Raw genomic sequence first — 115,343 nt, 5'->3', positions numbered from 1 at the left:
CCGGTGATCGGTGCGTTGCTGCTTTGGTTTACCGATCAGGTGATGCAAACCATCACCACATTCTGGATGGAAATTCCGACCGGTGCCGCGACGGCGCTGGTGGGTGCGCCGCTGCTGTTATGGCTGCTGCCGCGTCTGCGTAATAACATGGCACCGCCGCCGATGAATCAGGGCGACCACGTGCCTGATGAACGTCAGCATCTGGTGCGCTGGGTGTCACTGGCACTGACCGTGTTGTTCTTCGGCCTGATGGTTGCGCTGATGGCCGGACGTAACGCCACCGGCTGGAGCTGGTCAACCGGTGCCGACCTGCAGGCACTGTTGCCGTGGCGTTTACCGCGCGTGCTGGCAGCGCTGGCGGCAGGCGTGATGCTGGCGTCATCCGGTGTGCTGATTCAAAAACTGACCGGTAATGCAATGGCCAGCCCGGAAGTGCTGGGGATCAGCTCCGGTGCGGCGACGGGTGTGGTGGTGATGATGTTTATCGTGCCGGGCGATGCCTTTGTATGGCTGTTGCCGGCGGGCACGGCCGGTGCGGCGCTGACGCTGCTGGTGATTATGGTCGCCTCGGGGCTGCGAAGTTTTTCGGCCGAACGTATGTTACTGACCGGTATCGCGCTGAGTACCGCATTCACCACGCTGATGACGTTGCTGCTGGCGAGCGGCGATCCGCGCATGGGCGGCTTGCTGACCTGGCTTTCCGGTTCAACCTATTCCGTTTCTGCACAAGCGGCGTGGCGCACGCTGATCCTGGCCGGGGTGCTGATGGTTCTTGTGCCATTCTGCCGCCGCTGGATCAATATTCTGCCACTGGGTAGCGTGACGGCGAAATCGGTCGGAGTGGCGCTGACGCCCACCCGCGTGGCGATCTTACTGCTGGCGGCGGTGATGACGGCAGCGGCGACGCTGACGGTCGGACCGCTGAGTTTTGTCGGGCTGATGGCACCGCATATGGCGCGTATGATGGGATTTCGCAGGGCGATCCCGCAGTGGATGGTCGCCAGCGTGCTGGGCGGGTTGCTGATGGTCTTTGCCGACTGGTGCGGACGTATGATCATCTTCCCGGATCAGATCCCCGCTGGTTTGCTGGCGACGTTTATCGGCGCACCGTACTTTATTTATCTGCTGAGAAAGCAGGCACAATAATAAAAAAGGGCACTCCGGTGAGTGCCCTGAAATCAGCTGATATCGTCTTAAAAATTCACTTTTAAACCGACAGCGGCCTGATAGTTGCTGTAATCATTTTCACCGGCAGAGGCACCCGCCTGACCCCAGACCTGTATGTTTTCTGACGCTTTTCCGCTGAGACCCATCCGCAATCCATAGCGGTTTTCCGGGACATCGCTGCTGAGGGTATCGCCGTTAAAGGTCAGAGAATCTGCATACTGGCCATTTTCCCAATTCACTTCTACATAAGGAACCAGTGCGCTGCTGTCATTGCTGCTACGGTTAGATAAGCGAATAGCCGCGCGACTTTGCAATGCATCATCACTGCCGCCGGTGATACGGCTACCGTTGGTTTCGGTGTGGTTTTCACTGTCATAGCGGTTATAGATAACCTGCGCCTGAGGCTCAACCGTCCATTCACGGGTTGCTGACTGGCCGAAAGCCAGCAGATACCCTGTTTCCAGTGAAGTCTGGATCCCCTGGCTGCGGTAGTTTTCTTTGTCCAACTGGTCGCCCTGAACGCTGTTGTCATACCAGGCATAGTGTGCCCAGCTGTCTACATACCAGCCTTTTTGGTGCTGCGCATCCTGATACCAGGTCGCATAGGTCCCCACGCTATAACCGCTTACTTTACCCGTTGCGCCGTAGTGGTTGCCCTCTGCTTGCGATTGAGTCCTGCTTTCGCCAACACCTGCCATGATGCCTAACTGATACTGGCCACCACTGGCCGTATCGCCGGTAAGAAGCTCAGTTCCCAGTTGCAGTGCGGTACTGTTGATATCCAGGGATAAATCGCCGCCCGCCGCATTAAGCTCAGTCGCATCGCTGTGAATGAACAGCCAGGCCCGCCCGTCCTCACTTTTTTGTGCAGTACCGCGATCATGCTGCTGCAACGTGAACATACGCTGCGCAGCCAGCTGGTTACCGAGATAAGCACCGGTTTCAGGGCGATAGAGCGAAGGTGCCGGTGTCGGGTCCGGCGTCGGCTCAGGCGTGGGGTCAGGAATGGGATCCGGGGTGGGATCAGGAATTGGATCAGGCTCAGGCGTAGGATCGGGATCGGGCGTAGGGTCGGGCTCCGGGGTGGGATCCGGTTCCGGCGCGGTTGCCGAACTCAGATACCAGTCGCCATTCTGGGTATTCTGGAACAGGTTATATTCATATGCCCCGGCAACCGCGCGGTTCGCCAGCGAGAACTGCCCGTCAGAAGTGCCTTCTACACTGATGACTTCCATGCCTTGCAGGCTTTCAGCGCCCATTCCACCGATATTATTGACGGTCAGGAAAGATTGTCCGTAGCTGTTACCTCCGATCACCAGTGTGTCAGTCAGTGATGCATCATCGCCCAGTTCGCTGTTCATCACTACGGTTCCGTTATCGCCCGTATAATCGCCGGTAATGACATAGCGATTACCTACCTGGCCGCCGCCCAGCAACAGTGTGCCGGCATTGTTCATGTTTCCCTGCAACGTTGTTGTGCCAGCGGTGACTGATGCTTTACCGGGCAGGGCGTTATAGGCCATCACCGTTCCGCTGTTATTAATGTCACCCGTAACATTCCCTTGTGAAGCAAACCAGGCACCTTGCGCGACATTTACTTCAGGTGCGGTCAGGGAGCCGGTAGCCTCAACCAGTAATCCGCCGCCGCTATTGATGAGGGCATTTCCCGCCGAGGTGACATTGCCACTCAGGGTCAGTTGTCCGTGGTTAACCAACAATGTTGATTCATCGCTGCCGGTAAGGTTGATATCACCGGACAATGCCCAGTCATTACCGTTCATCGTCAGCGTTTTAAAGCCAGTGCCGGCCGACGTGCCGGTAAAATTGGCATCCTCAGATCCGGTTTCATAAAGCACCAGGGTATTGGTGTCTGCTGTGCTGCTGATAACGTCGCCGTCGAGCACGGATCCGGTGCTAAGTGTCAGGGAATTGCTGCCAGTGCCTGAGAAATTAACCGCTGCTTCTTTCCCTGAGAGGGTGCCGTAATTGGTGATATCGAAACTGGCAGTGTCAGAAATCAGGATGCCTGAATCCAGTTCAGAAGATATCGTGCCCCCGGCCTGGTTGACTATCACCCCATTGGAATTTCCCCTGCCTAACACACCGCCGGTTTTACCTGAGATGAGTCCGGAATTGAGTATCTGGCTTTGCGGATCGCCGTCTGCTGCTGAGTTGAATATCACACCGTAGCCGGTGCTGTTCACCACGCCACCTGCGTTACTGTTATAGTGGCCGCCGTTATAAAAATAAACCGCTGTGCGTGGTTTGCCAGGATTGGACGCTTTTATTGTGCCGCTGTTATTTACGGTTGAAAATTTCTGGAGATAGATAGCATCGGACTGAGATTCAATATAACCAGACTCACTATTATTGACCGTTCCGCTACCTTGCATTCGTACAGCATAATCATTACCGGCAAATTCTGTTCCGGTTGTAGTAATACTTACAGTGTTATTAAGTGTTGAATTATTCCCCTCAAATAAAATACCATTTTTTCCGGTTATTTCAGGCACAATGCTTTCGCTGTCTGACGGTGAAGGCCGTACCATTTCGAAAGTATTCCCGTCACCCGTAACAATGACGGCAGTACCTGTGGGATCGGTAAGGCTTTCTGCAGGCTGGAATAATGTGTCGGTGCCATCGAAAGACGTGGTTGTGAGCAGGGTCGCTCCGCTGTTTGCTTTTACCGGCGCAGAGGCCGCCATTGCCGGAGGAATTCCCTGTGCCAGAAAAAGAGGGAGTGCGGTATAAAGGGCAATTCTGAGTACAGAGATCCGGGATTTAACAGGTATATTCCCTGTCGTCCTGGAAGTTAAATAATTTTTATATACCATGCTGAATACAATTCCTTTGCATCATTCATTTGAAGTGATATTTGAAAAGCCGGAATTGTATCTTTTGGCGGTGGTTAAATAAAATACAGATATTATATATATCACGGGAAGGTATTCCTCCCGTGAATAATAAATTAATTTACATTATTAAAGCTTAGCGAAACAACGACGTGCTGCATCGATGGTGCGCTGAATATCTTCCTGCGTATGGGCGATAGACATAAAACCTGCTTCGAACGCGGAGGGGGCGAGGTAAACACCTTCATCCAACATCAGGTGGAAGAACTTTTTGAAACGTTCAACGTCACATTTCATCACATCCTGATAGCAGGTGACGGTTTCAGCATCGGTAAAGAACAACCCGAACATGCCGCCGACGTGATTCACCGCGAACGGAATATTTTCTTTGCGTGCCGCGTCCAGCAAGCCTTCGGCCAGTTGGGTGGTGCGTTCGGTCAGGGTCTGATGAACGCCCGGCTGTGCGACTTGTGTCAGGCAGGCAATACCGGCAGCCATGGCAATCGGGTTACCGGAAAGTGTTCCTGCCTGATAAACCGGCCCCGTTGGTGCCAGCGCTTCCATCACATCGCGGCGCCCGCCGAATGCGCCCACCGGCATTCCGCCGCCGATGATTTTACCCAGGCATGTGAGGTCAGGCATCACATCATAATAATCCTGCGCACCACCCAGTGCGACACGGAAACCGGTCATGACTTCATCGATGATCAACAGTGCGCCAAATTCATCACAAATTGCCCGCAGACCGGGCAAAAACTCAGGCAATGGCGGTACACAGTTCATATTGCCGGCGACCGGCTCAACAATGATACAGGCGATATCGTCAGGAAATTGTTCGAACGCGGCGCGGACAGAATCCAGATCATTATAGGTACAGGTCAGCGTGTGTTTGGCAAAATCAGCCGGTACGCCTGGTGAGTTTGGCTGGCCGAGGGTCAGCGCGCCGGAACCGGCTTTTACCAGCAGGCAGTCGGCATGGCCATGGTAACAGCCTTCGAATTTGACGATTTTATCGCGATGCGTGAAACCACGCGCCAGACGGATGGCACTCATCGTCGCTTCGGTGCCGGAGTTCACCATGCGCACCATGTCCATGCTGGGCACCAGACCGGTCACCAGTTCGGCCATTTTGACTTCCATCTCGGTCGGTGCCCCAAAGCTCAGACCGCGCTCTGCCGCTTCAATCACCGCATTGCGGATTTCAGCATTGTTATGGCCAAGCACCATCGGTCCCCATGAACCCACGTAGTCGATGTAGGCTTTACCATCAGCATCAAACAGGAAAGCGCCGTCAGCACGCGCGATGAATAAGGGGGTGCCGCCGACGCCGGAGAAGGCACGTACCGGCGAGTTAACACCGCCCGGGATCAGCGCTTGCGCCTGCGTGAACAGACTTTCTGACTTACTCATTATTCGGCTCCTGAATTGCTGGGTTCAATATGTGATGAAATGATTAACGCGCCCATTCTAGTGAACTGAGCGGCGTTATCAAACCGTAAACCGTGCGGCATTTTGTTGCAGATCCTGTCAGGACGGCAATTTGTATGATTAAATCCATTTACCTTCCATAACCTTTTTTGTATTTCGCCTTCCGTGATGAATGAATCAGACACTGAAATTTTAGCGGATTCGCCCGCGCGCGGTCCGCGCAAACGCAGCGAAATCCTGCGCCTTGTATTGCGTCGCGATAAAACGCCGGTCACCATTTTGCTTGTCGCCGCTGTGGTCGGCACGGCCGCCGGTTTACTCGGCGTAGCATTCGAAAAAGCGGTGAACTGGGTGATGGCGGTCCGGCTTTCCGGGCTGGATGTCTTCAGTGATTACTGGATCCTGCTGTGGCCACTGACGTTTGTGTTTTCCGCCGCACTGGCGATGGTCGGGTACTATCTGGTTCGGTGTTATGCGCCCGAGGCGGGCGGTTCAGGGATTCCGGAAATTGAAGGCGCGCTGGAGGAATTAAGGCCGGTACGCTGGTGGCGTGTGATCCCGGTGAAATTTTTCGGCGGCATGGGGACGCTGGGCGCGGGTATGGTGCTGGGAAGGGAAGGGCCAACTGTTCAGATGGGCGCGAATGTCGGGAAAATGATGGTCGATATTTTCCGGCTGCGCAGTGCGGAGGCGCGGCATTCGTTGCTGGCAACCGGTGCGGCGGCCGGTCTTTCGGCCGCATTTAATGCGCCGCTTGCCGGTATTCTGTTTATTCTCGAAGAGATGCGGCTGCAGTTCCGTTACAGCCTGATATCGATAAAAGCGGTGTTTATCGGCGTGATCATGTCGAGTATCGTTTTCCGTATTTTTAACGGTGACGGCGCGGTGATTGAAGTCGGCAAACTGGCGAGTGCGCCGCTCAACACACTGTGGTTGTATCTGGTGTTAGGCATGGTATTTGGTGTGGTCGGCGTCTGCTTTAACGCCCTTATTTTCCGTACGCAGGATATGTTTGCCCGCGTGCATGGTGGAAATCTGCGTAAAATCCTGCTTATCGGCGGCATGTTGGGAGGATTCTGCGGCCTGCTCGGGCTGGTGCATCAGGAAGCCACCGGGGGTGGATTCGCATTGATCCCGCTGGCGGCGGCAGGAAAATACAGCCTGATGATGTTGCTGGCGATCTTCGTTGTCCGGGTGGTCACGACGCTGTTGTGCTTTGCGTCCGGTGCACCGGGGGGGATTTTTGCCCCGATGCTGGCGCTGGGCACGTTGCTCGGCACCGCATTCGGTACGGCGGCACTGGCGTGGTTCCCGCAATACGGTATTCAGCCCGCCACTTTTGCCATTGCCGGAATGGGCGCGCTATTTGCCGCCAGTGTGCGTGCACCGCTGACCGGTATCGTGCTGGTGCTGGAGATGACCGATAATTATCAGCTGATTTTACCGATGATTATTACCTGCCTGGGGGCGACCCTGCTGGCGCAGTTTTTGGGCGGTAAGCCCTTGTATTCCGCCATCCTGACCCGCACCTTACAGAGGCAGGAACGTGAGAATGCCGAAAAAACGCAGGCCGGGGTTACCACTGAAAGCACCAATGAGCAGGACAACGCAGCCAAAAATGCCCATACTTGAAGCATTAACTCAGGTATAAGATAATGAGTATATTATTCAGACAGTCAATCCGGCGGCCTGAACAAATGCGGATTGGGAGTGAGAAATTATGAGTGAAGCATTGTTGAATGAAACAGCCGCGTTGCCGTTACAGTTTACTGAGGCCGCGGCACGTAAGGTGAAAAACCTGATTTCCGATGAGGAAAACCCGAACCTGAAACTGCGTGTGTATATCACCGGGGGCGGTTGTAGCGGTTTCCAGTACGGTTTCACCTTTGACGACAAAATTAATGATGGTGACATGACCATCGAAAAAGCCGGTGTGGCGCTGGTGGTGGATCCGATGAGCCTGCAATATCTGGTCGGCGGTTCGGTGGATTATACCGAAGGGCTGGAAGGTTCACGTTTTGTGGTGACCAATCCGAATGCAAAAACCACCTGTGGTTGTGGTTCCTCTTTCAGCATTTAATTACCCGTTTCAAAGAAAAAGCCCGTTTGCGCATGCAGACGGGCTTTTTTATGCTTAAAACCCCCGTTCAAAAGGGCGCTCAGGTAAGTGAGTATTCACAAGGGGGTTACCATTCAACCGTCACCAGCTTCGAACCGGGGCTAATCCCCGGCACGGCGGTAAGCATTTTTTCGCTGATGTGCGGTTGCATCATCGTCCGGCTGGCGCAGATGACTGAAGTGTGAGTGCGCGCAGCATTAATCTTGCAACCTGGCATGATCGTCAGGCTGACGCCAATCTGGCCGCCCGTCATGCCCGCGACAGCAAACAGCGGGCTCAGTGCGAGCAGCACACTGAGTAAAAGAGCTTTCATTATTGTTATTCCTGCTGGTGTAGATCAACAAAATCAGCCTGGCTGAAAAGGTTATCGGTCTAATTTTCGCGGTCTTTAATCCGAAGTTGTTATGATTTGGAGATAAACCGCTTTTTTGTCGTTGTTCATACCGTTATTTATATTAATTTGCTTGTTTAACAAACAGATAATCGTAAGGCGGGGGTGGCAACGTACGAAGGATGTTACGCCGGATAGAGTAACAGAAGGCGACGAAAAATTATTGATTTCGGTTAATAATACAACAATCCGGGAAGGCGCCTGCGGGTCTGCCCGTTGAAACACTTTCATGTTGGTGAGCATTTACCCTTCAGGGATAGCAGCAAGCTGCGGGCAAAGTTGTTGTGCAGCCAGAAGGATACGTGGTCCGGCGCGGCTGAACCAGTCGGGATCCAGGGCGATAACCTGCGCACTGAGCATCGGGCCCCAGTAATCTTCTATCACCTGTTTCTGCGGTTTTCCGCCTGATATAACAATAACCTGAGGATGACGGCTTAAAACCTGTTCCCGGCTGACCTGAGGCCAGGGTACGCGGCTGTCAGCGAAAATATTTTTTGCGCCGCACACGTTAAGCACTTCGCTTTGCATTGTGGTGGCGGCAGCCGTAAACAGCGGCTGGGTGCCGAACTGAATAAAGGCAGAAACCGGTTTTTCGCGGCGATATTTCAGCTTCAGCGCCTGCCATTGCTGACGGAAATCCGCCGCGGCTTGTTTTGCCTTTTCCGGCGAAGGGCTGTACACCGCCAGCTGTTCCAGTGCCTGTGCTACCTGTTGAGCATTTTGCGGATCAAGATAGATAACCTGTATCCCCAGCGAAATCAGCTGATCCAGCGGGCGTTGCGGGTTACCGCCCCGCCAGGCGAGGACCAAATCAGGTTTCAGCGTCACAATACGTTCAACGTTGATTCCCTGCCAGTTAGCCACCTGCTCAAGCTTTCTGGCCTGGGGTGGATAATCGGAGTAAGCACTAACTCCGATTATCCGGTCGCCCAGACCGGCGGCAAACGCCAGTTCTGTCAGACTGGGTGCCAGCGTGATCACCCGTTGTGCAGGTGCGGCATTGGCCACCACAGGCAACAGCAGGCCGCTCAGAATGAGGCAGAACCGGCTTATCATTATTCTTCGGAAGCTGCCAGCGCTGTCAGCATCGCATCCACCATCAGAGTGGATTGCTGTGCGGCGACAACCAGGAATTCTTCAAAGCTCAGGTGAGATTCACCATCGGCAACGTCAGAAATCGCGCGAACGACCACGAACGGCGTATCGAAAAGGTGGCAAACGTGACCGATAGCGGCAGCTTCCATTTCGACAGCCGCCACCTGCGGGAAGGTCGCGCGGATACGTGCCAGAGGCGCGGCACCATTGATGAAGGCGTCACCGCTGCAAACCAGGCCGCGGACGGCGTTCAGGTTCAGTTCACGGATGCAGTTCTCTGCCAGTTCAATCAATGCCGGATCAGCGGTGAACGCAGGCGGACAACCGGCCATCTGGCCCGGTTCGTAACCAAACGCGGTGACATCAGCATCGTGATACCGCACTTCATCAGAGACAACGATATCGCCGACTTTCAGCGTTTTCGCCAGACCGCCGGCGGAACCGGTGTTAATCACCACATCAGGACGGCAATGTTCCAGCAGCAGCGTGGTGCCCATCGCCGCAGACACTTTACCAATGCCGGATTTCAGCAGCGCCACGTCTACGCCGTTTAACTGGCCTGTATAGATTTCGCAGCCCGCACGTTCGATAGTCTGACGGTTGATGATCTTGTCGCGCAGCAGAGTCACTTCCTGCTCCATTGCACCGATAATGCCTACTTTCATATGAATACTCGCAGATGTGTATGGAATGAGCCGCAGCATGTGCGGAATTGTCGGTTTAATCACGAAAACAATGCGCGATAGTCTATCATGGCTAAAGATAAGAAATAATCCGTTTGGGATGCAGGTTGTTAATGCAAAAAGTGCGTCGGTTTGATGTGTGAGTGGCTGAAAAGGTGGGAAAACATGTCCGGGATCGATTTTAAAGCGAAATTCAATTTTCAGCGCCCTTTCAGCGCACCGATCGAGGCACGCGATGCCTATGACGTCGTCCGTCAGTTCGAAAGCGATCGCGGACGCATTATCAACTCGGCAGCCATCCGTCGCCTGCAACAGAAGACGCAGGTTTTTCCGCTGGAGAAAAATGCCGCCGTTCGTAGCCGCCTGACCCATTCCCTTGAAGTTCAACAGGTCGGGCGTCACATTGCCAAAGAAATTTTGCATCGTCTGGGCCGGCAGGGAAAACTGGAATATTACGGGCTGGACGAGGTGACGGATCCGTTTGAAAGTGTGGTCGAAATGGCATGTCTGATGCATGACATCGGCAATCCACCGTTCGGTCATTTTGGTGAATCCGCCATCAATAACTGGTTTGCCAGGCGGATGGATACTTCCGGTTGCGGCGAAACGCCGCAGGAAATCGATTCCTGTCTGGTCGCGTGTTTACGCCTGACGTCAGGCGATACTGAACTGAATCAGCTGCGCAGTAAAATCCGCTACGATCTGTCTAATTTTGAAGGTAATGCGCAGGCCATCCGGCTGGTCTTCACTTTGCTGAAACTCAATCTGACCTACAGCCAGACCGCGTGCATTCTGAAATATACCCGCCCTGCGTACTCAATGACCAAACTGGCCTCGCATGATTACCTGATGAAAAAACCGGGTTTTTATCTGGCGGAAGAGCCGTTCATCAATAAACTGCGCAGCGAACTCGGGATGGGTGAATTTAACCGTTTTCCGCTCACCTACATTATGGAAGCGGCCGATGATATTTCTTACTGCATTGCGGATCTGGAAGATGCAGTTGAAAAAAGTATTTTCAGCGTTGAACAGCTTTATCAATATCTGTGTCGCGAGTGGGGCACAATAGAGAAAAATGACTTCTTCGATAAAGTGGTTCGCACCGCTTACGAAAAAATGGATAAAGCGAAAACGTTCCGTAATCCGGTAGATTACTTCTTTATGGAACTGCGTGTTCAGACGGTGAAACAACTGGTGCCCCATGCTGCCCGCAGATTCATTGATCATATAGAAGATATTTATCAGGGCACCTTTAATCATGCATTACTCGAAGATGACAGCCAGGCCAACCGGTTGTTAGAGATTTATAAAGCGGTCGCCTTCAAACAGGTATTCAATCATCACGAAGTGGAGGAGCTGGAATTACAAGGCTATCGGGTGATCAGCGGATTACTGGATATTTACAGCCCGCTGCTGGATATGCCGCTGACCGATTTTACCCGTCTGGTTCAGGAAGACACGCACAAGCAATATCCTATAGAAACCCGTCTGTTGCATAAGGTTTCTGCTAAACATCGTCTGGCTTACAACAATGCTGTGGCGGCTCTGGAAGGGTTACCGGTCGCGGAACATGCCGCGCAGGAGTTTTATTACCGGGCGCGAATGATCCAGGATTATATCAGCGGTATGACTGACCTTTATGCATACGATGAATACAGAAGACTAATGGCGGCTGAGTAATTTTCCCGTCATATTTCGTATGACAGAGGCATTGGCTGTTTTCAGTTATCCGGATCCCTGACTCATGCCAGCTCACCGGGATTTCTGCCCTTGCCGTCTTGCGGTAATACGAATTATTTAGGGTGATAGTTAAGGATTAAATTTAAATGTCTTTAAGTTTCTTTACTGAACTGTCTGAAAGTTCGCCATTTGTAAGCACTGACAATAATTTTTTACCATTGTCCGTTCGACCCTGATGAACTTCACGTTATTAATACTCTCTCAGTATCACGACTACCAAGCAATGCGACTATTTTTGGTTGCCACAATAATTTTAAGAGATCCTGAAAAATGAAAAAATCGAGTTTATTCCTCAGCGCATTAGCGTTAAGCATCGGCATGGCAATGGCCCCGGTTTCTTCTGCACTGGCTGCTGAAACAGCGTCTTCCAGCACCAGTACCACTCAGCTTCCTAGCCTGGCACCTATGCTTGAAAAAGTGATGCCATCCGTGGTGAGCGTTAACGTTGAAGGCAGCGCGCCGGTAAAAACACCGCGTATGGGCCAGCAGTTCCAGCAATTCTTTGGTCAAAATTCACCGCTGTGCCAGGACGGCTCGCCGTTCCAGGGTTCTCCGGTTTGCCAGGGCGGTGGCCAGGGGCCGGACGGTCAGCCTGTGCCTGAACAGAAAGAAGATTTCCGCGCGCTGGGCTCCGGTGTCATCATTGATGCCGACAAAGGTTATGTTGTCACCAACAACCATGTGGTGGATAACGCCACTAAAATCACTGTGCAGCTCAACGATGGCCGCAAGTTCGACGCGAAAGTCATCGGTAAGGATCCGCGTTCTGACATCGCCGTTATTCAGTTAGAAAATGCGAAAAACCTGACGGCGATTAAGATGGCTGATTCCGAACAACTGCGTGTGGGTGATTACACCGTGGCAATCGGTAACCCGTATGGTCTGGGCGAAACCGTGACTTCCGGTATTGTTTCCGCACTGGGTCGTTCCGGCCTGAATATTGAGAACTACGAAAACTTCATCCAGACTGATGCGGCAATTAACCGGGGTAACTCCGGCGGTGCGCTGGTGAACCTCAACGGTGAACTGATTGGCCTTAACACGGCGATCCTGGCCCCGGACGGCGGCAACATCGGTATCGGTTTTGCGATCCCAAGTAACATGGTGAAAAACCTGTCTAAACAAATGATCGAATTCGGTCAGGTGAAACGCGGTGAACTGGGCATCATGGGGACTGAGCTGAACTCCGAACTGGCGAAAGCCATGAAAGTTGACGCACAGCGCGGTGCGTTCATCAGCCAGGTCATGCCGAAATCCGCCGCTGAGAAAGCGGGCATCAAAGCCGGTGACGTGATACTGAGCATGAACGGTAAACCGATCAGCAGCTTCGCCTCGTTCCGTGCTGATATCGGCACCTTGCCAATCGGTACTAAAGTGACGCTCGGCCTGCTGCGTGAAGGCAAACCGATGAACGTTGACGTCACTATCGAGCAAAGCACTCAGACACCGAAAGTGGAATCCGGCAATATTTATACCGGCATCGAAGGGGCTGAACTGAGCAACGGCGCGGCTGGCGATCAGAAAGGTGTGAAAGTCGATGAAGTGAAACCGGGTTCAACGGCGGCGCGCATCGGCCTGAAAAAAGGCGACGTGATCCTGGGTGTGAATCAGCAGAAAGTAACCAATCTGGGTGAGCTGCGTAAAATTCTCGACACCAAGCCAAACGTTCTGGCGCTGGATATTCAGCGTGGCGATACCTCCATTTATCTGCTGGCGCAGTAATTTACGTCTGCAAGACCGCATACAAAGCACGCTCCGGCGTGCTTTTTTTTGCCTGTTTTTCAGTAATACACATAAATTATGCGGATTTTGCCGGGCAGGTTGGGCATTTGCTTAAAACTGTGACGTTACCCGCAACTTCAATAGGCGCTTTCGCTCTTTGGGCATTTGCATAATGTGTGGGCATCACGGCCTGAGTATGCTGTTTTAACAACGATAAAACAGGCAAGGCAGGGGCTCCATGTCGGCGTATCATCTCGATGCAAAGCTGGCGCAACAAATTGTTGCCCGCACAATGCAAATTATTGATAGTAATGTGAATGTCATGGATGGCCGCGGACGGATTATTGGCAGCGGCGACGATCAGCGTCTTGGTGAATTGCACGAAGGCGCTTTGCTGGCGATTTCGCAGGAGCGTATTGTCGATATCGACGAAGGCGTTGCACGGCATTTGCACGGTGTACGTCCGGGTATCAATTTGCCACTGCGTATCGACGGCCAGATCGTGGGCGTTATCGGTCTGACGGGCAATCCGTCCCAGTTGCGTCAGTATGGCGAGCTGGTATGTATGACGGCGGAAATGATGCTCGAACAGGCGCGCCTGTTGCATATGCTGGCGCAGGACAGCCGTCTGCGTGAAGAACTGGTGCTTAACCTGATCCGTGTGGATGAGCTTTCACCGGCGCTGATGGAGTGGGCGCAGCGTCTGGGCATCGACCTGAACCGGCCACGCGTTGCGGCAGTGGTAGAAGTAGACAGCGGACAGCTTGGTGTGGATTCCGCCATGGCCGAACTGCAGCAGTTGCAAACCTTGCTGACTACGCCGGAGCGCGACAACCTGATCGCTATCGTTTCCCTCACTGAAATGGTGGTGCTGAAACCGGCGCTGAACAGCTACGATCGCTGGGATCCGGACAGCCACCGTCAGCGCATTGATCATCTGCTGTCGCGCATGACCGAAACCGGACGCCTGCGCGTGCGCATTTCCCTGGGTAACTTCTTTACCGGCCCCGGCAGTATCGCCCGTTCTTACCGCACCGCACGCACCACCATGACGGTAGGCAAGCAGCGGATGCCGGAACAGCGCTGTTATTTCTATCAGGATCTGATCTTACCCGTGCTGCTCGACAGCCTGCGTGGCGGCTGGCAGGCCGACGAACTGGTGCGTCCCCTGGCGCGTCTTAAAGCGACAGATGGCAATGGATTACTGCGGCGCACATTGGTGTCGTGGTTCCAGAATAACGTTCAGCCGACTGCGACCTCTAAAGCATTGTATATTCATCGTAATACACTGGAATATCGCCTTAACCGTATCTCGGAATTAACCGGTCTGGATCTGGGTAATTTCGACGATCGTTTATTGCTCTACGTCGCTCTGCAATTAGATAATAACCATCTGTGACAGCCATCACAGCTGTTTCATTTTTTGTGAAACAACTCCCATGTGGCTGGGCATTTGCCTCAGGATAAATGCAACGGGCTGTTTATGCTTGGAAGATTGCCCAATGAGTAAAAGGAACGTTGTTCATATACTGGCTGCGTTCCTTCCTCTCTGAACCCTACAGTTCTGTGAATGGAATGACTTTTATCTCTGTTTAGAGGCGTTGTCATTAATTCCGGAGAACACCATGGAAACTACCGTTTCAGCAGCCAGTGCTGTCAAAAAAAGAACTAACACGCGGTACTGGATAGTGGTGATGTTATTTATTGTCACCTCATTTAATTACGGCGATCGTGCCACGTTATCCATTGCCGGTTCGGCAATGGCCAAAGATATCGGGCTGGATTCCGTCGGGATGGGTTATATCTTCTCGGCATTTTCCTGGGCTTATGTCATCGGTCAAATACCCGGTGGCTGGCTGCTCGATAAATTCGGTTCGAAAAAAGTCTATTTCTACAGCATTTTCATCTGGTCTTTATTCACCCTGTTGCAGGGCTTTGTTGATGTCTTCAGCGGCTTCGGCATTGTTGTTTCATTGTTTGCCTTACGTTTTCTGGTCGGTCTGGCCGAAGCGCCGTCCTTCCCCGGCAACAGCCGTATCGTCGCCGCCTGGTTCCCGGCTCAGGAACGTGGCACTGCGGTCTCTATTTTTAACTCCGCACAGTACTTCGCCACGGTTATTTTCGCCCCGATCATGGGCTGGCTGACGCATGAGGTGGGCTGGTCACATGTCTTCTTCTTTATGGGCGGCCTCGGCATCATCCTGAGTTTCATCTGGCTGAAAGTGATCCACGATCCGAAAAATCATCCGGGCGTCAATCAGGCCGAACTTGATTACATGGAAGCCGGGGGAGCGCTGATCAATATGGATCAGAAGATCGCCCAAAAAGTCGTCGTCAAAGGCGAAAAAACCTTCCAGCTGAAGCAGTTACTGAAATCCCGCATGATGATTGGCATTTATATTGGCCAGTACTGCATCAACGCGCTGACCTATTTCTTCATTACCTGGTTTCCGGTGTATCTGGTTCAGGCGCGGGGTATGTCGATACTGAAAGCGGGTATGGTGGCTTCGGTACCGGCGATTTGCGGATTTCTCGGCGGTGTGCTGGGCGGGATCATTTCCGACTGGCTGATGCGCAGAACCGGCAACCTGACACTGTCGCGCAAGGCTCCGATTGTGATTGGCATGCTGCTGTCGATGTCGATGATTTTCTGCAACTACGTCGATACCGAATGGATGGTGGTCGGCATTATGGCATTCGCTTTCTTCGGTAAAGGTCTGGGGGCGCTGGGCTGGGCGGTGATGGCCGATACCGCACCGAAAGAAATCAGCGGGCTGAGCGGCGGTTTGTTCAATATGTTCGGTAACGTCTCCGGCATCATCACGCCGATCGCTATCGGCTACATTATCGGGACGACCGGCTCCTTCAACGGTGCACTGATTTATGTCGGCGTCCACGCGCTGCTCGCTGTGGTGAGTTATGTATTTATTGTGGGAAAAATCGAACGTATCCAGCTTCGTCCGTACGCCAGTACAGGCAGCATAAAAGGAGAACTGTGATGAGTACGCAATCCTCACCCGTCATTACTGATATGCAGGTCATTCCGGTGGCCGGGCATGACAGTATGCTGATGAATATCGGTGGCGCACATGGCGCTTACTTCACCCGCAATATCGTTATCCTCACAGACAGCGCCGGGAATACCGGTGTGGGCGAAGCGCCGGGGGGTGAGGTGATTTACCACACGCTGACGGAAGCTATTGCTCAGGTGAAAGGCCAGGAAGTCGCGCGCATGAACCGGCTGGTGCACCAGATCCACATGGGCAATCAGTCGTCTGATTTTGACTCTTTCGGCAAAGGCGCATGGACTTTCGAGCTGCGTGTTAACGCCGTCGCCGCACTCGAAGCCGCACTGCTGGATCTGATGGGCAAATTCCTCGGTGTGCCGGTATGTGAACTCCTCGGGCCGGGCAAACAGCGGGATGAAGTCACGGTGCTCGGTTATCTGTTCTATATCGGTGACCGGCAGAAAACCGATTTGCCTTATCAGACTGGGGAGCGCGTTAACCATGACTGGTATCACCTGCGTCATCAGGAGGCCATGAACAGCGAGGCGGTAGTGCGGCTGGCCGAAGCGGCGCAGGATCGTTATGGCTTCAGGGATTTCAAACTTAAAGGTGGCGTATTGCCGGGCGAGCAGGAGATCGAGGCGGTTAAAGCACTGGCAAAACGGTTCCCGGATGCGCGGATCACCGTCGATCCGAACGGCGCATGGCTGCTGGATGAAGCGATCGGTCTGTGCAAAAACCTGCACGGTATCCTCAGTTATGCCGAAGATCCGTGCGGCGCGGAGCAGGGTTTTTCCGGTCGTGAAGTGATGGCGGAATTCCGCCGCGCCACCGGTTTGCCGGTCGCCACTAACATGATCGCTACCAACTGGCGTGAGATGCAGCACGCGGTCATGTTGCAGTCGGTGGACATTCCGCTGGCGGACCCACACTTCTGGACGATGCACGGTGCAGTGCGTGTCGCTCAACTTTGCGATGAATGGGGCCTGACGTGGGGTTGTCATTCGAATAACCATTTCGATATTTCGCTGGCGATGTTTACTCATGTCGGCGCGTCCGTACCGGGTAAGCCGACGGCAATAGATACGCACTGGATCTGGCAGGAAGGCAGCCAACGCCTGACCAAAGAGCCGCTGCAAATTGTGAACGGGAAAATCAAAGTGCCTGAAAAACCGGGGCTGGGTGTGGAGATCGACATGGATCAAATCCATCGTGCCCACGCGCTGCACCGGACACTGCCGACCGGTGCGCGCAACGATGCGGCCGCGATGCAGTATCTGATCCCCGGCTGGACATTCGATCGTAAGCGCCCGGCACTCGGGCGCGGTTAACGGAATCTGAATTGACTAAGGAGTCAGCATGACCTCTTCATCTACACCTAAAATTGTCTCCATGCAGGTGATCCCGGTCGCCGGGCACGACAGCATGTTGCTTAATCTCAGCGGCGCACACGCCCCTTTCTTTACCCGCAACATCCTGATCCTCAAGGACAGCAGTGGTCACACCGGCGTCGGCGAAGTGCCGGGCGGCGAGAAAATTCGTCAGACGCTGGAGGATTCTGCGTTGCTGGTGATCGGCAAAACTCTGGGCGAATACAAAAATGTGATGACCGCCGTGCGGGAGAAATTTGCCGACCGTGATGCGTCAGGCCGGGGTTTGCAGACCTTTGATTTACGCACCACCATTCACGTCGTGACGGCGATCGAAGCTGCCATGCTTGACCTGCTCGGCCAGCATCTGGGCGTCACCGTGGCCTCATTGCTGGGCGACGGACAACAGCGTGATGAAGTCGAAATGCTCGGTTATCTGTTCTATGTCGGCGACCGTAATAAAACGTCGCTGGGCTATCAGAGCCAGCCGGGCGACAGCTGCGACTGGTATCGCCTGCGCCACGAGGAAGCGCTGACACCGGCGGCGGTAGTGCGTCTGGCGGAAGCCGCGTATGAGAAATACGGTTTTAATGATTTCAAATTAAAAGGCGGCGTGCTGGCCGGGAGCGAAGAGGCCGAAGCCGTGACGGCGCTGGCGCAGCGTTTCCCACAGGCGCGGATCACGCTCGATCCTAACGGTGCCTGGTCGCTGAATGAAGCGATCGCGCTGGGCAAACAACTGCGCGGTGTGCTGGCGTATGCGGAAGATCCGTGTGGCGCAGAGCAGGGCTTCTCCGGGCGTGAGGTGATGGCCGAGTTCCGCCAGGCGACCGGTCTGCCGACGGCCACTAACATGATCGCCACTGACTGGCGTCAGATGGGGCATACCATCCAGCTGAAATCCGTCGATATTCCGCTGGCGGATCCGCACTTCTGGACGATGCAGGGGTCGGTTCGCGTGGCGCAGATGTGCCACGAGTGGGGGCTGACCTGGGGTTCGCATTCTAATAATCACTTTGATATCTCGCTGGCAATGTTCACCCAGGTAGCTGCCGCCGCGCCGGGTAAAATTACCGCCATCGACACCCACTGGATCTGGCAGGAAGGCAATCAGCGCCTGACCAAAGAACCGTTGCAGATCAAAGGCGGTAAAGTGCGCGTACCGGAACAACCGGGACTGGGCGTTGAACTGGATATGGATCAGGTGATGAAAGCCCACGAGCTGTACAAAGGCATGGGACTGGGCGCCCGTGACGATGCACAGGGCATGCAGTTCCTGATACCGGACTGGAAGTTCGATCCGAAAAAACCGTGTCTGGTGCGGTGATCGCCGGCCAGATCCCGGCCATTAAAAAAGCCTCTCCCGTGAGAGGCTTTTTGCATTCAGCGCTGCGGATCAGCGACGTGCGTGTGCCGCTGCGGCTTCGATCTGTTCATCGGATGGACGTATACCGGTATACAGCACGAACTGTTCCACGGCCTGTAACGCGGCCACTTCTTCACCGGTAATGATTTTCTTGCCGTGTTCACGGCCATAGCGGATCAGCGGCGTTTCGGTGGCTTGTGCGACGACGACGTCAAAGACGATACTGGCACGATCAATCACGGCCGGTTCAAACGCCAGAGAGTCCGCTTCCGGTGTCCCCGGCATGCCGATGGGTGTGACGTTAACCACCATATCAACGGCCAGATCGCCGACTTCTGCTTTCCATTCGTAACCGTATTCTTCTGCCAGTGCACGGCCGTTGGCTTCGTTACGGGCGATGATATAGCCGGTTTTGAAACCTGCGTCACGAATAGCTGCCACCACGGCTTTACCCATGCCGCCGCTGCCGCGCAGGGCGAAAACGGCGTCGCGCGGCACCTGATGGCTGTCGAGCAGCTTGGCGACTGCGATGTAATCGGTGTTGTAAGCGCGCAGGAATCCATCGTCATTGACAATCGTATTCACTGACTGAATGGCAGTTGCGGAAGGATCCAACTCATCAAGGAAAGGAATGCAGGCTTCCTTGAACGGCATCGAGACTGCGCAGCCGCGAATGCCCAGTGCGCGTACGCCTTTCACTGCGGCTTCGATGTCCTGAGTGGAAAACGCTTTGTAGACGTAATTCAGGTCTAATGCCTGATAAAGGCTGTTATGAAAACGGGTTCCGAAATTGCCCGGACGACCGGAAAGGGACATACACAACTGGGTGTCTTTGTTAATTTCCCGACTCATTTCATTCTCCTTTTAAGATATTCTTAATGACCTTACGGCCTATTAAGCAACCTTAGCTGAAACGATCAGCCTCGACAATCTGCCTCTGTCTCAAATCGGCTGTTATACTTAACGGATGCGTGAACACGGAGGCTGACATGAATTTAGATCTATTTGATCACCCCGATTTTCACCCCAACTGGCGCGAAGAACTGTGTCCGGGTGCAGTGGTATTGCGCGGTGCGGCGCTGGCAGATGATGCGGCGTTGCTGGCGGAGATCGACCGCATCGCCGGGCTGGTGCCTTTTCAGTATCGCGCCACGCCGGGCGGCTATGCGATGTCGGTGGCAATGACCAATTGCGGTGATGTTGGCTGGGTGACGGACAGGGCAGGTTATCGCTATCAGTCCACCTCGCCGGAAAGTCATCAGCACTGGCCGCCGATGCCGGAATTATTTCGCCGGCTTGCCGTCAGCGCGGCAGAACAGGCGGGTTTTGCGGGCTTTACGCCGGATGCCTGTCTGATCAACCGTTATCAGCCGGGCGCAAAAATGAGCCTGCATCAGGATAAAGACGAGCACGATTTCGGCCAGCCGATCGTGTCTGTCTCGCTGGGTTTACCGGCTGTTTTCCAGTTTGGTGGCATGCAACGCAGTGATAAAACGCAGCGTGTGCCGCTGTTACATGGTGATATTGTGGTGTGGGGCGGCCCGTCGCGGTTGCGTTATCACGGCGTATTGCCGCTCAAAGCAGGCGAGCATCCGCTGACCGGTCAGTACCGGTTTAACCTGACTTTCAGAAAAGCGACGTAATTCCGTGGGGATCAGGCCGTAAAGCACAGGACTTTGTCCGCATTCTGCTTTACACTGCCGCCCTGCAAAAATGACATGTTGAATAAATAATTACTTAGGCGGTAAGCGATGAACGGCGTAATCACAACCTGGTTTGAAGATAAAGGTTTCGGTTTTATCAAAGATGAAAACGGCGATAACCGTTATTTCCACGTGATTAAAGTTGCCAACCCTGAGCTGATTAAAAAAGATGCGGCAGTCACCTTTGAACCGACCACTAACAACAAAGGGCTTTCCGCCTTTGCGGTGAAAGTTGAGCCGGAGAGCAAATACATCTTTATCGCCGGTGAGCGTATCAAAATCACCAGCATTAAATCATTCCTGGCGTTTAACGAAGAAGTCCCGGCAGAGACGAAAATCGATAAAGAAAATGCCGTGCTGTCCGTCGGATTGCTGATGAACCGTATCCGTCCGCAGGAAGAAGAGAAAAAAGCGGAAACGCGCACCATGAAAAAGCTGCTGATCACCACCTTCCAGAACAGCACCTATGTGTTCACCGAAGATGAAATTGACGTGGATGCCACGGTCAAAACGCTGAAAGCGCTGTAATACCCTTCTCAAACCGGTGCACATCCGTGGCACCGGTTCTGTTATCCCCCCTTTTTTAATACGTCACTGTCACTGTCACCGTATCGCTGTAGTTACCTGCAGGCTGGTTGCTTTGCGCCAGATTCACCGACGCGGTGTACGGAAACGATTGTGATGTACCGGTGCCGGTCGCGCTGCTGTTGGTGGAAGCCGTCCATACCGTACTGTCACCTTTAAAAATCTGATATTGCAGATAAGAGGTGGTGCCGCCGATGGTTGAGGCCATCTGCCGGTATTGCCCGGACACCGGCACGCTGCTGGTCAGATTGACGGAATAGCTGGCGTTCAGGGTACAGCGTACGCTGATAGTATTTGCCACGACCGTGGTCAGTCCGGAAGGCAGGGCTGCACTGCCGAAACCGACGTTGGGTGCACTGTCGATATAACAGAAATTGGTGACGTTGAGAGTCAGGTTGATATTCCCTGTCGTGGAGCCGGAGTCTGCCAGACACAGTAAGGTACCAATAGCCACTGAACACATATTCCATGTCCAGGAGAGGGGAACGACATCCGTATAGGTGCCGGCGGCCAGATTGGAAATGGCGGCCGGACGGATGTAGAGAGGTAACGTACTGTTGGGGCCGGAAAATAAGCCTAGCAATCCCAGTGCCGTGGTGCTGCTCCAGGTGATGGTATCGTTCTGATTATAAACGGCACTGCAGCTGGCATCTTTGCACAGGCTGTAGGGCAAGTACTGACCCGTTGTCCCGCTGTAAAGTCTTGGCTGTGAGTTGCTGGGATGCTGAGTCACGCCGATCAGGGCGGTGATGGTATTGGTGCCTGCAATGTTAAGCAGTCCGCCGGTACAGCTTAATCCGCTGCCGCCTGATGTGATCAAGGGTGAGGAACTGACGGCAAAGGAGTTCTGTGTGCCCAGCGTGATGGTGCCTGGTGTGGTAGTACAACCCGCTCTTACCAGCGACGACGCGCCCAGCAATAACATCAGTAGCAATCCGCGATGCATCCTCTGCCTGAACATTCTCATGATTTATCTCCTGCTGTGACTTTCGCTGAGCCACCGGGGCATGCCAGCGGGCCGATCTGCTCAATGCTGTGGTAGTCAGGGTTGAGTGTGAAACTGATCCGGCAGACCGAATGATCTTCCGTCCGGATATTCAGTACGTTGTTTTCCTGTAAGTGCGAGAAATAGGCCAGCCCGTCGTAACCCGTGACGGTGGTTTGTTGCGTATTTTGCTCCGTGACCAGCGTGCCGGGCTTCAGGGGCTGTCCGGCAGCGTCATGCAGGGTGATATTGGCGGACAGTACTTTCTCGACGTTGAATTTCACCACCACGCCGCTGCCCTGTTTCACCGCAATACGGTCGTTGACGTTATTGGCGACCACGTCGGCGGGCAGCGGCAGGGTGTCGATTTCTACTTTGGCCGGATAATACGAACTGACGGTCGGGATCAGCAGGTGGCCGTTTCTATCCGTTTTGCCCATTTTCTGATTCTCGTACAGCACCGGAACATCGGCATAATGGTCGGTATCCACCACGATAAAGGCGTCATTGATCTTGTCTGAAAGGAACCAGTCATTGGCCATAAACACCACCGATCCGCTCAGATCCCCCCACCGGGTGTAATCGCCCTGATTGCCGTAGAATCCGCCCTGGATCGTCGCGTAACGGGATTTCCAGGTGGCGTCGGCTTGCCGATACGGATTGTTACCGCCGCTGTAGGCCAGATTCCAGCCCAGACCGCCGTCGGTTGGCGTGGCTTTACTGGCGCCGGTTTGTTCCTGATAATGGCCCGCACTGTCCCGTTGCACACCGGCGTTCAGGTTAATATCGGGGCCAAGCGGAATGATAAATTGCAGCTGTGCGCTGTAGCCGTTATCACCCAGCGTTTTATTGAGCGATAAAAACAGGCTGCTTTGCCCCCACAGCGAGCGGCTGTAGGAAAAATTCACCAGACGGGTATGCGAATTGTCATAGGCTTCGACATCGTAATACCCGATACCCATCGTGCCGTTAGCATGCCCGAACGGCGACGTGCTGAACGTCACCTGATCCGACTGACGGCTTAACCGTGTGTCGCTGGTGTAAGACGTGATGTCCTGATAACCCGCCGTACGTTTTGAGCGCAGTGCTGACAGACTGAATACCGTCGAATAGTAGGAATAGCCCAGCGTGAACTGGTTGCCGTCTTTTTTATCCGTCACGCTTTCGTCGGGCGGCGGGAGCATTTTAGCTCCGGCATCGGGCATGCCTGCCGTCGGGTTATCATTAAGCTGTGTCGTTATCTGATTATCACCGCTGACCGGCGGATGATCGGCTTTACTCTGGCTGGCTGAAACACTCAGTGTGCCCCAGGTACCGACCGCGATATCCGCGCCTGCGCCGCCCAGCACCAGACCCTGTACGGCTTCGGTATGACCGGAAAGCGTCAGATAATTGTTCAGCCCGTAACGGTAAATCCCGCTGAATGCGGCATCCGAATAATCGCCGTTGGTGATGCCATAATTTTTGCGAACGGCCCCGAGTGAGAAATCGAAATCGCTGAGGTTTTTGCGCAGTAAGGTGTTGGAAACATAAAACGGCACGCTGGTCGAAACCTGACGTCCGACCGCATCGGTGGTGACAACCGTCGCTTCACCGGCGCCATTAATATACGGCACGTTGGTCAGGGTAAAGGGCCCTGAATTCAGGTTATTACTGCTGGCTTTGTAGCCATTAAGGAACAAATCCACCGTGGTTGGTACCGCCGCCGTACCGCTGTATTGCAGCAACGGATAAGTCACCAGATCCGGCCGGACACCAAAGTTACGGCTGATACGTAAACCGCCCATACGTGCTGAATTACTCCATGTCAGTGAATCGCTGACGAAATCCCCGGCCTGGTAGCTGATCAGATTTTTCTCGTCTGTGAAACGCCAGAAGGTGTCGTAACGCAGATAGCCATCCTGTGTGGTCTGGCCGCCGTTGCTGCTGTCGATGTTATCAACGTTATAGCGGTAAGTGCCGGTATTGGTGACCAGCCCGAGGCCGCTGAATAAACGTTGCTCCATCCAGGTGGCGATAGTTTTCGCTCCGCCGGGGGAATCGGTGTAGTACGAATCATAGTTAAACAGCAGGCCGGTGCTGCTTTGCGACGGCGTGTAGTTCATCAGGGGATCACCACTGATATTCTGGTTCGGCAACCAGGCGTCCGGCACGCTGAGTATCAGCTGCTGGGTGGCCGAATCGTATTTCGCTTTCACGTCCGGCAGTTCACCGACATTAATCAACCCCTGCCGGCCGTTAATATGAATATGATTTTTCGCCAGCACACCCGCTTCCACGAAATACGCGTTATTGCGCCAGGTGACCGGTACGACCTGATTGTCGGTCTGGCCGTTGACCACAATCGACAGATAAAACAGGGCGTCTGTGACCACCGGTGCCGCACGCGGGGCATCGGGCAGTGAAGAATATTCCTGCGCCTGTGCGCTGAAGGTACTCAGGCATAACAGGCACAGGCTTCCCCGAAAATACAGTGGTCGCTGATGACCTTTCCGGAGAAGACGTCTGATTGGCATCCTTTGCAGCTCCTGCTGTTACTGGCCGCGCGCGATGACAATCGGTTGGGTGTTATCCGCTATCTGCGCATTGAGCTGCGCACCCGGCGTCACCCCCGCCGGCACCGGCCAGCGCATTTGCTGCCCCGGCAATACATAACCCATAAAACCGCCGACCAGGGTTTTCACCCCCTGTTTCTGATTGCCGGTGGCGGACCAGAACACGTTGCTCAGCCGCGCATGCACGATGCCGGTATTGCGCACCTGCAAATACGTTTTCCCGTTTTCGGATACCGTACTCCAGCTGAGGTTCGGGCGCGTTGCCGTGGAAGGATCACGCTTCACGTCGCTACGATCATGGGTCCACAAACTGCCGCCATCCATAAATAGCGGAAGCAGATAACGCATCTGCAATTGCAGGCCGACCACCGCTTTGTCTTTCCCCTGTGAGGAATCATTCAGCGGGGAAGGGATCTCATCAATAATGATGCGGTACGCCTGCTCGGTATTGGCCGCAACCGGGGTATTGCGGATCAGCCGGATCAACTGACGCTGACCCGGTGGCACGGTCGCGAAAGGCGGGCTGGCGACTACGTTGCTTTGATCGGCGTATTTCTCGTTAAAATTCTCCTGCTTCCAGGCGAGTACGCGCACCTGCAAGGACACCGGTTCCGCGCCACGGTTTTCCAGCCACAGGGCGGATCCGTTCTGATCGGATTCAATAATCTGATAGACCGGCCAGACCAGCACCGAACTGGCAGCCTGTGCGGTCAGGCAAGACAGAAAAGCCCAGGTCAGTGCGGCGGTGGCGAACAGGCGTAAAAGCAATGTCTTCATATTTCTATATCCTGATAATTCAATAGGTTAATGTCACGGTGACCGTGTCGGTATACGTCCCGGCGGAAGGCAGGGGGCTCACAGCGTATAAGCGTGCATAAACCGGATAGGTTTGGGTGGTAGCCGGAAAGCTGGGGATGGACATCACCAGCGCGCCATCGCCCCATACCTGGCTGCGGGCGGCGTCGCGAAAAAGCTGGTAGCCGAGCTGATCGGGATTACTGGTGTTTTGCATAAAGCGCCGGGTGGCGGTGCCCCCGTGGATACCGTAATCCATGGCAATACTGACGGAGGCACCCGGCGTGCAGGTCACTACCACGGAACCGGCGCCCGTGCTGCTGACCGTATCGACGTTGCTGGTGAGGGACGACATGGAACCGAAGTTGATGGTGCCGAGATTGGTGGTCGGGCTGGAAAGTGAGCTGCCAAATACGCAGCCATTGGTGAGAGTGGCTGAAACGGTAAATGTGCTGGTAGCTGTGGCGGCACGCGCTGAACTGCATAACATCAGCGACAATAAAACCAGCAACAATAAAACCAGCGGCAATAATACCCTCACCGGTAATAACGCGGTCGGAACCCGCTGACGGCCAGGCATCATCACCTCTACCAGGATACGGTGACATTCACCGTATCCTGATAAACACCGGCAGCGGGCGTGGTTTGTGCCGGAACGCGGCCATAGACCGTGCTCCATTGATCCGCGCCGTTACCGGTGCCGCTGACGCCGGTGGTGTTGTCCCACACCGTGGTGCGGGCGGCCGTGGTATAAAGATTGTAAAGCAGGGTGGAAGCGCTGTTGGTGGTGTTCACCATTCGCCGCGCCGTGACCACGCCGCTGCTGCCGCCATCCATGACAATTTTGTACGTCACCCCGCTCACGCATTTCACGCGGATCGATCCCGCCAGTTGTGCGCTGGTCGCATTCACCGCGCTGGTGAGCGATGCATAATTGCCAAAATTCAGCGTACCGAAACTGGTGCTGCCGGACGTCGTGGTTCCCGCTTCACAGGCGGGCAGCAACGTGGCACTGATGCCTATTGTTGCCGCCTGACTCAGTGAAATATACCCTTGCATTGACACCAGCAGTGCGGCTGGCAGTAGCAGCAGTACCTTGATGTCCATGATCTTTCCTTCCTTGAACCGAAAGCCAGTCAGAGGCGGAACCGACTCTGATGGAAAAACTCTTACCAGGAAAGAGTGGCAACAACGGTATCGTTATAGGTGCCCGCAGCCGGTGTGGTACTGGTCTGATCGGCAGGCAGCACACGACCGTAAATCGGAATATTTTGCGCCGTGGTGCCTGTCGTGAGCGTAATCGGCGTATTAATCGCGATTTCGGTAGTCCGTGCGGTATCGGAATAGAGGCGGTAAGGAATGCTGTTACCGCTGGATGTCATGGTACGCAGCCCGCCGGTTGCCGCCAGTCCGCCGTTCAGTGACAGCGTCGGGGTCAGTCCGGTGCTACAGGTGATCGTGACTGCACCGGTGCCGTTGGCTCCGAATACCGTCCCGTTAATGACGCTGGTCAGATCGGCGTAGTTACCAAAGTTCAGTGTACCCCACTGGTTGGTCCCCCCCGTTGATGTGCCGTTACCGACCGTACAACCGGTGCTGATGGTCAGCTGAACGCCTACCTGTCCTGTTAAAGTGCCGGCTGCCTGTGCGCCAGCGGCTAATGTCAGCGTTGCAGCGGCAAGAACGGCCAGCAATAATGATTTTTTTTCGCCCATGATGACTCCCAAAAACAGCTTACACCGTTGTGTATTCATGCAACGTCGTTGCATGTGGAAATCCTCTGGTGATGAATAATTAACGCTAAAAACTGCAAAAAAGCCGGTAAGAAACAGCGTGCAGGCCGGGTGTTATGTTTTCCCTTCACAACGGAGCGGAACCCTGACCTTATGTGCATGATGAAAAACGCCATCATGGTTAAATATAAGTTAATAAATTTACCTTAAGGTAATCTTTTCATTATTCAGGCCAATAAGGATAAAAACTCCATAAATTACAAATTATCGAATTTTTATCCTGTTTATTATTGATTTATGTTGATAATGATTGCCTTGTCTAAACCAAAAAACGCAGCTGTTTAACCTTTCTGGTTGTGGTGTTACCTGCTTGCTGCCCGTCATTGTTTAACAGCGCTACTGATGTTTTATGTTGATGTGCTTCAGGAGGGGAAACCGCCGGCGCGTTTTCTGCTTTTTGAACAGGCTGACGCACGGGGTTTCCCGCGTAGTGCCAGCAACACCACCAGCGCACAGAACAGCGTAATCGCCATCAGACACAACAGTAAGGGATGCAGTGAGGCGGCATAAAGCTGCTGTAGCTGCGGCGTACTGGCCTGCGGGATAAGCTGCTGTGTCACGGAAAGATTACCGGTCGCCAGACGTTGCGCCGCCTGGCTGATAGTTTCTGAGCTGATCGCATCACTGCTGAAATGCGCTGCCAGTGCGTTGCGGGTTAACGCCGACACAATAGCACTGACAATCGCCAGTGAGATGCCTTCTCCCGCCACGCGTGTGGTGCTGAAAATACCTGTTGCCATGCCCGCACGTTCCGTTGGCACGACGCTCACCGACAAGCCATCCATCAGCCCCCACGGCAAACCGGTACCGATGCCGATAACCACCATTGGCGCAATCATGCCTGTCAGATTCTGTGCCAGCACAGCCTGACTGAGCCAGCCCAAACCGGCGGCGGCAATCACTAACCCTGATGTGCATAATACCCCCGCAGAAATCCAGCGCGTCAGCCATGCCGCCAGCATCGGTACAATCAGCATCGGCAGTGAAAGCGCCATCATCATCAGCCCGGCGCGTTCTTCACTCAGACCCGTAACGCCGATAAATAGCATCGGCAAGACCACCAGCAGCACCACAAAACAAAAACCGGTCGCCAGCGGCAATGCCTGTACACCGATAAAACGGATGTAGCGGAAAAGCGATAAATCCAGCATCGGTTTTTTCACCCGTAATTCAATGACCACAAATACTGCGAGTAGCAGTGCCGCGCCACCCAGTTGAGAAAGTACTCGCGTGCTGTGCAGTCCGGATTGGGGAATATCCATCAGCGCCCAGGTCAGTAACGCCAGCATGGCGGTGAAGGAAAGGGTGCCCGGCCAGTCAATGCCGGATGCCTGCGGATTACGCGTTTCGCGCATTTTGGCTGCGCCGGTGATGAGAGAAAGAGCCGCAATAACTGTCGCGGAGAGAAACACCGAACGCCAGCCGAAATGCGCGATCAGCACGCCCGCAAGGAACGGGCCGAAAGCCAGTCCGACGCCAAAACTGCTGCCCATCAGGCTGAAGGCCCGGGTACGTGCTGTGCCATCGAATTCCTGCGCCAGTGCTGCACCACCCCCTGCCAGCGCACCGGCAGCCGCAATACCCTGCGCGGCGCGCAGTAAATCAATCGCCAGCACACTGCTGCTGAAAGCCTGCAATAAGGATAAAAGTGCAAACAGCGAGACGCCGCTGACGAACACTTTTTTGCGCCCCAGTTCATCGGCCAGCGCCCCGGCGGCCATCAGAAAACAGCCGAAAGTAAGCATAAACGCATTGGTTATCCAGCTCAGCGCCTGCGCGCTGCCGCCGAGTTCACGGGCGATCGCGGGCGTTGCCACCGCGCCGCTGACAAAGTTGAGCGGTAAAATCACTGCCGCCAGACATACGGTAAACAGAACGCGCAGGCTGCCCGCCGGGGGGGTTGTTGAGGGATGCATGGGTTTCTCCAACGAATTAGGGTTAGCGATGATGATAAAATGTCGGTAATGTGACGGAAACAGGCCGTCAGTCCGATGATTGCGGACTAAAACGCTCGTATAAACGGGAGTCAATATGGAAAACCTCAACGGCCTGCTGGCGTTTGTCCGCGCGGCGCAAAGTCAGAGTTTCGCCGCAGCGGCAGAGCGGATGGGCATTTCGGCCTCGGCGGTCGGGAAAAGTGTGGCACGGCTTGAGGAAAAACTCAGCGTACGGCTGTTCAACCGCAGTACGCGGCGCATCAGCCTGACCGATGAAGGTCAGTTGTTTTTTGAGCGCTGTCAGAATATCGTCACGCAACTGGAAGACGCCGAGCAGGAACTGGTACGGATTTCCGCCGTGCCACGCGGTAAATTACGTATCACCGCGCCTGCTATTGGTTACCGCATGTTGTTGCCGCATTTGCCGGAATTTCGCCAGCGTTATCCCGACGTTGAGCTGGATCTGGATTTCAGTGACCGTATGGTGGACGTTATTGATGAAGGATTTGATATCGCCATCCGCAGCGGGGAACTGAACAGTTCGCAGATGATGTCGCGCCGTCTCGGGCCATTCCGTTTTGCCATTGTCGGTGCTCCGCAATATTTTGCCGCGCATCCTGCGCCGCTTACACCTGACGACCTTTATCAACATGCTTGCCTTCGCTACCGGTTTCCGGGCAACGGACAATGGCAGGAATGGGAAATGACCAGCCCGACGCCGCCGGAACTGCCGCTGGCGCTAAGCAGCAATAATCTGGAGTCGATACTGCAGGCGACGGTGCAGGGATTAGGGCTGGCGTATGTACCGGAATTTATCGTGCGGCCGTATCTGGCATCCGGTGAACTGATTTCGGTACTGCCCGCCTATCTGAAAGAAGGTGGGAAGTTTTCGGTAGTCTGGCCAAGCAGCCGCCATATGCTACCGAAAGTACGGGTTTTTATCGATTTCCTGACCGAAAAGCAGGTGCTGGGCTGATCAGTTTCTCTCTCATTGTTTATCCAGCCATTTGCCCATTTCGCCCAGGGCTTCATCAAGGTTTTCACGCCCGAAACCGATACGCAGGAAATCTTCAGATACGGCATTGAGTGCTGAGCCGTAGACCACCGAAGGAATGACCATCACTCCCGCCTGTTGCACCAGTTGCGTAGCAAAAGCTTCTGCGCCTTCCGCGCCGGTATAGCGCACAAACGTCAGCACCCCGGCTTTCGGCAATGATAACTGAAACAAGTGCGGATACCGCGCCAGAAACGCGGTCAGTGAGGCGAGCCGGCGGCGCGAACGTTCCATCACCCGTTCGAGGATCGGAATACGGGCATTGAGTGCTATCGTCGTGAGCACTTCGCCAGGCATGGAATTACAGATCGACAGATACTGCTTCATACGTTCCAGTTCCAGCATCCACGTTTTATCCTGACAGGCTACCCAGCCGATGCGCAGCCCCGGCAAACCGTACGCTTTTGAGGTCACGTTCAGCGAAATACCCCGTTCATAAATATCGGCGAGTTGCGGCAGGCGGTCAGCCGGATCAAACTCTGTCAGCCGGTACACTTCATCCGAAAAAATCCAGATCCCGCGTTCGCGGCACAGGTCGATCAGTTCATCAAGCTGCGCACGGCTTATCAGCGCGCCGGTCGGGTTATGCGGAAAGTTAATGACCAGCACTTTGGTATTAGGGCGCAATGCATCACGGATTTTGCCGGTATCCAGCGCCCAGTCATTATCTGCATCCAGCGCCACGCCGCTGACATCGCACAGCGATAACGGCACACTTTCCAGCGACTGATAATTCGGGGTAATCACCACGGCGTGATCGCCGGATTTGAGCAGCATCTGGAAACTGGCGTAAATCGCTTCGTCTGCACCGGCAAAACTGATGATGTCCTGCGCGGTAATTTTTTGATAGGTCGAGGCGATAGCATCAAGCAGTGCCGGTGTCCCGCGTAACGGCGGATAATCCAGCATCGTCTGCATGAACGGGGCGCGGTGTTCTTTCCCTGCCAGTTCAAAGAGCGTATCGAGGTCCATTGATTCAGGATAGGAAGAGGACAGCGGAAAACGCACCGCATGTTCGAGGCGCGAGAGGTAACTGATCAGACGAAAATCTTCAGGAAAAGACATGGCGTACCTGCTAATGAAAAATCAAAGCGTTAGTTAATGAAAAATCAAAACATCAGCGGCGCTGGCCTTGCGCAAAACGGCGCTCAAGGCGGCTTTGCAGCAGTTCTAACACAATCGACATAATCCAGTATATCGCGGCTGCGGTCGCCAGCATTTCCATATACCGGTAGGTGCTGCGCCCGTAAGATTGTGCCAGAAAGTTCAGTTCCCACAGCCCCATCAGCGAGACCAGCGAGGAATCTTTCAGCATCGAAATAAATATCGAACCGGCGGGCGGGATAATGATGCGCAGCGCCTGAGGAGCGGTGACGTGCACCGCAACCGTCCAGCGTGATACGCCGAGCGCCAGCGCGGCTTCCTGCTGACCGCGCGGGACCGAAAGTACGCCGCTGCGGATGGTTTCCGCCAGGTAGGCACCGTAGTTCATCGACAAAGCGATAATGCCTGAGCTGAGCGCGCCGAGCACAATGCCCGCCTGCGGCAGCGCCAGATAGATAATCAGCACCTGCACCAGCAGCGGCGTACCGCGAAACAGCGAGGCATAAAACGTCGCGCAACCAAACGCCAGCGCATTTTCAGACATCCGTCCGAGCGCGGTAACCAGCCCGATCAACAGACAGAAAAACATTGAGCAGGCAGTGATCATAATGGTCAGCGCTGCCCCCTGAATGAAGCCGTCCGGTGACAGGCGCAGGCCAAGCAGGAACGGCAGTTTCTGGCTAATCAGGCTCCAGTCGAGGCCCATTTTGCTGAACGTGCCGAGCAGCAGGCTGAGCAAAATCAGCCACGTCAGCCCGGTTTTAAATTTAAACGCGTGTGCGTGGTGCCAGCGTTCCGGCGTTTCCACTTTCGGCTGGCTGTCCGGGATTTGTGGCATTACGGTACCTCGTGGGTAATATCTTCACCCAGCCAGTGCTGAGAGATTTTGGCCAGTGTGCCATCGTCGCGCAGCGATTTGATGGTATCGGCCACTTTCTTATCCCATTCCGGATCGCCTTTGTCGGTGGCTACCCAGTTCGGTTCCGCATAAAGCTCGGTGACAATTTTAAACACCGGCGCGCGTTTGATACGGGCATTCGCGGTGGCTAAATCGGATACCACGCCGTCAAGACGCACACCGGGCCCGAGCGCCAGATTCTGGAACGCCACTTCTTCGTCGCTTGGGATCACCTGTACGTTATCGAACGGGAATGCGAGGGGTTTGCTGCCTGGGATCACCAGCGTTTTTTGCAGATACGTTTCGTAAGTCGAACCGATGCCGACGCCAATCTTTTTATTGCTCAGATCAGCCGCCGATTTGATGCGGTCATCTTTCTTATTGACCACTAAGACAGCCGGGGAGTTGTAATACGGTGTCGGGAAATCCAGCACCCTGGCACGTTCGGTGTTTGGCGTCATTGAGCAGATACAGGTATCCCAGCGACCCTGCCATTTTCCGCCGACAATGGTTTCCCAGCCCGGTGCAATGATCTCAAGTTTTACGCCCATCCGCTGTGCCACGGCTTTGGCCACATCAACGTCAAAACCGGCCAGCTGGTTATTATCATCAATAAAACCAAACGGCGGGTAATCGTTAACGATGGCATTACGCAACACACCGGTTTTGGTCACGCGATCCAGCGTCGCACCGGCAAATGAGGCAGCTGAAAACAGGGAGGCGGCAAGCAGAGTCACCACGACAAACGGAGTACGCATAAACAGAGTTTCCTTAAACGTAACCAAATTGAGAGATTATTGTGAAAACCTACACTAAGTTTTAGACGTATAGAAGTCTAAATTAAGCCTTTTCAGACTTACAGTGAACTCTGCGGAAAATCCCCCCAATCACAGTGCATTACTTCAATGCGAAGGTAACTCAGTAATCCCGCCCCGACGTGAGGTTAACTGTAGATGCTGCGGGCACTATCCGGTATGCAGATTTACGCGCAATTTCTTCCAATACCCGGCCGCAGGAGCGTGTTTAAATCGTGTCTCTCCATTGTGCTCAGGGGGCTGACACTAGGTTGACGACATTATTTGGGTCAGCCGTTGCGGCCTGTCAGGTATCCATGGCGGATCGACCTGTTTTATCCGCAAATGACATAATTGAATACAACCCGTTAACTAAGAGAGTCCCGTAATGATGCCGTTTTCAAATGGATTTTTACTCAGCCTGTCGCTGTGTCTGGACATCGGAATGGCTAATATCGCCATGATGACGCTGGCGATGCAGCGGGGTTATTTTCATGGATTCTGGCTGGGCATTGGCACCTGCATCGGCGACTTAATTTACGCCGTACTGGCGCTGGCCGGGATGACGATGTTGCTGCAATACCAGAGCGTGCGCTGGATGTTATGGGTCGGCGGCTCGCTGATGCTGATGTGGTTTACCTACAAAATGATCCGCGCTGCACTGGCGCCTGCCGGGGACCTGGGCACCGGTGACAGCACGCAGTCACGTTCTGTTATCCGTAATTTTGGCCGCGGCATTGTACTGGCGGTGTCTTCACCGACCGCTATTTTATGGTTTGCCGCTGTCGGTGGTGCGCTGATTTCCCGCATGGGGCAGGGAAGCACGGCGAATGCTTCGTGGTTTCTGGGAGGGTTCTTTATTGCGGGTGTGTGCTGGACGATGGTGATTTGTTTCGTCGGCAGCCTGGGCGGAAAAATGCTCGGCACCAAAATGCTGAAATACTCCTATGTCGCTTCAGCAGTGATCTTCTCTTATTTCGCGCTGTATGTGGTCATCACCGGTTATCGGGAATTCATTTTGGTATAAGCGCCGGCGACGCATGAAGTGACAGTGAATAAAGGTGGGGGGTGATCCCCATCATTTTGCGGAATGTATTAATGAAATGGCTTTGATCATAAAAGCCCAACCGTATCGCCACATCCAGCGCATTATTATTTTTACGCAGCTGATTCCGGGCCTCAAGCAAACGCAACTGCATATGGTATTGCAGTGGTGGCATGCCAATGTGCTGGCGGAACAGGCGGACAAAGTGAAACTTACTCAGTCCGCTGATTTGCGCCAGCGTATCGAGATGGATTTTCCGGGTCAGATGGTCACGCATAAAATCCAGCGCCAGCATAACCGGCCGCAAAGATTGTTCCTGCTCTCTGGCGGGTTCTTCCAGCAACGCCCCCAGCAGCCATAACAAATTCTGTTCCTGATCGTCGTCGTTCAGTGTGCGCCGGTAATGGCACAGCGCGGAAAACAGCGCAGGATTGCTGAGCACGCCTTCGGTTAACACCGGCGCACAGTGATCAGAACGCAGATTGTGATCGACCGATACCTGACGCAGTAAAGATTGCGGAATATGTACGCTGAGGAATTCGACTTTGTCGTTGCCAAACAGCGAAGACTGGACGGTGGCCGGATTATAAATCGTAATATCGCCGCCGCGCACCAGTTCGGTTTTCCCGTGCAACCTGATTTCTTCCGTACCGGTCAGATTGGCACTGATGACATATTCATCATGCGTATGGCGGGGGAATGATGAATTGCTCGCTGTCAGATGCGAGTACTCAATGTCGTTAGCCATCGTCCATTCAGAAATAGAAAGAGACACGTTACACTCCGAAAATCTTTGCTGTGCTGAAAAAGGGGCAGCATCGGTTTTTCTTATAACGAACTTATAACACAAGTTGTTAACCACAAAAGCGGGGAAAATTCATCTTTTGCCGGCAAGGTAAACCGGACAGCAGGCATGCACGGAATGTAATCCAAATGTTAATTAAGAGCCGCAGTCGTTATTTTTCCGGACATGCTACCGATATTTTATAACGGCAATAACGGGGAGTTGTTTTTTGTTTTACAGAATAAAAACAATTAACAAAATCACCGTCAGACGACTTTTGGCAATACGTGCTCGTTTTGGCTGACGGTTTTATTTATTGGCGGTGTTTATTCTTATGCGGCTTGTAAATTCAATACTTAATAAGGCAAAATATGCGCCCCGCAAAACGGGGATGATCCGTTACTGGCTCATTGATACACGCATTCTTCATACCAGAAAACATTCAAATACCAGAGGCCGGGCTAAGTACCGGATAGATATTTACTTTCAGATACCGACAGTCTTGTCGCAAGGAAACATCAATGGTGCAGCACTCTCAATATGCCGCGTTCTCCGTCATGGGAAATCAACATCATGTCGGATAATGCCGTGACAGGTACCACTTCCCGCGTGGAATTACGTAAAACGCTTACGCTGATTCCGGTTGTTATGATAGGCCTGGCCTATATGCAGCCCATGACATTGTTCGATACGTTCGGTATTGTCTCCGGCCTGACGGACGGCCATGTGCCAACGGCGTATGCTTTTGCGCTGATCGCTGTGCTGTTCACCGCGCTCAGTTACGGCAAGCTGGTGCGCCGCTATCCTTCCGCCGGTTCTGCGTATACTTACGCGCAAAAAGCCATCCATCCGGTGGTCGGTTTTATGGTCGGCTGGTCGTCGCTGCTCGATTACTTATTCGCACCAATGATCAATATCCTGCTGGCGAAAATCTATTTTGAAGCGCTGGTCCCGTCAGTGCCGTCGTGGATATTTGTCGTTGTGCTGGTCGGTTTTATGACGCTGTCGAATTTACGCAGCATTAAAACGGTCGCCAATATTAATACGCTGGTGGTTGTCTTGCAGATAGTGCTGATCACGGTGATCACCGGCATGGTGATTTATGGCGTGGGTCACGGCACCGGCTATGGCACGCTGGCCAGTACCCAACCCTTCTGGGGCGAAAATGCGCATACCGTGCCGATGATTACCGGTGCCACCATTTTGTGTTTCTCCTTCACCGGTTTTGATGGCATCAGTAACTTATCGGAAGAAACTAAAGATGCCGAGCGCGTGATCCCGCGGGCGATATTCCTGACGGCATTAATCGGCGGCGTAATCTTTATTGCGGCGACCTATTTTCTGCAACTCTATTTCCCGGATATCTCCAGCTTCAAAGATCCGGACGCTTCACAGCCGGAAATCATGTTGCAGGTGGCAGGCAGGGCGTTCCAGTTTGGTGCGCTGATTTTCTCCAGCATCACCGTGCTGGCCTCCGGTATGGCGGCACACGCGGGCGTTTCGCGCCTGATGTATGTAATGGGCCGCGACGGCGTGTTTCCGAAACGATTTTTCGGCTATATCCATCCGACATGGCGCACCCCGTCTTTCAACGTGTTGCTGGTTGGTGCCATTGCTTTGATGGCGATTAATTTCGATCTGGTCACGGCGACAGCGCTGATTAACTTCGGTGCGCTGGTGGCTTTTACCTTCGTCAACCTGTCGGTCATTTCGCAGTTCTGGATCCGCGAGAAGCGCAACAAAAGCGTTATGGATCATATCCAGTATCTGCTTCTGCCGTTGTGTGGTGCGCTGACTGTCGGCGCCTTGTGGGTGAATCTTGAAGAAGGATCGATGGTGCTGGGGCTTATCTGGGGGGCAATCGGCTTTATCTATCTGGCCTGTATGACCAAAAGTTTCCGCAATCCGGTACCGCAATACGAAGACGTGGCGTAACTCATCACCGATGTGAAAAATGGCTTCTGCGGAAGCCATTTTTGTTTCTGCTACGCCATACCGAGCCCGCGCATCAGCGCCGTGACGGCGGCTGCCGCGACAATAATCACCATCAGCGGCGCTTTTCTCCAGGCTAAAAACAGCGCCACACCGACGCCAATAATCCGCGCGTATCCGGCAAAATGCTGGCCTTCAAACAGGGCTGACGTGGCCGCGACCGCCAGCAGTAAGGTGGTCGCCGCATCCGATAACATTGTCTGCGTGGCGGGGGAAAAATTAAGGCGCGAACCCAGCCGGTAACCGGCCACGCGCATCAGAAATGTTCCGGCGGCGAGCACCGCAATTCCCGCCACCATCAGGCTGTGTGAGGTCATTTTCGGTTCCTCCACGCCAGCAATCCGAGCAGTGAAAACAGCACCGGCATACCGGCCGGAACAAAAGGCACCGCAGCTACCGCAATGATGGCACCGCCAGTGGCAGGAGTACGCGTTCTCCGGCTGCGCAGCGACGGGAAAATCAACCCCAGTAAAATGGCCGGGAATACGGCATCAAGGCCGATGGCTTTGATATCCGGAATAAACTGCCCGATATAAGCCCCGGCTATCACGCTGACCGGCCAGAACAAGGCGATGCCTGCGCCGCATAACCAGTAAGCCGTTTTACGCTTTTCAGGGGTAGATTGTGAGATGCCAAATACCACACTTTCATCGTTCATGATGTGACAACCCAGCCAGCTCATAGCTTTGCTGCCCACCAGATCCTTCACCGCAATCCCGAACGGTAAATGGCGTGCATTGACCAGTAATCCGGCCGCCGCTGCCGCAAACGGGCTGCCACCCCCGCCGACAATGGCGATAAACAGAAACTCTGATGCCCCCGCCAGCACCAGCAGTGAAAGCATCAGCGGTACCCACAGCGGGAAACCGCCTGCGACCGCCAGCGACCCATAAGAAATCCCCACCAGGCCATCGGCCAGGCACACCAGAAAGATGGCTTTAATCACATCATTTCCCAGCGGTGAAAAGAAACGCGTACGCATAATTCAATCCCATAACGAACAAGTCTCTATTATAATGAACGCATCTGCATCGTTCTTCAAGTCGAACGATCGTTCGTTATAATGATCAGGGTAAGTTTATGCCACAACCTATTAGCGTTATTTCGAAGGGACTGGTTCGCGAGCGCCAGCGGGCCGGGCTGTCACTGGCGGAAGTTGCCCGCCGTGCGGGTATCGCCAAATCGACACTTTCGCAGCTTGAAGCGGGCAACGGTAATCCGAGCCTGGAAACGTTGTGGGCGCTGTGTGTGGCGCTGAATATTCCTTTTGCGCGCCTGATGGAGCCGGAAGTGAATAAAATGCAGGTGATCCGCCGGGGTGAAGGTCCTGCGGTGGTGGCCGAACTGGCGGATTATAAAGCAGTATTACTCGCGACCTGTCCGCCCGCTGCGCACCGGGATATTTATCTGCTGACCACCCAGCCGGGAGCCGACCGTATTTCCAGCCCGCATCCGCAGGGTTCGGTGGAACACATTATTATCACCCAGGGGCGCGCCCTGGTCGGGCTGGTGGATTCACCGGTAGAACTGAATGCCGGAGATTACATTTCCTATCCTGCCGACGTTGAACATATCTTTCGCGCGCTGGAGCCTGACACCATGGCGGTGCTGGTATCAGAGCAGAGTTGAGGTTTTGTGTTCATGATGGCGTTGTGATCCCGGAAGGTTATGCGACAGACAGGCGCAATGAAGAGTCTGGTTGCTGAGTGATGAATGTCCTGCAATTTACAGGGGTATTATTTATCGCGAAGGGACTACATGGCTGACATGGCTGATATTGCAACGCGCATTGCCGGGATTATTCTTTCCCCTGATGCTGTATATGGCCTTATAAAAGATGGCCACAAATTCATAAAAATTATGGTTCGCATGAGGAATAAACTCAATGCAGCATAATAATTGTGTTATCCGCTTTATCCGGTCATTGCGCTGCATTGCTACTAAGATCATCACCTTCATTATTTTTCACACTTTCGAAGCACTTATTGGCCCGCTGATCGTTGTTGGCTCAATACTCTGCATTATGTTTTTTGAGCCCTGGCCGATGAAGTATGTCTGCATGGGTGTATGGCTGGTGTTCCTCTATTTACTGTCTAAAGCAACAGATAAGCTTACCGGCAGAGATAAGCAGAATAATTAACGCGCTTCTTCGTCACATTGTTTTTAGCAGCGGTCCGGGTAAAGAAGGTGCGTTAATAATTTTTGCGAGACGTCCTGGAAAACCAGCCGGTGTTTCTTGTCGTGGTTTCGTCACCGTTGTATCTTCTCCCCGCACCTGAAAATCAGGTGTCGGGATTGACCTCCTGCCTGACTTTACTGGTGACACATGACGCGTTAGCGTTTATTGTGTCGCGCGTTTTGCTACACCTTTCAATGGTGGGCTGAGCGAGGGCATCGAAAGATGCGCCGGTGTCCAGTAAGGCCGGTAAGGTCAACCTTGTTCAGCTCACCACCAATGAGATTGACCTCTCGGGTAGTGAGTAAAATTTACTTACCGGAGGCTGCCACGATGGCTACGACCCCAACCCAAGTTCATTCTTTAAAAGCCTTTCCTTTTAATGCCGCCACTGATTTCACTGTGCTGGCTGCGCATTGCGAACAATATGCTGAAGCGCTGTTAGAAAGCGACAATCCGCGGCAACGTCGCAATATTTCTGATGCTCTGGCCACGGCATTGAACAGACTGCAATCCGGCTTGCTCAATCCTGTTCCACCTCATCTGATTAACAGCCTGACGGTAGATGCCCTTCCTGCCTCCGCACCCCGTTTTGAGCCTGATTCTGAACAGCTGGCCGAATACTGTCTCACCCTGACGCAGATTTTGATAAACCGTGAGGTCACCGATCAGTCCGAAAAATCCCTGACCGGGCTTCTTTATGATCTGGTCAGTTACTTCGCTGCGGATTTACAGGCACCCCGGTACCTGAGAACGGCGCAGGGTCCGGAGGAACTGGCATGAAAAATCAAGACTGGCACCAGGCCGACATTATTGCTTCGCTTAGAAAACGAAAGACAACGCTTGCCGCCGTTTCGCGTGCCGCCGGACTTGCCTCATCAACGCTGACGAATGCCCTGACGCGTCCGTGGCCGAAAGGGGAAAAGCTGATCGCAGAGGCAATGGGTATTCCGCCAGAAAAAATCTGGCCGAGCCGGTATTTTGATGCAGCCGGTCGTCCGGTAGAAAGGAAAATTCGACAAGTAAAAGGAGAAATGCCGGATGGTTAATCCCGATATCAAAAACGTCATTGGCTTCTTCGGCACGCTATTATCCGTCAGTCTCATTTGCCGTCGGTGCGGGAAATGTGACCCGAAAAATTTTAGCGGTATGGTTGGATAGGTGTAAACAAGCCGTCCTTTTATCGAGCATCTGTATGCCCAAAAACATCAACCAGCCGGAAGGCTGGTTTTTTATTGGTCATTCGCATCCTTTAATTGCCTGTAAATTCATCATGTTGAAAAGCTTGATTTTTTAATATTTATCCGAGTTATCTGATAGTCACTGGCATTCAAATGTTATGCACCTCAGGCTCCTGCCCGATATTTAGGCCAAAAAAACCATTTATATAAGAATACTCCAAATTTATTTTTACCGTAAAAACATAAAAAAAGTGATTATTTGCCTGAAAATAAAGAGGTAATATGATTAATCTTATGTATTAGGAATTATCTTGGATAAATTGTAGTTTGCCGGGCTGATTAATCGCTATGCATAACTGTGTATAAAAGAGCAATAGGTTAGTTCTTCTGAGTGGTTTTTCAGATAATGACTCAGAAATGAAATATAAATGTTTGGTTTTCGTAAAAAGGTAAAACTGAAATCATACTTAAAATAGTGAAAAATCCTGTTTTAAATCAAAAATGCAGACAGTTAAGTGAAATAACGGAGTTGTTTAATCGAGAGAGATTCTGTCTAAGAATGTTCTTAGATCTGCGAAGTCATTAACACCAAAAGCGTCGTATACGTCACATTTTGGTTTCTGATTAGGAATAAGCATAAGAATCCGCCTAGAAAACAGGCATGCATTTAACGATAAGAAAGTGTAAATCGATCGGTCAAACCTATTGTTAGGTCTTATTATGAGCGAGAAAAACGATTTGAAGAGTTTCGGCTGCGTATTACTCTACGTATAGATACTGAAAAGTTTTAAATATGTTTTAGAGCGGATCTAAACATTCTTTTTTCTTATCTCTTTCTGAGAGTGCTTTATTCTTCCCCGGATTGACGAGGCAGAATTTGAGCGTTTTTAAAACCACATAATTAGGCGGCCCAATGCCTCGGGTAATAATCTGGAGTGAGTGCCAATTTACCAAGTTGGCGTTAAAAGAAATAATCTCCAAGAAGCTGCCTTACGTTGACCATGTCATCTCTTTTGACCAGAGCAATGGGATGAACTTGTTGGCGAGAGATTACTTAATCATCGATCCGTCAGGCGGTGGCTTCCACAGGTGTTATGAGTTTTTAAGAGAAAATCTGAATATATTGGACCCGGAGAGAATTCTGGTTGTGTCTTCAGCCGTGGATATGTTAATGCTCGAACTTTTACTGAAAAAGGAGTTTAAATTCCTCAAGAAGAAGAGTGAATTGTCAGACGTGGAGACATCGGTCGAGCAATTCATCCGGCTTCAGGGCAGTGCGATTAACAAGCAAGAATTCAATTATAATATTACCAAGATGGAAGAAAAAGTTTTGGTGATGATGATGTCTGGTCTGTCTGTCACCAGCATTTCAAATATTCTAAAGCTCAGTGTTAAAACGATAAGTGTGCATAAATGCAACTCACTAAGAAAAATAGGTGTTGATGCCAGCAGCAGTTCAGCTTTGTTCTTTTTGCACAAACATGCAGTGGGAAACAGAATTGTCCGATAAGAAGAAAACATTTTAAGCCAGCCTTGCACAGTGCAGGTAAGCGCGCCAGACGTTGCTATTTTTCAGGGGTAAGAAATGCGATCACTCAAAAGAAGCCATCCCGGCTTCATGTATGAACCCATCGTGTCCGTCTCGGGAGTGATGCTTGGTTTTGAGCTGGTTAAGAAAAGGAATGCAAGGGAAAGCAACGAAAATTCAGTGCATTACGATTTGCCTCTCTCTGCAGAAGAGAAGGTGAAGAGCTTCTTTGAGCAGGTCACAACAGCCTGTGTCAATGAAAGTATCTTTATCGCCAACGGCTTTTTATTGTCGATCAATATTGACTATGAGATTGCGGTGCATATTGCCAACAATCAGGCGATACAAAAGGTTTTACAGCAGCACAAATATATAAGACTTGAGGTGAGTGAGGATTTTCACGAATTCAGTGCCGGACAGGAACGCCCTGTACTTCAGTCTTTAGCGGCATGCTGTCCTCTATGGCTGGATAATTTTGGCGCCGGTGACACCAGCCTTACGCTTGTGATGAGCGAAAAGTTTGAATATATAAAAATCAGTAAGGTCTTTTTTTGGCAACACCAGGGAACTCAGTCTCTAAGAAAAGTGATCCGCCATCTCCGCCCGTATTGCGGGGGCGTTATTATCAATGGTGTCGAGAATTCGCAGCATATTGAGTACTTAAGCGGCAGTGATATTCTTGCTATGCAAGGTACATTATGGTTGCCATATAGTCAGGATGAATTAGTACAGTCATTTTTTTGAAAAGATTAACTGTTTATAATAACCCCATAATAAGCACGAATAGCTAATTTATGCGGTTATTTTAAAGGTGCGGGGACTTATCGCCTGAAATATTTTGGCGAGGGTAACTTGTGCAAATTACTACCGGAATTATCGTTTGGCAAATTGGTGGCCGTAAACCAGGGGCGGTAGCATAGCTAAAATATATACCGGTGTTAAATTGTACAATAATTATTTTCTGTTGATATACTCAAAGAGCCCATTGCTTATTGGGTGAACAATTCGTCTGTCAATTGAAGAGGAGTAATTATGAGAAAAGCCATGCTTTCTGCTATTGCCCTGATGCTGCTGCCGCTATATTCGCAGACAACATCTGCTGCTGAACTCAGCAAAGGGGAAACAGTGGCGGCAGTGGTCGGTACCGGTGGCGCAATATTAGCCGCAGGCCTGATTGCTGTAGGTAACGATGATAGTAACGGTAACAGCAACACCAATACCTCAACTACCACCACAACCTCACGCTAATAAGTCACTTAATTATAACCACACATCCGTGTGGTTATTTTCCCACATGATAATAAAGATATAGGGAATCACTTGTGCGCTATTCCTTATTGCTCCTCTGCCTCTTATTACAAGCATGTACCCCTTCGCAAAACAGTCTGGTTGATACTTTTAAGGTTACCGTGAAGGGGCCGCAGGATGTCGTGGTGCCACCCGAAAGAATTGCCGCTATTCCTTACGGCAGCATTTATTTAAAACTGCCTACGTCAGCGCAAATCTTTGTGGTTGGTTATCTCCAGGATGGCTTTGAAAAATGGAGTACCGGCGACCAGATTGTCTTTATTACCAGGAATGGTCGCCTGGTACGGTCAACCGGTTATTCGCAAGGCGATCTGCTGGAAGTCACCAATCTGCCCCAGGACCCGTTGCTGCATGCAGCGAGTTTGCATGAGGGGGCGAACTGGACACGCCTGATGCGCTGGACGGAGAACCGGCAACCCTTGTCATCGGTTGTCACATCCCGTTTCAGCCGTCAGGACGACGAAACCCTGACCCTTCCCGGAAGAGTCGTCGCCTGCCAGGTGTGGCGCGAGGATGTCACGCTTCAGGCCACGGGTGACCGCTGGCAAAACACGTTCTGGGTGGATCCGCAGAGCGGATTAGTGCTCAAGAGCAATCAGAGGCTGGGAGCAGATATGCCGGTGAGTATGACATTGCTCAAACCAGCCAATGCGGGGATCCCACCAGCATGAAAATAAAAACACTGTTATTCCTTTTCAGCACCTTGCCGGGGATGGCATTTTCCGCAGGTAACGTGACCGTATATACCGGCGCCTCTCAGGGGCAGCCGGTGCAGACACTCAGCCATATTAAAGATATGCGTCAGATGATGGCGGAGTCTGATCTGATCCGTCATTCCTGGGCACCCGGTACGGTGATTGCTGTGCCTGCCGCAACGTCTGAGGCGCAGCAACAGTATCTGAACATGCAAAACCAGTTGAAAGCCTGGAGTATCACCGAAAGTGGCGATACGCAGCAGACCATTAACCGCGTTATTCAGCAATTGCAGGGGCTGCGGGTTACCGGCCGTCAGTTTACGCCGATGGATGCGGATCTGATCCTGAACAACAATGCCGCGAACCGGCAGTTGCAGGGAGATTATCGCGTTTATACCGCAACGCGTCCCGACAGCATCTGGCTGCTTGGGGCGGTGAGCGGGGCGGGGAAACAGCCGTGGGTTGCGGGACGCACGGTGCGTGAATATCTCGGGGAGCATCAGTTTCTTGCCGGTGCCAATCTGAATGAAGCCGTGGTGATTGATCCCAACGGAACCGTCCGGGTTGCACCGGTCGCTTACTGGAACTATCGCCACGTTGAAGCCCAGCCGGGCAGTATCATTTGGGTCGGTTTTTCTGACTGGACGCTGCCGCGTCAGTATAAAAACCTTAATCAGAACATCGTCTCTGTTTTGGCGCACCGGATCCCTGACTGATGAAACCAAAATATCTTCTCAGCCTGCTCGCTTTGTCCGTGGTGTGTGCTAATACAGCCCGGGCGCAAACTTATAATGAACCTCTTGGTCCTTCGCAATCGGATTTTGGCGGCGCGGGGCTTTTACAAACACCAACGGCGCGGATCCCCAAAGAAGGGGAGTTCAGCGCCAACTACCGTGATAATGACGCGTACCGCTTTTACTCGCTCTCGATGGCGCTGTTTCCCTGGCTGGAAACCACGTTGCGTTATACCGACGTGCGTAACCGGCTTTACAGCAATGATCCGAATTTCAGCGGCGATCAGACTTACAAAGACAAGTCTTTCGATGTGAAATTAAGGCTGTGGGAAGAGGGCTACTACCTGCCACAGGTTGCGTTCGGCAAGCGCGATATCGGCGGCACCGGTTTGTTCGACAGCGAATATCTGGCTGCCAGTAAAGCGGCCGGGCCGTTAGATTTCACGCTGGGGATTGGCTGGGGGTATATCGGTAACAGCGGTAATATCACTAACCCTTTCTGCAAAGCCAGCGATAAATATTGTACCCGTGCTCAAAGCCATTCCACCGGCGATATCTCCCTCAATGATATGTTCCGCGGACCAGCGGGAATATTCGGTGGCGTGGAGTATCAGACTCCCTGGCAGCCGTTGCGCCTGAAAGTGGAATACGATGGCAATAATTACCGCGATGATTTCGCCGGAGCATTAAAACAGAGCAGTAAGATTAATGTCGGTGCCGTTTATCGCCTGGCCAGCTGGATGGATGTCAATGCCAGCTACGAGCGCGGCAATACCTTTATGTTCGGTTTTACCCTGCGCAGTAACATGAACGAGTGGGTACCGCATCAGATTGACGATCCGGTGCCTGACTATCAGCCGCAGCAGCAAAGCGCGGGAATGGTCAATTACAGCGTCGCCACCGGTCAGCTGGCGCAGCTCAAAAGTAACGCCGGGTTTAGCGAACCGCGTATCGACATTCGTGACGATACCCTGAACGTCACGGGGCAGCAGGATAAATATCGCAATACGTCAAAAGGCGTAGACCGTGCCAATCTCATCATGCTGAATAATCTGCCAGCCAATGTCGATACACTGGATGTAACCCAAAACCGCTTTGGTATGCCGATGGTCACCACCCGTACCCGCGTGGCGAGTCTGCGTCAGCAGCAAGAGGGTTATCCGCTGGGCCAGGAGCAATCCCTGAATCAGCAACGGATTGAACCTGTCACTGACGTCGGTCAGGGATTCTTTATCGGCAAAGACCGGTTTAATTACAGCCTGTCGCCGGTATTAAGACAATCCGTCGGCGGCCCTGAAAACTTTTACATGTATCAGGTCGGGGTACTGGCGGATGCCAACTACTGGCTGACAGATCATTTGCTGGTTGATGGTGGTGTGTTCGGCAACATCGCCAATAACTATGATCAGTTCCGCTATGATGGCGTCAGTAATGACTCTTCTCTGCCACGCGTGCGAACGCGTATCCGTGAATACGTCAGCAACGATGTCTATGTGAATAACCTGCAAGCCAACTACTTCCGGTATCTGGGCAACGGCTTCTACGGACAGCTTTATGGCGGCTATCTGGAGATGATGTACGGCGGCGTCGGGGGCGAAGTGCTCTACCGGCCACTCGACTCTGACTGGGCGCTGGGCATTGATGCCAACTACGTTAAACAGCGTGACTGGGACGACATGATGCGTTTCACCGATTACAAAACTGCCACCGGCAACCTGACAGCTTACTGGCGGCCAGCGTTTATGGATGATGTGCTGGTGAAAATGAGCGTCGGGCAATATCTGGCTAAAGACAAAGGCGGCACGTTGGATCTCTCCAAACGCTTTGACAGTGGTGTCACCGTGGGCGCCTATGCGACGCTGACGAATGTCTCGAAACAGGAATACGGGGAAGGCTCCTTTACTAAGGGGTTCTACATCTCTGTTCCGCTGGACTTGCTGACGGTCAAACCAACACGCAGTACGCCAACGGTTAGCTGGACACCGCTAACGCGTGATGGTGGCCAGATGCTGGGCAGGCAGTACGGCTTATACGGTATTACTTCAGACAGAGATACGCCGCAGTTGCCTTAAAGAAAGGTTGTGCCTGACTGGAATAGTCAGGCATCTACAAATGACTTATTTATTTTTTTTCTGATATTACTGCATGTCAGGAGACAGTTAATGAAGTCCATTATTATAAGCCTATTAACCTGATGTCCTCAGGTAATAATTTTTTTCGTTACTTGTTGTGAGGGAAATATGACATTTCTCACCAGAAATTTTTACTCAAGCCTGTTCCTTGCTCTTTCGGATTTTTTCAGTTTTGTTCTGTCGATTTATGTCGCTAAAATATTGTTAAGATTCATGCTCAAAGAGTTTGATGACTATATTCCCGCTGAACATGTCACCGCCCTTGTTTTATTACACTGGACGCTGGCATTTTGCTGTGTTGGCTGGTTCTCCATACGCTTGCGGCATTATTACTATCGCAAAACTTTCTGGTTTGAGCTGAAAGAAATCTTACGTACATTGGTGATTTTTGCCGTCATTGAAATTGCCGTGATGGCTTTCGCCGAGTGGAATTTCTCACGTTATATGTGGATCCTCACCTGGGTGCTGGTGCTGATACTTGTCCCTTGTGCCCGCATGCTGACTAAACACATATTAACGGTTCTGGGGATCTGGCGACGTGATGCGATTATTATCGGCACCGGTAAAAATGCTCATGAGGCCTTCAAAGCGATTCAAAGCGAGAAGAACCTCGGGTTAAATGTCACCGGATTTATATCCAGTGAACCAACAGATAAACCGGGCGACAGTATTAATGGTATCCCGATCATATTCTGCGATGACCTGTGGTTATTAACCCCTTGCGACAAAAAAACGCAGTTTATTGTCGCCGTGGAATCGCATCAGGGTGATATCCGCAATTACTGGCTACGGATGTTTATGATCCACGGCTACCGGTATGTCTCTGTGATCCCGACCCTGCGCGGTATGCCGCTCGACAGCACCGATATGTCGTTTATTTTCAGCCATGAAGTGATGATATTACGTGTTCATCAGAACCTGGCCAAATGGTCATCACGTTTCCTGAAGCGCGCCTTCGATATTGCGGCTTCACTGGGCATTATTGCCATACTCTCTCCGCTGTTGCTGTATATCAGCTACAAAGTCAGGAAAGATGGCGGCCCGGCGATTTATGGTCATGAACGCATTGGTAAAGGCGGGCGTCCTTTTAAATGCCTTAAATTCCGCTCGATGGTCATTAATTCCAAAGAAGTGCTTGAAGAATTGCTGGCAAATAACCCGGAAGCGCGTGCCGAGTGGGATGAGACATTTAAACTGAAAAACGATCCACGTATTACGCGCATCGGACATTTATTGCGTAAAACCAGTATGGATGAGTTGCCGCAGTTATTTAATGTACTAAAAGGAGAAATGAGCCTTGTCGGGCCGAGACCTATTATTAACGCTGAACTGGAGCGATACAGTGATGAGGTAGATTATTACTTACTGAGTAAGCCGGGAATGACCGGATTATGGCAGGTGAGTGGTCGCAGTGATGTGGATTACGAGACCCGCGTCTATCTGGACGCCTGGTATGTAAAAAACTGGTCGATGTGGAATGACATTGCCATTTTATTTAAAACAGTAAGTGTTGTGCTTAGAAAAGACGGTGCTTATTAACAGTTATTTAAATAATGCATCACCCTCATGTATTGGCTGCTAATCATTAGCGTCATGGCCAACATCAATTTCTGTTGAACCACATGATATGGATTTTATGAAAAAAAATACCTTTAAGATTTCTGCATTATTCGGGGCTTTGTTACTGAGCGGATGTACGGTTATTCCAGGGCAATCGTTAAGTACCATGGACAAAGACGTTGTTCAACCTACTGATAGCAATTATGACATTGATAAATTAGTTAACGTTTACCCGATGACACCCGGCCTGATTGATCAGCTGCGCCCTGACACGGTTCAGGCGCGGCCAAATCCTGAGCTGGATATGCAACTGCAAAACTACCAATACCGTATCGGTGTCGGTGATGTCCTGATGGTTACTGTCTGGGATCACCCGGAACTGACCACCCCCGCAGGGCAATACCGCAGCGCCAGCGATACGGGTAACTGGGTCAATGCTGATGGGACCATTTTCTATCCTTACATCGGGAAACTGAAGGTCTCCGGAAAAACCGTGACGGAAGTACGTCAGGACATCAGCAGCCGTCTGGCGACGTATATTGAAAGTCCGCAGGTTGATGTGAGTATTGCGGCCTTCCGTTCTCAGAAAATTTATACCACTGGCGAAGTCGTCAAGTCCGGACAACAGCCCATTACCAATATTCCGCTTACCGTGATTGATGCTATTAACGCCGCTGGGGGCTTAGCGCCAGATGCGGACTGGCGTAACGTCGTGCTCAACCATAACGGCCGGGATACTCAGATTTCACTTCAGGCCCTGATGCAGAAAGGGGACCTCACACAAAACCGCTTGCTTTATCCCGGCGATATTTTGTTCGTGCCACGAAATGACGACCTGAAAGTATTTGTGATGGGCGAAGTCACCAAGCAGAGCACGCTGAAAATGGATCGTAGCGGGATGACGCTCGCTGAGGCATTAGGCAATTCAGAAGGGATTAGCCAAAGTATGTCTGATGCTTCCGGGATATTTGTTATCCGGCCACTGAAGGGAAGCCAGAAAGGTAAGATAGCTAATATCTATCAGCTGAATGCGAAAGATGCTTCTTCTATGGTGATGAGTACGGAATTCCAGCTTCAGCCTTACGATATCGTTTATGTCACCACCGCACCGATAGTTCGCTGGAATCGTATCATTTCGCAGATTGTCCCGACCATTTCGGGAGTGCATGACATGATCGAAAGCACTCGTTACATCAAGCAGTGGAACTAACTATGTTCTCTTCAGTTCTTGTTGTGTGCACCGGCAATATATGTCGTTCGCCAATGGCCGAACGGATCATGAAGCAATATCTTCCCGAAAAGAAGATCCGTTCTGCTGGTCTTATGGCAATGGTCAATCATCCGGCTGATGATACTGCTGTGATTGTCTCTGGGCTCCACGGGGTATCGTTAGAAGGACATAGAGGCACCCAATTCCGGTCTTCGATGACAGGGGAGTATGACCTTATTCTGGTCATGGAAAACAGCCATCTGGAAAAAATCAGCAAAATTTCTCCCCAGGCCAGAGGAAAAATCATGCTTCTTGGGCACTGGTCAGGTCATCGGGAAATTCCGGATCCTTATCGCAAAAGTCAGGAAGCATTCGAATCTGTTTATCAGCTTATCGATCAGGCCTGTCAACGTTGGGCACAGAAGCTCACCGGCTAATCTCTCAGGAAAACATCGCATGTCATCAGCTATTTCAAAAAAAACCGCAACACCAGACTCTGACGAAATTGATTTGGGACGTCTTTACGGCGAAATTCTCGATCACCGCAAACTGATTATTATTCTTACAGCCGTTTTCACCCTGTTGGCTATAACGTATGCCTTATTCGCCACGCCTGTTTACCAGGCAACCGCGATGATACAGGTTGAGCAGAAACAGGGGAATGCGATCCTCAATAGTTTAAGTCAGATGTTACCCGACTCTCAGCCTGTCTCCGAGCCTGAGATCGCATTGTTGCAGTCAAGGATGATCCTTGGCAAAACTGTTGATGATCTTAATTTACAAGCTGTTATTACTCAGAATTATTTTCCGTTATTTGGGCGTGGTTGGGCAAGGATGACCGGTGATGTTCCGGGTAAATTGAGCATCAGCCGTCTATATATTCCTAAAACCAGCAATGATGTTCCGAGTATCACTCTCACTGTCATTGATAAAAATCGATTTCATGTTGAAGGTGATAATTTCAATCTTGACGGAGAAGTGGGTAAGCTCATCACCCAGGATGGCATTGCTCTGAACGTTCAGAGTATGGACGCTGAGCCAGGAACACAATTCACAGTCAATTATGTGACACGATTAGATGCTATCAATAGTATGCAGACTGCACTAAGTGTATCAGATCAGGGAAAAGATACTGGCATCCTTAATCTGACCTTTAACAGCGATAACAGTGTAATGGCTTCTGCAATCCTAAATGATATTAGCCAAAACTATCTTGACCAAAATATTGCCCGCCAGGCTGCCCAAGATGCGAAAAGTCTGGAGTTTTTAAATCAGCAGTTACCGCAGGTTCGCAGTGAACTGAATAATGCTGAGGATAAACTTAATCTGTATCGGCGGCAGAAGGATTCTGTTGATTTATCCCTTGAAGCAAAATCAGTACTTGAGCAGATCGTTAATGTAGATAGCCAGCTTAATGAACTGACATTTCGTGAAGCTGAGATTTCGCAGCTTTATACTAAAGATCATCCGACGTATAAAGCCCTTCTGGAAAAACGGCAGACCTTATTGCAGGAGAGAGATAGCCTTAATAAACGTGTTACAGCCATGCCGGCCACTCAACAAGAAGTTGAACGTTTAAGCCGTGATGTTGATTCAGGTCGGGCTATCTATATGCAGTTGCTTAATCGTCAGCAAGAGTTAAGCATCGCTAAATCCAGCGCAATTGGGAACGTTCGTATTGTCGATAATGCAATCACACAACCTAAGCCAGTAAAACCAAGAAAAACATTGATTGTTTTGATCGGGATTATTGTTGGGCTGTTTATATCGTCTGCGCTTGTTCTACTGAAGATTTTTCTACGTCGTGGAATTGAGTCTCCGGAACAACTGGAAGAAATTGGGGTTAGTGTTTATGCAAGCGTGCCCCTTTCAGAGTGGCTCACAAAGAAAAATAAATCAATGCGACCTAAAGAGGGGGGAATAAAAAAAATAAAAGATGAAAAGAGATTCCTAGCTGTGGAAAACCCTGCTGATTTAGCCATTGAAGCTATTCGCAGTCTGCGAACTAGCCTTCATTTTGCCATGATGGAAGCCAAGAATAATATTCTGATGATCTCAGGATCAACGCAGAGTGCAGGTAAAACATTTATTGCGAGTAATTTGGCTGCAGTCATTGCTCAGGCAGGAAAAAAAGTATTATTTATAGATGCAGACATGCGTAAAGGTTATGCACATAAATTATTTAAATTCACTGGGGAGCAAGGGTTGTCTGATATTCTTTCTGGGAAGATAAATGTTAACAACATTGAAAAATCTGTTCCATCAATTGGTATTGATTTTATTGCAAGAGGCAAGGTTCCCCCTAATCCATCAGAATTACTGATGCATAAACGCTTTAATGCTTTGCTAGAATGGGCTTCTGATAATTATGATTTAGTGATTGTCGATACCCCTCCTATCTTAGCTGTTACGGATGCAGCCATTATTGGTCGTAGCGTTGGTACTTCACTACTTGTTGCCCGCTATGGAACAAATACAGTTAAAGAGGTAGAGATTAGTATCAGGCGTTTTGAGCATGTTGGTGTACAAATAAAAGGATGTATACTTAATAGTGTAATTAAAAAGGCTAGCAGTTATTACGGGTATGGTTATAGCAACTATTCTTATGATTACAGCGATGATAAATAATTTCAGCTATCATCAATAGAGTCGGTTTCGCGTGGGTAAATAAGAATAGAAACGTAGTGAAAAGAATAAAATAAATATTGAATAAATTTTGAATTGAAGTTGTAGGTAATCTGATTATTTTTTTATATTTTGCCAAGACTAAATTCTATTACTCATCCTAAATGATTAAGTGTTATATTTTTTGTTGGTTGAAAATGAGGATGTTATGAGAATTATTATAATTAATTCATTGTATTACCCTCACAAGGTTGGGGGAGCGGAAGTTTCAGTTCAAATGCTTGCCGAAGATGTCGCGAGGCAAGGGAATGATGTATTGGTGTTAACGCTACATGATGAAAAATATATCAGGAAAGAAAATATTAACGGTGTAAATGTTGAATACTTACCCTTGAGAAATGTTTACTGGCCATTTTCAGGCGGAGTACAACATAGAGTAAATAAATTAAGATGGCATATTAAAGATTTGTATAACCGGGAAATGATTGATGTTGTAGAGAGTAGAATAAACGAATTTAAACCTGACGTGGTTCACACGAATAATTTATCTGGTTTTTCAGTTGGTATATGGAAATTATTAAGTCAGTTAAAAGTACCATTGGTTCATACAACAAGGGATTATTATCTTTTTCACCCAAATTCAACTTTGTTTAAAAATGGTAAAAATATGAGTCTAAATAATATTTTAGTGCGTTTCAATAAATATTATAAAGGAGTAATGAGTAATCATGTGGATGTTATGGTTGGTATAAGTGATTATATAAAAAACTTGCATAAAGATAATGCATTTGGAAAGAAGGCATACTATACCTATATACATAATCCAATTAATAAAATATCTTTAACAAATAAAAATATATTGGATCCTGAAAGTGTCAAAGTAGGATTTCTTGGAAGACTCACTTCAGATAAGGGATTTGATGAGTTTATTGAACTGTCAAATAAATATAAAGGGAACTTTGTTTTTATTGCTGCAGGAAATACTGATTCATCAAAGGGCTCAAAAAGGCTATTAGAGGAAGCTAAACAAAATGGTATTTTAGTTTTAGGCTATGTACCCGTAGATGAATTTTTATCTAAAATTGATGTGCTACTATTGCCCACAAAATGGAATGAACCATTCGGAAGGGTTGTAGCGGAAGCGGCACTTGCTGGAAAACCAGTATATACAAATTTGAACGGTGGCGTGTCAGAAATTGCAAAATCATTTTCTTGGGTTAAAAATATTAGCAATTTTAATAAAACTAGTGTGTTAGAGTCTTTAGAAGAAACAAAGAACAGATGTGATATATCTAATCCATTTGAAAGAATTACAATATCAAAAAAATATATCGATATATATAAATATGCTATAGAAAATAAAAGATTATAGGTTGATATACTATATGAAACTCAAAATGGATTTAATTGTTGTTTGGGTGTTTGTTTTTTTTGTTGGAGTTAAATCATTTGCAGGTCCTATAGGTTTGATTTTTCAGCCTATAAATTATATCCCTACTTTATTAATGTTGGTTTTATTAATAAAAAGTTGGCTATTAGGTGCTTTTACTAAACCCGCTTATTTGTTATCTGTTTTACTTATCATTGTTTATTACCTAATAGGTCTATTGAACTCCAGTTTCATACAGGCAACATTTGGATTATATATTTTCATACCATTCTTATATTGCGCAACCTATAATAATTATATATTTAAATTTCTTACATCAGGAAAAAATTCATTCTTCATGTTCTTTTTTATAACATGTGGTATAGGAGTGTTATATGTGAGTTATTTTGGAGCTCCATGGTTGGGAGGGGCGGTGAATGTTGGTGGCGTAGATAAGGTCTTGTCCAGGAATTGGACTGTCAATGGTGTCCTAAGAAACCCCGGTTTTATGGGAGCATCATTTGATGCAGCAACATTGTTGATGATATGTACTTTTTTTCTGACATATAATTATCGTAAAAGCAAAAAATATATTCCACTAGTAATTACATTAATTACTGCCTTATATTTGATATACCTAACAACTACTAAAACTACAGTAGTAACATTGGCTGTAGTTACACTATTTATGTTTATACCTCGACTTGTGGCTACAGCAGCGGTTAAATTTTTGTTTTTGGTGATTATTATATTTTCTTATATATACATGGTTCCAGAGCAAAAATACAACGCCTATGACCCTAGCAATACTCTCCTAATGAGAATGTATTATACTTGGCCAAAAGCTGCTGAACTGTTGAATGATAATATTTCGACTATTTTCGGAAAAGGAATTGGAGCTGCAGGTACAGCCGCAGCATACTTTTCACCGAAGTTATATAATCCAGGTGATAATGTTTTCGTATACTTATATATCATTGGCGGAGTTGTAAGTGTAATTCTAATTTTAATATTATTTTTCAAATTTTGCTTTTCGAGTTTTCATGATTCACAATTTAAAAAGATATATTATTTGTTTTCATTATGTATCTTAACTGGTGGTGTTACTTACAATGTGTTTGAATCCGTTTTTTATTCTTTAGGTTTTGGTCTCATTGTCGGAGGGATATTCAATAAAGATATTTGCAAGTTGTCATTACGAAATAGAACAGAAGATTACAGTTACAAGTAGAAATTAATGATTAAACTATGGTATAACCTCAACTGGTTGATATAAATGAAACGAAAAACCTTTTTTTTGTTACTTAAAAGTAGGTCTGATTTTTTAATATACTTGGTTCTTTCATATTGTGTGGTTATTCCTAACTACGCCCTTTGTTTCGAGATTGGTGTAAATACGCATATGAAAAACTATAATCAATCTGTGGATTCAGTTAGTGATAGCTTAAAAAAATACGGATTTAATAGTATTAGGACGGATCTCTCATGGGAGTGGGTTGAAAGAAAACCAGGCGTATTCGCTATGGAAACATCGTATGCAAAATCTAAAAATCTTATTGATACATTTGTTGATGAGGAGAATAATGCGATGGTTATTCTTGATTATGGAAATGCCAATTATACACCCACCGGTTATCCCGAAACAACAGAGCAGATTGATAAATTTGCCAAATATGTAGGTTTCGTTGTTTCTCAGAATAAAGGTAAGGTGAAATATTATGAGATTTGGAATGAGTGGGTTTATAAAACTGGAATTAGAAATAAAAAGGAAAACACCGTTCCTTCAGTTGATATTTATTATGAACTTGTAAAAAAAACTGCAAGAAAAATAAAAGAAATAGATCCGAATGCAATCATTGTTACTGGAAGTGTTAACCCTACAAATCTAAGAGATGTTAGATGGTTTGATGAACTAGTTAAGATGGGGGTGCTAAATTACATTGATGGCGTCTCATTACATCCTTATTCATTTATGCATCACGACGTAAAATTGAGACAACCCACTAGCAACTATCTCAATTTAATTAATTATGAAAACCATCTAAGATCTTTAAATAATAACAAACCAGTTTCATTATATATCACTGAAATGGGGATTCCAACATATAGCGGTGGAGGTGGTGTATCTAGATTACAAGCTGCTAGGTTTATTTTTAAGTATACTTTACTTGTCATGTCAAACAAAAATGTGAAAGGTATTTGGTGGTACGACTATGCAGATGATGGGGTAAGAAAAAATAATAAAGAGGATAATTTTGGTTTTTTTGATAATAACCACAACCCTAAAACAGCAGTTTATGCAGTTAATTACTTAAATGATCTAACTAAAGATAGCGAAGTTACAGCCTCAATTAGTAATGATAATACTGTCGAAATAAAAATAACCAAGCGGACAAAAAAAACAGAGTACAATGTGAAATGGAAAGATGATTATAGGTTTAAATATAATAATTCATCGAATGGTAATATTTTTAATTCTATGGATAGCAAGAAGTATTATTCTGCGTCGGATACTCCACTTATTAATGGAATCGATTTTCAATAAAAGGAGTTTGCATGATTTATGTTAACGGTAGATTTTTGACACAAAAATTGACAGGGGTTCAGAGATTTGCAAGTGAAATCTCTTCTGCATTAGTTAAGTTAAGAGATGATATAATATTTCTTGTCCCTGAAGATAATATTATATCGCATGATATTAGTAGTGATTTTAAATTAGAGGTCGTCAAAGGAGGTAGAGGGCATTTTTGGGAACAAATAACATTGCCGTTATATTTAAGAAGAGCTAACTCACCTTTACTTATTAGTTTTGGAAATACTGCACCTATTAGATATAAGAATCAAATAGTTACTCATCATGATATTTCCTATATACGCTATCCGAAAAGTTATTCATTGAAGTTCCGCTTATTATATAAAATGGTGACGCCATTTATTTTAAATAATTCTAAAGCTATTTTAACTGTAAGTGATTTTTCAAAAAAAGAAATAGCAAGTCATTATCATATTCCAGAGTCTAAGATAAATGTCATCTACAATGCTGTTTCAGAAATATTTTCTCCTAAACTTAGTCATAATAATTTAGAACGTGGCCAATCTAATTTTGCTTTGGCCGTATCTTCGCATAATTACCATAAAAATTTTCACGGATTAATTGATGCATTTATGACTTCAGAATTAAAAACAAAACTTAAAATAATAGGTTCTAACGCGCTGAGTTTTAATTCTATTGATTTTAGTAAAGCAGATAAGGAAAAAATAGAATTTATAGGGCGTGTTAGTGATGAGGAGCTTGTTGAGTTATATAATCAAGCAAAATTTTTTGTCTTTCCTTCATTTTATGAGGGATTTGGAATTCCACCATTAGAAGCACAAGCCTGCGGCTGTCCGGTTTTATCATCTGACCAAGCATCAATGCCTGAGGTGTTGAACAATAGCGTAATGTATTTCAATCCATTTTCTAAAGAAGATATAGTTCAATCTTTAAAAAGAATCGATGATGATAGTGATATTAGAAAATCTCTCTCGGAACTAGGATTAATTAACTCTAGTAGATATTCTTGGTATAGTTCTGCACTAAAGGTTAACGATTTGATAAAATATCACCATGCTAAATAGCTTATTGATCGTTTAATAGCAAAGAGTTAAAACCTTGACGATTGTTATTATTAGGGAATATTATGGAAATCTTGTTTTTTTTATATAAGTTCCCCGTTGTTTCTGAAACATTTGTTCTTAATCAAATAGCATACTTTATTAGTAAAGGGTATAGCGTACAAATAGTTTCAGTTTTCCCTGGGGATGATAATATAGAACATGCAGTCATAAAAGAGTTTGACTTGATTCAAAGGACGCACTACCTACTCGAAAAGGATTCCAAAAATAAAGTTTTAAGATCTATTTCCAGAGTTTTTTCAATAATACCTATTTTTTTTAATCGTAAGAAACTAAAGAGCTTAAATTATAGGAAGTATGGTCATTATTCGAAAAATTTATTAATCCCTAGCATTCTTTCTAAAAATAAAAATAATTTCCATGCTGATGTTATTATTTCTCATTTTGGAACGATATCAGTATTAGCTTATCAGTTAAGATTATTAGGGGTTTTAAATGGCAAGCTGGCAGCAGTATTTCATGGGAATGACATATCACACAAACGTACACTTCATATTTTCAAGAATGATTATGTAAGGCTATGTAAGGAGGCGGAGTTTATACTTCCAATAAGTGAGCTATGGGCAAAAAAAATAAAATCTCTATCTGGTCGTGAAGATAACGTTCATGTTATAAGAATGGGGATTAGAACGGAAAAATTTATTTTTAATCCTAAATCTTATTTGAATAATCCAATCAAGTTACTATCTATCGCTAGGTTGACGGAAAAAAAAGGAATATCTATAGCGTTACAAGCATGCCAGTTGTTGAAAAAAGAAAAAATCCCTTTCAATTATACCATCATAGGCGATGGACCTTTAAGGAGTAAGCTTGAGTTACAAGTCATAGAATTAGGCCTAGAAAATGAGGTTTTTTTTATTGGTTCTAAAGCCCAAGAAGTCGTTTCATCTTACTTAAGTATTTCTGACTTATTTCTATTGCCATCGGTAACGGCTCTTGATGGTGATATGGAAGGCATTCCTGTTGTGCTGATGGAAGCTATGGCTATTGGAATACCAGTGATATCTACCTTTCATAGCGGTATTCCAGAGTTGATTGAAAATGGAGTATCTGGTTTTTTAGTAAATGAAAATGATCCAATAGGAATTTATAATGTTATTCGAGGAATATTAAATTCGCCAGAAGATCTAGAGAATATTTGCGTTAATGCCAAACAAAAAATCGATGAAGAGTTTGAACAAGATAAATCTTACTCAAAAATGTCTGTTATCCTTTCCTTGTAATTAAATTAAGTGGTGTGAAATTGAAAATATTTTATTATAAATCTGCTCATGGTAATTTCGGGGATGATTTAAATTCATGGTTTTGGGATGCTCTGCTTCCTGGTTTTTTTGATAATAATGAAGATGTCCGCGTTTCAGGGATTGGAACAATTATTACATCTGCAATGCCGGATGCAAATCGATGGATTGTCTTTTCAAGTGGTGTGGGGTATGGATATCCCCCAACAAACTTTAATAGCAAATCTTGGGAAACTATATGTGTCAGAGGGCCATTGAGCGCGAAGATACTAGGTTTGCCAGATGACAAATATATTACTGACGGGGCTGCGTTACTAAATACACTTACTGAATTTAAGCCTTTGCCAGAGTCGGAGCGTCATGGCACCATTTTTGTTCCACATCATCATGCCTTAGTTACAGGGAAATGGGAAAATGTTTGTAAGCAAGCTGGTGTTGAGTTTGTTAATCCACAATGGGATTCTAAAATTGTAATTCAAAAAATAAGAAATGCAAAGTTAGTTTTGGCTGATGCCATGCATGCTGCAATTATAGCTGATGCGATGCGAGTGCCTTGGGTTCCTTTAATTACTTCTTCGCAAATAAATACATTTAAGTGGCTAGATTGGACTCAGACTATTAATCTTCCCTATTCTCCAATGGTGTTGGGTAGTAGTTCATTGCGAGAGTATATGCGTGACAAGTTTTTACATATATATGGGGAGCGATATTTTTTGCCTAATGCGGATGTTGAATTCGCACTAAGTAATTTTGAACGTCAACGAAAAATCAAAAACAGTAAATGGTGGGGGAGTTATTATGACCTCACATGCCTTGCTTTTCATCGTGTACCAAATAAAGGAATGCGTATGATAGAAGATGGGTTTAATATTAACTTAGATAATAGGTTTATAGATAATTCAGCAAAAATATTACTGCAGGCAAAAAATTCATCTGGTTTTTTAAGTGATGATAATAAATTTAACGATAATTTAGAGCGTTTACTAGGTGGTGTTAAAAAACTATCAAAGCTTCGATAAAACCTAGAGGGTGCTAAATTGAATGCTCAAGCGCGAAATCAGAAGCCATCGATAATTTCTGGTGCTATCTGGTCTGTTCTGGATAATACAGCCTCACAAGTGATAACATTTGTAATATTCATTATTTTAGCAAAATTGCTGACCCCCAGTATATACGGCATGCTAAGTGTTTCTTTGCTTGTTACGCAGTTTTTTCGAAATGTTATATTCGATAGTATTGCGACTTCTATTGTGAGGATGAAGTCACCGACATCAGTAGATTATAATTCTGCCTTTTTTTTGTGTTTCTCTTTATCTGTGCCTGCCTTTTTGATCGTCTTTTTTTCCGCCCCGTTCATAGAGGCGTATATGAAAGTACCAGAACTGGCCAATGTAATTCGAGGAACAGGGATTATTATTGTTGTCAGCGGGTTGAGTCGAACTCACGAGGCCTGGCTGACGCATAATATGATGTTTAGACCCTTAGCGATAAGGTCAATATGCTCTATCACTATTGGTGGCGTTGTTGGGGTAGTACTGGCATATAAAGGGTTTGCCGTTACCAGTTTGGTCGTGCAGCAAGTTGTCACCTCCCTGATTTCCCTTGTCACACTATGGCTTACTACTCCATGGAAACCAAAACTGAAAATTTCAAGAGACTCAATCAGAGAGTCTTTAGGGTTTTCTAAGCATGTGGCGCTGAGTAATATTACTAACTTTGCTAATCAGAATAGTGATGTTTTCTTCATTACGTATTTTCTCGGTACAGCCGGGGCAGGTATTTATTCGGCTGGTAAGCGTATAGTGAATACCTTAAATACTGTTCTCTCTTCCGCATTAATGAGAGTTTCGTTACCGGCATTCACTCGATATAAAAATGATTTAAATGAGTTCGGCAATAAGTATTTACAAGCAACCTATTTTACGGTTCTGGTGACGGCGCCCGCTTTTGTTGGTCTTAGTGCCCTATCGCATGATATTACTTTCCTGCTCTTGGGGCACAAATGGATGCCTTCTGTTCCAATCATGCAAATTGTCAGTGCAGTAGGATTTGTAACATCGATCGGTTATTACAATCATTCAGTGATGTTTGCACGTGATAAGCCCGAATGGCAAGCCAGACTCACGTTAGTCTATGCGATAAGTAATGTAATAGCGTTTTACATCTTTGTTAGGTTTGGTTTGATTGCAACGGCACTGGTATTTTCCATCCGTACGATACTTCTCTATCCTATTTCTGCCTGGTGTGCATTGACACTTTTGAACTTAACATTTAAGCAATATATTAAAGAAATATTCGTTCCTATCATATGTTCGGGAGTTATGTGCTTACTTCTTATTGGAATGCAGGAGTTTACATACTTAAATGAATCTTGGGTTGGGATTGTGGTAAAGGTTTTTTCGGGCGCATTTTTTTACTTTATTTTAATTTTTACTTTTTCGTCTAAGAGTAAAAAAATGATGATACTTTCACTCGCGAGAAAGATAATAAAAAGGAATTAAGAGATTTCATGACGACTTATCCAAGTTTAGTTAGCATCCTTATCCCTCTTTTTAATTCTGAAAAATACATCAGGAAGGCTTTGCAGTCTGTTGTTTCACAGAGTTACTCTAACATCGAAGTTATCATTGTTGATGATTGTTCAACAGACTCATCGCTAACTGTAGCAAAAGAGTTTTTTATTGAGCATAACACTATACCTCACGTAATAATTAAGAATGATAAAAATGAAGGGGTTTCTATCACCAGGAATAAATTAGTCGATAATGCTAATGGTGATTTCATTTGTTTTTTGGATTCGGATGATTATTTTGATCATGATGCAATAGACTATTTGATACGCATTGTGACAAGTAATAATACATCTATAGGTCAGTGTTTATATTACTCTGAAACTCCTGACGGGCACCCAGTCGGTACAACAAACAAGTTTTCCCCGAATGTGATTTTACAGGGGAAGGACGCCGTTTTTTCTATGTTAGAGAATGAAATTACAGGTTTTCTCTGGCATAAGATTTTCAGGCGGGAAGTTTTTCAGGATGTCAGCTTTGATTCTAAATTGCCAGTTTTTGAAGACTATCTTGTAATTATGACTATGTTTATCAAAGGGGCTAATATCTCTTTTGGCAACGAACAAAAATATCATTATATACAACATACATCCTCACTAACTAAGAAATCCTACCAAAAATCACTTGATAGATTGTTATATCTTGACATGACTAAAACCCTCGTTCAGCCCTTAATTTCAACGGAGGTGGATAAATTACGACTCATTAAACATGAGTACATGGTAATTTTAATGGTTTTTATTAATGCGGTTAAATTTGGCGCTCCGGCAAGCGATGTTGCCAAAATAAAAGAGTACATTAATATTCATTCCCTTATAAAGTTAAAAAAACAACTGAACCTTAAGCGATTTTATGCAATATTCATGATTAAAATCTCCCCCTATTTATTTTATTTCATGCTTAAAACTGCTTTTAAAATTAAATCGTAATTACTTTCGTGTGAATATGTATGCTTTTCAATTCTTATTACGTTACTACTTCTTTGTACACTGAGTGGTTTTATTCGGTGGTTTAATCTTATTTAACTCTTATATATTTGAGACGAAAACTATGATCCTTCCAGTAATCATGGCTGGCGGCACCGGTAGCCGTTTGTGGCCAATGTCTCGTGAGCTGTATCCAAAACAATTTCTTCGCCTGCATGGCGATAATTCCATGTTGCAGGAAACGGTCACCCGTTTAAAAGGGCTGGACGTTTCTGAGCCGCTGGTTATTTGTAATGAAGAGCATCGTTTTCTTGTGGCTGAACAATTGCGACAAATAAACCAGCTCTCCGACAATATTATTCTTGAACCGGTCGGACGTAATACCGCGCCTGCCATTACCCTGGCCGCCCTGAGTGCCATCGATAATGGTTCTGACCCGCTGTTGCTCGTGCTTGCAGCCGACCATGTTATCGAGTCACCGGATGCCTTCCATCGGGCCGTGCAGAATGCGATACCCTTCGCCGGGCAGGGGAAACTGGTCACGTTTGGCATCGTGCCAACAGGCCCGGAAACCGGCTACGGTTATATACAGCGCGGGACAGAATTCAGCAGCGATGCCGAGCCTGCTTTTGGGGTGCAGCGTTTTGTTGAAAAACCGAATCTGGCCACCGCAGTGCAATATCTGGAAAGTGGCGAATATTACTGGAACAGCGGAATGTTCTTGTTCCGCGCCAAACGTTTCCTTGAAGAGATGGCAAAATTCAGGCCGGATATACTCGAAGCGTGTCAGAAAGCGATTGAAACCTCGCATGCCGATGAACAACAGGATTTTATTCGCGTAGATAAAGCGTCTTTTATTTCCTGCCCGGACGAATCGGTTGACTATGCCGTGATGGAAAAAACCACCGATGCGGTTGTGGTTCCGTTAGATGCAGGATGGAATGATGTGGGTTCCTGGTCGGCTCTTTGGGAAGTGAATGATAAAAACGCCGAAGGGAATGCCGTCAATGGCGATGTGTTTACCCATAATGCGAAGAATTGTTATATCAACACCGATGAGAAATTAGTGGCTGCAATCGGTGTGGATAATCTGGTTATTGTCAATACCAAAGATGCCGTTCTGGTTATTGATAAAAACCAGGTGCAGGACGTTAAAAAAGTCGTCGAATATCTGAAGAGTAATAAAAGGCGGGAATACCGTTTGCACCGCGAGTCTTATCGCCCGTGGGGCCGTAACGATAATGTCGTAACTGCTCCCCGCTATCAGGTGAACCGGATAACCGTGAAACCGGGCGGTCAGTTCTCATTACAAATGCATCATCACCGCGCGGAGCACTGGGTTATTTTGTCCGGCACCGCCAGAGTCATTCTCGAAGATAAAAATTATTTGCTCACTGAAAATGAATCCACGTTTATCCCTATTGGTGCTCAGCATATGTTAGAGAACCCCGGGAAAATTCCGTTGGAACTTCTGGAAATCCAGTCGGGTTCCTATCTGGAAGATGACGATATTATCCGTATAAAAGATCACTATGGTCGCTGTTAATTTGGGGATGAAATATGTCAGATACATTAACTTGCTTTAAAGCTTACGATATCCGCGGTGAATTAGGCGTCGAATTAAATGAAGATATTGCTTACCGTATAGGGCGTGCTTACGGGGAATATTTAAAACCCAAGAAAATGGTATTGGGGGGCGATGTCCGCTTAACCAGCGAGGCACTAAAACTTGCGCTGGCGAAAGGTTTGCAGGATGCGGGAACGGACGTTGTGGATATCGGGGTAACCGGTACAGAAGAAATCTATTTTGCGACGTCTTATCTGTGCCTTGACGGTGGCATCGAAGTCACGGCCAGCCATAATCCGATGAACTACAATGGCATGAAACTGGTCCGTGAGGATTCCCGTCCGATCAGCGGTGATACTGGCTTACGCGATATACAGACGCTGGCGGAGGCTAATAACTTTGCACCGGTCGATCAGGCTTTGCGTGGCAGCTATGAGAAAGCCTCGGTGCTGGATGAGTATGTTGATAAGCTGCTCAGCTTTATCAATTTTGAGAATTTTACCCGTCCTTTAAAGCTGGTGTTTAACTCCGGCAACGGTGCGGCCGGCCATGTTGTCGATGCTATCGAACAGCGGTTTATTGCAGCGGGTGTACCGGTTGAATTTATCAAGGTTCATCACGAGGCAGACGGCACATTCCCCAACGGTATTCCTAACCCGCTATTACCGGAGTGCCGTCAGGACACGACGGATGCCATCATTAAGCATAATGCAGATATGGGAATTGCTTTCGACGGCGATTTCGACAGGTGTTTTCTCTTCGACGATGCCGGTAATTTTATCGAAGGTTATTATATCGTTGGTCTGCTTGCCGATGCCTTCCTGGAAAAATATCCCAACTCACGAATTATCCATGACCCGCGCCTGAGCTGGAATACCATTGATATTGTTACCGGTGCAGGCGGTGTACCGGTTATGTCAAAAACCGGGCATGCCTTTATTAAAGAGCGTATGCGCCAGGAAGATGCGGTCTATGGCGGTGAGATGAGCGCCCATCATTACTTCCGCGATTTTTATTATTGCGACAGTGGGATGATCCCCTGGTTGCTGGTCGCTGAATTATTGCATCTGAAAGGCAAATCTCTTCGTCAGCTGATTAATGACCGGATCACTGCCTATCCCGCTTCAGGCGAAATTAACAGTTACCTGCAGCAGCCGAAAGAATCCATTGCCCGTGTCCTGGCAATGTATGAAGGCGAGGCGGTAAATGTCGATCACACAGACGGGATCAGCCTGGAGTTTGATGAATGGCGTTTCAATCTCCGCAGCTCTAATACAGAACCGGTTGTACGGTTGAATGTCGAATCCCGCGCAAATACCAAATTAATGCAGGAACAGACCAGAAGAATTCTTTCTATCCTTCGCAGTATGTAATTATTAAAAATATCTTATTTAAGTGAGTGATCATGACTCGCTGTGGGTTTGTATTGCTCACTTTTCATTTTATAAGGTTTAAATTATGTCACATGATGTGAGTGTAGGGATTGTTGCTGACTGGTTAGTGACATTTGCAGGGTCCGAAAAAGTTATCGCAGAATTTATTAAATTATATCCGGATGCTGATGTTTATTCTGTTGTTGATTTTCTGTCTGATGAATCGCGCAAGAAATTCTATGGGAAAGAAGCCACGACCTCTTTTATACAGCGCCTGCCTTTTGCGAAGAAGAAATATCAGCAGTATTTGCCTTTAATGCCGCTGGCCATCGAGCAACTTGATGTCACGGGGCATGATATTGTGCTTTCCAGCAGCCATGCCGTTGCCAAAGGTGTGCTGACCGGCCCTGATCAATTGCACATCAGTTATGTGCATTCTCCCATCCGCTATGCCTGGGATTTCCAGCACCAGTATTTGCGTGAGTCAGGGCTGAATAAAGGCCTGAAAGGCAAACTGGCCCGCTGGTTTCTGCATAAAATCAGGATGTGGGATTACCGGACAGCCAATGGCGTGGATCACTTTATCGCCAATTCCCAGTTTATTGCCCGGCGAATTAAGAAGGTCTATGGCCGTGATGCGGACGTGATTTATCCGCCTGTCGATGTTGACCGTTTTACTTTGCAGGAAAATAAAGAAGATTTCTATTTTACCGCCTCACGGATGGTGCCTTATAAGCGTATCGATCTGATTGTTGAAGCATTCAGTCAGATGCCGGATAAGAAGCTGGTGGTCATCGGTGACGGTTCTGAAATGGCTAAAATAAAGTCCAGGGCTGGCAGCAATATCGAAATACTGGGTTATCAGCCTGACGATGTCATGCAGGATTACATGCGGCGTACCCGGGCGTTTGTTTTTGCTGCTGAAGAGGACTTTGGAATTACCCCGGTCGAAGCACAAGCCAGCGGGACGCCGGTGATTGCTTTTGGCAAAGGCGGTGTGCTGGAAACCATCAGACCTTATGGGGAACGTAATGCCACCGGGATGTTCTTCTCAGAACAAACGGCGGAATCCTTGATTAAAGCTGTGCGTCATTTTGATACCATTAAAGACACCATCCTGCCACAAGACTGTCGTGAAAATGCTTTAAAATTCTCCGCACAAAGATTTCATGATGAGCTGGATGAGTATATCAAAACAAAATGGCATGACTTCAACGAACGGAAACGCATCATTTATTAATATTGTTATCTTTTTTAATCTTATTTATTTTTCTGTCGTTGACTGTTTATTCTGCGATTCATCTTACTCAACATAACCTTGCAATTATAATCGTGCATCTGTCCCGATGCGTTTTTAAATTGTAATCTAAGGGTTTACTATGTCTAAGGTCGCTCTTATTACCGATATCGCCGGGCAGGACGGGTCTTATCTGACTGAGCTTTTGCTTAAAAAAGGCTATACAGTCCACGGGATTATTCAGCACGGCCGGGTACCCGATACTGAATCTGTCTGTGATGATTTACAGGCAAACAATCCTGATTTTTATATTCATCATTATGGCTGGGGTGAAATCTTCGATCTGGGGAAATTGCTGGCGTTAATTCGCCCGGATGAAATTTATAATCTGGATATCACCAGTGAGACTGCTACGCATTCTACGCTTCCCGTGGCCAGGATCAGTGCGCTCAGAATGCTCGAGGCGATTCGTTCTCAGGGGCTGGAGCACACAACGCGTTATTATCATGCCTCATCTTCTGCGTTGTGCGGGCTGGTTAACGGGATGACCATCAATGAAATGGTGACGTTTAATCTTCCGCCTTCGGATACCGTCGCCAGGGTCAGTGATTTCTGGACAGCCGTGAATTATCGCGAAACGTTTGGTATGTATGCCTGTAATGGCATTTTGTTTAATCACGAGTCGCCGCGACGCAGCGAAAGTTTTGTGACGCGTAAAATCACGCGCGGGCTGGCCAACATTACTCAGGGGCTGGAGAAATGCCTTTATCTGGGCAATCTGAATGCATTACGTGACTGGGGGCATGCCAGAGATTACGTCAAAATGCAGTGGCTGATGTTGCAGCAGGACAAACCGGAGGACTTCGTGATTGCGACGGGCGTGCAGTTTACGGTGCGTCAGTTCGTGACTTTTGCTGCCCTTGAACTGGGGATCAAGCTGCGGTTTGTCGGTAAAGGTATCGAGGAGAAAGGGGTGATTGCCGCGATTATCAGTCCGGTCGCTGCGGCGCTGAAAGTCGGGGATGTGATTGTCGCCGTCGATCCGCGTTACATCCGTCCGTCAGAGGTCAGCAAGGTTTCGGTTAATCCTTCCAAAGCGCGTCGCCAGTTAGGCTGGGCACCTGAAACGTCACTACAGGATCTGGTGATTGAGATGGTGCAGGCTGATCTGGCTTCCGCCAAAAAGAGGGCACGTCTGAAACTGTACGGATAACGCCGCCCGCTGTTTATCACGAGCGGTAAAAAGCCGGAGAATGTCAGCACATTCTCCGGCTTTTTTTATGCTTTCCGGAAGGTAAAAACCGGTCATCAACGGGTTTCTTGAAATGGGCTGTTCGGCCCATTTTTATGCCCTTTATTTTGCACCAAAACAGGCATCAAGCCCTGCCTGAGTATCTTTGCTTGGCAGGCCCTGCATGGGTTTATCTGCGATAAGTGTGACGCCGGTATCGACATACCCGGACACTTTTTTGCCGTGTCTGGCATAGGCTACGGCAGCATCAACACCCATTGCGGCCATCGTTAAAGGATATTGTTGGGCTGTGGCAGCAATCTTTCCTTCCCGCACGTAATTTACGCCCGCACACCCGCCATCAACAGACAGAATAAGGGCATTCTTTTGTTTACCCGCCTCCTGCAATGCTTTGTAGGCTCCGGCTGCAGCCGGTTCGTTGACGGTGTAAACCAGGTTAATGTCCGGATGTGCTTTCAGGCAATTTGCCATGACCTCGTAGCCTTGTTTTTCTGCCCCTTCGCTATAGCCTGAACACACAATTTCGGGTGTGGCCGACAGCTCACTGGTTTCGGCACCTGCCGCAGGTAAACCTAATCCTTTCATAAACCCGTTGTGCCTTCTTGCTCCTACCAGATGTCCTGGCGATAAATCCAGCATGGCTATTTTGAAGGGTTGCCCCGGGAACGTCAGCGGCATAGCCGCCTGAGCATACTGACCAATCAGCTCGCCCGCTTTATAGTTATCGGTGGCGAAGAGGGCATCGACGGCACTGATCGGATCCGTGGGAGAATCGAGAGCGATGACCTGTACGCCTTTCGCCCGCACCTCATCCAGTGCGGGCACAATGGCTTTGGCATCGCTCGGCGTAATGAGCAACGTGGTCGCGCCGGCGGACACCATGGACTGAATCGCGATGATCTGGGAAGGATAATCGCTGTCTTCTTTACCGGCTGCGGTGAGCAGCCTGACCCCGTGTACAGTGGCGCCCAGCATGGCGCCTTCTTTCATTTTCAAAAAGAACGGGTTGGTGTCTGTTTTGGTAATCAGGCCAATCGTGATGTTCTGATTACTGCCGGCAAGGGTGGCCGATGTAAACAGGGTCGCCGCCACGGCAAAAACGCAGGAAATTTTCATCTCAATACCTTAGCGGCTGCCGTTGCAGTGATATTCAGATTTCCCGCACGTGAAATATCAAACGCAGAAATCCCCTTCAGCAGGATATGGGCCTGTTGTTTTAAACTGTCCGCCGCCGCCGCACTTTGTTCGACTAAGGCGGCATTCTGCTGCGTCGCCTCGTCCATGTTGACCACGGCTTTGTTAACCTGATCGATGCCCGTATGCTGTTCGCTTGAGGCAAGGGTGATTTCAGCCATCAGGCTGTTGACGCCTTTGACAGCATTCACCACTTCCATCATGGTGGTGCCCGCTTCATCGACCAGCTTAGAGCCGACGTTGATCCGCTCCACAGACTCACTGATCAGGTTTTTGATTTCTTTAGCGGCATTGGCGCTGCGTTGTGCCAGCGTGCGCACTTCTCCGGCAACGACCGCAAAGCCGCGTCCTTGCTCACCGGCACGGGCTGCTTCAACGGCGGCGTTAAGCGCCAGAATATTGGTCTGGAAAGCAATGCCTTCAATGACCGTGATGATTTGTGTCACTTTGCCTGAGCTTTCTGCAATTTCATGCATGGTACTGACGACGCGTTCAACCACGACGCCGCCGCGCTGCGCCACTTGTGAGGCATTGGTAGCCATCAGATTTCCCTGATGGGCATTGTCGGCATTGTGTTTCACTGTCGCGGTCAGTTCTTCCATGCTTGCCGATGTCTGTTCCAGTGAGGAAGCCTGAGCTTCGGTCCGGCGACTCAGATCCTCATTGCCCAGCGTAATTTCCGTTGAGGCGCTGACAATGCTTTCTGCGGAATTCGCCACCTGGTTGATTAACTGATGCAGTTTTACCTGCATTTCACCAAGTTCTGCCAGCACGCTGTTTTGCGGGGCATTTTTCGCGCCTTTCACTTCACTGAGATCACCCGCCGCAATACGCTGTACGACCTGACCTAAAACAACCGGTTCCTCACCCAGCGCGCGGAACAGTGAACGGATAATAATGCCGCCCAGAATGACCGCCAGACTCAGCGCGACCAGGCTGATAATGATGAAAATGAGGCGGGTTTGTTGATACGCATCCTGTGCGGTATTCAGGCTCTCTGTTGCGCGTGCGTTACTGTATTTCAGATAATCATTGGTTGTATTAAGCAGCAGCGTCAGCTGAGGCCGTAGCTCCCGGTTCATGCGGTCAATCGCTTCGGCCTTCTTCTCGTCAAGGGCGAGATCAACAATGTGTTTCGCCACCGGACGGTAGCCTTCTTCCGCATTGAAAATCGCGGTCACGAATTGCCGATCCTTATCCGTGACGTCAGAGTGTTCTTTGATTGCCGCCTGAAGCTGGGTCAGTGCGGCAGCGGTTTTCTCTTCTGCGGCAGCCACTTGTCTTTTACCTGCTTCGATATCAGCAGGCTCACTGACCAGCACCAGCCCGTAAATATTCAGTGAACTGTCTTTTACGCCGCTGAGAATTAAATTCACTGAAGCCTCACGGGCGGAAACCTGCTGCACGTGGGTTTTGAATCGGTTGTTGGCCTGGCTTAACGCATTCATCGAGAGCAGGACTACTGCAAGAACAATGACGACTAAAACGCCAAACCCCAACGTAAGCTGGGTGCGTACAGTAGTATGTTTAAAAGACATAGAGGTAACTCCCTGAAATTGCAATTAAAAAAGTGCGCAGGCACCTTAAGTTTATGACAACACTTCAATCAGTCTGATACGTAAAACGTTGTTATTGGCGTAGCCTGTCAGGGAGCACAGGAGAGAAATCTGTCGGAAAAAATGAAGCTGCTCATGTAAACCGAATGAGATTTATTGATTAAGTTAACGGCACATTGACGGGGAAACTTGATAGCAGGGGACATGCAGCCGGTTTGTTTGGCGGAAAAGTGTGATGTCTGTCGGGTTTTTCTGGCGGCGATTTTTTCACGCGCTGTTACGCATGTCTGTTGAGCCAAAGACGCTGGCGCAGAACAGGCCGTGTGGTCGTCGCGCCGGATGAATCATTCGAAAAAGCATTCCGGTTTTATAATCTCAGGCAATGATTGAAGTTTCATATTTTGAAACACTCTGCTCCTGATAACCCGTCAACTAAGCTTGTGCTATAGAATATAGCTGGTGCAATATTTGTTATTGCCGGATAAAAATCACACAAAAATAACAAGCAAGAACAGGGTGGGGGCAGTATGCGTGGAACAGGCCAAACTTCTTCTTTAACCGACAGAACCAACGCGGCGATTGTTAATGCCATGTCTGGCCGCAAACGCAGCCTGATGACACCGCTGCTGTTTGCCGGTCCTGCGGTGATCGCCTCGATTGCCTATATGGACCCGGGTAATTTTGCAACCAATATTCAGGCTGGCTCCCGCTATGGCTACATGCTGCTGTGGGTGGTGGTAATGGCCAATATGATTGCTATGCTGTTTCAGGCGCTCTCCGCCAGGCTTGGGATCGTTACCCATAAAAACCTGGCGGAAATGTGTCGTGACCAGTTCCCGAAACCCGTGGTCTGGGGCATGTGGGGGAGCAGTGAAATTGCCGCAATGGCGACCGATCTGGCCGAATTTCTCGGGGGTGCTCTGGGACTTTCATTACTGTTCCATATGCCGTTACTGGCCGGAATGGGCATCACGGCGCTGGTGACCTACGGTCTTTTGATGGTGGAAAAACGGGGTTTCCGCCCCGTTGAGCTGATGATCGGCGGGTTAGTGGCGGTGATTGCGCTGTGTTATCTGATCGAAATGTTTATCGCCCCGGTTGACTGGGCCGCAGCCGGTCTGGGCATGGTAACGCCGCAACTGCCTGATGCGCAGGCGCTGACCATTGCCGTAGGGATCATCGGAGCCACCGTGATGCCACATGCGATTTTCCTGCACTCAGGTCTGACTCAGCACCGTACCCAAGCCAGAAACCCGGGAGAGTGCCGTAAACTACTGCGTTTTTCCAATATTGAAGTGGTGATCGCGCTGACTCTGGCGGGACTGGTGAACATCGCGATGGTGATTATGGCGGCGAGTGCCTTCCACTCAGGGCACAGTGAGGTGGCGGAAATCGAAACGGCTTATCACACCCTGACCCCGCTGTTAGGCATCGGGGCGGCAGGTTTCTTCCTGCTGTCATTGATCGCTTCCGGTATTTCCAGCTCAGTGGTCGGCACGATGGCAGGTCAGATGATCATGCAGGGCTTTGTCGGCTTTCGCATTCCTGTCTGGTTGCGCCGGCTGGTCACCATGATCCCCGCATTTATCGTGGTGGCGATGGGCGTTAATGCCACCGACGCGCTGGTATACAGCCAGGTGGTGCTCAGTCTGGCACTGCCTGCACCGATGATTGCATTGGTGATATTCACCGGCCGTCGCGACATCATGGGTGAATTTGTGAACAGCCGCCGGACTGCCGTGCTTTCCATCATCGGCACGGTGGTGATTGTGGCGCTCAATATCATCCTGCTACTGCAAACATTTGGCGTGAATATTCCCGGTCTGGAATAATAGCCGGGAGGCTCACTTCGCCATCGCCTTCTCGTTCTTCGCCCGCAATTTCTTCGCCCGGCTCTCCAGCAGCAAATAGCATACCAGCGCCAGCAGCAGCGGCAGGAAGTAGTAAAGCACGCGATAGGCCAGCAGGGCGGCGATAATCGTGCCCTGAGAAGTGTGTTCTCCGGCCAGCAGGGCAATGAACACCGCTTCCAGCACGCCGATCCCCGCAGGAATATGCACAATCACCCCGGCGATACTGCTGACTAACAGCACACCCAGGATAAAGAAATAGTTCATATCCTGGCCGATCAGCAGCCAGATAATGGCGCCCATTGCCATCCAGTTAGCGCTGGAAATCACCATCTGCGCCAGGGCGAATTTAAACGACGGTAACACCAGCTTTTGCCCTTTCACCGTCATATGGCGGTGTTTAGCAAAGGCGCAGAACCAGAGATATGCAGCCACCATCGCCAGCAATATAAGACCGACAATGCGCAGTGTGCCTTCGTCGATGTACCAGTGCGCCGGCAACTCCACGACGCCGAAGGTGAAGATAATGCCACCGAGCAAAATATAGCCAAGCCAGTTGGTGGTAATGCTCAGTGAGAAGATACGCGTGATCGTGCTGCCCGGCAGCCCCAGGCGGGAGTAAAGCCGGTAACGCATACCGATGCCGCCCACCCAGGTGCTGAGCGTGAGGTTAAAGGCGTAGCAGACAAAGGACACCAGCATCACCTGGCGCGCCGCGAGTTTGTGCCCGCAATAAGCACGTGCCAGCAGATCATAACAGCCGTAAAGCAGATAGCTGATAATCACCAGCCCCGCTGAAATCAGCAGTGGCGTACGGTTATAATTACGAATGACCTTCCACACGTCTTCCCAGTTAACCGTGCGGGCGTAAACCACCAACAGCACGGCCACGGCGATAAAGAAAATCCAGGTGAGGATCTTTTTCGCCAGGCGCAACCTCGGACGGGATACAGACATTACGATTTCACCTCCGAATTCTCTGACGTCACCCGATCCTGTGTTTCAATTTCGGGCTGAACGGGTGGCTTTACCTGTGCAAGCCTTGGGGTGTGTGCGGGTAGCCAGCCGACCATCGCCGGAAATTTACGCAAGAAGTGGAACACCACCACGCTTTTTGCCAGATTCCACCAGGTGCGCTTCGGGGCCATGGTTTCATCCACACACTGGCAGTCCCGGGCGATAATGTTGTTGAGATTGTCGCGCAGCGTCTGGTTAAACGTCCGGTCGTGGATAATCAGATTGGCTTCAAGATTGAGCGATAAACTCAGCGGATCGAGGTTGCTGGAACCGATTGTCGCCCAGTGGTCATCCATCAGCGCGACTTTGCCGTGCAGCGGGCGACGGCGATATTCATACACCTGCACCCCCCCTTGTAGCAGATAGTTGTACAGCAGCTCGGCACCGACTTTGACAATCGGCATATCCGGCTCGCCCTGCACGATGAGTTTTACCCGCACGCCTCGGCGGGCGGCATTGCGCATGGCGTGCAGCAGACGGTAGCCGGGGAAGAAATAAGCGTTGGCGATAATCACTTCGCGTTTCGCGTTAGCGAGCATTTTCAGATAGTGACGCTCAATATCATCCCGGTGATCCTCGTTATCGCGCCAGACAAACAGCGCCTGAGCCTCGCCGGGCCAGCGATTTTCGGCCGCATGATAACGGCGGCGTTGCTGCCACCACCGGCGGGTTTGTGCATGATCGGGCAGGTTTTCCAGCTCAAACTGCAAAATGTCATCCACCACCGGGCCTTCTACCCGCACAGCGTAATCCTGCTTGGCTTCGGGACCGTAATCGGACATATGCTCGGCCGAGTAATTAATCCCGCCGACAAACGCCACCGTGTTGTCGATGACCACAATTTTACGGTGCATACGGCGGAATAAATTGGTTCGCATACCGAACAGCGGCGGACGCGGGTCGTAATAGCGGAACACCACACCTGCTGAAGTCAGTTCCCCGACGAAATCATCGCTCAAATCAGGCGAGCCATAACCATCAAGCAGCACTTCAACGTCGACACCGCGCCGGGCGGCGCGCAGGATCACCGCATGTAACTGGCGTCCCACTTTATCTTCGAACCAGATAAAGGTCTCCAGAATCACTTTACGCTGAGCCTTATCGATAGCCTCAAATACCGCCGGATAATATTCGTCGCCATTTTCCAGCAGCCGGATACGGTTGCCTTCCCGCCATGCAGTTTTCATAGATGGACCTCCGCACTTAACGGGGCATGATCGGACAGATGACGCCAGTTCCGCAGCGGCAGCACGGCAGGCGCGCTGGCATAGGCATTTTTTACATAAATTCTGTCAAGACGCAGTAGCGGCATACTGACCGGGAAAGTGCGCGCCGGGCGACCCCTGGCGCGGGTGAAAATCTCCTCGAGGCCGGCCTGCATTTTAAGCGGGTGACTGGCCTTTTGCCGCCAGTCGTTGAAATCACCCGCCACCAGCACCGGTTCTCCCTGCGGGAAAGCGTTAACCCAGTCGGCCAGCATGTTGAGCTGCGCCTGGCGGTGCGCTTCCCGCAGACCCAGATGTACACAAATTACATGAACAGGACACTCAAGCTGCGGAGGTACGATGCGGCAATACAACAGGCCCCGGTTCTCGCTACCCGCGACTGACACGTCGCGATTTTCATAATGTTCAATGGGATAGCGGGAGAGGACCGCATTGCCGTGATGACCTTCCGGGTAGACCGCGTTGCGCCCGTAGGCGAAGTCGTTCCACATGGTGTCAGCCAGAAATTCGTAATGGCTGGTGTCCGGCCAGTTCTCGACATGCAGCGAATGGGCTTCATGTGCGCCCATCACTTCCTGCAGACAGACGATATCGGCGCTGACGGTACGTACCGCGTCGCGCAGTTCGGGTAAAATGAAGCGTTTATTAAACGCGTTGAAGCCCTTGTGTGTATTAATCGTCAGTACTTTCAACGAAAATCCCCGGGTTTGTTGGGTCATTATTTATCCTGCCAGCATCACTATCCTGATGAAATATTAAATAAAGTGTAGTTACTGTTACCAAAGGATGCAGGGTTACAGATTTTTCCGTAAACATGATGTGCCAGCATGTAATGCCTGCTGACCCCTTTCTGAGGTCAGCATCAGACAACCCGCGCGTGCTTTTCGGTTTACTTCAGTTTATTGAGAAACCCGTTTTCCCTGAGCATCCACGACGGCTTCGCCGTCTTCTTTAGTGAATGCACCTTGCTGTGCGTCCGGCAGGATATCCAGAACGACCTCCGACGGGCGGCACAGTCTGGTGCCCAGTGGTGTCACGACAATCGGGCGGTTGATAAGGATTGGATATTGCAGCATGTAGTCGAGTAACTGTTCATCCCTGAACGTATCTTCAGCCAGGCCCAGTAGCGCATAAGGTTCAACGTTTTTTCTCAGTAATGATCTCACTGAAATATCCATGTCACTGATAAGTTTTATCAGTTCGCTGCGGCCTGGCGGCGTTTCAAGATAGAGAATAACGGCAGGTTCAACGCCGCTGTTACGGATGAGTTCAAGCGTGTTGCGTGAGGTGCCACAGGCAGGATTATGATAGATAGTCACAGACGTCATAACGGTGCTCTCTTGTCAGTAAGACCTGCCGTGATGTCACAGCAGGCGGGTAGCGGGGGGAATTAATGGGGGAACGACAGACGGAGGGCAAGGGCCGCCAGCGTCACAAACAGCACCGGAAGGGTCATGATAATCCCGACCCTGAAGTAATATCCCCAGGTGATCCTGATGTCTTTCCGGGACAGTACGTGAAGCCATAACAGGGTCGCCAGGCTACCGATTGGGGTGATTTTAGGTCCCAAATCACTGCCGATAACGTTGGCATAAATCATGGCCTCTTTGATCACGCCTGCCGCGCTGCTGCCGTCAATAGACAGTGCACCGATCAGTACCGTCGGCATGTTGTTCATGATGGAGGAAAGGAACGCGGTCAGGAATCCCGTGCCTAGTGTGGATACCCACAGGCCCTGCTCAGCCAGATGACCGAGGATCAGGGACAGGTAATGGGTCAGGCCGGCGTTGCGCAGGCCATACACCACCAGGTACATGCCCAGTGAGAAAATAACGATTTGCCAGGGTGCTTCGCGCAGCACCTTGCCGGTGTTGATTGCATGACCACGCTTTGCCACGATAAACAGAATAAGCGCGCCCGCCGCCGCAACGGCACTCACGGGAATCCCCAACGGCTCCAGTCCGAAGAATCCGACCAGCAACAGTATTAATACCCACCAGCCAGTTTTAAAGGTCAGGCGATCTTTAATGGCTTCGTGCGGTACCGGTAACTTAGAGACATCATAGGTCGCCGGAATGTCTTTGCGAAAGAACAGGTGCAACATGACCAGCGTTGCCACGATAGACGCCATGTCGACAGGTACCATGAAGGAGGCATAGTCGTTAAAGCCAATTTTGAAAAAGTCTGCGGAGACAATATTTACGAGGTTCGACACGATAAGCGGCAGGCTGGCGCTGTCGGCGATGAATCCCGCCGCCATCACAAAGGCCAGCGTCGCGCCCCGGCTGAAGCCTAAAGCCAGCAGCATGGCAATCACGACAGGTGTGAGAATAAGCGCGGCTCCGTCGTTGGCAAACAATGCCGCGACGCAAGCGCCAAGCAGGACAATATAAGTAAACAGTAAGCGTCCCCGGCCTTTACCCCACCGTGCTACGTGCAGCGCCGCCCACTCAAAAAAGCCTGACTCATCCAGCAGCAGACTGATAATGATGACCGCGATAAAGGTGGCCGTCGCATTCCATACAATGTTCCAGACGACAGGGATGTCGCCCATACTGACGACACCGCCAATAAGGGCCAGCGCGGCGCCGGTAATGGCACTCCAGCCGATACTCAGGCCTTTAGGCTGCCAGATAACTAACACGATAGTCAGAACAAAGATTGCCCCTGCTAACCACATACTTTTTCTCCGGCGCGGACGGGAGATACCCGTCCGCGCTATCATTTATTATTGTTTTCCTGTGAGAACATTCAGCCGGTCAGTACCTACCGGCTCATCTCCCTGCAACAGGGCTTTGCCTTGTACACCCGGATCTTTCCCCTGAGTCACTCACACCTTTTCGCGATAGCGTTCGGTTTCTGCCCGCGGGGCAGCGCCGGGGCGCTTTTCATCGGATAGCGCGGTTATTTATATTTGTATTTTCGCATGTATTTCCGGTCCGGCATCACAGGCAGACGGACTTGCCGCCTGTTGTGTTTTGGTTACGGGTGATGTTTTTAACCTGTGCAGTAATCTTGTCCCGGTCACTCAGAAATGCTTGTTCGATAACGGCTGCTGCCCATGCCGGCATGTGTGGTGACAAGCGGTAATGAATCCATTTCCCGTCACGGCGATCTAAAATGAGCCCTGTTTCTCTCAGCATAGCCAGGTTTCTTGAGATTTTCGGCTGCGACTCGTTAAGCACTCCGATGATTTCGCAGACACACAGCTCTCCGGCTTCTCTGAGCAACATGACGATCGACAGACGCGTTTCATCGGACAGGTTTTTAAACAACACAAGTGAAGACAAACCGTTCATAAGAACTCCTTTATGTAATGCGTTTATGGTATGCCCTGCTTAAAAATTGTCAATAACACATGTGTTTTTTCGAATATGTATGCCTGGGGTTATGTCATCTAAAGCGATCGCTATGTGTAAGCGTCCGGATTTGAAGCAGTGACATCAAAACACACCCACGTCTGACTTTCACCCTGACAAAAAATGCGTTTAGTTTGACACAACCTTGACAGATAGATGCCTGGACAGTAGTTTTGTTCGCAATTAATGACTAGGCAAATATTATGCACAATACTTCCGCTATTAGCGGCGATAAATTACCCCTTGGTTTGCTTATCCACCTCGCGAACCAGTTCAAAGACCAGATCATCAGCGAGTACTTTGCCGGTGCGAATATCACTGCGCAACAATTCAAGGTATTGATTACTATATATAAAGGTTTCTCCAGCCCTGTTGAAATCAGCAAAAATTTGGTAATGGACGCCGGCGGCATGAGTCGCATGGTTGACCGCATGGTAAAGCGGGAACTGATTGCACGCACCCCGAACCCGCAGGATAAACGCCAGGTGATTCTGACGTTGACTGACGAAGGTCAGGCCCTGTGCGAACGTTTTGAGAAAGATGCGCAGACCTCAATCATGGGCAATCTCACCGCACGCCTTACGCCCGGGGAATCCCGCTTACTGGTAGAGCTCATTACAAAAATGCTCCCGGACGACATCATCGCCCCCCATTGCTAACGTTTTCAAAAAAGGTCATCACAAGATGGAAACCACACCTGCCCAAGATGTTGAGCGCGGTAGCAAGCGCAAACGTAATTTTATAATTTTGTTTTTTATTCTGGTGATTGCCGCCGGGGGAATACTGGCGTGGTATCTGCTTTACGCCCGCTTCTATGAATCTACCGATGATGCTTACGTAAATGGCAACCAGGTCACGCTTACGCCGCAGATAGGCGGTACGGTGACACAAGTGACGGTGGATGAAGGCGACTTTGTACAGAAAGGCCAGCCGCTGGTGCTGCTCGACCCGAGCGACACCGAAATCGCTCTGCAACAGGCGGAAGCCAACCTTGCGAACACCGTTCGTCAGGTTCGGGGTTTGTACAGCACGGCGGATAACTACCGTGCCCAGGTTGCGGCCAAAAAAGTCGCCTTGCAAACGGCACAAAATGACTATGCCCGCCGCCAGAAGATTTTCTCTTCCGGCGCTATTTCTTCGGAAGATCTTTCTCACTACCGTGATGCGGTCACCAGCGCACAAAGCGATTTAGCCGCCGCGCAGGAAGCGTTACGCACCAATACTGCAATGGTCGACGACACCGTTATCGACAGTCATCCGGAAATCAAAAGTGCGGTTGCCACACTGCGCCAGCGCTTCCTGGACAACGCCCGCACTACCATCGTTGCACCCGTAAGCGGTTACGTAGCCAAACGCGCTGTGCAGCTGGGTATGCGCGTGGATTCCGGCACCACGCTGTTGGCTATCGTGCCGCTGAGTGAAGTGTGGGTGGATGCAAACTTCAAAGAAAGTCAGATGTACTCCATGCGCCTGGGCCAGAAGGTCACGCTCAATGCGGATCTTTACGGTGACAACGTTGAATACCACGGCACTATCGAAAGCCTGGGCATCGGGACCGGCAGTGCGTTCTCTCTGCTACCCGCCCAGAATGCCAGCGGCAACTGGATCAAGATTGTTCAGCGCCTGCCGGTGCGTATCACGCTTGATCCGCGCGATATGCAGAAGCACCCGCTGCGCGTTGGCCTGTCGATGAACGTCCGCGTAGATATCCGCGACGACGGCGGCCACTTGCTGCCGCAGCAAACCGTTAGCACCCCACGTTTCAGCACGGATGTGTATCAAAACCCACTGGCGGAAGCGGACAAACTGGTGGCTAAAATCCTTCATGACAACAGCAAAACGGTTGCCGCAGGCAGCCGTTAAGAGAGACGTAATGCAAGATAAGGCCGCATTTACGCCGCCCACTATGTGGCTGGCGGTGCTCGCATTGTCGCTGGCGACATTTATGCAGGTATTGGACTCCACCATTGCAAACGTTGCGCTGCCGACTATCGCCGGAAACCTTGGCGTCAGCGCGGACCAGGGGACGTGGGTTATCACCTCTTTTGCGGTGTGTAACGCCATTGCCCTGCCGCTGACCGGCTGGTTTACCCGCCGGTTCGGGCAGCTAAAGTTGTTTGTTGGTTCGGTGGTGATGTTTACGCTCAGCTCGTTCCTGTGCGGCTTAGCGCACAGCATGACCGAACTGATCATCTTTCGCGCCCTGCAGGGTTTTTTCGCAGGCCCGATGTTCCCGATGTGTCAGACGTTGCTGCTGGTGATCTTCCCCCCCAGCAAGCGAAGCATGGCGCTGGCGTTGCTGTCGATGGTGACGGTTGTCGCACCCATCGTCGGACCCATCACCGGAGGCTGGATCACCGATAACTATTCCTGGCCATGGATCTTCTACATCAATGTGCCAATCGGCATTTTTGCCACTCTCGTGGTCTGGACCCAGCTGCGTGCGCGTGAAGAAACGACGAGCCACGTGCCAATTGACTATATTGGCATTGCGCTGCTGGTGATGGGGGTTGGGTTGCTGCAGGTTGTATTAGATAAGGGCAACGATCTCGACTGGTTTGCTTCCCTGCAAATTGTCATCATGACGGTTATTTCCGCGATTTCCCTGGTGTCGTTTGTCATCTGGGAACTGGGCGAGCGTCATCCGATTGTTAACCTGCGCTTGTTCAAAGAGCGCAACTTTGCCGTCGGCACGCTCTCGCTAACACTGGGCTACGCCGCGTTCTTCGCCATCAACATTATTCTGCCGCAGTGGCTGCAAACTCAGATGGGCTATACGGCGATTTGGGCAGGGCTCGCCGCCGCACCCATGGGCGTACTGCCGTTATTGATGACGCCGTTTATTGGCCGCTATGCCAACAAAGTTGATCTGCGTATTCTGGCATCGCTGTCATTCCTGACGATGGGGGCATCCTGTCTCATCCGTGCACAGTTCAACACCGACGTGGATTTCCGCACCATTGCGCAAGTGCAGCTGTTTATGGGGATTGGCGTGGCGTTTTTCTTTATGCCTGTGACCACTATCGTCTTGTCGAATCTTAACGGTGCAGAAATCGCCGAAGGTTCCGGTCTGGCAACGTTCTTCCGCGTACTGGGTGGGTCGTTCGCCTCGTCGCTGACGACCTGGATTTGGTCCCGCAGAGAGATATTCCACCATGCCAATCTGACGGAGAGCGTCTCTGCGTACAACCCGGCGGCGGTGAATTATATTGAGAAGATGGGCGGGCTCACCCAGCAGAATATGGCGTCTGTCGATAAAACCATTGAGCAGCAGGCCTATATGATGTCGACCATTGATTACTTCTGGATATTAGGCTGGGGTTTTATGGCGCTGATTGTGGTTATCTGGTTCACGCGGCCACCCTTCAGTCGTTCTGGTCCGTCAGGTGCTCCGGCAGCAGGGCATTAAATGAAAGGTAAAACGTAAAGTAGCTGCTTTGAAGCGTACAACACCCGGCTAAACGTAGCGGAGAAAACCCTGACGTTGATTCTCACTGAGCCTGGACAGCCGAGCAGAAAACCTGAAGAGTGTATCTATGCTTCGGGTGCGCAGACAAAACAAAGCTTATTGCCTTCCGGATCCCGGCAATAAGCGGCAAAGAAATCTGTCGCATATTCTCTAAATCCTGGCGGGCCCTCATCGGTTCCTCCCATCGTAATGGCAAGTTCCCAAATCTCTTTCACATCAGCGTGTGAGGCCACTAAGAAACTCACCTGAACGCCATTTCCCCAGGTTGAAGGGAGGCCATTCACAGGGAGTTGTACATAGAACTGAGGCCATCTTTTATCCGGGTATTTCCAGCCCACACCTTGTGCGCTACCGCCATTTCCCTCAGGGATCTGAACGAGGCCTAATCTGGAAAGTATGGCTTCATAGAAACAAACCAGCTTGCTCAGATTTCTGGCTCCGACGTGTACATGACTAAACATGCGTGACTCTCCATGAAAAGTAACGATGACTTTTGAATTGCCATAAACAGTGTAGACCTTTTTAAATCGATGCATCACAGCACGTTTTTTCAGTCATACAGTCAGATATTTGCTTTTGGCTTCCCCTGGTTCGACATTTTCCAACGTAGTGGGCTGATTCGTGCCAGAAATGGACGTTACATACATCACGATATTTTAATTGATGAGGGCAGATTCAACGGATATTTTAATGAATTCATGTGGCTAGCATGAGCCTATTCAATAATGGAGATGCAAATATGTATAAACACTTTTTTGTGTGTATTTTCGCGCTTGTCGTTTTTTCTGTGGGTGCTGCAGAGGGTGGTGCGGGAGGTAAGGGGGCGGATGGTGGAAACGGTGGGGATATGTCACAACCTGGTAAACCAGGTGCAGACGGCGGGAGGGGCGCTGACGGGGGCAGTTCAGATAATTCACCAGGCAGGGCAGGATGCCCGGGAGGAACGGATCCTGCTGAGAACGGCCTTTTTTATCTCCCGGGAACAAAAGAACAATGCAATCCAGGTCCGCAGGATTCAACGAAAAGTGCAAATTTGTTGTAATGCATTATCTTCGTAACTGCTTTTATCGTTAATGCGACTGGCTGACAGGCACGGTTGAGGATCCTCATTGGAGATAAAAAATTTGGATATGGAACTCAGTATCCGGGAAGCAATCCGTTCTGATCTTGCGATCATGAGTGATTTGGCTCGCGAGCTCAATATCATCCATCATAAAGCGCGCCCAGATATTTATGCTGATGTGACTTTGAATGAGGGAGCAGATGAACCCCATTGGATGGGATTTATTGAAACTGATGATCATGTTGCGTTTATAGCCCGGCATAACTCTCTTCCCATCGGGTTTATTGCAGCGAACATATCAATACCAACAAGTCCACTTCTGAAGCCAGTCCCTGGTTGCAGGATTTGCTCAATATGTGTTCTTGAAACACACAGAGGGCAAGGCGTGGGTAAAGTATTGATGAACAGAGTGCGTGATTGGGCTCTGGCACGTAACGCGCAGGAACTCAGACTGGCTGTTTGGCATTTCAACAAGGCAGCAATCCGCTTGTACGAGGAATTTGGCTTTGAGGTTCGTGCGCTGGAGATGGGCATGCCAATATCTTCTAAGGGGGAGGTTTGAGCGCATGACCTTATCCCCGTTGATTAACACACGGCGATGTTTTGAAATACACCCTCGGTGGTCAGAACGATTTCGTACTTCCGCTTTTCGCTCTCAGCAACTCTTTTGCATATGCATACTGACAAGGAGCGGAAATATTGCTTTGTAGCAGAGGTTACTCACCTGTGTCCCAGCCGTACTCTGAGTAACTCTCATCAGCATTAATGGCTTCAATAGCCTGCCTTACATAGGGTATTGTTTCTTCTGGCAGATCCGAAATATTCTTCCAGCTTACTTCGGCATGCTTGTCAGGTTCTGCAAGGAAGGGTACACCACTCCATTCTCGGCAGATAAAATAATGTCCTATCCATGAACGGTTTTCCGTCCACACATGCATGGTATGCACAAGGGCCAACGCTGAAGGAATTGTGTCCACCCCTGTCTCTTCTTTTAGCTCTCTGGCGGCAGCGGTGGAGAGTGTTTCGCCTTTTTCTAGCCCACCGGCCGGTAAGCTAAAGCAACCATCCATCCAGCCCGTATTAGACCTTCGGAGCATGCAGAGTTCATCCCCTTTTAGAAGCAAGACGAATACTGCTATGGATAGATTATATCTGTCACGGCCCATGTAGCGATTGCCCAATTACTTAGAATACTGTCTATATATACATTGCTTTAATGCGTTTTGATATCTGTTAATTTTGAAAATGAATGTCCTTACGTCCTTTGTGAGTACCGCCCCATCATCTGTATCGGGGCGGTTCAAGTGTGTATTTATTGACAGTGCAATCGAACAACGTTCAGAAGCTATATGTCACTTTCAAGCTTCCATTGGGCGATGCTTTTCGTTGCACAATCGGGCTGTTGCGTGCATCACCAGCCAACTGTGTAAAGCCTGTAGCGGCCACTACGCTCCAGTTCTGGTTGAACTTGTGCGTCCAGTCCATATTCATTGAATAGGCATAAATCCCGGAACCGGCATCATATTGAGTAAACCCCGATGCGGCTGACTGTGATGAACTTACCCCGTAGTAAGTTTGCATATAGTTGTCAGTTCCCCAACTGCTGGTCAGCGCCATCGTCACGGTATTTTCCGATGAACTATAAAGCGGGCTGATAATGCCGAAATGCAGGGCCGCGCCATTGTCCCGCTGAGAAAACGGCACCTCAGCCTGCAATTGCAAATGAAGCCAGTCGGTTACCTTATATCCCAGACCCAATGCCCCGATAGCCGAGCCTTTGACATCGCCCATACCCCGCAAGTCGTCACTGCCATCGCTCATTGCGTCGCTGTCCACGTCATGATCCTTACGGCCTGCGCGATAGCTCAGCGCAGTACTGTAATCCAGCTTGCCGGAGCTGTTGCCATAACCGATACCCCGTATGGTGCTCACGAAGAACCCATTATGCATCGAGTAATCAAGCACCAGGGCTGTCGTGACGCGGTTTTCATCCGAACCAGAATAAAGTGGCGTAACATCCACGCCTCCTCCCAATGTTAAGGCGTTACCCTGTTGTGGTTCTGCCGCAAGTGTTGGGTTGGTCAGTAACGCCAGCAGCGCACCCGGCAGCATTTTTTTCAGGGTGCGTCCTGAGAGTAAATAGGGGAACTTATGACGCAGTTCGAAGTTGCTCATTAAAGAAGTCCTTATGGATTCAAATGATTACGATACAAGCGGGTTTTAAACGCCAGAACGCTCAGTTTGAATACGCACCCTAAAGTTCTCATGAGCTAAAAATGAAGAAATACTTAAGCACGTGCCGGTGACGCAAACCTGATAAATTTCCTGATACCGTTTTTTTCTTCAGACGTTCTTCATTCACTGTTGATAACGTAACTATTGTGAAAATTCTCCTCATCGAAGACGACCTGGATCTCGGCAACGGCGTACGTATTGCCCTTGCAGATCAGGGATTAGATGTCATATGGGTTCGCCGCAAAGTGGATGCGCTGCATCAACTCGATGCCTGCTTGCCGGAACTAGTTTTGCTCGACCTCGGACTGCCTGACGGCGATGGCATGAGCCTGATGGCGTACTTGCGCCAGCAGCTCAAGGGGATCCCCGTCATCATTCTGACCGCGCGGGGCACTCTGCAGGATCGCCTGTGCGGGCTGGATGCCGGTGCTGACGACTATCTCGTCAAACCTTTTATTCTTGCCGAGTTATTGGCCAGGGTGAGAGCCCTTGCGCGACGCAGTTACGGTTTTGAGAATGAGGTGATAGAAATTCGTGGGTTATCTCTCCACGTGCCGACTCGTCGCGTGACAGTGAGCGCGCGGAATGTTGAGTTGACGGCAAGTGAATACGCGCTGCTTGAAACTTTAATGATGCGCACTGATCGCGTGCTTACACGAAGGTTTCTGGAGGAAAGGATATTCGGCGCAAAAGAAAATATGAGCAATGCACTCGATGTGCATATGGGTAATTTACGTCGCAAAATCGGCGACGGCTATGTACGAACGGTGAGAGGCGTAGGGTATGTCATTGATACTGTGCCGATTCAGAAAGGGGCTGGTTGATGCGAAATTTTTGGCACCACCTGAGAACTCCAACGCTCGTACGGCGAATTATGATCGCCCAGATGCTACTGCTTACACTGCTTTGGTGTCTTTTTCTGACCTACATTTTGTGGGAGAACTTGCGTAGCCCCCCTATGCTAACGGGCAACAATACCTACGAAACCATTCTTACATTGGTTGATCGTATGGATGATCGCCCGCAGGATCTCACCGCTGTGCTGAAAAAGTTCAGCACAGCGTTGCGGGAAGGTTATGGCGGAGGTGAAGATCCGAAACTGTCAATCAGCCTAATCGTTCGGAAGAATAAAGAGATAATTTATTCATCTGATGGCGCTCCGGCAGGAGTGACAAACACCAGGTATGGGAAAATTCAGAGCATCCGGAGTGGGGGGCGCACCTGGACTAGCCGTACTCTCAAGTCCGGGAGATCCGATGCGGAGGTAACACTTGTCACCCCTGCCGGAGGCTGGAACTTTTTTATATACCTGAACTCGCGGGGATACTACATATTGCCGCTACTGGTGTGCATTCCTTTTCTTTTGTTTCCCGCGTGGCTGTCAATCCGTATTGCAATGCGCCCCTGGAACAAGGTGGTAAATGAAATTTCCTTACGAACTTCAGAAGATCTCTCTCCCTTAAAAGAAGTGCCAAAGCACATGGAGCTTCGCCAAATGGTGGACGCTACTAATCTATTTCTTGCCAGGGTGCGAGAGAGTTCTGATAGGGAACGGGTTTTCATTGCAGATGCCGCCCACGAACTGCGTACCCCACTGGCTGCGATGCGAATCAATGTGGAGGCTTTGCAGTCCTATGTAAGCAGCGATAATCAACAGGAGTTGCTTGCAGGGATTATTCGCAGCAATAGCCGTGCAGCGCGTCTTGTCAATCAGTTGCTGCTGATGATGCACAGCGAAGTGCGTATTGACACTGTTATGGAGCCTGTGCCGCTGACAACGCTCATACAAGAGCGAATGGCTGCACTGGCACCGCTAGCGGCTGAGCGCAGGATTGAGCTCGAATTCTACTCTAATGATGAAATCTGGATCACAGGCGTCAAGGAACGCCTGATGTCGCTGATTGATAATTTAATTGAAAATGCCGTGAAGTACAGCCCTGAGGGCGGACGGGTTGAGGTAGATGTAGGATCACTTGATAAATCTACTCAGCTGCGTGTTTCAGATGCAGGGCCCGGCATTCCATTTGAATTGAGGGAGCGCGTGTTCGATAGGTTTTTTCGCGATCCCAATCAGATGCAAAGCGGGAGTGGATTGGGACTTGCAATAGTCAAAGCGGTTGCGCAGCAACACAACAGCAGCGTATGCCTAAATACGTCTGCAGAAGGTGGGCTCATGGTTACTGTTGACTTTCCAAACCACAAGTCAGCCTGAAAGAAAACATAATTTTGATACCAGCCCAGCGGAGAGCCTCTGTCAGAACAATGGAGTTGAAATTGAAATATTTGACCCTGTCTACACTATTATTTTCTATCTCGATCAGCGGGTGCGCCATAACCGTCAGCGAATTAAAAAGCAGTCAATCCTCTTATGACGGCAGCTTTACGAGCAAGACGGAGCCCTCAGATACGTATCGAACTTTAAGGCACATGGCAAGGCAGTGCCTGGAATATGAGGCATATTCAGGAAATCCGGTCATCGTATTAAGCGAGTTTGACGGTGAGCGCAATGAAGGTGAAATCAATCAAAAGCTCCTTGCGCAGGGACTGTTGATTAACAACACGCTAATTGAAATAGAAAGACATGATGGGGACAAAGCACAGGTCAGCCTATACACAACCAAGAACATCTTGAGTGTGGGCATCAGGTCGCCAAATATAAGTGATATCAAGCGCTGGGCTGACGGTGATAAAGCTTGCCAGAACGACACTGTCGTCAATACCGTGAAACATCTCAGGCCATATGACTTAATCCCCCGTTGATTTACACACCGCGATTTAAGTAATGCCTTCATCAGTAATGAGAATAACTGCGAATGACTATCCCTCGCTCATAATTGCCCTGGATCCTTTAGCGGATAGGTCTGAGTAGCTACGCAGCTTAAAATGATTCAAGGAATCTTTGTTTCGGGGGCAGTTTTAGTAACCGCTACAATTTTTTGCTCATAAAGACGGTCTTTCCACCCATGAATTGTTCACGTCTATCGATTTCATATTCTGGCGCTGCATATAAGGCAATGTTCGCCTCGAATGCTTCGTTCGTCTGCAGGCGAATTTCCCCAACGAGTCATTTCATCTCAGAAAGACAAATTAAGTGATGAGTAAGCAAAAGTTAAGCCTCTTTATTGAAGAGGCTTTTTTTATTGGCGTGTTGCTTAATACAACATCAATGCTGAATCGTAGACCCGATGTTTTTAATTACGATCTGAGTGGTTTTTTGACTATAAACAAGGGTGTTAGCGGGGATATCTTTATTGATAAATGACATTGCCCCAATAGTGACATTGTCTCCAATAACGATGTCCCCAAGAATGCAGGAGTTAGCACCGATATCGACGTTATTACCGATTGTGATATATCCTATATCAGGCGTTGATTTTTTCCTTCCAATAGTCGTGTTTTGACGGATGTTCACATTGTCGCCAATCACACATTCAGCTCTGATTACGATCCCCACGTAATGGTTTATTTTCATACCGGTTCCGATATGTGCAGCAATGCTTATGTCTGCGCCATACTTTCTGGCTAAGTTAACACCAATTATTTTGGCGATTTTTCGCTGGCGAGATGATGAGGATTTATACAAATAGTTTGCAATCCGCCACCAAAAGTAGAAGCGTTTTTTGCGATTAAAAGCTACGCGGTGAAATACTTTTAGCCATGAGAATCTTTTGCCCCCATCTCTTTTTATCACTTCTATTCTTAAACATTCTTTCAAATGTTCATAGCCTGTAACTTTATTACTTGCGGAGCTGACCAGAGGATTATCCATATTGTATTACCGTTAAATAAAAGCAATTAAGCACTTATCGGCATTGAACAAATAAACTTTAAAAGAATAATCTGAGTAGAGGATATGCCCGAAAAGCAGGGCGCAGGCGCTCACAAATCTGAAATTTTTAACGAATTTTACCTTCCGCCACCGGACCAATTTGCGCCCAACGCTTTTCCCCTGTACGGCTCATACGGCAGTAAGGGCCTGGCAGGGGGATCCTGCAAGGCGAATCATCGGACGAAGTTCGATGGAGAGTCCGGAAAGCGGAAAGCAAAAAACCCGCCATAGGCGGGTTCTTCTAAATATTGGTGCCCGGACTCGGAATCGAACCAAGGACACAGGGATTTTCAATCCCTTGCTCTACCGACTGAGCTATCCGGGCAACGGGGCGCATTAAACCGTATCGGGCATGTGCCGTCAACGGCTTTTTGTGACAACAGCGGGGTTCGTCACCTGACTGATGCTTTTTACGACGATTTGTCGATTTAACTTACGGCCCAGGCCACCTGTCCAGGTTTTTACCCGACAACAAGCCCGAAAAACGTGGAGGTTCCGGGACATGCTCCCTGTCGCATTCTGTAAGAAATTCGCCGTATGTTCAGGGTTGAACCGGGGGGTAAAAGATGCGATTATTGCGCCGATTTATTAAACAACTCTGATCCCGTTTTCACGCGACAGCTCAAGAGGGTTGCGGCATGGCTGGTTTATCACATCGCGCTGTTCGCCAGTGCAAAAACAATCTGATGATGATCTCCGGGTGCTGTAAACACCACGATTTCAGTTTTCCTCCTTTTGTCGTCTCTTTCATGCGGTAAGGCTACCGTTTGCTCGCTGTTAGGCATTATTAAAAACAGAGATTAAAACAGAGCAGCTCTCTGATTTTACTGTTGTCTATCCGACGTGGCGTGGCCTGAAACCCGATTTGTCACCGCTTTGCCCCACCGGCATAGCTCCGTTGCACTCGATATCTCGCTTAGCCAACGTCAATTGCCGGGCCGGACTCTGCGCTTACCTTTTATGCCGTAAGATCCCGCTCATTGCCGTGCCATCTGGCACACCCTCTTACTTAACCGTTTGAGAGTCTGAATGAAACACTTAAAACTTGCAGCAAGCGCTTCCGTCGCCCCTTATCTCCAGACTGCACGTCTGGTCGTTGACCTGCGCCGCGCCGATTATGCGGACGTTGCGGCCATCATTATTTCTGTCGGTGACCTGAACCACGGCAGGCTGGCGGAGATTGAAACGCTGGGCTTTGGTATTCCCGCGTTTGTTGCGGTGCAGGGTACGGAGCAGGTGTCACCTGAGTTTCTGCCATTGCTGAAAGGCGTTATCACGCTGTCGGACGCCAATCAGGCATTTTATGCCGCGCAGATTGAATCTGCCGCGCAGGCTTATGAAGAAGCGCTGTTCCCGCCGTTTTTCGATACGTTGAAAAAATATGTCGAGATGGAGAACGCCACTTTCGCCTGTCCGGGGCACCAGGGGGGCGAGTTTTTCCGACGTCATCCGGCAGGGCGACAGTTTTATGATTTTTACGGCCCGAATATTTTCCGCTCCGACATGTGTAATGCGGATGTCAAACTGGGCGATTTACTGATCCACGAAGGATCGGCGAAAGATGCCCAAAAGTATGCAGCTAAAGTCTTCAGCGCAGATAAAACCTATTTCGTGCTCAACGGCACGTCTGCGGCCAATAAAGTCGTCACTAATGCACTGCTGACGCGCGATGATCTGGTGCTGTTTGACCGTAACAACCACAAATCAAATCATCATGGTGCGCTGCTGCAGGCGGGTGCAACGCCGGTTTATCTCGAGACTGCGCGTAATCCGTTCGGTTTTATCGGCGGTATCGATGCTGCCTGTTTCGATGAAACCTATCTGCGTAAACAAATCAAACAGGTGGCACCTCATCGCGCGGCCGAAAAACGTCCGTTCCGTCTGGCGATTATCCAGCTTGGTACCTATGACGGCACCGTGTACAACGCCCGTCAGGTCGTGGATAAAATCGGTCACCTGTGCGACTACATCCTGTTTGATTCCGCATGGGTGGGTTATGAACAATTCATCCCGATGATGAAAGAATGCTCGCCGTTGTTGCTGGAACTTAACGAAAACGACCCTGGCATTATCGTCACGCAGTCTGTTCATAAGCAGCAGGCCGGGTTCTCGCAGACTTCGCAAATTCATAAAAAAGACAATCACATCAAAGGCCAGAAGCGTCATTGCAGCCATAAAAAGCTCAACAATGCGTTTATGATGCATGCCTCGACCAGCCCGTTTTATCCGTTGTTTGCCGCACTGGATGTCAATGCGCGCATTCATGCCGGCGGCAGCGGAAAACATATGTGGATGGAGTGCGTGAAGCTCGGCATTGAAACCCGCAAAATGCTGCTTGATCAATGCTCAATGATTTTGCCGTTCGTCCCCCCGACTGTCGGTGGCAAACGCTGGCAGGATCATGAAACCAATGAGATGGCTAACGATGTGCGTTTCTTTGATTTTGTGCCGGGCGAGCGCTGGCACGCATTCGACGGTTATGCCGGGAAACAGTATTTCGTTGATCCCTGCAAATTGCTGCTGACCACGCCGGGCATTGATGCTTCCAGCGGTAAGTACACGGAGTTCGGCATTCCGGCAACCATTCTGGCGAACTATCTGCGTGAGAATGGCATCGTGCCGGAGAAATGTGACCTTAACTCGATTTTGTTCCTGCTCACTCCGGCGGAAACACCGGCCAAAATGCAGTTGCTGGTGGAAGAACTGGTGCGGTTCGAGCAATACATTGAAGAAGATGCGCCGCTCAGCGAAGTACTGCCGACGGTATATCGTAAAAACGAAGACCGCTACCGGAATTACACCATCCGCCAGTTGTGTCAGGAAATGCATAACCTCTACGTCAGTTTTGATGTGAAAGAGTTGCAGAAAGAGATGTTCCGCGAGAAGAGTTTCCCGCAGGTCGTGATGAATGCGCAGGATGCTCACAATGAGTTTATCCGCGATAACATCGAACTGGTGGCGATTGGTGATGCCGAAGGCCGTATTGCTGCGGAAGGCGCTCTCCCTTATCCTCCGGGCGTGTTGTGCGTCGTACCAGGTGAATTATGGGGCGGGGCGGTTCAGCGTTACTTTATGGCGCTGGAAGAAGGTATCAACCTGCTGCCGGGCTTCTCGCCGGAATTGCAGGGGGTGTATATCGAGAAAAAACCGGTTGGCTGGAAGCGTGTGATGGGGTATGTCGTTTCTGCGTAATTTCTTAAAATAAAGCCTGGTTTTTCACATAATCATCTTTACGTAATGCGGAGGCTATAGCCTCTGCATTATTTATAACACACTTATAATGTATTTTATGAATATGTAATAGCGGGCAGTTTTATCGATAATATAAATGATTTTATCAACTTTCTGGCTTTATGGATTATTATTACTTATCAGGATTAATTAATTTTTTGTATGTTTTAGTTAATGTTAATTACGCACATTACTGAATATTCCCTGCAAGTAATTCCCCGCAATTTTCAACTCAAAATTGTTTCCAAACATTGCTTTTTACTTTCCAATCCTATAAATTGCCCTACTACCGAGACTGCTAAAAATAAAACGTTATGCATAAGGATGTTAATAGGATGTATGTCTCTATATTTGGCATTCCTGGATTTGTTGTTATTTATTATTGATCGTGATACCCCGCACTGATTCTCAGCGATATTTAATTTCTGCATGACATAGGCAGAGGCTATTTCACAGCCTGTTTTCGGTGGTTGACTCATTATCATATTATTACGCTATGGATACCATAACATCCATGGGCGGTAGCGTGGGAAAGCCATCCTCACTGGCTAAACTTACTCTTACTTAAGAACCTCATAAAAACATCTTCCTTAATTCCCCGGCGGGCAGGGATAAAAATACCAGAAAGAAAGCTGCCCCGATAAAAATAAACGGTTAAAACGTTATGAAAGTTAAGCTCTTCTCTGTTCCACTCGTCATATTTTTCACATCGCTGTGTGGATGTACGTTATCGCCAGGTATCGGTCTGAATACCTCGGGTAAAAATGTCGTGAACGAAAAAGTTCCTTCTGAAGATATTAGCGCCCTGGTTGATGTTTACCCTATTACGCCTAAACTGGTTGAATCCCTCATCCGGCGTCCCGCCGTTGCAACAGTGAATAGCGACCTGGATTCACGTCTTAAAAACTACCAGTACCATGTCGGCATCGGCGATATATTAACCATTACCGTATGGGATCATCCTGAACTTACCACACCCGCCGGTCAGTATAGGAGTGCCGGAGAGGCCGGAAACTGGGTAAATGCCGAGGGAGCCATATTCTATCCTTACATAGGCATGGTTAACGTTGCCGGCAAAACTACCTCCGAAATTCGTAGCAATATTACTACCCGGCTCACCCAATATATTCAATCACCGCAGGTTGATGTCAATGTCGCGACGTTCCGCTCGCAAAAAGTCTATGTCACCGGTGAGGTGGTAAAATCCGGACAGCTACCGGTCACCAACGTTCCCCTGACCATAATGGATGCAATTAACCAGGCGGGGGGATTAGGTGAAAATGCCGACTGGAATAATATCGTATTATCGCATAACGGTGAGAAGTCCCTCATTTCTTTGCAGGCCCTAATGAAGAACGGAGATATGCGGCAAAACCGTTTACTCGAGCCGGGAGATATTCTCTATATCCCAAGAAATGACGAGCTGAAAGTGTTCGTGATGGGTGAAGTGAACAAGCAAATGACATTACGCATGGATCGTAGTGGTATGACTCTGACTGAAGCTCTGTCGGATGCCCATGGTGTTGACCCGCTGACGTCAGATGCCACGGGGATTTTCGTCATCCGCCCCCTGAAAGGGGAGGCTAAAAACAGGATCGCGAATATTTACCAGCTGAATGCAAGCGATGCGGCGGCACTGGTGCTGGCAACAGAGTTCCAGCTTGAGCCTTACGATATTGTGTATGTGACGACGGCTCCGGTAACAAAATGGAACCGTATTATCGGACAACTATTGCCAACTATTACCGGGGTTCATGACCTGACGGAATCAGCCCGCTATATTCGGAACTGGTAAGGAAAGGGAATGTTTAATTCTGTCCTGATAGTGTGCGTAGGTAATATATGCCGCTCACCGCTAGCTGAAGCTTTACTGAAACAATGGCTGCCTGAAAAAAATATACAATCGGCCGGTCTGTTTGCACTGAAGGGAAAAGGCGCTGATCTGATGGCAAAGACGGTGGCCTGCCGTCACGGGATATCACTGGAAAATCATAAGGCAAGGCAGTTTACGCGTGAAATGGGGCGGACGTTTGATCTTATTCTGGTGATGGAAAAGAGGCATATCAATATTATTACGCATTATTTACCCGAAATCAGAGGGAAAATCATGCTGCTGGGGCATTGGAATCAGCGCAAAGATATTCCTGACCCGTATGGAGGAGATATAACAACCTTTAATTTTATATTCTCTCTTATAAATGAGTCAGTATCTGGCTGGAAGGCGGCTTTAGATGATCAGGGTTTAAAATGAGTGTGAAAATAACGAATCACTTTAAAAATAAAAATAGCCAGGATGAGTTTGATTTACGCAAAAACGTTGGCGCTGTTATTGACCGAAGATACACTATTATTGTCATTACCTTAATCTTTGCCATCATTGGCCTGTTATATGCCGTTCTGTCGGCTCCGGTTTATCATACTGATGCGTTAGTTCAGATCGAATCCTCAGGCGAAACCGATATGATAAGTCATATCTCGCCATTATTGCCGGCGAAATCACCTGTTTCACTGACAGAAAAACAATTGATTACTTCCCGGGCAATACTGGGAGAAACCGTCGCTCAGTTAAATTTGGATACAGAAGTCCGTTTTGCCCATTTTCCCATTATTGGTGAGGCGATACGGCGATATTCGTCGTCAGGATTGCCGCAGATCACGGTGGATATCTTTGAACCACGCGAGGGAGTGACCGGAAGCCCTTATACGCTTGAAATTCTCGGGAATGCTAATTATCAGATAACATCACCTTCCGGCACGACCACATCGGGAATGGCCGGTAGGGTGTTAGAAACTCCGGAGTTTCGTATTGAAGTCAACGCAATCAATGCGCGCAAAGGCGATAAGTTCACCGTTATAAAAGTCGAAGTGCTCAAGGTGATCAGTGACTTACAAACCAATGTCAACGTCATGGATCAGGGAAAAGATACGGGTATTTTGACTATCAGCTACAGTGGCAATGATCGTAAACAAATTAAGCGTATTCTCCAGACAATTATTGATAACTATGCCCGCCAAAGTATCCACCGGAAATCAGAAGAAGCAGAAAAAAGTCTGGAGTTTCTCAGGAGTCAGCTTCCCTTGGTAAAAAACAACCTTGGGATCGCAGAAGCGAAATTAAACACCTTCAGAAGCCGAAATAATTCGGTGGATTTACCGATGGAAGCAAAGTCGGCCCTCGACAGCCTGGTTCAACTGGATGGTCAGGTTAACCAGCTTATCCTTAAAGAAGCTGAGATTTCAAAGCTCTATACAAAGCAGCATCCTGCATACGTGGCATTAATTGAAAAAATCCATGTACTGAAAGAAGAAAAGGAAAATCTGAGTCAAAAAATCAGCACATTGCCTCAGATGCAGCAGGAAGTGGTCAGGCTGACGCGTGACGTTCAGTCGGGACAACTTATCTATATGCAGCTTTTAAATAAGCAGCAAGAACTAAAAATCAGCCAGGCCAGCACAATCGGCACGGTCAGGATTATCGACAGTGCCGTCACAGGATTAAAACCCGTTAAGCCCAATAAAATCAGGGTGATATTTATTTTTGCCTGTCTGGGAATGATTTCATCCGTTGGATTTATCCTGGCAAAAGTCTCACTGCAGCATGGCATTGATTCCGCCGAAATACTTGAAGACATCGGTCTGAATATTATTTCAAATGTGCCGCTATCAGAGTGGAAAAATAATCCCGATCCTGACGCTATGAAGGATGGGCAACGCTTAAGCCTACTGGCACTTGAGAATCCGTCAGATATTGCCATTGAAGCCCTGAGAAATTTAAGAACCAGTTTATATTTCTCGCTGATGGAATCCGGATCAAATGTATTGATGATCTCCGGTGCTACCCCGATGGTAGGTAAAACCTTCATCAGTTCCAACCTTGCTGTGGTGATAAGCCAGGCTGAAAAACGGGTCTTATATATTGATTGCGATATGCGAAAAGGGTATGCACACCGGATCTTTGATATTCACAACGTAGGTTTATCAGAGGCTATTGCAGGTTCCATCATGTATAAAGACGCGGTCCAGAGCAGTAAAATTCCGGGGCTGGATATCATTACGCGCGGGAAGTTATCCAGAAAACCATCGGAACTTTTGATGCGCAAGGAATATCGCCAACTTATTGAATGGGCTTCAGAGAATTACGACCTCGTAATACTGGATGCACCGCCGGTCCTGGCGGTAAGCGATGCCGTTATTATCGGGAAACATGCGGGTATTTCTCTGCTGGTTGCTAAATTCGAACAGAGCACAGTACGTGAAATAGAATCTGCAATCAGAGTATTCAAAAGAAATAATATCGATATTAGCGGCGGGGTGCTCAACGCAGTGGTGAATAAATTTTCTGGTTTCTATAGCTATGGTAAAAAAGAAATATATGAATATCATGCATCTGAACTATGAAAATCACACTCCGTTATCAGGACATAGGCAGAACTCTACGAGAAGTGGTGTTTGCTCCTGACTGGTCTTAACTAAACCAGGATCATTATGATATCTTTCAGGGAAAGATAATGAATAAGATATTCAGCGACAGTGTTATTTATGTTGGCGGAGAGTTATTTGTAAAAATTTTCCCTTTCCTTCTGCTCCCTGTTCTCTCCCGTGCTTTGGGGCCTGAACAGTACGGACAAATATCTTTATTCAATACTTATGTGTCGATCTTCTTTGTCTTCATTGGGCTCAATTCATCAGCCGCGATTATTAGATATGAGTACACGCAAAAAACATATCATTCTGCAGATTATTTCTTTTCCTCTGTCATTATTTTATCCATCGCCTTCATCCTTTACATCCATGTCCTGTATGTTTTTTACCGCCATGAAATTATCATCCTTGCAGCGCTGGCAGGTTATCTGCAGTGTGTTTACACCAATCTGGTCTCGGTCAGTCAGGCCAGAAAAGAAGCGAAAAAATACCTGATAGCACAAGTGCTTAATGCGGCAATGTCATTTTTTATGACATTATTATTTCTGTATTATTTTTGGGCGAACTATGAGGCCAGGGTTTACGCGATTATCATGGGCTTTCTGCTCTCAATATTTTTTGCTTCCTGGTCAAACAGAGTCTGGCTGAAGCAGGTAGATTTTCGTTTTGAGACGTTTAAAAAGACATCATCGCAACTTTTACTTTTTGGCGTTCCTCTCATTATTCATAATTTGAGTTTTCTGGCCCGATCCGGACTGGACAGGATTATGATCAGTAAATACTTCCCCGGTGCCACATTGGGGAATTACTCAGCAGCATTTCAGCTGAGTGTGATTATTACCGTAGTGCTGATGGCGCTGAATAAGGCATTGACCCCTCATCTGTACAGCCAGTTAAGGAATAATAAAATCAGGAGAAGTGACTTTAATCTGATCTTCGCCGGGTATTTTTTTCTGAGCATACTGATAACCGTTGTTGCGCAGTTACTGCCTGAAAAAATATACAATATGGTTGCAGGAGAAGAGTATAAGGACATTAAAAGATTGGTGATAATTATGGTGCCTGCTTTTTTAGCGCAGGGATTTTACCTGATTATGGCTTCCACCTGTTTTTTTTATGGCAAGAATAAAGCAATTTCCTATTGTACTTTCACCGGAGGAATCGTTCATTGCGTTATATTGTATTTCGTTTGTAAGTTTATGAATGTATTCTGTGTGCCATGGGTGCTGTTTTTCTCGAACAGTTTTGTCGCTTTTCTGATGTATATAACTGTCTTCAGGGCCGTATTAAGCCAGGACCGGCGAGGAAAAAGTGAACATTGATTTAAAACGTGGCGTTATGTATCTTTTTTTAATGATGGCCATTTCAGTATGCATAGTTAATCTTATTGTAAATGCACGTATTGCGGTAGGGGCGGTGATCTTTACCCTGACTGCATTGAGCATACCTGTCATGACCATTCCGGGAGCCCGTTATAATTTTTTTATCATCTCGGCACTGCTGTTCTCCGCCGGCTATACGTTTTATTGTGTTAATGCTTTTGATATATTCCCCGGAATAGATGCTGTCCGCTATTATCAATTTTTGATGTCAAATAACTCGCTTGGTGAAATACTCTCCGGTGCGGTAGAGAGAGTGATTAAAGTGCATGAAAGCGGAGAGACTGACGGACCGGGTTCCTTTTTTATCTTTGGGTTACCCGTTCATTTATTTTATAATTTAATGCCCGCAAAAGATGCAGTTTATATTGTTATTTTTAATTTCATCTTCAAAATGATGGGGGTTTTGACAATCAGCCGACTATTTTCCAGAGTATGTTCGGTTAATTTTCGCTGCGTTCTGCTATCCCTGATTATTTTTTCTCCGACGTTTAATTATTTTGTTTCTGTTTTTGGTAAAGATACCTTTATCTTTTTCATGACGATCCTTCTGGCCGCAGCGTTAGTCAGTTTCTCGGTTACTCCGGGGAGAGTTACAAAACTCTTCCTGGCCATTAGCATGTTAATACTGGCAGGCTACTGTTTTCTGCTCCGGCCTTATTCTCCCGTAACGGCACTTCTGTATGTTATGTTTACACTGGAATATTGCCGGTTAATAAAATTCGCCATGATAGGAACTGTTTTGATAGTGGTACTGGTTGCTGTTTTAAAATCGATTCTATTAATAATTAACTGGCCGATGATTTTTACTTTTATGTATATGGCTCCCAACCCATCTCAGTTTATGAATTATGATGGCTTTACATTGCTTCCCGTGCTCGGGGTTATTATTACTTTAATGTTGATTTTTGTCCGGACAATAAAATATACCACCCTTATTTTTGACAGGAAACTGGCAGCATCGGTTATGTGTGTCCTGATTTATTCTGCCATCATGACACTGGTTGGATTCTACGCGATCCGTACTGAATATAGTTTTGGAAGTGTAGGGGATGCCGTATTCAGAAAACAACTGCTCATTATGCCGCTGGTTATTTTTTCCCTGTTACTTTATTTAAGAACCCGGGTTGCAGGTACATCAGATGAAGAAAATTGAAGTTGCTCACCTGTTAGGTCAGCTGGATATCGGAGGAATTGAAAGCTGGCTTTATGATTTGGTGATTGAAACAGCAGGCAGTGTACAGCACACCTTTATCGTCGATAAGCCCCATAAAGGATTTTACGAAGAGGATTTATTGTCGATGGGTTGCAGAGTCATACACATTTCGTCTTATACAAAACCACTGAAATACATAGCCGCTTTGTTTTCCGTTCTCAGGAAAAATAAATATGATGTCTGTCATAGCCACGTCAGCTTCAATAATGGTGTCGTCGCGTACATCGCTAAGATGTGTGGTATACCGAAGGTTATTTCCCATGCTCACTCTGATCGAACTCTGCAATACCAACGCCAGGGCCTGTTAAAACGCCTTGAAATTGATTTTAAAATCTTCCTGGTCAGGCGTTATTCGACGTATTGCGTTGCGGTCAGTGAAGGTTCAGCACGTTGCCACTACAAAACAAAGGGAACGGCAGTCAGCATCATTCCCTGTGGCAAAAATTTTCAGAACCTTGTCTCTGCTGCTCCGAGCCGCCTTAAACAGGAGCTTGGTATTGCTGAAAGCACGTTTGTTTTGGGAACGGTCGGGCGGGTAGAACCTGTTAAAAACCAGGCATTCCTGCTTGATATACTCTCTCAATACCGTGAGCAGGATGTATGTTTGCTGATTGTTGGTGAAGGAAGTCTGCGGGCTGACTTGCACAGACTCACCCTTGAGCAGGGTCTCGCTGACAAAGTTATCCTGACCGGTGCAAGAGACGATACGCTGTTAATTTTACGCGATGTTATTGATGTTTTCCTGTTTCCGTCGCTGCACGAGGGCTTTGGGCTTGCTGCTGTTGAAGCTCAGGCGGCCGGCCTGCCGGTCATCGCTTCACTGCATGTTCCACGGCTTATTGATGTGACTGAACGTATCTCTCATCATTCACTTAGCCATCTCTGTGCATGGACGTCAGAAATTGATGCATGGATGGCTCAGCCTGTCAGGAAAGAAATTAATACTGATGTGATAACAGGCCGTTTTTCTATCGGGAAGAATGCGCAGGAAATATTGAGGTTATATGTCTGAAAATATTAAAACTGGCCGGATGGTTTTTCGTCACTGGCGGAGCATTATTCTGTTTCTATGTGCCATAATCTCTCCTTTACCGAAGTTTTTTCGTGCTCATCTGCTTGATGTCTTCGCCGGATTTCCGGGAAAAACAGGGGTGGGCATCCGCTATATTCTTATCCGTACGCTGGTAAAAGCATGTGGAGATAATGTTTATATCGGACGCTGGTGCGTATTCAAAAATCTACAAAACCTCTCACTGGGTAGCAATATCAGTTTTCATGAACGGAGTTATGTGGATGCTGCCGGAAATATTTTGGTGGGTAATGATGTGTCGTTTGCCCATTCTGTGTCGATTATCTCTTTCGAACATCGGTACGCATTATCTGAACAACCCTTTAAATATCAGCCGGTAGAGCTTAAAAAAATTTGTATTGCCTCGAATGTCTGGGTGGGGTGTGGTGTCAGGATCCTGGCAGGTACGATAATTGACTCTGACGTCGTTATCGCAGCGAATTCTGTCACCAAAAATCATCTTACTGCGGGAGTCTATGCCGGATCCCCGGCAATGAAAATAAAGGAGCTATCATGAAAATGGTTTTTGCGCATGACCATTATTTTATCCATCATGGTGAAAAAGTGTATTCACCCGGTAAGCTTCCTTATTCTGCTTTTACCCGGTATTTACATCATTTTGATCAGGTAACTGTATTATCCCGTTATAAAAATGATTCCTCATTTTCGCCTTACTGGACTCTGGCCAGCGGTCATGGGATGGTTTTTAAAAAAATTGAAAATCATTCTTCTCTGAAATCTGTGTTATTCACTTGCCATAAAAATATTATCGAGATTAAAGACACTCTCAGAGGGTGCGATGGCGTTGTTGTCAGGTTACCCAGTGAAACCGGTCTGATAACGGCAAAAATCGCACGACAGATGAATATTCCTTATCTTGTGGAACTCGTAGCCTGTCCGTGGGATGCCATGATCGGATACGGATCACTGAAGGGATTCCTCTATGCGCCGGTGTTATCCTGGCGGGTGAGGCAGGCGGTGAAAAAAGCCTGGGGTGCTATTTATGTTACGGGGAGTTTTTTGCAAAAACGTTATCCTATTAAATATAACGGCGTGTCTGCTTCAAACGTTGACTTACTGCCGGCCTCTCTTTCTGTTCTGAATCAAAGATGCGATAAAATAGCTACGTCATCTGGAGGACCTTTTAAAATAGGCTTAATTGCTTCTCTTGACAGTCCGCATAAAGGTTTTGATACTATTTACAGAGCAGTCTATCGGCTCAAAAATAAGGGGGTTCCGGTCATACTTGAAATCACCGGTGGCGGAAGTAAATTCAAAAATAGTCCGCTGATTGATAAATTATTACTGCATGACAATATTATTTTTTCAGGGCCCAAAACATCAGGAGAAGGGATTTTTTCATTCCTGGATACCGTCGATCTGTATGTGCAGCCCAGCAATCAGGAAGGATTGCCACGTGCTGTGATAGAGGCGATGTCGCGCGCCTGCCCGGTGATCACCAGTTCTGCCGGAGGAATGCCGGAGTTATGTCAACGGCATTACCTGCATAAGCCCAATGATGACCATACACTGGCGAACAACATTGAATATTTACTAAAAAACCGTCAGGAAATGTTATCGATGGCGCACCACTCGTTTAATACTGCGCGTCTTTATCAGCCTGAATTATTAATGAAAATCCGCTTTGATCTCTTTACCCGCTATAAGAATCATATGCTTTCACTCAGGAATGCCTGACACAACATCTCTCAGTTGTTTTTGGTTTTTACTGATATAGATAATGAATGACCTTTAACATAATTATGAGAAATTTTTTTGCAAGGTCAGTGTGAATATTTTATTTATATTAGGGAGTTGCAAGCAAGATCCGAACACAATGCAATAAATGTTGGAATTTATTTCCGGCAAAAAAAGGAATGATAATTTTGAATGGAATCGATCACAAATATGTTATTGCAATTACGGCTAACACAAGCTGGTATTTGTATAACTTTCGAAAAAATACCATTATGGCTTTGCTGGAGAATGGATATCAGGTAATAGCAATCTCACCTGTGGATGAATATACTCACCGGCTCGCTGAACTTGGCTGCCAGACGGTTCCGGTAAAAATAGATTCCGGCGGTACTGATTTTTTCAAAGACTTGATCACTTTATTTTCAGCCTGGTGTGTTTTGCGCAAGCACAAAGTCGATGTGGTATTGAATTTTACGCCTAAAAATAACATCTATTTTACGCTGGCAGCAAAGGTATTAAATATTCCTGCCATCAACAATATCGCCGGACTGGGCAGTGTTTTCATGAGCAAAGGCATGGTGAGGATAATATGCCGGCATCTGTACCGGTTCAGTCAGCGCTATGCGGCAAAAATTTTCTTTCAGAATGAGGATGACCGGGAATTATTCCTGACTGAAATGCTGCCTGATTATTTATATACCGAACGATTACCGGGTTCGGGTGTTGATTTAATGCGTTTCAAGGTAACACCGGCACCTGATGATGATGTGGTACGTTTTATACTGATTTCCCGAATGCTCTATTCCAAAGGAGTAGAACATTATGTTGATGCGGCGCGCAAATTGAAGAAACGGCATGGGCAGCGCTGTGAATTTCGCTTGCTTGGGTTCCTGGATGTTAATAATCCGGCCGCCATTAAGACCGAACGGATGGCCGCCTGGATTGAGGAGGGCAACATACTTTATCTGGGGACGTCAGATAATGTTGAGCAGGAAATCGCGCTGGGCGACTGTATTGTTTTGCCTTCCTTTTACCGTGAGGGGGTGCCGAAATCCTTACTCGAAGCCGGAGCGATGGGGAAGCCTCTGATTACCACGCGTAATATTGGTTGTCAGGACACGGTCAATGAAGGGGTAAATGGTTTTCTGTGTGAGCCACAGGATACGGGGTGTTTAACACGTGCGATGGACCGGATAATCAACCTTACCCACTCGCAACGTCTGGATATGGGCAACGAGAGCAGGAAAAAAATGGTCAGGGAGTTCGACGAAAAAATAGTCATTTCCCGCTATCTGACGGCCATTGAACAGGTTCTTTCCTGACACCGGCGGTTATTCCGCCGCCGGTGTCAGGCTTGCTGACAAAATGCTAGTCCACGCGGCGATAGCTGCGCTGCGTATTGTTGACTTTATACAGATAGCGGCGCGATTCTCCGGACGGATGTTTGGTCGTCAGTGTGGTATAGACATCGCCCGGCGACATGTTGTTAATGATGTTAAATGCCTGCGTTTTATTGCTTGAGAACACGCGTAACACGCTGCCTGCGCCACCGTTATACGCAGTAATCACTGCATAACGACGTGATGTCGGATTGCTGATGTTCCCCAGATAAACGTTTTGCAACATCGCCAGATATGCGGTGCCGGTATTGATGTTATTTTGAGGATCAAACAGATAGCTTCGGCTTGGCTTACCCCATTTCCCTTCTGATTTAAACACATCCACCCCAGCGGTATGCTGCACAACCTGCATCAGCCCCAGTGCATCGGCGTTACTCACCGCATACGGGTTAAAAGCAGATTCTGTTTGCATGATCGCCAGTATCAGTGACTGATCGACACCATATTTCGCAGAGGCTTCGCGGATCATCGGCAGGTATTTATGCGCACGCTGATTCAGGTGGTTTGGTACCATCTGGATCGTTACGGAATAAATGACATGCAGGCCGGACTGACGGCGCATCAGTTTGTTCTGGATCAGATAGTCGGCAAAGCTGGCGGCACGCCCTTCCCAGCGGATCGGCTGACCGGTGTTGTCGAGAACCTGACCGTACAACATCGGTTCCCGGCTGATCTGGATATCGTTGGCGTCTGAGTAGAGATCAACGTTGCCCGGGTCATCGCCCACCAGCAAGGTGCTGATAATGGCCTTACGCAGGCTGGCGGCCGGATCGGTGCCAGAAATGGTTTCAAGAGTAATGGTACCCGCATCAAAGTTAATATGGCTGCGGGTGTAATACTGATCGCTATATTTCACGTAGTCTTTCGGACCCGCGATCAGCACTTCATTCATGCCCCAGATGTTTTCGATGTTATGGGCGAACTGGCCCATCAAAATGTCAAATCCGTTAGTGTCTTTCACATAAGCTTCGTTGAACGAGTCTTTCTTACTGCCGGAGCAGGAGATCAACATGGGCGCGATAACCAGCAAAGCTAAAATTTTCTTCATCTTACAAGCCGTTTCTGATGAAAGAAGCAGGCGCCGGGGCACCTGCCTTAATGTTTCAACCATTATTACCAATGATTATTTTGAGGGCGGGGTATAGCCTTCGATATGAACATCCTGACCTTCAAACAGAAAATTCACCATTTCCTGCTCCAGCAATTTACGGTCATCCGGGTTCATCATGCTGAGTTTCTTTTCGTTGATCAGCATGGTCTGTTTGGCCATCCACTGCGACCAGGCTTCTTTGGAAATTTCATTGAAAATACGTTTGCCAATCTCGCCAGGGTACAGCTGGAAGTCTTGCCCTTCGGCATCGCGCTTGAGAAAGGTGCAAAAAATCGTTCTGCTCATGCTAATTCCTTATCGATCGTTCTTTTAGGGCGGTTATTTGCCAGCGGTCTGCTTTGCTAATTGTATCAGCAGACGTTCTACCGGCGCGGCCAGCCCGACGGATTGTGGTTGCGCTAAGTTATACCAGAGACCCGCACCTTCATCCATGCAACCCGCCGTAGAACGTAGATTTAACCACATCGGAACGATATCCAGATGGAAATGGCTGAAAGTGTGACGGAAAGCGGTCTGTTGCTGTAACGCATTTTGCGTAACACCGTATTTTTGCAGCCCCAGCGCGAGTTCATCTTCGGTCTGGTATTGCGGGAAGCAGAACAATCCGCCCCACAGGCCGACGGGCGGACGCTGCTCCAGCCAGACTTTATCTTCCTGCTGAATCATCAGCATAAAGGCCGTTTTTTCCGGTAACGTGGTTTTGGGTTTTTTACCCGGGTATTTTGCCCAGCTGTGATGTGCGTAAGCTTCGCAACCTGATTTCACCGGGCATAACTCGCATTTCGGTTTGCTGCGGGTACAGACCATGGCACCCAGATCCATCATTGCCTGATTAAACTGTGCGACGCCTTCGGCAGGCGTGACGTCTTCACTGATCGCCCACAGTTTATTTTCGGTTTTTTTCTCGCCCGGCCAGCCGTCAACGGCGTAGCAACGGGCCAGCACGCGTTTCACATTGCCGTCTAAAATGGGGTAATGCTGATTCAGTGCCAGCGACAACACGGCGCCCGCCGTTGAACGGCCAATGCCCGGCAGCGCAAGAATTTCATCAAACGTCGTCGGAAATACGCCGCCGTGCTGGCTGGCAATAGTTTGGGCCGCTTTATGCAGGTTTCGTGCACGGGCGTAATAGCCAAGGCCGGTCCACAGATGCAATACTTCGTCGAGCGGTGCCGCGGCGAGATCTGACACCGTCGGGAAACGTTCCATAAAGCGTTCAAAATACGGGATGACAGTCGCTACCTGCGTTTGCTGCAACATCACTTCTGAAAGCCAGACTTTATAAGGTGTTTTGGCAATTTGCCACGGCAGCGTCTTGCGGCCATAGCGCTGATACCACTCGAGCACCAGCGGCGAAAAAGAAGGGGCTTCCATCATGGGTGAATTACAGTCCGGCAGGGTTAAAAGACGGGGCTGATCACATCACAGTTGCCGTCTGGCTGTAAACCGGAACTTTCCGCACTGTACGCACAGTAGTTAGTGGCCGATTTCAGTATTGACTGTTTTCCTGCCCGCAAGCCTTGCTAATCGGGAGTAAGTTTGGATAATGCGCCTTTCCTTATATTCAGTGACCCAGGCACAGGCATCCGCGCGCGGGTACCGCGTCTTGCCAATCGGAGTGGAAACACCATGAAAAACGACGTCATTTCACCGGAGTTCGACGAGAATGGTCGCGCGATGCGCCGTATTCGTAGTTTTGTCCGCCGCCAGGGCCGCCTGACGAAAGGCCAGCAATTCGCTCTGGACAACTTCTGGCCGGTAATGGGCGTGGAATTTCAGACAGAACCTCTGGCAATTGATGCCTTGTTTGGTCGCAGTGCACCGGTTGTGCTGGAAATCGGTTTCGGAATGGGCACGTCGCTGGTCACCATGGCTAAACAGAACCCGGACCAAAATTTCATCGGCATTGAAGTTCACTCGCCTGGCGTCGGTGCCTGTCTTGCGACCGCGCATGAAGAGGGTGTCAGTAACCTGCGCGTGATGTGCCACGATGCAGTCGAAGTGTTAGAAAAAATGATTCCGGATGGCTCGCTGGATATGGTGCAGCTATTCTTTCCTGACCCGTGGCACAAAGCGCGCCATAATAAGCGCCGTATCGTGCAGCCGGAGTTCGTTGAGAAGCTGCGCAGGAAACTGAAAGTAGGCGGCGTGTTCCATATGGCAACCGACTGGGAGCCGTATGCAGAGCACATGCTTGAAGTCATGACCGGTTTAGAAAGCTGGGCGAACCTGTCGCAGGAAAACAATTATGTTCCGCGCCCGGAATCCCGCCCGGTGACCAAGTTCGAAATGCGTGGCCAGCGTTTAGGCCACGGCGTATGGGATCTGATGTTTGAGAGGAAGCAATAATGGCTAAGAATCGCAGTCGTCGTTTACGTAAGAAGTTACACATTGCCGAGTTCCAGGAACTGGGCTTCTCTGTAAAATGGCGTTTCCCGGAAGGTACCGCGGTAGAAACCATTGATGAATCCCTGGATAAATTCATTGACGGTGTGATTGAGCCAAACAAACTGGCCTTTGACGGCAGTGGTTACCTGCAATGGGAAGGTCTGGTTTGCCGTCAGGACATCGGTCACTGCACTGATGAACAGCGCGCGCAGGTCAAAAAATGGTTAGAAGACCATAAAATGGAAGACGTGGAAGTCAGCGAGTTGTTTGATATCTGGTGGGATTAATTCCCGCAGATCTGCAGGATCGCTGAATGTAAAGGTGCCTCTGACAGGCACCTTTGTTACATCTGGAGGCTGGGCATTGGGTACTGAACTTGATAACAATTTGCTGGAAGATATTCTTGCGCAGGTCAGGCCGCTGATAGGTCGCGGTAAAGTCGCCGGTTATATTCCTGCGCTGGCGGAAGTCAGCCCCGATCATTTAGGCATCGCCGTGTGTACCACGAAAGGAGAAATCTTTCGTGCCGGTGATGCCGGGATGCGTTTCTCGATCCAGTCGATTTCTAAAGTCCTCAGCCTGACGCTGGCGCTGACCCGCTATCAGGAAAGCGAAATCTGGCAGCGCGTCGGTAAAGAGCCCTCGGGGCAGCCCTTTAATTCCCTGGTACAGCTTGAGCTTGAGCAGGGAAAACCGCGTAACCCGTTTATTAACCCGGGCGCGCTGGTGGTTTGCGACATGCTGCAAACCCGTCTGTCCGCACCCAAGCAAAGAATGCTGGAAGTGGTACGTCAGCTGGCCGGATCGGCAGATCTCAACTACGATCGGCACGTTGCGCGTTCCGAGTTTGAGCATTCCGACCGCAACGCCGCTATTGCTTATCTGATGAAGTCTTTTGGTAATTTCGACAACGATGTCATCACCGTTTTGCATACCTATTTTCATTACTGCGCACTGCGGATGAGTTGTGAAGAACTGGCGCGCACCTTTGTGTATCTGGCCAATAAAGGCCATCCGCTCGGCAGCGAGACACCGCTCATCGATGCCCGCCAGGCGCGGCAGATTAATGCAATGATGGTGACCAGCGGAATGTACGACGGTGCGGGTGAATTCGCTTATCGCGTCGGAATGCCGGGTAAATCCGGCGTCGGCGGTGGCATCATTGCCGTCGTGCCGGGGGAAATGTGTATCGCGGTTTGGTCGCCGGAACTTGATGCGGCAGGGAACTCTTTGGCAGGTATTGCTGCCTTAGAATTACTGGCGCAACGTATTGGCCGTTCAATTTTTTGAGTTTGCTGTCTTAAGGGAGAGTACATGTTAGTAAAAAGTGGAGTGGTAAAAGCCGGACTTGCTGCATTGCTGGCGCTGAGCGCGTGGAGCGCGCAGGCTGATTATCAATGTGCCGTACAGCCTAAAGATGACGTGATCATCAAGCCGCAGACCGTTCAGGTGGTCGGTAACAGCGGTGATTTGCTGATCACCCCCAATGGTAACGTGACCCTCAACGGTAAAGACATGACCCTGAGCGCCAGACAGCGTCAGGAAGCAATCGACTATCAGGCCGGTTTACGCCGTGACCTGCCGTGGATTGATCAGGGAGCAACGGCGCATCTTGAAAAAGGCCGCGTGGCGGTTGACCGGGTGATCGTCGAGAAACTGGGCACCGACAGCAACGTGCGTAACCGACTGGTGACACTCGATAAAAAACTGAAAGAGCAAATGAACCTCATCATCGAGCATCGTACTGACGGCCTGACCTTCCACCATAAAGCTGTGGATCAGGTTAAGCAGAATGGTCAGAAGCTGATGGAGCAAACCATGGGCGGTGTGATGCAGGACAGCATCAACGAGATGGGCCTCAAACAGGCGACCAGCGGCGGAAATCCGCTGCAGGCAATGATGGGGAATCTTGGCGGCCTGCAGCAAGCCATTCAGGAAGAGTGGAACAAGCAGGAAAAAGAGTTCAAAACCTTTGGCGATGACGTCTGTAAGCGTGTGACGAATCTGGATACTCAGCACAAAGCCCTGCTGGCGGATTTGAAACAATAATCGTCAGTTTCAAACGTCAGGCATAAAAAGGCCTTCCGGTGATAAACCGGAAGGCCTTTTCTTTTTTGGCTCTACGCGATATTACCGCTTACTCAGTCAGAAATAGCTCCAGCAGTGAGTTCAGGAACAGTTTCCCTTTGCCGGTGATCTGCCAGTGCGTGTCGGTTTCCAGCAGATATTCTTTGGCGATCGCGTCATCAAGCTGCGCACGGATCACCGATTCATCCAGCCCGGTATACAAACCAAACTCTTCGCGGGGTGCCGCTTCCAGCAAACGAAAACGGTTCATGAAGAATTCAAATGGCAAATCTTCAGTTTCGACCGGATGCTGTTTGTCCATGTAGCGTCCTTGCATATAGCCACGAGGGTGTTTGGTTTTCACGGTTCGCAGGATTTGCCCGTCGGGCTGCGTCAGCTTGCCATGCGCACCACAACCGATGCCGAGATAATCGCCGAAGCGCCAGTAGTTGAGGTTGTGCTGGCACTGATAACCTGGTTTAGCGTAGGCCGAGGTTTCATATTGCTGGTAACCGGCAGCGGTCAGTAACTGATCACCTTGTTCGAAAATATCCCACAGCGCGTCGTCATCCGGCAGTTTAGGCGGACGCGAGGCGTACATCGTATTCGGCTCGATAGTCAGCTGATACCACGACAAATGCGGCGGATTAAGCGCGATAGCCTGGCGCAAATCGTCCAGCGCTTCTTCCAGTGTCTGATCCGGCAAACCGTGCATCAGATCGAGATTGAAGCTGCGCAGATTCAGGCTGGTCGCCAGATGTGCCGCACGCTTTGCCTCATCAGGCCCATGAATGCGCCCCAGACGCTCCAGTTTCTGCGCATCGAAACTTTGTACGCCAATGGAAATACGGTTCACACCGGCGCGCTGATAGCCGCTGAAGCGGTCGGCTTCGACGGTGCCGGGGTTAGCTTCCATGGTGATTTCAGCATTGGCATCAAGCGGCAAACGCGCCCGGACGCCGTCGAGCAGGGTCTGCATGGCTTCGCTGCTCAGCAGGCTGGGGGTTCCGCCGCCGATAAAAATCGTCCCCACACTGCGCCCGCCAACCAGATGCAGGTCGGCATCCAAATCGGCCAGCAGATGCGCGACATAATCGTCATGCGGCACTTCACCCTTTAACGCGTGCGAGTTGAAATCGCAGTAAGGGCATTTTTGCACGCACCACGGAATATGAATGTAGAGACTCAGCGGCGGCAACTTACGCATTCTTCTGTACAGCCTCTTTCATCGCGGCAAGCAGCAGTTTCAGTGCCTGACCCCGGTGGGAAACTGCGCTTTTTTCTTCGCGGGTCAGTTCTGCAGCGGTTTTCCCCAGTTCCGGTACGAAGAAAATCGGGTCATAACCAAAGCCGCCTTCGCCTGCTTCAGCAAAGGTAATTTCGCCCGCCCAGCTGCCGTGGCACACCAGCGGCGTCGGGTCTTCTGCGTGGCGCATATACACCAGAACGCAGTGGAATTGCGCGTTGCGCTGGCCCTGGGGCACATCTTTCAGTGCCACCAGCAATTTATCGAGGTTCTGCTGATCGCTGGCGTCAGCGCCTGCGTAGCGGGCGGAGTAAATCCCCGGCGCGCCACCGAGAAAATCCACCGCCAGGCCGGAGTCATCGGCAATGGCCGGCAAACCGGTGACAGCCGCTGCATGGCGGGCTTTCAGGATGGCGTTCTCGATAAACGTCAGGCCGGTTTCTTCAGCGGATTCGACGCCCAGTTCGGTTTGCGCCACCACGTCCAGGCCGAAATCAGCCAGAAGATGCGCGAGTTCACGCACTTTACCGGCATTGCCGGTAGCTAAAACGACTTTCTTCATAAAAATAATGTCCTGAAATGAATCTGACTTGAAGTTATTCAGCGAGCAGTACCGCGACCTCGGTCGGGATATTTTGCGGATTCGTAATGCGGACTTGTTTATGGCGGCCCAGCTCGCCTTTTTCGATGCTTATCTGACTTTTGGCGACTTTAAACTGTTTTGAAAGAAATTTCACCAGATGCGTATTGGCCTGGCCGTCCACCGGCGGGGCAGTGATGGCGACTTTCAGTTCATCGCCATGCAAACCCACCAGGCTGTCGCGGCTGGCTTTGGGCTGGATAACCAGCCGCAAAACCAGCGCATCGGATTGCCAGAACGCCGGACTTAAAGCTGGAACCACAGTGCACCCAGCAAATCCATACCGAGATAATTCAGCATATACAGGATCAGAATCACGACCATCGCCGAGAAATCAATTCCCCCCATGGCCGGAAGGATGCGGCGGATGGGTGCCATCAGCGGTTCGGTCAGTTGCATCAACAGGTAATCCATCGGCCCGCGTCCCTGGCTCACCCAGCTCATCAGAGAGCGGATAATCACCAGCCAGAACACCAGATAACCCGCGGCTTTGACCAGCCCTATCAGGCCAATCAGCAAGCTGCTCAGACCAAAGAAGATGGCACCACTTTGGATAAGCAACAGCAGCGGAAATTTGATCGTGCAAAGGATAAAAGCCAGCAACAGGCTTGCACTGTCAATCGGGCCCAGCGGCGGAATAATCCGGCGCAAAGGTCCGATAACGGGCTGAGTAATCTTCACCACGAACTGTGAGAACGGGTTATAAAAATCTGTACGTGCCCATTGCATCCAGATGCGCAGCAGCAGAACCATCACGTAGAGATCAATCAGTGTTTTGACCAGAAAAGTCAGCGTTAACATAATTCTCCTATGCCCTTCGTCTTTCGGGTTGCTTCTGCGTTGCCGCAACGCGAATGATTTTAGACAGTCATATTTTATTATTCGTTCTTGTCAGAACAGTTTTTCCATTTCCTGCGCACGGGCAATGGCGGCCTGCATGGCTTCGGAAACAATCTCCGGTAATTTACGGTCGGTGAAAACCTTCAGCGCCTCAAACGTCGTACCGCCTTTGGATGTCACATTCTCACGAAGTTGTGACAATGGCGTGTCCGGGCTGGTGGCTACTAAGGCGCTGGCACCGCTGGCAGCTTGCTCAACCAGCATCCGTGCGGTTTCAGCGCTGAAACCCAGACGCTGCGCTTCGGCCTGCATGGCTTCCATAAACAGGAAGAAATACGCCGGTGCGCTGCCTGCGGCGGCAATCACATGGTTAATACCTTCTTCGGTATCGACCCAGCAAATTTTGCCGACGGCGGTCATCAGTTCGCCACTGTAATCACGGTCTGCCTGAGATACCTGAACAGGCGCGTACAGGCCACTCATGCCTTTCCCGACGAGGGAGGGCGTGTTGGGCATAATGCGCACAATATTCAGATTTTCTCCCAGCAACTCGCAAAAACGCGCCACGCTGACGCCTGCGGCAATCGACAGTACCAGCTTGTCGCTAAAATCCACGTCTTTTTGCAGTGCTTTACACACATCGGCCATCATCTGTGGTTTTACGGACAAAACCACTACATCTGCCTCTTTTGCACAGCCGCTGTTATCGCTGCTGCTTTGTACGCCATATTTTTCAGCCAGCGCATCGCGATGCGTGGTGGACGGGGCACAAACGCTGATGAGATGTGCCGGATAGCCGCTTTCGACCAGGCCGGAAATAATTGCGCCCGCCATATTACCGGCGCCGATAAAACTGATTTTGCGATGTTGCATTCATGCTCCTTGCTTTTAATGGGGGCTGAATTGAGCCTATCAAGAGTAAAGCAGTCAATCCAAAGATAACGATGACTGTTTTACGCCGTAATCACGGGCACCGAAAATGGCGGTCCCGATGCGAACCATCGTGCTGCCAGCCGCAATCGCTGCAGGCATATCATCGGTCATCCCCATCGACAGCGTATCGGCCAGCGGACAAATACGTTGCAAATCTTTCAGTGCCTCACGCATTTTGCCGAACACTTCAAGCTGTCGCGCATAATCCGTTTCCACTGCCGGGATGGCCATCAGACCGCGCAATGACAGGTGAGGCATCGTCATAATCTGGCGGGCCAGCTCTGCAATATCACCGATTGCGATGCCGGATTTGCTGGCTTCATCACTGATGTTTACCTGAATCAGCACCTGCAAAGGCGGTAACCCGGCCGGACGCTGTTCGTTCAGTCGCTGGGCGATTTTCAGGCGATCAATGGTATGGCACCAGTCGAAATTCTCCGCCACCAGGCGGCTCTTATTCGATTGCAGCGGCCCGATAAAGTGCCAGGTCAGCGCGGGCTGATGTCCGGCAAAGTGGGCAATCTTATCAACGCCTTCCTGCACGTAGTTTTCGCCAAACGCGAGTTGTCCGGCGGCAATAGCTTCTTCGACAGCGCTCGCAGGTTTTGTTTTGCTCACTGCAAGCAGGGTAATTTCTTCTGAAGGTCTGCCGCAAAGGTGTGCAGCTGTGGCGATTTTCTCACGGACATTCTGTAAGTTCTGCTCAATAGCGTTTTGCTGACTAAGGCTCATAGGGACTCAGGAGGATTTCAACATGGATATTGATGGATTAGTGGGACGTAGTGTAAAGCAAAATGCCTCAGATCTGCACCTTTGTACTGGCTATCCGCCAGTGTTACGCATTGACGGAGAATTATGCCGCTGTGAAGATCTGCCGGTGGTCGATGCCTCGCAGATGCTGGGGCTGACCCGTGAGTGGCTGGATGCGACGGAGCAGTATGCTTTACAGCAGGCCGGGCAGGTGGATAAAGCGCTTTCACTGGGCGATGGCATACGGGTACGGATCAATATCTTTCAGCAACTGCACGGGCTTTCTGCGGCACTCAGACCGGTGCCTGCCCGTTGTCCTGAACTGGCCGCTTTGCTGGCGCCAGATATCTTGCAACGCGTCATTATGCAGGAAGACGGCCTGATTTTGGTCACCGGCGCGACAGGCAGCGGGAAATCTACCACCCTTGCCGCGCTGATTGATCATCTCAACCGCCATGTGAAGCGCCATATTATTACTCTTGAAGATCCGATCGAGCTTATTCACACGGGCAGGCAATGCCTGATTCAGCAGCGTGAACTCGGGCTGCATACGCGTTCATTTGGCGAAGCCGTACGCGGTGCGCTGCGTGAAGACCCGGATGTTTTGCTGCTTGGTGAGTTGCGCGACACCGAGGGTATCCGGCTGGCGCTGACGGCGGCGGAAACCGGACATCTGGTTCTCGCAACACTGCATGCGCGCAACGCCACGCAGGCGATTGACCGGCTGGTTGATGTATTTCCGGCTGAAGAAAAAGCGTTTGTCCGTGCGCAACTGGCGGGCAGCCTGCGGGCCGTGATTGCGCAAAAACTGGCGGTGTCGGCAGAAAAAGACGGTAAAAAAACGGGAAGGGTAGCGCTGTTTGAAGTACTGACGTCCACGCCTGCTGTGTGCAATTTAATTCGCGAAGGAAAAAACCATCAGCTGGCGGATATCCTGCAAACCGGTGTACAGGCCGGAATGCAGACGTTTGCACAAAGCCGTCAGCAGCGGCAATGTGCAGGATTACTGGCGGAAAATCAGGAGTGATTCCATTGTTTCTCGAACCAGCTTTCCAGAATAATGACGGCGGAAGCAGCATCCACGCTGCCTTTATCCAGCGCACGAAAACCGCCGCGATCGAACAAATCAGCACGGGCTTCGACGGTGCTCAGACGTTCGTCATGCAGTTCAACCTGGACGCCAAAACGGCCATGCAGACGGTTGGCAAATTTACGTGCACGGGCCGTCAGGGGTTGTTCTGTGCCGTCCATATTTAGCGGTAAACCCACAACCACCAGATCCGGCAACCATTCTTTCAGCAACTTTTCGATTTTCTGCCAGTCTGGTGTGCCGTCCTGCGCTTTAAATGAGGTCAGCGGGCGGGCGGTGCCGGTCACTTCCTGGCCAATAGCCAGACCAATACTTTTAGTACCAAAGTCGAAAGCAAAAACCGTGCGGTTTGCCATTATGCATGCCCCGCGTGGGTGGCCAGTTGCCCGACGTCAACGCCGATCATTTTCGCCGCTTCTCGCCAGCGGTCAGCAATCGGTGTACGGAACAGAATGTCGCTGTTTGCTTCAATGGTCAGCCACGAATTCTCCAGCAATTCTTTTTCCAGCTGGCCCTGTTCCCAGGCGGCATAGCCCAGCGCCACCAGCACATCTTTCGGCTGAGCGGGGGTGCCCAGTGTTTCCAGTACATCTTTGGAGGTGGTGATCATGGTGCTGTCAGAGATACGGATGCTGGAGCCAAAACCTTCGCGCGGCGTATGCAAAATGAAACCGCGATCGTCTGCCAGCGGGCCACCGGAAAAAACCGGGCGATCAAGACGAATGCTCAGATCACGGGGTTCGGGTGTGATGTCCAGTTTGTCGAGCACGTTTTCAACCGTAAAATCGTCGACCAGTTTGTTAATCACCAGGCCCATGGCGCCGTCTTCATTGTGCTCGCAGATGTACACGACCGAACGTTTGAACTGGGGTTCATCCAGGCCAGGCATCGCAATAAGAAAGTGGTGTTGTAGATTCATGTTATGCAGGATGTTTAACCTCAGAATAGATATCAGTGCAGGCAGGCCAGTTTATTACGTCAGGCTTGCCAAAAAAAGCGGGTTATCCAGCAATGCTGAACAACCCGTTTACCGATGTTAATCTGCGCTTACTTTTCAGCCAGACGTTTCTCGATGGCGTCCATCAGCATGCCTGTGATGGAAATCGGGAAGGCGGCTTCGATTTCACGTGCGCAGGTCGGACTGGTGACGTTAATTTCCGTCAGGCGATCGCCGATAATATCCAGACCAACAAAAATCAGGCCCTTTTGTTTGAGTACAGGGGCTACGGTGCGGGCTATTGCCCAGTCACTTTCGCTCAGCGGGCGTGCTTCACCACGGCCGCCAGCCGCCAGATTACCGCGGGTTTCGCCTTGTGCGGGAATACGCGCCAGGCAGTAAGGTACCGGTTCGCCGTCGACCACCAGAACACGCTTATCACCGTCTTTGATTGCAGGCAGATAGTTTTGTGCCATGCAGAAACGGCTGCCATGTTCGGTCAGGGTTTCAATCACCACTGAGACGTTCGCATCCTCCGGTTTCAGACGGAAAATCGAAGCGCCGCCCATGCCGTCGAGCGGCTTGAGGATCACGTCGGTGTGTTCTTTATGGAAGGCTTTCAGCTGCGCTGCATTGCGGGTCACCAGCGTATCCGGCGTCAGTTCCGGGAACCATGCGGTGAACAGCTTCTCGTTACAGTCGCGCAGACTTTGTGGTTTGTTGACGATCAGCGTGCCTTTTTCTTCGGCACGTTCGAGGATATACGTGGCATAAATAAATTCGGTATCGAAAGGGGGATCTTTA

107 protein-coding genes and 1 tRNA gene (2 of these 108 only partly in view) are annotated in these 115,343 nt (G+C 49.3%); 64 read left to right on the top strand and 44 right to left on the bottom strand.

Going from position 1 to position 115,343, the window contains the following annotated elements; all coding sequences use genetic code 11:
* Window positions 1-1,146, top strand: the 3' portion of a protein-coding gene (gene fhuB, locus ETV65_RS12335; RefSeq protein WP_129953131.1) for a Fe(3+)-hydroxamate ABC transporter permease FhuB. 843 nt of this gene lie to the left of the window's left edge; 1,146 of the gene's 1,989 nt are visible here — the last part of the coding sequence; the start codon falls outside the window, past its left edge; its stop codon occupies window positions 1,144-1,146.
* A gap of 47 nt (window positions 1,147-1,193) precedes the next feature.
* On the opposite strand, the gene ETV65_RS12330 is transcribed toward fhuB, so the two are convergent.
* The gene (locus tag ETV65_RS12330) at window positions 1,194-3,872 is read right to left on the bottom strand and encodes an autotransporter outer membrane beta-barrel domain-containing protein (RefSeq protein WP_165383730.1); all 2,679 of its coding nucleotides are present in this window, start codon (window positions 3,870-3,872) and stop codon (window positions 1,194-1,196) included.
* 276 nt (window positions 3,873-4,148) lie between these two features.
* Complete coding sequence (gene hemL / locus ETV65_RS12325) at window positions 4,149-5,429, bottom strand: glutamate-1-semialdehyde 2,1-aminomutase (RefSeq protein WP_129953129.1); 1,281 nt, start codon at window positions 5,427-5,429, stop codon at window positions 4,149-4,151.
* Between the two features lie 186 nt (window positions 5,430-5,615).
* On the opposite strand from hemL, the gene clcA reads away from it, so the two are divergent.
* Together clcA and erpA are read left to right on the top strand one after the other, a co-directional pair.
* Window positions 5,616-7,079, top strand: a complete 1,464-nt coding sequence (gene clcA, locus ETV65_RS12320) for a H(+)/Cl(-) exchange transporter ClcA (protein WP_129953128.1) — start codon at window positions 5,616-5,618, stop codon at window positions 7,077-7,079.
* Window positions 7,080-7,179: 100 nt separating this feature from the next.
* Window positions 7,180-7,527, top strand: coding sequence for an iron-sulfur cluster insertion protein ErpA (gene erpA, locus ETV65_RS12315; protein WP_129953326.1), 348 nt, complete (start codon window positions 7,180-7,182; stop codon window positions 7,525-7,527).
* A 106-nt stretch (window positions 7,528-7,633) separates the two neighbouring features.
* Here erpA and ETV65_RS12310 read toward each other — a convergent pair whose 3' ends face one another.
* From ETV65_RS12310 to mtnN, 3 genes are all read right to left on the bottom strand, one after another.
* Window positions 7,634-7,879, bottom strand: a complete 246-nt coding sequence (locus tag ETV65_RS12310; RefSeq protein WP_129953127.1) for a hypothetical protein — start codon at window positions 7,877-7,879, stop codon at window positions 7,634-7,636.
* 321 nt (window positions 7,880-8,200) lie between these two features.
* Window positions 8,201-9,013 carry a vitamin B12 ABC transporter substrate-binding protein BtuF gene (gene btuF, locus ETV65_RS12305; RefSeq protein WP_129953126.1) on the bottom strand — a complete coding sequence of 271 codons (813 nt, stop codon included), beginning with the start codon at window positions 9,011-9,013 and terminating at the stop codon, window positions 8,201-8,203.
* The gene (gene mtnN / locus ETV65_RS12300; protein ID WP_129953125.1) at window positions 9,013-9,717 is read right to left on the bottom strand and encodes a 5'-methylthioadenosine/S-adenosylhomocysteine nucleosidase; all 705 of its coding nucleotides are present in this window, start codon (window positions 9,715-9,717) and stop codon (window positions 9,013-9,015) included. The genes btuF and mtnN overlap by 1 nt, the downstream gene beginning before the upstream one ends.
* Before the next feature lie 183 nt (window positions 9,718-9,900).
* Between mtnN and dgt the strand changes: the two genes are divergently transcribed.
* From dgt to gudD, 6 genes are all read left to right on the top strand, one after another.
* Window positions 9,901-11,415 carry a dGTPase gene (gene dgt, locus ETV65_RS12295; protein WP_129953124.1) on the top strand — a complete coding sequence of 505 codons (1,515 nt, stop codon included), beginning with the start codon at window positions 9,901-9,903 and terminating at the stop codon, window positions 11,413-11,415.
* Window positions 11,416-11,745: 330 nt separating this feature from the next.
* On the top strand, window positions 11,746-13,197 hold the full coding sequence (gene degP, locus ETV65_RS12290; protein WP_129953123.1) for a serine endoprotease DegP: 1,452 nt from the start codon (window positions 11,746-11,748) through the stop codon (window positions 13,195-13,197).
* Between the two features lie 238 nt (window positions 13,198-13,435).
* On the top strand, window positions 13,436-14,596 hold the full coding sequence (locus ETV65_RS12285; protein ID WP_129953122.1) for a CdaR family transcriptional regulator: 1,161 nt from the start codon (window positions 13,436-13,438) through the stop codon (window positions 14,594-14,596).
* Between the two features lie 226 nt (window positions 14,597-14,822).
* Complete coding sequence (locus ETV65_RS12280; RefSeq protein WP_129953121.1) at window positions 14,823-16,196, top strand: MFS transporter; 1,374 nt, start codon at window positions 14,823-14,825, stop codon at window positions 16,194-16,196.
* Window positions 16,193-17,536 carry an enolase C-terminal domain-like protein gene (locus tag ETV65_RS12275; protein ID WP_205951585.1) on the top strand — a complete coding sequence of 448 codons (1,344 nt, stop codon included), beginning with the start codon at window positions 16,193-16,195 and terminating at the stop codon, window positions 17,534-17,536. Before ETV65_RS12280 ends, ETV65_RS12275 begins: the two co-directional genes overlap by 4 nt.
* Window positions 17,537-17,564: 28 nt before the next feature.
* On the top strand, window positions 17,565-18,902 hold the full coding sequence (gene gudD / locus ETV65_RS12270) for a glucarate dehydratase (protein ID WP_129953119.1): 1,338 nt from the start codon (window positions 17,565-17,567) through the stop codon (window positions 18,900-18,902).
* Between the two features lie 69 nt (window positions 18,903-18,971).
* Here the strand turns inward: gudD and ETV65_RS12265 are convergent, their stop codons facing one another.
* Window positions 18,972-19,793, bottom strand: a complete 822-nt coding sequence (locus ETV65_RS12265; RefSeq protein WP_129953118.1) for a shikimate 5-dehydrogenase — start codon at window positions 19,791-19,793, stop codon at window positions 18,972-18,974.
* Window positions 19,794-19,930: 137 nt separating this feature from the next.
* Between ETV65_RS12265 and alkB the strand changes: the two genes are divergently transcribed.
* Both alkB and ETV65_RS12255 read left to right on the top strand, forming a co-directional pair.
* Window positions 19,931-20,584: a DNA oxidative demethylase AlkB gene (gene alkB, locus ETV65_RS12260; protein WP_129953117.1), complete on the top strand. Its 654-nt coding sequence runs from the start codon at window positions 19,931-19,933 to the stop codon at window positions 20,582-20,584.
* A 108-nt stretch (window positions 20,585-20,692) separates the two neighbouring features.
* Window positions 20,693-21,172 (top strand): cold shock domain-containing protein, encoded by a 480-nt coding sequence (locus ETV65_RS12255; protein ID WP_129953116.1) that lies wholly within the window; start codon window positions 20,693-20,695, stop codon window positions 21,170-21,172.
* A 55-nt stretch (window positions 21,173-21,227) separates the two neighbouring features.
* Here the strand turns inward: ETV65_RS12255 and ETV65_RS12250 are convergent, their stop codons facing one another.
* The 7 genes from ETV65_RS12250 to ETV65_RS12220 form a co-directional block, all read right to left on the bottom strand.
* Window positions 21,228-22,196 carry a spore coat protein U domain-containing protein gene (locus ETV65_RS12250; protein ID WP_129953115.1) on the bottom strand — a complete coding sequence of 323 codons (969 nt, stop codon included), beginning with the start codon at window positions 22,194-22,196 and terminating at the stop codon, window positions 21,228-21,230.
* Window positions 22,193-24,730 (bottom strand): fimbria/pilus outer membrane usher protein, encoded by a 2,538-nt coding sequence (locus tag ETV65_RS12245; RefSeq protein WP_129953114.1) that lies wholly within the window; start codon window positions 24,728-24,730, stop codon window positions 22,193-22,195. The genes ETV65_RS12250 and ETV65_RS12245 overlap by 4 nt, the downstream gene beginning before the upstream one ends.
* Before the next feature lie 18 nt (window positions 24,731-24,748).
* Complete coding sequence (locus tag ETV65_RS12240; protein WP_129953113.1) at window positions 24,749-25,546, bottom strand: molecular chaperone; 798 nt, start codon at window positions 25,544-25,546, stop codon at window positions 24,749-24,751.
* A gap of 19 nt (window positions 25,547-25,565) precedes the next feature.
* On the bottom strand, window positions 25,566-26,147 hold the full coding sequence (locus ETV65_RS12235) for a spore coat U domain-containing protein (protein WP_238486141.1): 582 nt from the start codon (window positions 26,145-26,147) through the stop codon (window positions 25,566-25,568).
* 5 nt (window positions 26,148-26,152) lie between these two features.
* The gene (locus ETV65_RS12230; protein ID WP_129953112.1) at window positions 26,153-26,671 is read right to left on the bottom strand and encodes a spore coat U domain-containing protein; all 519 of its coding nucleotides are present in this window, start codon (window positions 26,669-26,671) and stop codon (window positions 26,153-26,155) included.
* 62 nt (window positions 26,672-26,733) lie between these two features.
* A complete protein-coding gene (locus ETV65_RS12225) occupies window positions 26,734-27,333 on the bottom strand; it encodes a spore coat U domain-containing protein (protein WP_235173307.1) in 600 nt (199 codons plus the stop codon).
* Between the two features lie 386 nt (window positions 27,334-27,719).
* The gene (locus ETV65_RS12220) at window positions 27,720-29,273 is read right to left on the bottom strand and encodes an MFS transporter (protein ID WP_129953111.1); all 1,554 of its coding nucleotides are present in this window, start codon (window positions 29,271-29,273) and stop codon (window positions 27,720-27,722) included.
* 115 nt (window positions 29,274-29,388) lie between these two features.
* Between ETV65_RS12220 and ETV65_RS12215 the strand changes: the two genes are divergently transcribed.
* On the top strand, window positions 29,389-30,270 hold the full coding sequence (locus ETV65_RS12215; RefSeq protein WP_129953110.1) for a LysR substrate-binding domain-containing protein: 882 nt from the start codon (window positions 29,389-29,391) through the stop codon (window positions 30,268-30,270).
* A gap of 12 nt (window positions 30,271-30,282) precedes the next feature.
* On the opposite strand, the gene ETV65_RS12210 is transcribed toward ETV65_RS12215, so the two are convergent.
* Genes ETV65_RS12210 through ETV65_RS12200 form a run of 3 tightly spaced genes read right to left on the bottom strand, consistent with a single transcriptional unit; the run spans window position 30,283 to window position 33,108 of the window.
* Window positions 30,283-31,413, bottom strand: a complete 1,131-nt coding sequence (locus tag ETV65_RS12210; protein WP_129953109.1) for a pyridoxal phosphate-dependent aminotransferase — start codon at window positions 31,411-31,413, stop codon at window positions 30,283-30,285.
* 52 nt (window positions 31,414-31,465) lie between these two features.
* Window positions 31,466-32,290, bottom strand: coding sequence for an amino acid ABC transporter permease (locus ETV65_RS12205; protein WP_129953108.1), 825 nt, complete (start codon window positions 32,288-32,290; stop codon window positions 31,466-31,468).
* Window positions 32,290-33,108: a transporter substrate-binding domain-containing protein gene (locus ETV65_RS12200; protein ID WP_129953107.1), complete on the bottom strand. Its 819-nt coding sequence runs from the start codon at window positions 33,106-33,108 to the stop codon at window positions 32,290-32,292. The genes ETV65_RS12205 and ETV65_RS12200 overlap by 1 nt, the downstream gene beginning before the upstream one ends.
* A gap of 424 nt (window positions 33,109-33,532) precedes the next feature.
* On the opposite strand from ETV65_RS12200, the gene ETV65_RS12195 reads away from it, so the two are divergent.
* Entirely contained in the window at window positions 33,533-34,171 is a 639-nt protein-coding gene (locus ETV65_RS12195; RefSeq protein ID WP_129953106.1) for a LysE family transporter, read from the top strand.
* Here ETV65_RS12195 and ETV65_RS12190 read toward each other — a convergent pair.
* Complete coding sequence (locus ETV65_RS12190; RefSeq protein WP_129953105.1) at window positions 34,158-34,964, bottom strand: AraC family transcriptional regulator; 807 nt, start codon at window positions 34,962-34,964, stop codon at window positions 34,158-34,160. The genes ETV65_RS12195 and ETV65_RS12190 overlap by 14 nt on opposite strands.
* 582 nt (window positions 34,965-35,546) lie before the next feature.
* On the opposite strand from ETV65_RS12190, the gene ETV65_RS12185 reads away from it, so the two are divergent.
* Window positions 35,547-36,908, top strand: coding sequence for an APC family permease (locus ETV65_RS12185; protein ID WP_129953323.1), 1,362 nt, complete (start codon window positions 35,547-35,549; stop codon window positions 36,906-36,908).
* 50 nt (window positions 36,909-36,958) lie between these two features.
* Here the strand turns inward: ETV65_RS12185 and ETV65_RS12180 are convergent, their stop codons facing one another.
* Both ETV65_RS12180 and ETV65_RS12175 read right to left on the bottom strand, forming a co-directional pair.
* Window positions 36,959-37,282 (bottom strand): AzlD domain-containing protein, encoded by a 324-nt coding sequence (locus ETV65_RS12180; RefSeq protein ID WP_129953104.1) that lies wholly within the window; start codon window positions 37,280-37,282, stop codon window positions 36,959-36,961.
* Entirely contained in the window at window positions 37,279-37,947 is a 669-nt protein-coding gene (locus tag ETV65_RS12175; protein ID WP_129953103.1) for an AzlC family ABC transporter permease, read from the bottom strand. Before ETV65_RS12175 ends, ETV65_RS12180 begins: the two co-directional genes overlap by 4 nt.
* 98 nt (window positions 37,948-38,045) lie before the next feature.
* Here ETV65_RS12175 and ETV65_RS12170 point away from each other — a divergent pair, with 98 nt between their 5' ends.
* The 27 genes from ETV65_RS12170 (at window position 38,046) to ETV65_RS12045 (ending at window position 67,285) form a co-directional block, all read left to right on the top strand.
* Complete coding sequence (locus ETV65_RS12170) at window positions 38,046-38,594, top strand: XRE family transcriptional regulator (RefSeq protein ID WP_129953102.1); 549 nt, start codon at window positions 38,046-38,048, stop codon at window positions 38,592-38,594.
* Between the two features lie 129 nt (window positions 38,595-38,723).
* Window positions 38,724-38,861 (top strand): hypothetical protein, encoded by a 138-nt coding sequence (locus ETV65_RS24930; RefSeq protein WP_165383725.1) that lies wholly within the window; start codon window positions 38,724-38,726, stop codon window positions 38,859-38,861.
* The gene (locus ETV65_RS12165) at window positions 38,851-39,105 is read left to right on the top strand and encodes a hypothetical protein (RefSeq protein ID WP_129953101.1); all 255 of its coding nucleotides are present in this window, start codon (window positions 38,851-38,853) and stop codon (window positions 39,103-39,105) included. Before ETV65_RS24930 ends, ETV65_RS12165 begins: the two co-directional genes overlap by 11 nt.
* A gap of 369 nt (window positions 39,106-39,474) precedes the next feature.
* Window positions 39,475-39,924 carry a hypothetical protein gene (locus ETV65_RS12160; RefSeq protein WP_129953100.1) on the top strand — a complete coding sequence of 150 codons (450 nt, stop codon included), beginning with the start codon at window positions 39,475-39,477 and terminating at the stop codon, window positions 39,922-39,924.
* Window positions 39,921-40,190 (top strand): helix-turn-helix transcriptional regulator, encoded by a 270-nt coding sequence (locus ETV65_RS12155; protein WP_129953099.1) that lies wholly within the window; start codon window positions 39,921-39,923, stop codon window positions 40,188-40,190. Before ETV65_RS12160 ends, ETV65_RS12155 begins: the two co-directional genes overlap by 4 nt.
* A gap of 1,045 nt (window positions 40,191-41,235) precedes the next feature.
* Entirely contained in the window at window positions 41,236-41,832 is a 597-nt protein-coding gene (locus ETV65_RS12150) for a helix-turn-helix transcriptional regulator (protein WP_129953098.1), read from the top strand.
* Window positions 41,833-41,907: 75 nt separating this feature from the next.
* The gene (locus tag ETV65_RS12145) at window positions 41,908-42,594 is read left to right on the top strand and encodes an EAL domain-containing protein (protein ID WP_129953097.1); all 687 of its coding nucleotides are present in this window, start codon (window positions 41,908-41,910) and stop codon (window positions 42,592-42,594) included.
* 288 nt (window positions 42,595-42,882) lie between these two features.
* Window positions 42,883-43,098 carry a hypothetical protein gene (locus ETV65_RS12140; protein WP_129953096.1) on the top strand — a complete coding sequence of 72 codons (216 nt, stop codon included), beginning with the start codon at window positions 42,883-42,885 and terminating at the stop codon, window positions 43,096-43,098.
* A 74-nt stretch (window positions 43,099-43,172) separates the two neighbouring features.
* On the top strand, window positions 43,173-43,829 hold the full coding sequence (locus tag ETV65_RS12135; RefSeq protein WP_129953095.1) for a YjbF family lipoprotein: 657 nt from the start codon (window positions 43,173-43,175) through the stop codon (window positions 43,827-43,829).
* On the top strand, window positions 43,826-44,569 hold the full coding sequence (locus tag ETV65_RS12130; RefSeq protein ID WP_129953094.1) for a capsule biosynthesis GfcC family protein: 744 nt from the start codon (window positions 43,826-43,828) through the stop codon (window positions 44,567-44,569). The genes ETV65_RS12135 and ETV65_RS12130 overlap by 4 nt, the downstream gene beginning before the upstream one ends.
* Complete coding sequence (locus ETV65_RS12125) at window positions 44,569-46,659, top strand: YjbH domain-containing protein (RefSeq protein ID WP_129953093.1); 2,091 nt, start codon at window positions 44,569-44,571, stop codon at window positions 46,657-46,659. Before ETV65_RS12130 ends, ETV65_RS12125 begins: the two co-directional genes overlap by 1 nt.
* A gap of 168 nt (window positions 46,660-46,827) precedes the next feature.
* On the top strand, window positions 46,828-48,258 hold the full coding sequence (gene wbaP, locus ETV65_RS12120; protein ID WP_129953092.1) for an undecaprenyl-phosphate galactose phosphotransferase WbaP: 1,431 nt from the start codon (window positions 46,828-46,830) through the stop codon (window positions 48,256-48,258).
* A gap of 97 nt (window positions 48,259-48,355) precedes the next feature.
* Window positions 48,356-49,489 carry a polysaccharide export protein gene (locus tag ETV65_RS12115; RefSeq protein ID WP_129953091.1) on the top strand — a complete coding sequence of 378 codons (1,134 nt, stop codon included), beginning with the start codon at window positions 48,356-48,358 and terminating at the stop codon, window positions 49,487-49,489.
* Window positions 49,490-49,491: 2 nt separating this feature from the next.
* On the top strand, window positions 49,492-49,926 hold the full coding sequence (locus ETV65_RS12110; RefSeq protein ID WP_129953090.1) for a low molecular weight phosphotyrosine protein phosphatase: 435 nt from the start codon (window positions 49,492-49,494) through the stop codon (window positions 49,924-49,926).
* A gap of 19 nt (window positions 49,927-49,945) precedes the next feature.
* Entirely contained in the window at window positions 49,946-52,117 is a 2,172-nt protein-coding gene (locus ETV65_RS12105) for a polysaccharide biosynthesis tyrosine autokinase (RefSeq protein ID WP_129953089.1), read from the top strand.
* A 205-nt stretch (window positions 52,118-52,322) separates the two neighbouring features.
* Entirely contained in the window at window positions 52,323-53,486 is a 1,164-nt protein-coding gene (locus ETV65_RS12100; protein WP_129953088.1) for a glycosyltransferase family 4 protein, read from the top strand.
* A gap of 25 nt (window positions 53,487-53,511) precedes the next feature.
* Entirely contained in the window at window positions 53,512-54,714 is a 1,203-nt protein-coding gene (locus ETV65_RS12095) for a hypothetical protein (protein WP_165383729.1), read from the top strand.
* Between the two features lie 45 nt (window positions 54,715-54,759).
* Complete coding sequence (locus tag ETV65_RS12090) at window positions 54,760-56,028, top strand: glycosyl hydrolase (RefSeq protein WP_129953086.1); 1,269 nt, start codon at window positions 54,760-54,762, stop codon at window positions 56,026-56,028.
* An 11-nt stretch (window positions 56,029-56,039) separates the two neighbouring features.
* Window positions 56,040-57,101, top strand: a complete 1,062-nt coding sequence (locus ETV65_RS12085; RefSeq protein ID WP_129953085.1) for a glycosyltransferase family 1 protein — start codon at window positions 56,040-56,042, stop codon at window positions 57,099-57,101.
* Between the two features lie 62 nt (window positions 57,102-57,163).
* Entirely contained in the window at window positions 57,164-58,381 is a 1,218-nt protein-coding gene (locus ETV65_RS12080; protein ID WP_129953084.1) for a glycosyltransferase, read from the top strand.
* A 14-nt stretch (window positions 58,382-58,395) separates the two neighbouring features.
* On the top strand, window positions 58,396-59,418 hold the full coding sequence (locus tag ETV65_RS12075) for a polysaccharide pyruvyl transferase family protein (RefSeq protein WP_240782829.1): 1,023 nt from the start codon (window positions 58,396-58,398) through the stop codon (window positions 59,416-59,418).
* 18 nt (window positions 59,419-59,436) lie between these two features.
* Window positions 59,437-60,900, top strand: a complete 1,464-nt coding sequence (locus ETV65_RS12070; RefSeq protein WP_129953082.1) for a lipopolysaccharide biosynthesis protein — start codon at window positions 59,437-59,439, stop codon at window positions 60,898-60,900.
* An 8-nt stretch (window positions 60,901-60,908) separates the two neighbouring features.
* Window positions 60,909-61,898, top strand: coding sequence for a glycosyltransferase (locus tag ETV65_RS12065; protein ID WP_129953081.1), 990 nt, complete (start codon window positions 60,909-60,911; stop codon window positions 61,896-61,898).
* A 121-nt stretch (window positions 61,899-62,019) separates the two neighbouring features.
* Entirely contained in the window at window positions 62,020-63,441 is a 1,422-nt protein-coding gene (locus ETV65_RS12060; RefSeq protein ID WP_129953080.1) for a mannose-1-phosphate guanylyltransferase/mannose-6-phosphate isomerase, read from the top strand.
* Window positions 63,442-63,455: 14 nt separating this feature from the next.
* Window positions 63,456-64,835, top strand: coding sequence for a phosphomannomutase CpsG (cpsG, locus tag ETV65_RS12055; RefSeq protein ID WP_129953079.1), 1,380 nt, complete (start codon window positions 63,456-63,458; stop codon window positions 64,833-64,835).
* A gap of 85 nt (window positions 64,836-64,920) precedes the next feature.
* On the top strand, window positions 64,921-66,075 hold the full coding sequence (locus ETV65_RS12050; protein ID WP_129953078.1) for a glycosyltransferase family 4 protein: 1,155 nt from the start codon (window positions 64,921-64,923) through the stop codon (window positions 66,073-66,075).
* A gap of 139 nt (window positions 66,076-66,214) precedes the next feature.
* Window positions 66,215-67,285 (top strand): GDP-mannose 4,6-dehydratase, encoded by a 1,071-nt coding sequence (locus ETV65_RS12045; RefSeq protein WP_129953077.1) that lies wholly within the window; start codon window positions 66,215-66,217, stop codon window positions 67,283-67,285.
* 141 nt (window positions 67,286-67,426) lie between these two features.
* Here the strand turns inward: ETV65_RS12045 and ETV65_RS12040 are convergent, their stop codons facing one another.
* On the bottom strand, window positions 67,427-68,440 hold the full coding sequence (locus ETV65_RS12040) for a substrate-binding domain-containing protein (protein ID WP_129953076.1): 1,014 nt from the start codon (window positions 68,438-68,440) through the stop codon (window positions 67,427-67,429).
* Window positions 68,437-70,056 (bottom strand): methyl-accepting chemotaxis protein, encoded by a 1,620-nt coding sequence (locus ETV65_RS12035; RefSeq protein ID WP_129953075.1) that lies wholly within the window; start codon window positions 70,054-70,056, stop codon window positions 68,437-68,439. The genes ETV65_RS12040 and ETV65_RS12035 overlap by 4 nt, the downstream gene beginning before the upstream one ends.
* A gap of 608 nt (window positions 70,057-70,664) precedes the next feature.
* Here ETV65_RS12035 and ETV65_RS12030 point away from each other — a divergent pair.
* Window positions 70,665-71,906, top strand: a complete 1,242-nt coding sequence (locus ETV65_RS12030; protein WP_240782841.1) for an Nramp family divalent metal transporter — start codon at window positions 70,665-70,667, stop codon at window positions 71,904-71,906.
* A gap of 12 nt (window positions 71,907-71,918) precedes the next feature.
* Here ETV65_RS12030 and ETV65_RS12025 read toward each other — a convergent pair whose 3' ends face one another.
* From ETV65_RS12025 to ETV65_RS12000, 6 genes are all read right to left on the bottom strand, one after another.
* Complete coding sequence (locus ETV65_RS12025; protein WP_129953073.1) at window positions 71,919-72,881, bottom strand: lysylphosphatidylglycerol synthase domain-containing protein; 963 nt, start codon at window positions 72,879-72,881, stop codon at window positions 71,919-71,921.
* Entirely contained in the window at window positions 72,881-74,128 is a 1,248-nt protein-coding gene (clsB, locus tag ETV65_RS12020) for a cardiolipin synthase ClsB (RefSeq protein ID WP_129953072.1), read from the bottom strand. The genes ETV65_RS12025 and clsB overlap by 1 nt, the downstream gene beginning before the upstream one ends.
* Window positions 74,125-74,886, bottom strand: a complete 762-nt coding sequence (locus tag ETV65_RS12015; protein WP_129953071.1) for an endonuclease/exonuclease/phosphatase family protein — start codon at window positions 74,884-74,886, stop codon at window positions 74,125-74,127. Before ETV65_RS12015 ends, clsB begins: the two co-directional genes overlap by 4 nt.
* Before the next feature lie 180 nt (window positions 74,887-75,066).
* The gene (gene arsC / locus ETV65_RS12010; protein ID WP_129953070.1) at window positions 75,067-75,495 is read right to left on the bottom strand and encodes a glutaredoxin-dependent arsenate reductase; all 429 of its coding nucleotides are present in this window, start codon (window positions 75,493-75,495) and stop codon (window positions 75,067-75,069) included.
* A 62-nt stretch (window positions 75,496-75,557) separates the two neighbouring features.
* Window positions 75,558-76,847 (bottom strand): arsenic transporter, encoded by a 1,290-nt coding sequence (locus ETV65_RS12005; protein WP_129953069.1) that lies wholly within the window; start codon window positions 76,845-76,847, stop codon window positions 75,558-75,560.
* 265 nt (window positions 76,848-77,112) lie between these two features.
* Window positions 77,113-77,466: a metalloregulator ArsR/SmtB family transcription factor gene (locus ETV65_RS12000; RefSeq protein ID WP_129953068.1), complete on the bottom strand. Its 354-nt coding sequence runs from the start codon at window positions 77,464-77,466 to the stop codon at window positions 77,113-77,115.
* Window positions 77,467-77,729: 263 nt separating this feature from the next.
* Here ETV65_RS12000 and ETV65_RS11995 point away from each other — a divergent pair, with 263 nt between their 5' ends.
* Genes ETV65_RS11995 through ETV65_RS11985 form a run of 3 tightly spaced genes read left to right on the top strand, consistent with a single transcriptional unit; the run spans window position 77,730 to window position 80,935 of the window.
* A complete protein-coding gene (locus ETV65_RS11995; RefSeq protein WP_129953067.1) occupies window positions 77,730-78,185 on the top strand; it encodes a MarR family transcriptional regulator in 456 nt (151 codons plus the stop codon).
* Window positions 78,186-78,210: 25 nt separating this feature from the next.
* Window positions 78,211-79,389 carry an efflux RND transporter periplasmic adaptor subunit gene (locus ETV65_RS11990; protein WP_129953066.1) on the top strand — a complete coding sequence of 393 codons (1,179 nt, stop codon included), beginning with the start codon at window positions 78,211-78,213 and terminating at the stop codon, window positions 79,387-79,389.
* A 10-nt stretch (window positions 79,390-79,399) separates the two neighbouring features.
* On the top strand, window positions 79,400-80,935 hold the full coding sequence (locus ETV65_RS11985) for a DHA2 family efflux MFS transporter permease subunit (protein ID WP_129953065.1): 1,536 nt from the start codon (window positions 79,400-79,402) through the stop codon (window positions 80,933-80,935).
* Window positions 80,936-81,060: 125 nt separating this feature from the next.
* Here the strand turns inward: ETV65_RS11985 and ETV65_RS11980 are convergent, their stop codons facing one another.
* Window positions 81,061-81,531: a VOC family protein gene (locus ETV65_RS11980; protein ID WP_240782828.1), complete on the bottom strand. Its 471-nt coding sequence runs from the start codon at window positions 81,529-81,531 to the stop codon at window positions 81,061-81,063.
* Window positions 81,532-82,104: 573 nt separating this feature from the next.
* Between ETV65_RS11980 and ETV65_RS11970 the strand changes: the two genes are divergently transcribed.
* Complete coding sequence (locus ETV65_RS11970) at window positions 82,105-82,620, top strand: GNAT family N-acetyltransferase (protein WP_205951584.1); 516 nt, start codon at window positions 82,105-82,107, stop codon at window positions 82,618-82,620.
* Between the two features lie 154 nt (window positions 82,621-82,774).
* Here the strand turns inward: ETV65_RS11970 and ETV65_RS11965 are convergent, their stop codons facing one another.
* Window positions 82,775-83,224, bottom strand: coding sequence for an NUDIX domain-containing protein (locus ETV65_RS11965; protein WP_129953063.1), 450 nt, complete (start codon window positions 83,222-83,224; stop codon window positions 82,775-82,777).
* Between the two features lie 172 nt (window positions 83,225-83,396).
* Window positions 83,397-84,233 carry a MipA/OmpV family protein gene (locus ETV65_RS11960; RefSeq protein ID WP_129953062.1) on the bottom strand — a complete coding sequence of 279 codons (837 nt, stop codon included), beginning with the start codon at window positions 84,231-84,233 and terminating at the stop codon, window positions 83,397-83,399.
* Between the two features lie 206 nt (window positions 84,234-84,439).
* On the opposite strand from ETV65_RS11960, the gene ETV65_RS11955 reads away from it, so the two are divergent.
* Genes ETV65_RS11955 through ETV65_RS11945 form a run of 3 tightly spaced genes read left to right on the top strand, consistent with a single transcriptional unit; the run spans window position 84,440 to window position 87,053 of the window.
* A complete protein-coding gene (locus ETV65_RS11955) occupies window positions 84,440-85,117 on the top strand; it encodes a response regulator transcription factor (RefSeq protein WP_129953061.1) in 678 nt (225 codons plus the stop codon).
* Window positions 85,117-86,505, top strand: a complete 1,389-nt coding sequence (locus ETV65_RS11950) for a HAMP domain-containing sensor histidine kinase (protein WP_129953060.1) — start codon at window positions 85,117-85,119, stop codon at window positions 86,503-86,505. The genes ETV65_RS11955 and ETV65_RS11950 overlap by 1 nt, the downstream gene beginning before the upstream one ends.
* 50 nt (window positions 86,506-86,555) lie before the next feature.
* The gene (locus ETV65_RS11945; protein ID WP_240782826.1) at window positions 86,556-87,053 is read left to right on the top strand and encodes a hypothetical protein; all 498 of its coding nucleotides are present in this window, start codon (window positions 86,556-86,558) and stop codon (window positions 87,051-87,053) included.
* 403 nt (window positions 87,054-87,456) lie between these two features.
* On the opposite strand, the gene ETV65_RS11940 is transcribed toward ETV65_RS11945, so the two are convergent.
* Both ETV65_RS11940 and ETV65_RS11935 read right to left on the bottom strand, forming a co-directional pair.
* Window positions 87,457-88,062, bottom strand: coding sequence for a serine acetyltransferase (locus ETV65_RS11940; RefSeq protein ID WP_129953059.1), 606 nt, complete (start codon window positions 88,060-88,062; stop codon window positions 87,457-87,459).
* 309 nt (window positions 88,063-88,371) lie between these two features.
* Window positions 88,372-88,447: transfer RNA gene (locus ETV65_RS11935), tRNA-Phe, on the bottom strand.
* Window positions 88,448-89,151: 704 nt separating this feature from the next.
* Between ETV65_RS11935 and speF the strand changes: the two genes are divergently transcribed.
* From speF to ETV65_RS11885, 10 genes are all read left to right on the top strand, one after another.
* The gene (speF, locus tag ETV65_RS11930) at window positions 89,152-91,314 is read left to right on the top strand and encodes an ornithine decarboxylase SpeF (protein WP_129953058.1); all 2,163 of its coding nucleotides are present in this window, start codon (window positions 89,152-89,154) and stop codon (window positions 91,312-91,314) included.
* A gap of 703 nt (window positions 91,315-92,017) precedes the next feature.
* Window positions 92,018-93,148 (top strand): polysaccharide export protein, encoded by a 1,131-nt coding sequence (locus ETV65_RS11925; protein WP_129953057.1) that lies wholly within the window; start codon window positions 92,018-92,020, stop codon window positions 93,146-93,148.
* Between the two features lie 9 nt (window positions 93,149-93,157).
* Entirely contained in the window at window positions 93,158-93,604 is a 447-nt protein-coding gene (locus tag ETV65_RS11920; RefSeq protein WP_129953056.1) for a protein tyrosine phosphatase, read from the top strand.
* Window positions 93,601-95,751, top strand: a complete 2,151-nt coding sequence (locus ETV65_RS11915) for a polysaccharide biosynthesis tyrosine autokinase (protein WP_129953055.1) — start codon at window positions 93,601-93,603, stop codon at window positions 95,749-95,751. Before ETV65_RS11920 ends, ETV65_RS11915 begins: the two co-directional genes overlap by 4 nt.
* A 110-nt stretch (window positions 95,752-95,861) precedes the next feature.
* Window positions 95,862-97,097, top strand: a complete 1,236-nt coding sequence (locus tag ETV65_RS11910; protein WP_129953054.1) for an oligosaccharide flippase family protein — start codon at window positions 95,862-95,864, stop codon at window positions 97,095-97,097.
* Window positions 97,087-98,310, top strand: a complete 1,224-nt coding sequence (locus ETV65_RS11905) for a hypothetical protein (RefSeq protein WP_129953053.1) — start codon at window positions 97,087-97,089, stop codon at window positions 98,308-98,310. The genes ETV65_RS11910 and ETV65_RS11905 overlap by 11 nt, the downstream gene beginning before the upstream one ends.
* The gene (locus tag ETV65_RS11900; protein WP_129953052.1) at window positions 98,297-99,382 is read left to right on the top strand and encodes a glycosyltransferase; all 1,086 of its coding nucleotides are present in this window, start codon (window positions 98,297-98,299) and stop codon (window positions 99,380-99,382) included. Before ETV65_RS11905 ends, ETV65_RS11900 begins: the two co-directional genes overlap by 14 nt.
* Complete coding sequence (locus ETV65_RS11895) at window positions 99,375-99,956, top strand: acyltransferase (protein WP_129953051.1); 582 nt, start codon at window positions 99,375-99,377, stop codon at window positions 99,954-99,956. The genes ETV65_RS11900 and ETV65_RS11895 overlap by 8 nt, the downstream gene beginning before the upstream one ends.
* Window positions 99,953-101,137, top strand: a complete 1,185-nt coding sequence (locus ETV65_RS11890; protein WP_129953050.1) for a glycosyltransferase family 4 protein — start codon at window positions 99,953-99,955, stop codon at window positions 101,135-101,137. Before ETV65_RS11895 ends, ETV65_RS11890 begins: the two co-directional genes overlap by 4 nt.
* Before the next feature lie 179 nt (window positions 101,138-101,316).
* On the top strand, window positions 101,317-102,459 hold the full coding sequence (locus ETV65_RS11885) for a glycosyltransferase family 4 protein (protein WP_240782825.1): 1,143 nt from the start codon (window positions 101,317-101,319) through the stop codon (window positions 102,457-102,459).
* A gap of 46 nt (window positions 102,460-102,505) precedes the next feature.
* Here the strand turns inward: ETV65_RS11885 and mltC are convergent, their stop codons facing one another.
* The 3 genes from mltC to mutY all read right to left on the bottom strand — a co-directional run bounded on the left by mltC (window position 102,506) and on the right by mutY (window position 105,025).
* Window positions 102,506-103,585 (bottom strand): membrane-bound lytic murein transglycosylase MltC, encoded by a 1,080-nt coding sequence (gene mltC, locus ETV65_RS11880; RefSeq protein WP_129953049.1) that lies wholly within the window; start codon window positions 103,583-103,585, stop codon window positions 102,506-102,508.
* Window positions 103,586-103,660: 75 nt separating this feature from the next.
* Window positions 103,661-103,933, bottom strand: a complete 273-nt coding sequence (locus tag ETV65_RS11875; protein ID WP_013576841.1) for an oxidative damage protection protein — start codon at window positions 103,931-103,933, stop codon at window positions 103,661-103,663.
* A gap of 33 nt (window positions 103,934-103,966) precedes the next feature.
* Entirely contained in the window at window positions 103,967-105,025 is a 1,059-nt protein-coding gene (mutY, locus tag ETV65_RS11870; RefSeq protein ID WP_129953048.1) for an A/G-specific adenine glycosylase, read from the bottom strand.
* 252 nt (window positions 105,026-105,277) lie between these two features.
* Between mutY and trmB the strand changes: the two genes are divergently transcribed.
* From trmB to ETV65_RS11850, 4 genes are all read left to right on the top strand, one after another.
* The gene (trmB, locus tag ETV65_RS11865; RefSeq protein ID WP_129953047.1) at window positions 105,278-105,997 is read left to right on the top strand and encodes a tRNA (guanosine(46)-N7)-methyltransferase TrmB; all 720 of its coding nucleotides are present in this window, start codon (window positions 105,278-105,280) and stop codon (window positions 105,995-105,997) included.
* A complete protein-coding gene (locus ETV65_RS11860; protein WP_129953046.1) occupies window positions 105,997-106,323 on the top strand; it encodes a YggL family protein in 327 nt (108 codons plus the stop codon). The genes trmB and ETV65_RS11860 overlap by 1 nt, the downstream gene beginning before the upstream one ends.
* A 76-nt stretch (window positions 106,324-106,399) precedes the next feature.
* On the top strand, window positions 106,400-107,326 hold the full coding sequence (gene glsB / locus ETV65_RS11855; protein ID WP_129953045.1) for a glutaminase B: 927 nt from the start codon (window positions 106,400-106,402) through the stop codon (window positions 107,324-107,326).
* 24 nt (window positions 107,327-107,350) lie between these two features.
* On the top strand, window positions 107,351-108,085 hold the full coding sequence (locus tag ETV65_RS11850) for a DUF2884 domain-containing protein (RefSeq protein ID WP_129953044.1): 735 nt from the start codon (window positions 107,351-107,353) through the stop codon (window positions 108,083-108,085).
* A gap of 88 nt (window positions 108,086-108,173) precedes the next feature.
* On the opposite strand, the gene hemW is transcribed toward ETV65_RS11850, so the two are convergent.
* The 6 genes from hemW to ETV65_RS11820 all read right to left on the bottom strand — a co-directional run bounded on the left by hemW (window position 108,174) and on the right by ETV65_RS11820 (window position 112,494).
* Entirely contained in the window at window positions 108,174-109,310 is a 1,137-nt protein-coding gene (gene hemW, locus ETV65_RS11845; protein ID WP_129953043.1) for a radical SAM family heme chaperone HemW, read from the bottom strand.
* A complete protein-coding gene (locus tag ETV65_RS11840; RefSeq protein ID WP_129953042.1) occupies window positions 109,303-109,911 on the bottom strand; it encodes an XTP/dITP diphosphatase in 609 nt (202 codons plus the stop codon). The genes hemW and ETV65_RS11840 overlap by 8 nt, the downstream gene beginning before the upstream one ends.
* Before the next feature lie 34 nt (window positions 109,912-109,945).
* Window positions 109,946-110,251: a DUF167 family protein YggU gene (yggU, locus tag ETV65_RS11835; protein ID WP_129953041.1), complete on the bottom strand. Its 306-nt coding sequence runs from the start codon at window positions 110,249-110,251 to the stop codon at window positions 109,946-109,948.
* Window positions 110,236-110,790 carry a YggT family protein gene (locus tag ETV65_RS11830; RefSeq protein ID WP_112150889.1) on the bottom strand — a complete coding sequence of 185 codons (555 nt, stop codon included), beginning with the start codon at window positions 110,788-110,790 and terminating at the stop codon, window positions 110,236-110,238. The genes yggU and ETV65_RS11830 overlap by 16 nt, the downstream gene beginning before the upstream one ends.
* A 90-nt stretch (window positions 110,791-110,880) precedes the next feature.
* On the bottom strand, window positions 110,881-111,702 hold the full coding sequence (gene proC / locus ETV65_RS11825) for a pyrroline-5-carboxylate reductase (protein ID WP_129953040.1): 822 nt from the start codon (window positions 111,700-111,702) through the stop codon (window positions 110,881-110,883).
* Window positions 111,703-111,756: 54 nt separating this feature from the next.
* Complete coding sequence (locus ETV65_RS11820; protein ID WP_129953039.1) at window positions 111,757-112,494, bottom strand: YggS family pyridoxal phosphate-dependent enzyme; 738 nt, start codon at window positions 112,492-112,494, stop codon at window positions 111,757-111,759.
* A 22-nt stretch (window positions 112,495-112,516) separates the two neighbouring features.
* Between ETV65_RS11820 and ETV65_RS11815 the strand changes: the two genes are divergently transcribed.
* Window positions 112,517-113,539, top strand: coding sequence for a type IV pilus twitching motility protein PilT (locus ETV65_RS11815; protein WP_129953038.1), 1,023 nt, complete (start codon window positions 112,517-112,519; stop codon window positions 113,537-113,539).
* Here the strand turns inward: ETV65_RS11815 and ruvX are convergent.
* The 3 genes from ruvX to gshB all read right to left on the bottom strand — a co-directional run.
* Window positions 113,530-113,958 (bottom strand): Holliday junction resolvase RuvX, encoded by a 429-nt coding sequence (gene ruvX, locus ETV65_RS11810; protein ID WP_129953037.1) that lies wholly within the window; start codon window positions 113,956-113,958, stop codon window positions 113,530-113,532. The genes ETV65_RS11815 and ruvX overlap by 10 nt on opposite strands.
* Entirely contained in the window at window positions 113,958-114,521 is a 564-nt protein-coding gene (locus tag ETV65_RS11805) for a YqgE/AlgH family protein (RefSeq protein ID WP_129953036.1), read from the bottom strand. The genes ruvX and ETV65_RS11805 overlap by 1 nt, the downstream gene beginning before the upstream one ends.
* Window positions 114,522-114,649: 128 nt before the next feature.
* Window positions 114,650-115,343 carry the 3' portion of a glutathione synthase gene (gene gshB / locus ETV65_RS11800; protein WP_129953035.1) on the bottom strand. The gene runs 257 nt beyond the window's last position, so the window shows 694 of its 951 coding nt (coding positions 258-951); its start codon lies off the right edge, out of view; the stop codon is at window positions 114,650-114,652.

The sequence above is a fragment of the Rahnella sp. RFA10(1/100) genome, from assembly GCF_004195115.1.
Classification (GTDB): Bacteria; Pseudomonadota; Gammaproteobacteria; order Enterobacterales; family Enterobacteriaceae; genus Rahnella; species Rahnella perminowiae.
The sequence above is the reverse complement of the archived record's forward strand: the minus strand, read 5'-3'. Positions and strand labels throughout refer to the sequence as shown.

Coding starts and splice junctions, on each gene's coding strand:
- ETV65_RS12155 (WP_129953099.1), top strand. CDS start 39,921: ATGAAAAATCAAGACTGGCACCAGGCCGACATTATTGCTTCGCTTAGA.
- ETV65_RS12205 (WP_129953108.1), bottom strand. CDS start 32,290: ATGCCACAAATCCCGGACAGCCAGCCGAAAGTGGAAACGCCGGAACGC.
- ETV65_RS12065 (WP_129953081.1), top strand. CDS start 60,909: ATGACGACTTATCCAAGTTTAGTTAGCATCCTTATCCCTCTTTTTAAT.
- ETV65_RS11840 (WP_129953042.1), bottom strand. CDS start 109,911: ATGAAGAAAGTCGTTTTAGCTACCGGCAATGCCGGTAAAGTGCGTGAA.
- ETV65_RS11915 (WP_129953055.1), top strand. CDS start 93,601: ATGAGTGTGAAAATAACGAATCACTTTAAAAATAAAAATAGCCAGGAT.
- ETV65_RS12100 (WP_129953088.1), top strand. CDS start 52,323: ATGAGAATTATTATAATTAATTCATTGTATTACCCTCACAAGGTTGGG.
- btuF (WP_129953126.1), bottom strand. CDS start 9,013: ATGATAAGCCGGTTCTGCCTCATTCTGAGCGGCCTGCTGTTGCCTGTG.
- ETV65_RS12025 (WP_129953073.1), bottom strand. CDS start 72,881: ATGTCTGTATCCCGTCCGAGGTTGCGCCTGGCGAAAAAGATCCTCACC.
- ruvX (WP_129953037.1), bottom strand. CDS start 113,958: ATGGCAAACCGCACGGTTTTTGCTTTCGACTTTGGTACTAAAAGTATT.
- ETV65_RS12180 (WP_129953104.1), bottom strand. CDS start 37,282: ATGACCTCACACAGCCTGATGGTGGCGGGAATTGCGGTGCTCGCCGCC.
- ETV65_RS11900 (WP_129953052.1), top strand. CDS start 98,297: ATGAAGAAAATTGAAGTTGCTCACCTGTTAGGTCAGCTGGATATCGGA.
- ETV65_RS12210 (WP_129953109.1), bottom strand. CDS start 31,413: ATGTCTTTTCCTGAAGATTTTCGTCTGATCAGTTACCTCTCGCGCCTC.
- trmB (WP_129953047.1), top strand. CDS start 105,278: ATGAAAAACGACGTCATTTCACCGGAGTTCGACGAGAATGGTCGCGCG.
- ETV65_RS12240 (WP_129953113.1), bottom strand. CDS start 25,546: ATGAAGACATTGCTTTTACGCCTGTTCGCCACCGCCGCACTGACCTGG.
- ETV65_RS11990 (WP_129953066.1), top strand. CDS start 78,211: ATGGAAACCACACCTGCCCAAGATGTTGAGCGCGGTAGCAAGCGCAAA.
- ETV65_RS12000 (WP_129953068.1), bottom strand. CDS start 77,466: ATGAACGGTTTGTCTTCACTTGTGTTGTTTAAAAACCTGTCCGATGAA.
- ETV65_RS12005 (WP_129953069.1), bottom strand. CDS start 76,847: ATGTGGTTAGCAGGGGCAATCTTTGTTCTGACTATCGTGTTAGTTATC.
- ETV65_RS11860 (WP_129953046.1), top strand. CDS start 105,997: ATGGCTAAGAATCGCAGTCGTCGTTTACGTAAGAAGTTACACATTGCC.
- hemW (WP_129953043.1), bottom strand. CDS start 109,310: ATGCGTAAGTTGCCGCCGCTGAGTCTCTACATTCATATTCCGTGGTGC.
- ETV65_RS12145 (WP_129953097.1), top strand. CDS start 41,908: ATGCGATCACTCAAAAGAAGCCATCCCGGCTTCATGTATGAACCCATC.
- ETV65_RS12160 (WP_129953100.1), top strand. CDS start 39,475: ATGGCTACGACCCCAACCCAAGTTCATTCTTTAAAAGCCTTTCCTTTT.
- ETV65_RS12175 (WP_129953103.1), bottom strand. CDS start 37,947: ATGCGTACGCGTTTCTTTTCACCGCTGGGAAATGATGTGATTAAAGCC.
- ETV65_RS12255 (WP_129953116.1), top strand. CDS start 20,693: ATGAACGGCGTAATCACAACCTGGTTTGAAGATAAAGGTTTCGGTTTT.
- degP (WP_129953123.1), top strand. CDS start 11,746: ATGAAAAAATCGAGTTTATTCCTCAGCGCATTAGCGTTAAGCATCGGC.
- ETV65_RS11945 (WP_240782826.1), top strand. CDS start 86,556: ATGGAGTTGAAATTGAAATATTTGACCCTGTCTACACTATTATTTTCT.
- ETV65_RS11995 (WP_129953067.1), top strand. CDS start 77,730: ATGCACAATACTTCCGCTATTAGCGGCGATAAATTACCCCTTGGTTTG.
- mutY (WP_129953048.1), bottom strand. CDS start 105,025: ATGATGGAAGCCCCTTCTTTTTCGCCGCTGGTGCTCGAGTGGTATCAG.
- ETV65_RS11895 (WP_129953051.1), top strand. CDS start 99,375: ATGTCTGAAAATATTAAAACTGGCCGGATGGTTTTTCGTCACTGGCGG.
- ETV65_RS11950 (WP_129953060.1), top strand. CDS start 85,117: ATGCGAAATTTTTGGCACCACCTGAGAACTCCAACGCTCGTACGGCGA.
- alkB (WP_129953117.1), top strand. CDS start 19,931: ATGAATTTAGATCTATTTGATCACCCCGATTTTCACCCCAACTGGCGC.
- speF (WP_129953058.1), top strand. CDS start 89,152: ATGAAACACTTAAAACTTGCAGCAAGCGCTTCCGTCGCCCCTTATCTC.
- ETV65_RS12220 (WP_129953111.1), bottom strand. CDS start 29,273: ATGCATCCCTCAACAACCCCCCCGGCGGGCAGCCTGCGCGTTCTGTTT.
- ETV65_RS12115 (WP_129953091.1), top strand. CDS start 48,356: ATGAAAAAAAATACCTTTAAGATTTCTGCATTATTCGGGGCTTTGTTA.
- ETV65_RS12035 (WP_129953075.1), bottom strand. CDS start 70,056: ATGTCTTTTAAACATACTACTGTACGCACCCAGCTTACGTTGGGGTTT.
- ETV65_RS12230 (WP_129953112.1), bottom strand. CDS start 26,671: ATGGACATCAAGGTACTGCTGCTACTGCCAGCCGCACTGCTGGTGTCA.
- ETV65_RS12095 (WP_165383729.1), top strand. CDS start 53,512: ATGGATTTAATTGTTGTTTGGGTGTTTGTTTTTTTTGTTGGAGTTAAA.
- ETV65_RS11940 (WP_129953059.1), bottom strand. CDS start 88,062: ATGGATAATCCTCTGGTCAGCTCCGCAAGTAATAAAGTTACAGGCTAT.
- ETV65_RS12040 (WP_129953076.1), bottom strand. CDS start 68,440: ATGAAAATTTCCTGCGTTTTTGCCGTGGCGGCGACCCTGTTTACATCG.
- ETV65_RS12130 (WP_129953094.1), top strand. CDS start 43,826: ATGAAAATAAAAACACTGTTATTCCTTTTCAGCACCTTGCCGGGGATG.
- ETV65_RS12245 (WP_129953114.1), bottom strand. CDS start 24,730: ATGCCAATCAGACGTCTTCTCCGGAAAGGTCATCAGCGACCACTGTAT.
- proC (WP_129953040.1), bottom strand. CDS start 111,702: ATGCAACATCGCAAAATCAGTTTTATCGGCGCCGGTAATATGGCGGGC.
- ETV65_RS12045 (WP_129953077.1), top strand. CDS start 66,215: ATGTCTAAGGTCGCTCTTATTACCGATATCGCCGGGCAGGACGGGTCT.
- ETV65_RS12280 (WP_129953121.1), top strand. CDS start 14,823: ATGGAAACTACCGTTTCAGCAGCCAGTGCTGTCAAAAAAAGAACTAAC.
- ETV65_RS12085 (WP_129953085.1), top strand. CDS start 56,040: ATGATTTATGTTAACGGTAGATTTTTGACACAAAAATTGACAGGGGTT.
- dgt (WP_129953124.1), top strand. CDS start 9,901: ATGTCCGGGATCGATTTTAAAGCGAAATTCAATTTTCAGCGCCCTTTC.
- clcA (WP_129953128.1), top strand. CDS start 5,616: ATGAATGAATCAGACACTGAAATTTTAGCGGATTCGCCCGCGCGCGGT.
- gudD (WP_129953119.1), top strand. CDS start 17,565: ATGACCTCTTCATCTACACCTAAAATTGTCTCCATGCAGGTGATCCCG.
- cpsG (WP_129953079.1), top strand. CDS start 63,456: ATGTCAGATACATTAACTTGCTTTAAAGCTTACGATATCCGCGGTGAA.
- ETV65_RS12165 (WP_129953101.1), top strand. CDS start 38,851: ATGCAGCATAATAATTGTGTTATCCGCTTTATCCGGTCATTGCGCTGC.
- arsC (WP_129953070.1), bottom strand. CDS start 75,495: ATGACGTCTGTGACTATCTATCATAATCCTGCCTGTGGCACCTCACGC.
- ETV65_RS12125 (WP_129953093.1), top strand. CDS start 44,569: ATGAAACCAAAATATCTTCTCAGCCTGCTCGCTTTGTCCGTGGTGTGT.
- ETV65_RS11815 (WP_129953038.1), top strand. CDS start 112,517: ATGGATATTGATGGATTAGTGGGACGTAGTGTAAAGCAAAATGCCTCA.
- ETV65_RS12330 (WP_165383730.1), bottom strand. CDS start 3,872: ATGGCGGCCTCTGCGCCGGTAAAAGCAAACAGCGGAGCGACCCTGCTC.
- ETV65_RS12285 (WP_129953122.1), top strand. CDS start 13,436: ATGTCGGCGTATCATCTCGATGCAAAGCTGGCGCAACAAATTGTTGCC.
- ETV65_RS12225 (WP_235173307.1), bottom strand. CDS start 27,333: ATGCAACGACGTTGCATGAATACACAACGGTGTAAGCTGTTTTTGGGA.
- ETV65_RS12060 (WP_129953080.1), top strand. CDS start 62,020: ATGATCCTTCCAGTAATCATGGCTGGCGGCACCGGTAGCCGTTTGTGG.
- ETV65_RS12200 (WP_129953107.1), bottom strand. CDS start 33,108: ATGCGTACTCCGTTTGTCGTGGTGACTCTGCTTGCCGCCTCCCTGTTT.
- ETV65_RS24930 (WP_165383725.1), top strand. CDS start 38,724: ATGGCTGACATGGCTGATATTGCAACGCGCATTGCCGGGATTATTCTT.
- ETV65_RS12265 (WP_129953118.1), bottom strand. CDS start 19,793: ATGAGTCGGGAAATTAACAAAGACACCCAGTTGTGTATGTCCCTTTCC.
- ETV65_RS12185 (WP_129953323.1), top strand. CDS start 35,547: ATGTCGGATAATGCCGTGACAGGTACCACTTCCCGCGTGGAATTACGT.
- ETV65_RS12110 (WP_129953090.1), top strand. CDS start 49,492: ATGTTCTCTTCAGTTCTTGTTGTGTGCACCGGCAATATATGTCGTTCG.
- ETV65_RS12310 (WP_129953127.1), bottom strand. CDS start 7,879: ATGAAAGCTCTTTTACTCAGTGTGCTGCTCGCACTGAGCCCGCTGTTT.
- ETV65_RS12080 (WP_129953084.1), top strand. CDS start 57,164: ATGGAAATCTTGTTTTTTTTATATAAGTTCCCCGTTGTTTCTGAAACA.
- ETV65_RS12050 (WP_129953078.1), top strand. CDS start 64,921: ATGTCACATGATGTGAGTGTAGGGATTGTTGCTGACTGGTTAGTGACA.
- ETV65_RS11965 (WP_129953063.1), bottom strand. CDS start 83,224: ATGGGCCGTGACAGATATAATCTATCCATAGCAGTATTCGTCTTGCTT.
- ETV65_RS11980 (WP_240782828.1), bottom strand. CDS start 81,531: ATGCATCGATTTAAAAAGGTCTACACTGTTTATGGCAATTCAAAAGTC.
- ETV65_RS12015 (WP_129953071.1), bottom strand. CDS start 74,886: ATGACCCAACAAACCCGGGGATTTTCGTTGAAAGTACTGACGATTAAT.
- hemL (WP_129953129.1), bottom strand. CDS start 5,429: ATGAGTAAGTCAGAAAGTCTGTTCACGCAGGCGCAAGCGCTGATCCCG.
- ETV65_RS12140 (WP_129953096.1), top strand. CDS start 42,883: ATGAGAAAAGCCATGCTTTCTGCTATTGCCCTGATGCTGCTGCCGCTA.
- ETV65_RS12215 (WP_129953110.1), top strand. CDS start 29,389: ATGGAAAACCTCAACGGCCTGCTGGCGTTTGTCCGCGCGGCGCAAAGT.
- ETV65_RS11875 (WP_013576841.1), bottom strand. CDS start 103,933: ATGAGCAGAACGATTTTTTGCACCTTTCTCAAGCGCGATGCCGAAGGG.
- ETV65_RS12030 (WP_240782841.1), top strand. CDS start 70,665: ATGTCTGGCCGCAAACGCAGCCTGATGACACCGCTGCTGTTTGCCGGT.
- ETV65_RS11820 (WP_129953039.1), bottom strand. CDS start 112,494: ATGAGCCTTAGTCAGCAAAACGCTATTGAGCAGAACTTACAGAATGTC.
- ETV65_RS11960 (WP_129953062.1), bottom strand. CDS start 84,233: ATGAGCAACTTCGAACTGCGTCATAAGTTCCCCTATTTACTCTCAGGA.
- ETV65_RS12090 (WP_129953086.1), top strand. CDS start 54,760: ATGAAACGAAAAACCTTTTTTTTGTTACTTAAAAGTAGGTCTGATTTT.
- wbaP (WP_129953092.1), top strand. CDS start 46,828: ATGACATTTCTCACCAGAAATTTTTACTCAAGCCTGTTCCTTGCTCTT.
- ETV65_RS12195 (WP_129953106.1), top strand. CDS start 33,533: ATGATGCCGTTTTCAAATGGATTTTTACTCAGCCTGTCGCTGTGTCTG.
- clsB (WP_129953072.1), bottom strand. CDS start 74,128: ATGAAAACTGCATGGCGGGAAGGCAACCGTATCCGGCTGCTGGAAAAT.
- ETV65_RS11920 (WP_129953056.1), top strand. CDS start 93,158: ATGTTTAATTCTGTCCTGATAGTGTGCGTAGGTAATATATGCCGCTCA.
- ETV65_RS11885 (WP_240782825.1), top strand. CDS start 101,317: ATGATAATTTTGAATGGAATCGATCACAAATATGTTATTGCAATTACG.
- ETV65_RS11890 (WP_129953050.1), top strand. CDS start 99,953: ATGAAAATGGTTTTTGCGCATGACCATTATTTTATCCATCATGGTGAA.
- ETV65_RS11910 (WP_129953054.1), top strand. CDS start 95,862: ATGAATAAGATATTCAGCGACAGTGTTATTTATGTTGGCGGAGAGTTA.
- mtnN (WP_129953125.1), bottom strand. CDS start 9,717: ATGAAAGTAGGCATTATCGGTGCAATGGAGCAGGAAGTGACTCTGCTG.
- ETV65_RS11850 (WP_129953044.1), top strand. CDS start 107,351: ATGTTAGTAAAAAGTGGAGTGGTAAAAGCCGGACTTGCTGCATTGCTG.
- ETV65_RS11985 (WP_129953065.1), top strand. CDS start 79,400: ATGCAAGATAAGGCCGCATTTACGCCGCCCACTATGTGGCTGGCGGTG.
- ETV65_RS11805 (WP_129953036.1), bottom strand. CDS start 114,521: ATGAATCTACAACACCACTTTCTTATTGCGATGCCTGGCCTGGATGAA.
- ETV65_RS11830 (WP_112150889.1), bottom strand. CDS start 110,790: ATGTTAACGCTGACTTTTCTGGTCAAAACACTGATTGATCTCTACGTG.
- ETV65_RS12250 (WP_129953115.1), bottom strand. CDS start 22,196: ATGAGAATGTTCAGGCAGAGGATGCATCGCGGATTGCTACTGATGTTA.
- ETV65_RS12170 (WP_129953102.1), top strand. CDS start 38,046: ATGCCACAACCTATTAGCGTTATTTCGAAGGGACTGGTTCGCGAGCGC.
- mltC (WP_129953049.1), bottom strand. CDS start 103,585: ATGAAGAAAATTTTAGCTTTGCTGGTTATCGCGCCCATGTTGATCTCC.
- ETV65_RS11925 (WP_129953057.1), top strand. CDS start 92,018: ATGAAAGTTAAGCTCTTCTCTGTTCCACTCGTCATATTTTTCACATCG.
- ETV65_RS12150 (WP_129953098.1), top strand. CDS start 41,236: ATGCCTCGGGTAATAATCTGGAGTGAGTGCCAATTTACCAAGTTGGCG.
- ETV65_RS12235 (WP_238486141.1), bottom strand. CDS start 26,147: ATGATGCCTGGCCGTCAGCGGGTTCCGACCGCGTTATTACCGGTGAGG.
- ETV65_RS12105 (WP_129953089.1), top strand. CDS start 49,946: ATGTCATCAGCTATTTCAAAAAAAACCGCAACACCAGACTCTGACGAA.